Source organism: Kitasatospora sp. NBC_01300 (genome assembly GCF_041435235.1).
Classification (GTDB): Bacteria; Actinomycetota; Actinomycetes; order Streptomycetales; family Streptomycetaceae; genus Kitasatospora.
Genome location: NZ_CP108408.1, coordinates 5,888,186 through 6,003,528, shown reverse-complemented (window position 1 = coordinate 6,003,528; position 115,343 = coordinate 5,888,186). Strand labels below are relative to the sequence as shown.

Annotated in this window: 87 protein-coding genes and 1 riboswitch (2 of these 88 running past the window's edge); of the genes, 37 read left to right on the top strand and 50 right to left on the bottom strand. The window is 73.0% G+C overall.

Annotated elements, in window-relative coordinates; genetic code table 11:
- Window positions 1-918, bottom strand: partial view of a helix-turn-helix transcriptional regulator gene (locus OG556_RS26310; protein ID WP_363624420.1) — the 5' portion only. 42 nt of this gene lie to the left of the window's left edge; the window shows 918 of its 960 coding nt (coding positions 1-918); the start codon lies at window positions 916-918; the stop codon falls past the left edge of the window.
- Between the two features lie 445 nt (window positions 919-1,363).
- On the opposite strand from OG556_RS26310, the gene OG556_RS26305 reads away from it, so the two are divergent.
- The 7 genes from OG556_RS26305 to OG556_RS26275 all read left to right on the top strand — a co-directional run bounded on the left by OG556_RS26305 (window position 1,364) and on the right by OG556_RS26275 (window position 14,301).
- A complete protein-coding gene (locus OG556_RS26305) occupies window positions 1,364-1,981 on the top strand; it encodes a papain-like cysteine protease family protein (RefSeq protein ID WP_371520066.1) in 618 nt (205 codons plus the stop codon).
- Between the two features lie 4 nt (window positions 1,982-1,985).
- Window positions 1,986-2,837: a hypothetical protein gene (locus tag OG556_RS26300; protein ID WP_371520063.1), complete on the top strand. Its 852-nt coding sequence runs from the start codon at window positions 1,986-1,988 to the stop codon at window positions 2,835-2,837.
- Window positions 2,838-3,212: 375 nt separating this feature from the next.
- Window positions 3,213-11,705, top strand: a complete 8,493-nt coding sequence (locus tag OG556_RS26295; RefSeq protein ID WP_371520061.1) for a ricin-type beta-trefoil lectin domain protein — start codon at window positions 3,213-3,215, stop codon at window positions 11,703-11,705.
- 18 nt (window positions 11,706-11,723) lie between these two features.
- Window positions 11,724-12,041 carry a hypothetical protein gene (locus tag OG556_RS26290; RefSeq protein ID WP_371520058.1) on the top strand — a complete coding sequence of 106 codons (318 nt, stop codon included), beginning with the start codon at window positions 11,724-11,726 and terminating at the stop codon, window positions 12,039-12,041.
- A gap of 846 nt (window positions 12,042-12,887) precedes the next feature.
- Entirely contained in the window at window positions 12,888-13,226 is a 339-nt protein-coding gene (locus tag OG556_RS26285) for a hypothetical protein (RefSeq protein ID WP_371520055.1), read from the top strand.
- Window positions 13,227-13,378: 152 nt separating this feature from the next.
- Window positions 13,379-13,756 carry a hypothetical protein gene (locus OG556_RS26280; RefSeq protein WP_371520052.1) on the top strand — a complete coding sequence of 126 codons (378 nt, stop codon included), beginning with the start codon at window positions 13,379-13,381 and terminating at the stop codon, window positions 13,754-13,756.
- Between the two features lie 77 nt (window positions 13,757-13,833).
- Window positions 13,834-14,301, top strand: a complete 468-nt coding sequence (locus OG556_RS26275) for a hypothetical protein (RefSeq protein WP_371520049.1) — start codon at window positions 13,834-13,836, stop codon at window positions 14,299-14,301.
- Here OG556_RS26275 and OG556_RS26270 read toward each other — a convergent pair.
- The 7 genes from OG556_RS26270 to OG556_RS26240 form a co-directional block, all read right to left on the bottom strand.
- Window positions 14,258-14,500 carry a helix-turn-helix transcriptional regulator gene (locus OG556_RS26270; RefSeq protein ID WP_371520046.1) on the bottom strand — a complete coding sequence of 81 codons (243 nt, stop codon included), beginning with the start codon at window positions 14,498-14,500 and terminating at the stop codon, window positions 14,258-14,260. The genes OG556_RS26275 and OG556_RS26270 overlap by 44 nt on opposite strands.
- Before the next feature lie 116 nt (window positions 14,501-14,616).
- Window positions 14,617-15,585, bottom strand: a complete 969-nt coding sequence (locus tag OG556_RS26265; RefSeq protein WP_371520042.1) for a DUF4331 family protein — start codon at window positions 15,583-15,585, stop codon at window positions 14,617-14,619.
- A gap of 114 nt (window positions 15,586-15,699) precedes the next feature.
- Window positions 15,700-15,888 carry a DUF397 domain-containing protein gene (locus OG556_RS26260; protein ID WP_371520039.1) on the bottom strand — a complete coding sequence of 63 codons (189 nt, stop codon included), beginning with the start codon at window positions 15,886-15,888 and terminating at the stop codon, window positions 15,700-15,702.
- A 92-nt stretch (window positions 15,889-15,980) separates the two neighbouring features.
- Complete coding sequence (locus OG556_RS26255; RefSeq protein ID WP_371520036.1) at window positions 15,981-16,166, bottom strand: DUF397 domain-containing protein; 186 nt, start codon at window positions 16,164-16,166, stop codon at window positions 15,981-15,983.
- Between the two features lie 2 nt (window positions 16,167-16,168).
- Window positions 16,169-17,284, bottom strand: coding sequence for a Scr1 family TA system antitoxin-like transcriptional regulator (locus tag OG556_RS26250; RefSeq protein ID WP_371520033.1), 1,116 nt, complete (start codon window positions 17,282-17,284; stop codon window positions 16,169-16,171).
- A 197-nt stretch (window positions 17,285-17,481) separates the two neighbouring features.
- Window positions 17,482-18,627 carry a serine hydrolase domain-containing protein gene (locus OG556_RS26245; RefSeq protein WP_371520030.1) on the bottom strand — a complete coding sequence of 382 codons (1,146 nt, stop codon included), beginning with the start codon at window positions 18,625-18,627 and terminating at the stop codon, window positions 17,482-17,484.
- A gap of 60 nt (window positions 18,628-18,687) precedes the next feature.
- A complete protein-coding gene (locus OG556_RS26240) occupies window positions 18,688-19,359 on the bottom strand; it encodes a DUF4097 family beta strand repeat-containing protein (RefSeq protein WP_371520027.1) in 672 nt (223 codons plus the stop codon).
- A 446-nt stretch (window positions 19,360-19,805) separates the two neighbouring features.
- On the opposite strand from OG556_RS26240, the gene OG556_RS26235 reads away from it, so the two are divergent.
- Entirely contained in the window at window positions 19,806-21,062 is a 1,257-nt protein-coding gene (locus tag OG556_RS26235; protein ID WP_371520025.1) for an alpha/beta hydrolase family protein, read from the top strand.
- 62 nt (window positions 21,063-21,124) lie between these two features.
- Here OG556_RS26235 and OG556_RS26230 read toward each other — a convergent pair whose 3' ends face one another.
- Window positions 21,125-21,610 (bottom strand): MarR family transcriptional regulator, encoded by a 486-nt coding sequence (locus tag OG556_RS26230; protein ID WP_371520022.1) that lies wholly within the window; start codon window positions 21,608-21,610, stop codon window positions 21,125-21,127.
- A gap of 93 nt (window positions 21,611-21,703) precedes the next feature.
- Here OG556_RS26230 and OG556_RS26225 point away from each other — a divergent pair, with 93 nt between their 5' ends.
- On the top strand, window positions 21,704-22,054 hold the full coding sequence (locus OG556_RS26225) for an HGxxPAAW family protein (protein ID WP_371520020.1): 351 nt from the start codon (window positions 21,704-21,706) through the stop codon (window positions 22,052-22,054).
- Between the two features lie 134 nt (window positions 22,055-22,188).
- Here the strand turns inward: OG556_RS26225 and OG556_RS26220 are convergent, their stop codons facing one another.
- From OG556_RS26220 to OG556_RS26210, 3 genes are all read right to left on the bottom strand, one after another.
- Window positions 22,189-22,947, bottom strand: a complete 759-nt coding sequence (locus tag OG556_RS26220; RefSeq protein ID WP_371520017.1) for a hypothetical protein — start codon at window positions 22,945-22,947, stop codon at window positions 22,189-22,191.
- A gap of 90 nt (window positions 22,948-23,037) precedes the next feature.
- Window positions 23,038-23,670, bottom strand: coding sequence for a PadR family transcriptional regulator (locus tag OG556_RS26215; RefSeq protein ID WP_371520015.1), 633 nt, complete (start codon window positions 23,668-23,670; stop codon window positions 23,038-23,040).
- A 76-nt stretch (window positions 23,671-23,746) separates the two neighbouring features.
- Window positions 23,747-25,801 (bottom strand): FAD-dependent oxidoreductase, encoded by a 2,055-nt coding sequence (locus tag OG556_RS26210; protein ID WP_371520012.1) that lies wholly within the window; start codon window positions 25,799-25,801, stop codon window positions 23,747-23,749.
- Between the two features lie 184 nt (window positions 25,802-25,985).
- Between OG556_RS26210 and OG556_RS26205 the strand changes: the two genes are divergently transcribed.
- A complete protein-coding gene (locus tag OG556_RS26205) occupies window positions 25,986-27,245 on the top strand; it encodes an FAD-dependent monooxygenase (protein WP_371520009.1) in 1,260 nt (419 codons plus the stop codon).
- A gap of 69 nt (window positions 27,246-27,314) precedes the next feature.
- Here OG556_RS26205 and OG556_RS26200 read toward each other — a convergent pair whose 3' ends face one another.
- Entirely contained in the window at window positions 27,315-27,890 is a 576-nt protein-coding gene (locus OG556_RS26200) for a TerD family protein (protein WP_350883073.1), read from the bottom strand.
- A gap of 226 nt (window positions 27,891-28,116) precedes the next feature.
- Here OG556_RS26200 and OG556_RS26195 point away from each other — a divergent pair, with 226 nt between their 5' ends.
- Window positions 28,117-28,410: a hypothetical protein gene (locus OG556_RS26195; protein ID WP_063349769.1), complete on the top strand. Its 294-nt coding sequence runs from the start codon at window positions 28,117-28,119 to the stop codon at window positions 28,408-28,410.
- Window positions 28,411-28,436: 26 nt separating this feature from the next.
- Here OG556_RS26195 and OG556_RS26190 read toward each other — a convergent pair whose 3' ends face one another.
- Both OG556_RS26190 and OG556_RS26185 read right to left on the bottom strand, forming a co-directional pair.
- Window positions 28,437-30,014: a glycerol-3-phosphate dehydrogenase/oxidase gene (locus tag OG556_RS26190; protein ID WP_371520006.1), complete on the bottom strand. Its 1,578-nt coding sequence runs from the start codon at window positions 30,012-30,014 to the stop codon at window positions 28,437-28,439.
- Window positions 30,011-30,625 (bottom strand): TetR/AcrR family transcriptional regulator, encoded by a 615-nt coding sequence (locus OG556_RS26185; RefSeq protein ID WP_371520004.1) that lies wholly within the window; start codon window positions 30,623-30,625, stop codon window positions 30,011-30,013. Before OG556_RS26185 ends, OG556_RS26190 begins: the two co-directional genes overlap by 4 nt.
- A 20-nt stretch (window positions 30,626-30,645) precedes the next feature.
- On the opposite strand from OG556_RS26185, the gene OG556_RS26180 reads away from it, so the two are divergent.
- Together OG556_RS26180 and OG556_RS26175 are read left to right on the top strand one after the other, a co-directional pair.
- Entirely contained in the window at window positions 30,646-32,268 is a 1,623-nt protein-coding gene (locus tag OG556_RS26180) for an FAD-binding oxidoreductase (protein ID WP_371520001.1), read from the top strand.
- Complete coding sequence (locus OG556_RS26175) at window positions 32,265-33,176, top strand: diacylglycerol kinase (protein WP_371519999.1); 912 nt, start codon at window positions 32,265-32,267, stop codon at window positions 33,174-33,176. Before OG556_RS26180 ends, OG556_RS26175 begins: the two co-directional genes overlap by 4 nt.
- A gap of 31 nt (window positions 33,177-33,207) precedes the next feature.
- Here the strand turns inward: OG556_RS26175 and OG556_RS26170 are convergent, their stop codons facing one another.
- The 9 genes from OG556_RS26170 to OG556_RS26130 all read right to left on the bottom strand — a co-directional run bounded on the left by OG556_RS26170 (window position 33,208) and on the right by OG556_RS26130 (window position 44,210).
- The gene (locus OG556_RS26170; protein WP_371519996.1) at window positions 33,208-34,128 is read right to left on the bottom strand and encodes a hypothetical protein; all 921 of its coding nucleotides are present in this window, start codon (window positions 34,126-34,128) and stop codon (window positions 33,208-33,210) included.
- A gap of 92 nt (window positions 34,129-34,220) precedes the next feature.
- Window positions 34,221-34,763, bottom strand: a complete 543-nt coding sequence (locus OG556_RS26165) for a GNAT family N-acetyltransferase (RefSeq protein ID WP_371519993.1) — start codon at window positions 34,761-34,763, stop codon at window positions 34,221-34,223.
- An 87-nt stretch (window positions 34,764-34,850) separates the two neighbouring features.
- The gene (locus OG556_RS26160; RefSeq protein WP_371519990.1) at window positions 34,851-36,209 is read right to left on the bottom strand and encodes a DUF2252 domain-containing protein; all 1,359 of its coding nucleotides are present in this window, start codon (window positions 36,207-36,209) and stop codon (window positions 34,851-34,853) included.
- A 190-nt stretch (window positions 36,210-36,399) separates the two neighbouring features.
- Entirely contained in the window at window positions 36,400-37,992 is a 1,593-nt protein-coding gene (locus tag OG556_RS26155; protein WP_371519986.1) for a multicopper oxidase family protein, read from the bottom strand.
- Window positions 37,989-38,459 carry a hypothetical protein gene (locus OG556_RS26150; protein ID WP_371519983.1) on the bottom strand — a complete coding sequence of 157 codons (471 nt, stop codon included), beginning with the start codon at window positions 38,457-38,459 and terminating at the stop codon, window positions 37,989-37,991. The genes OG556_RS26155 and OG556_RS26150 overlap by 4 nt, the downstream gene beginning before the upstream one ends.
- A gap of 256 nt (window positions 38,460-38,715) precedes the next feature.
- Window positions 38,716-41,346 carry an ABC transporter permease gene (locus tag OG556_RS26145; protein ID WP_371519980.1) on the bottom strand — a complete coding sequence of 877 codons (2,631 nt, stop codon included), beginning with the start codon at window positions 41,344-41,346 and terminating at the stop codon, window positions 38,716-38,718.
- A 43-nt stretch (window positions 41,347-41,389) separates the two neighbouring features.
- Window positions 41,390-42,247, bottom strand: coding sequence for an ABC transporter ATP-binding protein (locus OG556_RS26140; protein WP_371519977.1), 858 nt, complete (start codon window positions 42,245-42,247; stop codon window positions 41,390-41,392).
- Window positions 42,248-42,427: 180 nt separating this feature from the next.
- The gene (locus OG556_RS26135) at window positions 42,428-43,219 is read right to left on the bottom strand and encodes an aminotransferase class IV (protein WP_371519974.1); all 792 of its coding nucleotides are present in this window, start codon (window positions 43,217-43,219) and stop codon (window positions 42,428-42,430) included.
- Window positions 43,212-44,210 carry a GNAT family N-acetyltransferase gene (locus tag OG556_RS26130; RefSeq protein WP_371519973.1) on the bottom strand — a complete coding sequence of 333 codons (999 nt, stop codon included), beginning with the start codon at window positions 44,208-44,210 and terminating at the stop codon, window positions 43,212-43,214. The genes OG556_RS26135 and OG556_RS26130 overlap by 8 nt, the downstream gene beginning before the upstream one ends.
- A gap of 175 nt (window positions 44,211-44,385) precedes the next feature.
- Between OG556_RS26130 and OG556_RS26125 the strand changes: the two genes are divergently transcribed.
- From OG556_RS26125 to OG556_RS26100, 6 genes are all read left to right on the top strand, one after another.
- On the top strand, window positions 44,386-45,852 hold the full coding sequence (locus OG556_RS26125) for a glycosyltransferase 87 family protein (protein ID WP_371519971.1): 1,467 nt from the start codon (window positions 44,386-44,388) through the stop codon (window positions 45,850-45,852).
- Window positions 45,738-46,838 carry a glycosyltransferase family 4 protein gene (locus OG556_RS26120; protein WP_371522899.1) on the top strand — a complete coding sequence of 367 codons (1,101 nt, stop codon included), beginning with the start codon at window positions 45,738-45,740 and terminating at the stop codon, window positions 46,836-46,838. Before OG556_RS26125 ends, OG556_RS26120 begins: the two co-directional genes overlap by 115 nt.
- Before the next feature lie 263 nt (window positions 46,839-47,101).
- Window positions 47,102-48,064, top strand: coding sequence for a thiopeptide-type bacteriocin biosynthesis protein (locus OG556_RS26115; protein ID WP_371519968.1), 963 nt, complete (start codon window positions 47,102-47,104; stop codon window positions 48,062-48,064).
- 1 nt (window position 48,065) lies between these two features.
- Entirely contained in the window at window positions 48,066-50,867 is a 2,802-nt protein-coding gene (locus OG556_RS26110; protein WP_371519965.1) for a lantibiotic dehydratase, read from the top strand.
- Window positions 50,868-50,879: 12 nt separating this feature from the next.
- Complete coding sequence (locus OG556_RS26105) at window positions 50,880-51,050, top strand: hypothetical protein (RefSeq protein WP_363588297.1); 171 nt, start codon at window positions 50,880-50,882, stop codon at window positions 51,048-51,050.
- 137 nt (window positions 51,051-51,187) lie between these two features.
- The gene (locus OG556_RS26100) at window positions 51,188-52,429 is read left to right on the top strand and encodes a lanthionine synthetase LanC family protein (protein ID WP_371519962.1); all 1,242 of its coding nucleotides are present in this window, start codon (window positions 51,188-51,190) and stop codon (window positions 52,427-52,429) included.
- Between the two features lie 82 nt (window positions 52,430-52,511).
- Here the strand turns inward: OG556_RS26100 and OG556_RS26095 are convergent, their stop codons facing one another.
- Genes OG556_RS26095 through OG556_RS26085 form a run of 3 tightly spaced genes read right to left on the bottom strand, consistent with a single transcriptional unit; the run spans window position 52,512 to window position 55,411 of the window.
- Window positions 52,512-53,168 (bottom strand): LuxR C-terminal-related transcriptional regulator, encoded by a 657-nt coding sequence (locus tag OG556_RS26095; protein WP_371519959.1) that lies wholly within the window; start codon window positions 53,166-53,168, stop codon window positions 52,512-52,514.
- Complete coding sequence (locus OG556_RS26090) at window positions 53,153-54,463, bottom strand: sensor domain-containing protein (RefSeq protein ID WP_371519957.1); 1,311 nt, start codon at window positions 54,461-54,463, stop codon at window positions 53,153-53,155. The genes OG556_RS26095 and OG556_RS26090 overlap by 16 nt, the downstream gene beginning before the upstream one ends.
- A gap of 9 nt (window positions 54,464-54,472) precedes the next feature.
- Window positions 54,473-55,411 carry a DMT family transporter gene (locus tag OG556_RS26085; RefSeq protein WP_371519954.1) on the bottom strand — a complete coding sequence of 313 codons (939 nt, stop codon included), beginning with the start codon at window positions 55,409-55,411 and terminating at the stop codon, window positions 54,473-54,475.
- A 188-nt stretch (window positions 55,412-55,599) separates the two neighbouring features.
- Between OG556_RS26085 and OG556_RS26080 the strand changes: the two genes are divergently transcribed.
- Together OG556_RS26080 and OG556_RS26075 are read left to right on the top strand one after the other, a co-directional pair.
- Entirely contained in the window at window positions 55,600-56,634 is a 1,035-nt protein-coding gene (locus OG556_RS26080; protein ID WP_371519951.1) for a LysR family transcriptional regulator, read from the top strand.
- 208 nt (window positions 56,635-56,842) lie between these two features.
- Window positions 56,843-58,135, top strand: a complete 1,293-nt coding sequence (locus OG556_RS26075) for a carbohydrate-binding protein (protein ID WP_371519948.1) — start codon at window positions 56,843-56,845, stop codon at window positions 58,133-58,135.
- A 111-nt stretch (window positions 58,136-58,246) separates the two neighbouring features.
- Here OG556_RS26075 and OG556_RS26070 read toward each other — a convergent pair whose 3' ends face one another.
- The 4 genes from OG556_RS26070 to OG556_RS26055 all read right to left on the bottom strand — a co-directional run bounded on the left by OG556_RS26070 (window position 58,247) and on the right by OG556_RS26055 (window position 65,092).
- Window positions 58,247-61,159 carry a hypothetical protein gene (locus tag OG556_RS26070; RefSeq protein WP_371519945.1) on the bottom strand — a complete coding sequence of 971 codons (2,913 nt, stop codon included), beginning with the start codon at window positions 61,157-61,159 and terminating at the stop codon, window positions 58,247-58,249.
- On the bottom strand, window positions 61,159-63,045 hold the full coding sequence (locus tag OG556_RS26065) for an HSP90 family protein (protein WP_371519942.1): 1,887 nt from the start codon (window positions 63,043-63,045) through the stop codon (window positions 61,159-61,161). Before OG556_RS26065 ends, OG556_RS26070 begins: the two co-directional genes overlap by 1 nt.
- A gap of 55 nt (window positions 63,046-63,100) precedes the next feature.
- Complete coding sequence (locus OG556_RS26060; protein WP_371519939.1) at window positions 63,101-64,129, bottom strand: hypothetical protein; 1,029 nt, start codon at window positions 64,127-64,129, stop codon at window positions 63,101-63,103.
- Window positions 64,130-64,471: 342 nt separating this feature from the next.
- Window positions 64,472-65,092: a hypothetical protein gene (locus OG556_RS26055; RefSeq protein WP_371519936.1), complete on the bottom strand. Its 621-nt coding sequence runs from the start codon at window positions 65,090-65,092 to the stop codon at window positions 64,472-64,474.
- A gap of 706 nt (window positions 65,093-65,798) precedes the next feature.
- On the opposite strand from OG556_RS26055, the gene OG556_RS26050 reads away from it, so the two are divergent.
- On the top strand, window positions 65,799-67,163 hold the full coding sequence (locus OG556_RS26050) for an HNH endonuclease (RefSeq protein ID WP_371519933.1): 1,365 nt from the start codon (window positions 65,799-65,801) through the stop codon (window positions 67,161-67,163).
- Window positions 67,164-67,426: 263 nt separating this feature from the next.
- Here the strand turns inward: OG556_RS26050 and OG556_RS26045 are convergent, their stop codons facing one another.
- The 8 genes from OG556_RS26045 to OG556_RS26010 all read right to left on the bottom strand — a co-directional run bounded on the left by OG556_RS26045 (window position 67,427) and on the right by OG556_RS26010 (window position 86,362).
- Window positions 67,427-68,869, bottom strand: coding sequence for a glyceraldehyde-3-phosphate dehydrogenase (locus OG556_RS26045; RefSeq protein ID WP_371519929.1), 1,443 nt, complete (start codon window positions 68,867-68,869; stop codon window positions 67,427-67,429).
- A gap of 347 nt (window positions 68,870-69,216) precedes the next feature.
- On the bottom strand, window positions 69,217-73,524 hold the full coding sequence (locus tag OG556_RS26040) for a hypothetical protein (protein ID WP_371519926.1): 4,308 nt from the start codon (window positions 73,522-73,524) through the stop codon (window positions 69,217-69,219).
- On the bottom strand, window positions 73,431-75,302 hold the full coding sequence (locus OG556_RS26035; protein WP_371519923.1) for a hypothetical protein: 1,872 nt from the start codon (window positions 75,300-75,302) through the stop codon (window positions 73,431-73,433). Before OG556_RS26035 ends, OG556_RS26040 begins: the two co-directional genes overlap by 94 nt.
- 90 nt (window positions 75,303-75,392) lie before the next feature.
- Window positions 75,393-77,780 carry a hypothetical protein gene (locus OG556_RS26030; RefSeq protein ID WP_371519920.1) on the bottom strand — a complete coding sequence of 796 codons (2,388 nt, stop codon included), beginning with the start codon at window positions 77,778-77,780 and terminating at the stop codon, window positions 75,393-75,395.
- Between the two features lie 330 nt (window positions 77,781-78,110).
- Entirely contained in the window at window positions 78,111-79,358 is a 1,248-nt protein-coding gene (locus tag OG556_RS26025; protein WP_371519917.1) for a TIGR02679 family protein, read from the bottom strand.
- A gap of 2 nt (window positions 79,359-79,360) precedes the next feature.
- A complete protein-coding gene (locus OG556_RS26020; protein WP_371519914.1) occupies window positions 79,361-83,482 on the bottom strand; it encodes a TIGR02680 family protein in 4,122 nt (1,373 codons plus the stop codon).
- A complete protein-coding gene (locus OG556_RS26015) occupies window positions 83,479-84,765 on the bottom strand; it encodes a TIGR02678 family protein (protein ID WP_371519912.1) in 1,287 nt (428 codons plus the stop codon). The genes OG556_RS26020 and OG556_RS26015 overlap by 4 nt, the downstream gene beginning before the upstream one ends.
- Window positions 84,758-86,362: a TIGR02677 family protein gene (locus tag OG556_RS26010; RefSeq protein WP_371519909.1), complete on the bottom strand. Its 1,605-nt coding sequence runs from the start codon at window positions 86,360-86,362 to the stop codon at window positions 84,758-84,760. The genes OG556_RS26015 and OG556_RS26010 overlap by 8 nt, the downstream gene beginning before the upstream one ends.
- Window positions 86,363-86,511: 149 nt before the next feature.
- Between OG556_RS26010 and OG556_RS26005 the strand changes: the two genes are divergently transcribed.
- Both OG556_RS26005 and OG556_RS26000 read left to right on the top strand, forming a co-directional pair.
- Window positions 86,512-86,982 carry a GreA/GreB family elongation factor gene (locus OG556_RS26005; protein ID WP_363624342.1) on the top strand — a complete coding sequence of 157 codons (471 nt, stop codon included), beginning with the start codon at window positions 86,512-86,514 and terminating at the stop codon, window positions 86,980-86,982.
- A 77-nt stretch (window positions 86,983-87,059) separates the two neighbouring features.
- Entirely contained in the window at window positions 87,060-89,327 is a 2,268-nt protein-coding gene (locus tag OG556_RS26000; protein WP_371522897.1) for an FdhF/YdeP family oxidoreductase, read from the top strand.
- Between the two features lie 35 nt (window positions 89,328-89,362).
- Here the strand turns inward: OG556_RS26000 and OG556_RS25995 are convergent, their stop codons facing one another.
- Window positions 89,363-90,679: a YhgE/Pip domain-containing protein gene (locus tag OG556_RS25995; RefSeq protein ID WP_371519906.1), complete on the bottom strand. Its 1,317-nt coding sequence runs from the start codon at window positions 90,677-90,679 to the stop codon at window positions 89,363-89,365.
- 212 nt (window positions 90,680-90,891) lie between these two features.
- Window positions 90,892-91,069, top strand: a riboswitch (M-box (ykoK) riboswitch).
- A 328-nt stretch (window positions 91,070-91,397) separates the two neighbouring features.
- Between OG556_RS25995 and OG556_RS25990 the strand changes: the two genes are divergently transcribed.
- From OG556_RS25990 to OG556_RS25950, 9 genes are all read left to right on the top strand, one after another.
- On the top strand, window positions 91,398-93,047 hold the full coding sequence (locus OG556_RS25990) for an NRAMP family divalent metal transporter (protein WP_371519905.1): 1,650 nt from the start codon (window positions 91,398-91,400) through the stop codon (window positions 93,045-93,047).
- Between the two features lie 95 nt (window positions 93,048-93,142).
- A complete protein-coding gene (locus OG556_RS25985) occupies window positions 93,143-93,415 on the top strand; it encodes a hypothetical protein (RefSeq protein ID WP_363375417.1) in 273 nt (90 codons plus the stop codon).
- A gap of 74 nt (window positions 93,416-93,489) precedes the next feature.
- On the top strand, window positions 93,490-93,750 hold the full coding sequence (locus OG556_RS25980) for a hypothetical protein (RefSeq protein WP_371519902.1): 261 nt from the start codon (window positions 93,490-93,492) through the stop codon (window positions 93,748-93,750).
- A gap of 77 nt (window positions 93,751-93,827) precedes the next feature.
- The gene (locus OG556_RS25975) at window positions 93,828-94,007 is read left to right on the top strand and encodes a hypothetical protein (protein WP_371519899.1); all 180 of its coding nucleotides are present in this window, start codon (window positions 93,828-93,830) and stop codon (window positions 94,005-94,007) included.
- The gene (locus OG556_RS25970) at window positions 94,008-94,235 is read left to right on the top strand and encodes a winged helix-turn-helix domain-containing protein (protein WP_371522895.1); all 228 of its coding nucleotides are present in this window, start codon (window positions 94,008-94,010) and stop codon (window positions 94,233-94,235) included.
- Window positions 94,236-94,306: 71 nt separating this feature from the next.
- A complete protein-coding gene (locus OG556_RS25965) occupies window positions 94,307-94,768 on the top strand; it encodes a hypothetical protein (protein ID WP_371519896.1) in 462 nt (153 codons plus the stop codon).
- Window positions 94,765-95,130: a glyoxalase gene (locus tag OG556_RS25960; RefSeq protein WP_371519893.1), complete on the top strand. Its 366-nt coding sequence runs from the start codon at window positions 94,765-94,767 to the stop codon at window positions 95,128-95,130. The genes OG556_RS25965 and OG556_RS25960 overlap by 4 nt, the downstream gene beginning before the upstream one ends.
- 289 nt (window positions 95,131-95,419) lie before the next feature.
- Window positions 95,420-97,177 carry an ABC transporter permease gene (locus tag OG556_RS25955; RefSeq protein ID WP_371519891.1) on the top strand — a complete coding sequence of 586 codons (1,758 nt, stop codon included), beginning with the start codon at window positions 95,420-95,422 and terminating at the stop codon, window positions 97,175-97,177.
- Between the two features lie 33 nt (window positions 97,178-97,210).
- Window positions 97,211-98,596 (top strand): nitrate/sulfonate/bicarbonate ABC transporter ATP-binding protein, encoded by a 1,386-nt coding sequence (locus OG556_RS25950; RefSeq protein ID WP_371519888.1) that lies wholly within the window; start codon window positions 97,211-97,213, stop codon window positions 98,594-98,596.
- 10 nt (window positions 98,597-98,606) lie between these two features.
- Here the strand turns inward: OG556_RS25950 and OG556_RS25945 are convergent, their stop codons facing one another.
- From OG556_RS25945 to OG556_RS25925, 5 genes are all read right to left on the bottom strand, one after another.
- Window positions 98,607-99,023 (bottom strand): ArsR/SmtB family transcription factor, encoded by a 417-nt coding sequence (locus tag OG556_RS25945; protein ID WP_371519885.1) that lies wholly within the window; start codon window positions 99,021-99,023, stop codon window positions 98,607-98,609.
- Window positions 99,024-99,431: 408 nt separating this feature from the next.
- The gene (locus OG556_RS25940) at window positions 99,432-100,469 is read right to left on the bottom strand and encodes an isocitrate/isopropylmalate family dehydrogenase (RefSeq protein ID WP_350880933.1); all 1,038 of its coding nucleotides are present in this window, start codon (window positions 100,467-100,469) and stop codon (window positions 99,432-99,434) included.
- Window positions 100,470-100,588: 119 nt separating this feature from the next.
- Entirely contained in the window at window positions 100,589-101,227 is a 639-nt protein-coding gene (gene leuD, locus OG556_RS25935; RefSeq protein ID WP_371519882.1) for a 3-isopropylmalate dehydratase small subunit, read from the bottom strand.
- An 82-nt stretch (window positions 101,228-101,309) separates the two neighbouring features.
- Window positions 101,310-102,710, bottom strand: coding sequence for a 3-isopropylmalate dehydratase large subunit (gene leuC, locus OG556_RS25930; protein WP_350880937.1), 1,401 nt, complete (start codon window positions 102,708-102,710; stop codon window positions 101,310-101,312).
- Window positions 102,710-103,903 (bottom strand): LeuA family protein, encoded by a 1,194-nt coding sequence (locus OG556_RS25925; protein WP_371519879.1) that lies wholly within the window; start codon window positions 103,901-103,903, stop codon window positions 102,710-102,712. The genes leuC and OG556_RS25925 overlap by 1 nt, the downstream gene beginning before the upstream one ends.
- Before the next feature lie 301 nt (window positions 103,904-104,204).
- Between OG556_RS25925 and OG556_RS25920 the strand changes: the two genes are divergently transcribed.
- Window positions 104,205-104,543 carry a hydroxyisourate hydrolase gene (locus tag OG556_RS25920; protein ID WP_363585084.1) on the top strand — a complete coding sequence of 113 codons (339 nt, stop codon included), beginning with the start codon at window positions 104,205-104,207 and terminating at the stop codon, window positions 104,541-104,543.
- Here OG556_RS25920 and OG556_RS25915 read toward each other — a convergent pair.
- A complete protein-coding gene (locus OG556_RS25915; RefSeq protein WP_371519876.1) occupies window positions 104,540-107,650 on the bottom strand; it encodes a BTAD domain-containing putative transcriptional regulator in 3,111 nt (1,036 codons plus the stop codon). The two genes, OG556_RS25920 and OG556_RS25915, sit on opposite strands and share 4 nt — an antisense overlap.
- Before the next feature lie 271 nt (window positions 107,651-107,921).
- Window positions 107,922-109,265, bottom strand: coding sequence for a class II 3-deoxy-7-phosphoheptulonate synthase (locus tag OG556_RS25910; RefSeq protein ID WP_371519872.1), 1,344 nt, complete (start codon window positions 109,263-109,265; stop codon window positions 107,922-107,924).
- A 195-nt stretch (window positions 109,266-109,460) separates the two neighbouring features.
- Between OG556_RS25910 and OG556_RS25905 the strand changes: the two genes are divergently transcribed.
- The 3 genes from OG556_RS25905 to trpD are packed head-to-tail and all read left to right on the top strand — an operon-like array spanning window position 109,461 to window position 112,635.
- A complete protein-coding gene (locus tag OG556_RS25905) occupies window positions 109,461-110,960 on the top strand; it encodes an anthranilate synthase component I family protein (protein ID WP_371519869.1) in 1,500 nt (499 codons plus the stop codon).
- Window positions 110,957-111,532, top strand: coding sequence for an aminodeoxychorismate/anthranilate synthase component II (locus OG556_RS25900; RefSeq protein ID WP_371519866.1), 576 nt, complete (start codon window positions 110,957-110,959; stop codon window positions 111,530-111,532). Before OG556_RS25905 ends, OG556_RS25900 begins: the two co-directional genes overlap by 4 nt.
- 41 nt (window positions 111,533-111,573) lie before the next feature.
- On the top strand, window positions 111,574-112,635 hold the full coding sequence (trpD, locus tag OG556_RS25895) for an anthranilate phosphoribosyltransferase (RefSeq protein WP_371519863.1): 1,062 nt from the start codon (window positions 111,574-111,576) through the stop codon (window positions 112,633-112,635).
- A 221-nt stretch (window positions 112,636-112,856) separates the two neighbouring features.
- On the opposite strand, the gene ddaH is transcribed toward trpD, so the two are convergent.
- From ddaH to OG556_RS25880, 3 genes are all read right to left on the bottom strand, one after another.
- A complete protein-coding gene (gene ddaH, locus OG556_RS25890; RefSeq protein WP_371519860.1) occupies window positions 112,857-113,696 on the bottom strand; it encodes a dimethylargininase in 840 nt (279 codons plus the stop codon).
- Between the two features lie 253 nt (window positions 113,697-113,949).
- Entirely contained in the window at window positions 113,950-114,174 is a 225-nt protein-coding gene (locus tag OG556_RS25885) for an MbtH family protein (protein ID WP_371519858.1), read from the bottom strand.
- Window positions 114,171-115,343 carry the final stretch of an amino acid adenylation domain-containing protein gene (locus OG556_RS25880; protein ID WP_371519855.1) on the bottom strand. 9,873 nt of this gene lie beyond the right edge of the window, so 1,173 of the gene's 11,046 nt are visible here — the last part of the coding sequence; its start codon lies beyond the right edge, outside the window — the gene reads right to left on this strand; its stop codon occupies window positions 114,171-114,173. The genes OG556_RS25885 and OG556_RS25880 overlap by 4 nt, the downstream gene beginning before the upstream one ends.

The window sequence follows — 115,343 nt, the reverse complement described above, 5'->3', positions numbered from 1 at the left end:
CGCGGTCGCCACCACGTGCGCCAGGTGGTGGCTGTCCAGGGTGAGGTCGGCCAGGCTGTCGTCCGGACCCTCCGAGTCACTCGCCGTGAACCACTGGCACTGCACCGGGAGTTCGCCCGGATCGAAGCGCACCCGCAGGACGTAGTGGTCCGCCGGGAAGCGGAAGGCCGCACGGTAGCGGCAGCACTCGGCCGCGCTGTGCGGGCGCACCTCGAAGGAGAACACCTGGGTCTCGGAGCAGTGCAGCGAGCGGTCGAACAGCAGCTCCGCGAGCACCACCCGGGCCACCGGATCCCGGCGCACCCGCCCCAGCCGACAGCTGTCCCCCGCCACGATCTCGACGGCCCCCTCGTCCACCCCCTCGTCGCAGTCGTAGATCAGCAGCGCCCGGTCGACCCCGTCCTGACGGGCCCGGACCGCCACCATCGAACTGAGCGCCGCCAGTTCACGATGCGGCCCGACCGTCACCGTCGCGCACTCGGTGACCACCTGGAGCTTCCCGGCCGCCGGGCTGTCCAGATCCGCGAGCAGTCCGCCCAGATCACCGGGGGTGCGCACCATCTGCGGGTACGGACGCGGCCCGCCGCCGTCGCGGTCCGCCCCGCCGCGCGGCCGCGGCGCACCCAGCAGCGCGGTGAGCGCGTGCGTCGGCAGCCCGAGGATCTCCTCCAGCGCGGCCACCACCCGTAACGACTCCGGGCGTTCCGGTCGGCGCAGCCCGCGCTGCCAGTAGCTCAGGGTCGTGACGGCGATCCGCAGTCCGCGCTCGGCCAGCCGGCTGCGCAGCCGCTCCAGCGGCAGCCCGCGGGCCTCGATCGCGGTGCGCAGCGCGAGACCGAAGGGCCCGCTCCGCAGCGCGGCCAGCACGGCGGCGCTCTCCGGGGCAACACCGGGCGGCGGTTCCTGACGACTGGCCATCGGGACTCCCGGGGCTACTGGCCCGGCCGGCACGCGGCGGCGGGGCCGAGGGGACACGGCGGCGGTGCGGGGGACTGCGGTGCAGGGGCGGGGGGACGCGGTACGGGGGGACGCGGTACGGGGGGACGCGGCGCGCTGTGAAATTACCGGCTTACCCCGGCCGCGTCCATATCCGGGAGCCCCCCTCCCGGCCACCCGTCTGCGGCGCAGCACCTCCGCCGCACCGCCCCTCTTCACAGCCCCGTTCACAGCACCGCCCGCTCCCCTCCGGGGGGTCTGGGAGCGGCCCGGCTGGCTGCCTACGCTTCCTAGCAACCCCGGTCCGGGCCCGCCGCGTCGGCCGCGCGGCACACCCCCACACAGCACACCCCCACACAAGGCACACCCCAGGGCGGCGCCGGGTGCACACGGAGCCGCCCGTGCCCCCGCACGAAGGAGTTCCCCCATGAACGGACCCATCCGTGGGTCGTCCCTGCGCGCCGCACTGGCCGCGCTGTGCATGCTGGCCGCCGTCGTGACCACCGGCGCCGGCACCGCCTCGGCCTCCCCCCAGGCCGCCGCCGGCAATTCCCCGACCTTCGCCGCCAGTTCCCGGCTCAACATCTCCATGCAGACGCAGGAGCAGGACCAGTGGTGCTGGGCCGCCTCCGGCGACACCATCGCCACCTTCCTCGGCCACGGCACCGACCAGAACTCGTTCTGCGACCTCGCCTACGGCCAGGACACCTCGTACCAGTGCCCCAACCAGCCCGGCCAGCTCTCCTGGGTGCAGAACGCGCTCTCCGCCCTCGGGGTGTCCCCCGGTCAGGAGACCGGCGCGCTGTCCTTCAACACCATCGTCAGCGAGATCAACGCGGGCCGGCCGATCGAGACCGGCATCTCCTGGCTGGCCGGCGGCGGGCACGCCCAGGTCATCTACGGCTACGACCAGAGCAACAAGTCCATCTACTGGGGCGACCCGTGGCCCAGCAGCAACCGCTACAACCTGGCGTCGTACAGCTACTACGCCGGCTACAACGGCCAGTTCAACTGGAACGACTCGCTGTACCGGATCGGGGCGTGACACGATGACGCACTTCCGCGCCCCGCGCGCCCTCGCCGCCATCGCCCTCGCCGGCAGCGGACTGCTCGCCGCCGCCCCCGCCCTCGCCGCCACCCCGGCCACGGCAGCCGGCGTCCCGTCCGCCCCGTCCGCGGCCGACGTCACCGCGGCCGCCGCGGCGGCGAAAGCCGCCCCCGTCGTACAGACCCTCGGCGGGTTCTTCGCCCACGGCTCCGGCCAGGGCTCCTCCGACGCCCGCCAGGCGCAGGCCGCCGCCCCGGCCCGGGTGGTCGGCGACACCGTCCCCGTGTACTACCTCAACCCGGACTTCGTCGCGGCGGCCTCCGCCGGGGCGCCGGTCGCGAAGTTCGCGTTCATGGCGACCGAGGCCGACGCGGGCGACGGCCGCAAGGCCTCGGTGTGGACGGCCCCCGACCCGCACAACAGCGGGTCCTGGGCCGAGATCAACATAGCCTCCGGCAGCGACGAGACCGATCACGCCGCCGCCGCGGCAGCCCTGGGCCGGGGCGCCGTCGCCTTCGAGGAACCGCAGATCCGGGCCTGGTACGCCCTGGTCGACGGCCAGGTGCGGCCGCTCAACCCGGACGCGGTCCGGTCCGTGGGCGACGCGGGCATCACCCTCGCCCAGTACCAGCAGGTGGTCCACGACCGCTACGCCGACAAGCTGCCCGGCACCGACTACGCCAAGGCGCACCTGCTCGGCGGCTTCGACCGGGGAACAGCCCCCGTCGCGGCACCGGCCGGCGACTCCACCCCGACCACCGCCCTGCTCACCGGGGCGGGCACCCTCCTCGCCGCCCTCGGACTCGGCACGGCGCTGCTGCGCCGCCGCCGGGCGGGCCGCGGCACCGCCTGACGGCACCTGCGCCCCTCCCCCTGCAAGGGGCGAAAACAGAAATCCCCACGGGAATTGACATTAAGTCAATTCCAACTAAAACAACCTCAGGCCTCGCCCGCACCTGCGGGCGAGGCCTTCTCTCGTTTCACAAACCGCCACCCACCAGGGATGACACCACCGAGACATTCCACCTTTCGCAGCGCCTCTATACAAATGATCTGTTACGAAATCGTCATCCTGGTTGGTCACTGGGAGTCAGCTGAGAGTGAGAGATTGTCCTTCGGCTTTAAGCGAGCCATTCTGAACAATGCACAGTTCTTGAGAGAGTCTTTAATGACACGACGGTCCCGGGCCTCGTCCGCTTTCGCGGGCGGGGCCTTCTCTACGCGTCGGATGCGTCCCGTATCAGCGCTCCTGACGCTCGGCCTGCTGGTGCAGGCCGGGGTCGTGGTGGACACGGTGACGGCCACTCCGGCCTCCGCCGCACCCACCGCCCCAACGCCGCCCGCCGCTCCGACCACGGAGGCGCCTGACGAAGCCTCCGCGCTCCTGTCCGCCCGACTGCAGAAGCGACGGATCGAGGTCACCAACGCCCGGACAGAGTTCACCACGCTGTGGGCGAACCCGGACGGCACGCTGACCTCCGACCGCTCCACCGGGCCGATCCGGATGAAGGTCGGCGACGCCTGGGTGCCCGTCGACACCACGCTGGTGCAGACCCCGGACGGCAAGGTTGCGCCGAAGGCACACCCGGGCGGGGTCGTCTTCGAGGGCGGCGACGCCGGGGTGACGGTCGGCGACAGCCTGCCGGGCTCCGCGATACCGACGACCGCACCGACCACGACTCCGAGCGCCGCGGCCACCACTGCGCCGGCCACGGCACCGGCGACGTCGCCCAGTGCGATACCGACGGCTTCCGCTTCCGCATCCCCGTCGTCGTCTCCGTCCGCCTCGGCTTCGGCCTCCGCTTCGGCCTCGGCTTCCGCGTCCGCGTCGTCGTCTCCGTCCGCCTCGGCTTCGGCTTCCACTTCCGATCCCGCTTCGGCCGACGCAAGCCGGGCCTCCCGCAGCGGCGCCCGCGCCGCCGCCCCGGCCGCCGACCCGCAGTCCGCCCCGGCCCCGCTCCCCGCCGAGCGCGACCTGGTCAAGATCGGCTCCGGTGAGCAGCAGGTCAAGTTCGGCTGGCTGGGCAAGCTACCCAAGCCCAAGCTGGAGGGCAACAAGGCGACCTACGTCAACGCCCGCCCCGGCGTCGACCTGGTCCTGGAGGCCACCCGGACCGGCTTCGAGCAGTTCCTGATCGTCAAGGACCGCTCCGCCGTCGCCCAGACCGGCACGATGACGATCCCGCTGGACACCACCGGGCTCACCGTCTCGCCGCAGCAGGACGGTTCGATCCAGCTGCTCGACAAGGCGACCGGCAAGAGCGCGGTCAAGATCCCGGCCCCCGTCATGTGGGACGCCGCGATCGACCCGGCCTCGCAGGAGCACCTGAACCGCGGCCCGGTGACGATGGAGGTGCGCGGCCAGGGCCCGGACACCGAGCTGGTGTTCACCCCGGACGCCGCCTTCCTCGCCGACCCGAAGACCGAGTTCCCGGTCACCATCGACCCGGTGGTGGACGTCGACACCACGTTCGACACCTACGTCCAGACCAACGAGAACATCGACGCCTCCGCGTCGACGGACCTCAAGCTGGGCAGCTACGACGGCAAGGTCGTGGCCCGGTCGTTCCTCACCGTCCCGGGCGGGTCGTTCAACGGCAAGCAGATCCTGGGCGCCACGCTCAACCTCGCCAACCACCACTCCTCGTCCTGCATCCCGAAGCAGTGGGAGGTCTGGAACGCGCCCGGCGCGGCCTGGTGGACCCGCTGGGGCAACCAGCCCGCGATGGAGAAGAAGTGGGCCACCTCGAACGACACGTACGACGTGGCGAACGACGGTGACAACCACGACTGCTATGCCCCCGACGGCACGTTCTGGGCCAAGGCCGACGTCACCGAGATGATCCGGTACTTCGCCGGGTTCGGCTACAACGACTACGGGTTCGCCCTCAAGGCGGCCGACGAGTCGAGCAACCTGTCCTGGAAGAAGTTCAGCTCCGCCGAGGGCTACTGGCCTCCGTACCTCTCGATCACCTACAACACCGTCCCGGCCACCCCGGCGACGGTGGAGGTGCAGCCCTCGCAGCAGGGCAACCCCCGCTACACCTCGGACGCGAACCCGCGCTTCCAGGTACAGGCGGCCGACCCCGACGGCGACCCGCTGAAGGTCTACCTGGACCTGTGGCGCGGCGGCACGTTCCTCGGCAGCATCGTCCGGGACACCCCGAACGGCGCGATCGCGACCGTCCGCCCCTCCGACTACGGCATCGCCAAGCTCGACGAGGGCGTGCAGTACTCGATCTGGGCCATGCTCGACGACGGCAAGTCCCGTTCCGGCTGGGTCGGCACCAACGTCATCGCCGACACCGTCAAGCCCGGCACCCCGTTCGTCAGCTCCTCCGACTACCCCGCCGACGGCCTGTGGCACGGCACCGCCAACCAGGCCGGGTCGTTCACCTTCTCCCCCGCCCCCGGCACCGACGACACCGCGGCCTACGTCTACACCCTGGACGGCGCCACCCCGGTGACGGTCACCGCCACCGGCGCGCTCACCACGAGCATCACGCCGACCACCGAGGGTCGGCGCGTCCTGTCCGTACAGTCCAAGGACCGCGCGGGCAACCTGTCCCCGCCCGCCGCCTACGTGTTCCACGTCGGCCAGGCCGGCCTCAGCTCGCCGGTCAACGGCGCCCAGGCCGCCAAGCGCGTCAAGCTCTCCGTCGACGCGCAGACCCAGTTCAAGCGCGTGGTCTACCAGTACCGCCGCGGCCCCGGCGCCACCGAGTACAACGTCCCGCACGCCAACCTCACCAAGGCCGACAACACCGCCGTCACCGAGGACAAGCCCCGGCTCTCGGACCTCGGCCCGCACGCCAACTGGAACGTGCTTGACACTCTCGGCCAGACCGGCGGCGTCGTCCAGGTCCGCGCCGTGCTCTTCCCCGAGGACGGCTCCGGCAACGGCTACACCACCGTCTGGAACACCATGACGGTCGACCGCAACGCCGACGGCGCCGCAAGCACGGGCATCGGCCCCGGCTCGGTCAACCTGCTGACCGGTGACTACTCCACCGACGTCACCGACGCCAACGAGCGCGGTCTGTCCGTCAAGCGGGCCACCTCCTCCCGCGACGTCGGTCGCGGCTGGCAGCCCCAGGGCGAGCGCCTGACCGTCAACCAGCGCCAGATCGGCACCGACACCACCGGGTTCACCGCTGGTGAGACGACGATCGGCCGCTCAACCGCGCGCGGTCACGACAGTTCCACCGACTCGCTGCTGGTCACGCCGAAGGGCGGGGACTCCTACGTCGCCCTGGGCACCGAGTACACCTGGGGCCTGGGCATGAAGCCCGGCCGCACCTACCGCATGACCGGCTGGATCTACGTCCCCGGTGCGACGGGCCTCAACCCGGACCTCGACAAGTACGGCCTGCGACTGGTCGGTGTCTCCACCGTCCCGTCCGCCCCGAACGGCTACGTCCACGTCTTCTCACCGAAGGCCTCCTACACCGACGCCTGGCAGCAGCTGACGGTCGACATGACCGTCCCGCAGGACGCCACCCAGGCGTGGTTCCGCATGTACAACGGGTTCAGCGCGGCGGGCAAGGAGGTCTACTTCGACGACCTCTCGGTGAAGGAGATCGTCGCCCCCTTCGGCCCCCAGTGGGCCGGCGGCCCCGACGCGGGTACCGGTTCGGACTACCGCGCGCTGTCCTTCCCGCAGTCCGACCTGGTCGAGATCAAGGGCAACGACGACACCTCGCTGACCTTCGCCAAGGGCAGCGACGGAACGTTCTTCCCCGAGCCCGGCGCCGAATCGCTCGCGCTGAAGGCCGTCCCGGCCAAGTCCGGCGCGATCGTCCTGTCCACCTCCGGCCAGTGCCTGGAGGTGCCGAACGGCGCGGCCGGCAACGGTTCCACGCTCCGGCCGGCCCCGTGCACCGGCGCCGCGAACCAGCAGTGGACCCGCGGCGACGACCTGACCCTGCGCCTGCTCGGCTACTGCCTGGACAACCCGTTCGGCCAGACCGACAACGGCACCCAGCTCGTCCTGTGGGGCTGCAACGGCGGTACCAACCAGCAGTGGGAGGTCCGCACCGACGGCATGGTGACGAGCGGTTACTCGGGCAAGTGCCTGGACGCCGACAAGGGCGCCTCGGTCTGGGTCTGCTGGGCCGGGCCCAACCAGATCTGGGACATCCAGACCGCCGGCACCACCTACGAGCTCAGCGAACTGGACGGCTCCAAGACCGTCTTCGCCCGCCAGGCCGGATCCAGCATCTACCAGGTGGTCAGCGAGACCGGACCCGACGCGGCCTCGACCACCCGCTACCAGTACGACACCACCGACGGCCGCTCGCTCGTCAAGCGCGTCATCTCGGCCGTCGAACCGGGCATCGACGACGCCAACGGCTGCACCGTCGACCCGCTGCCGCGCGGCTGCGAGGTGATGGAGTACGACTACGCCAAGGCCACCACCGCAACGGCCGCGACCCCGGGTGACCACCTGGACCGCGTCCGCAACGTCAAGGTCTGGACGTGGAACCCGGCAACCTCCAAGCAGGAGGCCGTCGAGGTCGCCCACTACGCGTACGACGACAAGGGCCGCCTCGCCCAGGTCTGGGACCCGCGCCTGGCGGCCCCGCTGAAGACCACCTACGGCTACGACGAGGCCGGCCGGGTCACCCGGATCGGCGCCGCCGGCGAGTTGCCGTGGAACTTCGACTACGGCAAGGCCGCAGCCGACCAGGACCCTGGCCGACTGCTCAAGGTCCGTCGCGGCACGCTCACGCCAGGCAGCAAGGACCAAGTCAACGGCGAGAACGTGACCAACGTCGTCTACGACGTGCCGCTGACCCGCAGCACCGGCGGCCCGTACGACCTGGCCGGTGCCGACGTGGCCAAGTGGGCGCAGACCGACGCGCCGACCGACGCCACCGCCGTGTTCGGCCCCGAGGACGACCCGGCCACCAACACCGCATCCGCGGCGAAGCCCGGCCCCGACGGCTACAAGCCGACCACCGTCCACTACCTCAACGCCTCCGGCAACGAGGTCAACACCGCGACCCCGTCCGTCACCCCCGGCGGTGACATCGACACCACCGAGTACGACCGCTACGGCCACGCCGTACGCACCCTGGAGGCCACCAACCGCTCCATCGCCCTCGGCACCCACCCGGACTCCGACAAGTTCGCCGCCGAACTGAACCTGCCCACGGACTCCGCGTCCCGGGCCCGCCTCCTCGACTCCCGCACCCTTTACACACCGGACGGCCTGGACGTCACCGAGACGCTCGGCCCGGTCTACCGCGCCTCGCTCGCCGAGCAGGTCAACGGCCAGACCACCCCGGTCAGCGTGACCTTCGAGGCCGAGAAGCTCCCGCAGCTGGGCACCAACACCAAGGTCCAGATCGACAACGACTGCTGCGGTCTGACCTGGTCCGGCGGCGCCCACCTGAGCATCCGCGGCACGGCCGCCGGCGCGTTCGACAGCATGCGGGTCAGCGTCCCCGAAGAGGGCGACTACGTCCTCTCCGGCCAGCTCACCAAGTACACCGACCACGGCGTCATCCAGTGGGCGGTCGACGGCCAGAACGTCGGCCAGCCGATCGACACCTACACCGCCACCCCGGCGGTCACCCCGTACACGGTCGGCCAGGCCGTGCACCTGGCACGCGGCGACCACGAGCTCAAGGTCACCGTCACCGACACCAACACCGCCAGCGGCGGCGAGCGGTTCCACACCGGCATCGACACCGTCACCCTGACCAAGACGACCGTCAACCCGACCCTCCCGGCCGGCACTTCGGTCGTCGCCCGCGACCACAACACCAACACCTACGACGAAGGGAAGCCCGACGGCCAGGCCTACCACCTGGTCACCACCGCCACCGACGGCGCCCGCATCGACGGCTACGCCGACGACGTGGAGCTGCGCGTCACCAAGAGCGGCTACGACACGCCGATCGGCGGCACCTCCGGCTGGACGCTGAAGAAGGCGACCTCGGTCACCACCGACGCCCTCGGCGCCAAGCTCACCTCTCTGGTCAGCTACGACGCCTCCGGGCGGGCACTGGAGTCCCGCAAGCCGGGCTCCAACGGCAACGACGCCGGCACGGTCAAGTCGGTGTTCTACACCGCCGGTGCCAACCCTGACGACGCCGCGTGCGCCAACCGACCGGAGTGGGCGGGCCTGCCCTGCGTCACGATGCCGGGCGGTGCCGTCACCGGGGCCGACGCCTCGCGGATGCCCACCACCCTGCCGGTGAAGCGGGTCACGCGGTACTCGGCGTTCAACGAGCCGGAGGAGGTCACCGAGACCAACGCGGGCAAGTCCCGCAAGACCGTCACCGTCTACAACGAGCTGGACCGGATCGTCTCGACCGAGATCACCTCGGACGAGGGCAAGCCGCTGCCGAAGGTCACCGTCGAGTACGACCCGGCCACCGGCGACGCGGTGAAGACCACGTCCGGCGGCAAGTCCCTGACCCGGGTCATGGACCAGCTGGGCCGGCTGATCTCCTACACGGACGCCGACGGTTCGACGACCACCACGGAGTTCGACCGGTTCGGCAAGCCGGTGAAGGTGAGCGACCAGACCGGGTCCACCACTTACAACTACGACCGCGCGAAGGAACCGCGCGGTCTGGTCACCTCGGTCAACGACAGCGTCGCGGGCGAGTTCACCGCCAAGTACGGCGCGGACGGCCAGCTCATCGAGCAGACCTACCCCGGCGGTATCACCAGGAAGGACAACTTCAACGCCGTCGGTGAAGCCACCAGCCGCAGCTACACCCGCAGTTCCGACAACATGGTCGTCTGGACGCAGACCACCGACATCTCCACCCAGGGCCAGGTCGCCAAGGACACCAGCTCCACGGCCACACGCTCCTACCAGTACGACCGACTCGGCCGCCTGACCAAGGCCGAGCAGACCACGGTCGCCGCCGGCTGCGTCACCCGGCAGTACGCCTTCGACGCCCACTCCAACCGCCTGTCCAAGCAGACCTCCCCTCGCGGGGCGGCCGGCGAGTGCAGCACGGCCGGGGCCACGACGGAGAACCACACCTACGACAGCGCCGACCGGCTCACCGACGCCGGCTTCGTCTACGACGCCTTCGGGCGCACCGTGAAGACGGCCACCGGCGCGACCAACACCTACTGGGCGAACGACCGCGTCGCCGCCCAGGAGAAGGGGGACACCAAGCAGGAATGGGCCGTCGACGCCGCCCACCGTCTGACCGCGTTCACCACCAGCAAGAAGCAGGCCGACGGCACCTGGGCCAACGCCACGTCGAAGCTGAACCACTACGGCGACGACTCCGACATGGTCCGCTGGACGATCGAGGACACCACCCAGGGCACCCTGACCCGCAACGTCTCGGGTCCGGACGCCACTCTGGTCGCGACCACCAGCAGGACCGGTGACGTCCAGCTCCAACTGACCAACCTGTTCGGCTCGGTCGTCATCACGACCGACACCGCACTCACCAAGCCGGTGGTGCTGGACTTCGACGAGTTCGGCATCCCGCAGGACGGCCAGGCCAACGTCCGCTTCGGCTGGCTCGGCGGCAAGGAGCGCTCGGCGGAGGCGCTGGACGGCGACATCCTCATGGGTGCCCGCCTCTACAGCCCGGCCCTGGGCCGCTTCCTCCAGATCGACCCCGTCCCCGGCGGCAACGCCAGTCCGTACGACTACTGCACCGGCGACCCGATCAACTGCACCGACCTCGACGGCAACTGGGGCATGCCCAAGTGGCTCAAGAAGACGGTCGAGGTCGTCGCCAAGGTCGCGGAAGTCGCGTCCTACATCCCCGGCCCCATCGGCGCGATTGCAGCCACCGTCTCGGCGGTGTCCTACGCGGCGACCGGCAACTGGGAGAAGGCCGCCGAGATGGCGGTCACGGCAGTGGCCGCGACCGTTGGTGCCGGACCGGTCGTCAAGGCCGTCGCAACCGCTGCGAAGAGCACACGGGTCGCAGCCCGTGTCCAGAAACCTGTCTCCATGGCCAGGGGAGCCACGCGTCGACCCGCAGTGACCTCGTGCCCGATCCGCCCTCCGAACTCCTTCGTGCCGGAAACCCCGGTGCTCATGGCCGACGGGACGTACCGGCCGATCTCCGAGATCGAGATCGGTGACCGGGTATGGGCAACCGACACCGAAACCGGTGAGTCCTCGGCCCGGCCGGTGCTCAATGTCATCGTCGGATACGGTGCCAAGCATCTGATCGGGATCAACACCCAGGGCCCGTACGCGACTGCCGGACTGACGGCAACCGACGAACACCCGATGCTGGTGGAAGACATCGGATGGGTGCCGGCCAAGGACATCGTCGCAGGTGACCATCTGGTGTCACCGGACGGATCGACGGCCCTCGTGTACTCCGTCGTCGACAACGGGGTCCAGGACGACAGTCTGGTGTACAACCTGACAGTCGGGGATCTCCACACTTTCACCGTCCTCGGTGGTGGAAAAGAACTCCTCACTCACAACGACGGCTTCTACTGCCCCCACGGGCGGGCTCCTTCGACCCCCTTCACCAGGGGCGGAAAGAAGAAGGTGTGGAAGGCCGCCACGGATAAGGGCGGCGGAACGGCACGGTGCGAGGACTGCAAGGTTTCCGTAGTCAAGCCCAAGCAATCCAAGAGGGGCGTCACCCCGCCGAAGAACGAAGGGCACGTCGACCACGTCTGGCCCAAGTCGAAGGGCGGGAACGGCTGCCCGTGCAACGGCGGGCTCAGGTGCCGTTCATGTAACATCGGGAAAAGCAATAAAACTTGAGAGCTGCGAGAGTGAAGAATGATCAAGTTCTCGGAATCCGATATCGGGATCCCGAAGGGCCTTGGCCCCTTCTACCTTCCGGAAAATGACGACGTCGCATACGTGTCCGACGGAGTGTTCGACGGGGCTCCGGTAGCGTCGGTCTTTCTGGATGACGAAGGCGACATCCAAGCCTTCGGCGCAGGGGACCAAGGGGAGGGATCCGACCCCAGGATGGTTCATTACTCACACATTCTTCAGAAGAATGGCCATCTGGGTAAGCTCCCGAGGCTCCCCATCGAACACTGGGCAGTATGGGACGAGGAGCAGAGCCTGTGGCGGGTGATGCCCGCGTAACCAAAATCCGGCCATCTCCGAAGATCGGCTGATGAATTCAATCGGCGCCTCGCCAAGGTCTTCCGACTGGGCCCGAGCCGGTCGAGGGCGATCCCGAAAGATTCGGGGTCGCCCTCGCTGCATTCCCGGGCGACAAGCTCGGCCAAGAATGAAGGCCCTCAGCCGTGCGATGCCCTCCGAATCCGCGGCGCCGTAGTGGAGCAGGCCGTCCGGGCACACCGCGCCCGCGCGGCCTTCGGCGAAGCGGTGGGTGATCTCGGGGATCACAGTGATCCACTGAACCCCCCCTGCCGGGGCGCCATCCGAACTTCGGATGGCGCCCCGGCAGCACAACGCAACTAGTGTCCTGCGCCGGAGATCCGTCGGCAGAATCGGGCGAGGGATCCGAGGACCTCATCGGCGGAGTGCTGGTTCTGACGCTTCGTACCCCGGTCTATGGGGCCTCCTTCGGGGCTGACGGTGTGAAGTACTCCGGCCTGCTCCGAGCCCACTCCTCTTCCTGGCCCGAGGTCCAGGCGGTGAAGTGCGCTACAGTTTCGGGAACACTCTTCTCCTCCGACGTCCCGGAGCTGGTCCTAGCCGCGAGTCTGGTGGCCGACATCGAGAAGGCGCGGGCCTCCGCCCTCTCGTCCTAAGTCGCTCACACAACCGTGTTCAGCTCCAGGGAGCGGGTCGTGAGGAACCGGAGGGTGGGACGGGCGGCGACGGGCAATCCGTTGCCGCCACTTCTCAATCGTCGACACCGGGGAGAACCCGAGATTGAGCCGTACGGAACTACTGCACGTCATTCGGCAGAGGGCCGGGGCCGGTGTCTGGCGTCGCAGCGGGAACCTCGTCGAGGAGGCGTTGGAGAACCTCGAGTACTTCCCCGCTCCGGGCGACGAGTCCGAAACCGTGGACCCGGAGGAACTGGCCGCCGTGCTGACGGGCACCATGGAAGCCTGGCTGCAGGACGCCGCTTCCGACGGTACGGGCAGACCCGGTGTCGTCTACTCGTGGCACGGCGACCAGGCGAGGCAGTTGCGCATGTCCTTCGTTTCCGGCAGGCGCGGAGACCTCCCGTTCCGGGCACCGCTGCTGTTCGTCAGCGCACAGGAAGTCGTGGTCGGTTTCCTCGCCGACGAGCACCGCGACGCCGAGGCACCATTGAAGGTCTTCGCCCTCGAACTGGCCGGGGCTGTCTGACGCGAACCGGTCGAACGCGGCTGGCCTGACAAATCGTCGATCAGTTATTCGAGTTGGTCGACCGATGGCGCCGGCCGGACGCACAGCGGGTCGATAGCCTGGGATGGGAGGTGGGTTTGATGGGACAGGAAGGACTGCCCCCGGGGTGCTCGGTGGCGGATCTCGTGGCGGCGGCCCATCGGTCCAGGCGGTTCGCCGGGATCGAGGTGGTCGAGGTCACGGCCGAGCCGAGGCTGGTCGACTTCCATCTGGAGACCCCGTCCGGGCACGAGTATCTGGTGATGCTGAGGGAAGACCTCGGCGAGGCCAGAGTTCTCTTCGAGGACTACGTGTTCGACGACGTCCCCGCCCATCGGGTCCTGGATTTCGTGGACCTGGTGGCACGGGGCGAGGTCGACCTCTCGTTCACGCGGTTCGGGCGGCAACTGGTCCTGCGGGTGTCCCTGCCCGAAGGGACCTGGGTCGATCGGCGCCGATTCGCCGACGACCTCTCGGATTGGGAGAAGAGCGTCATCGGACGAACAGCCTGATCCGCTACACCACCCCCGTCGGGGTGCCATCCGAAGTTCGGATGGCGCCCCGACGCACAACACAACTGGGGGAAATCATGCAGAAGAGACGCAGTCCCTGGGCGCTCGCGTACTTCCTGATCGGGCTCGTGTGCGCACTGATCGCGGCGTCGTCGGCGGCGTTCTCCACCAGGGTCGACGACCTCATACCGATCGTCCTCGCCGGGGTTCCGGGCCTGGTCCTGACGCTCCGCTCCCCGGTCTACGGGGTGTCCTTCGGCGCGGACGGCGTGGAGTACTGCGGGCTGCTGCGGGCCCGCTCCTACGCCTGGTCCGAGGTGCGGGAGGTGCGGTCGGCCACGGTTCCCGGAACGCTCTTCTCCTCCGACCTCCCGGAACTGGTCCTGGCCGACGGCAAGTCGGACCAACTGCCGCTGCTGGCCGGCTACGGGTGGGGGACCAAGGCGAACCGACGGGTCGAAGACCTCGTGGCCGAGCTGGAGAGGGCACGGGCCTCAGCGCTCACAGCTTCGGCGCAGCCTCCAGCGCCTGGGAGAGGGCGGTGAGGAGGGGGAGGGTGGGGGCGGCGTGGCCGGCTTCGATGGCGCGGATCTGGGCGTCGGTGAGGTCGGCGCGCTTGGCGAGGTCCGCGACGGAGAGGCCGAGGGCGGTGCGGCGCTCGCGGACGGCGCGGGCGAGGGCGCCGGCCGGGTCGCCGTCCGGGTGGGCGGGGAAGTCCTCGATCAGGGGGCGCGCGTGGTTCACCGAACCTCCTCATACGCGGGTGGGGGCGCACAGCCTGGCACATGATCAGAGCGGGAAGTGCGAAGCGGCGGTCAAGGATTCTTGACCGCCGCTTTGTCGTCCGGGCACTTGACTCGCTACTTGACCGGGTGCGGGTGGCCGAGGTGGGGGAAGACGGGGAGGACGTCGGTGTGCGGGGGGATGTGGTCGCTGGTGATCTTGCCGCCGGAGACCATGGTGAGGCGGGCCGAGGTCACGTCGTCGACGAGGGTGCGGCCGTTGGGGTAGGCGGCGGGGCGGGAGCGGTCGTAGCGGAGGATGTCCGGGAGGACGAGCTTGAGGGTCTCGGTGGCGGCCGCGGTGGTGTAGTCCCCGGTGTGCTGGAGGACGGCCGTCCAGGCCTCGCGGTAGGTGTCCCAGTCGTCGGCCGGCTCGCCCGCGTTGTACGCGTCCTTCACCTCCTCCTTGTTGAAGTAGGCGGTGAGGGAGGGGTGCGCGCCACGGTCGACGGAGACGAGCTGACCGTCCTGGCGGAGGCTGACCCGGGCCCAGACGCCGATCGTCGGGTCGGGGCCGAGGTCGGCGTCGGGGACTTCGAGGGCGATGCCGAAGACGTTGGCGTCGGCCATGGCGTCCTTGCCGGTCCAGGTGAAGTTGTTGACGATCCCTTCGAGATCGGCGAAGAAGGGGTCGCTGCGCAGCCCGACGGAGAGCTTGCGGCCGTTCGCCTCGATGACGTCGGGCGCGTCCCCGAAGGCGACCGGGGCTTCGGAGAACAGGACGTCCCCGGTGGGCTCGTGCTTCTGCGCGGCGGCGCCGGTCGCGCGGTGGACGGTGACGGTCTGGGCGCCGGTGTGGGTGGGGGCGGAGAAGGTGAAGGAGTAGGCGACGTCGGCGCGGTGGTCGCCGTCGTTGTCGATGTTGATGCGGTAGACGGCGTCGGGGTGGAACTCGGCCGCCTGGGTGGGGGCGTAGGGGTTCGCGTTCATGATCAGGACAGTCCGGCCGGGCGCATCGGCGGCCGGAAAGGCGAACACGTCGGTCAGGTCGAGCCGCGAGTCGCCTCGGGGTGAGCGGAGGTTGGGGCCGCTGAGGTGATGGGACATGGGACCGTTGGTAGCAGCCCCCACCCGACACCGGCCCGACGACACCCACAACCCGCCCGCCCGTCCGCCGATTGGCCGTCACTTCCCGGCACACCGTCGACGGAGAAGGCCGAATCAGACCTCAGCCGTCGCTGCGAACGCCACGAACGCCCGCCACACGGTCGGCTCGAACGCCAACTGCGGGCCGCTCTTGTCCTTGGAATCACGCACGTGAACGGTGCCGGGCGTCATAGCGACCTCGACGCACTGAGCTTCCTCGTTCGTGCTGTAGCTGCTCTTGAACCACGCCAGCTCGCTACTCACTGCTCCCCCAAAACGTCGGACAGCGCCAACAGTTCGACGGTACGCCGACGGCTCGCCGCACGGAAGCGGCGAGCCGTCGGGAGAAGGCTGAATCAGACCTCGGCGGTCGCAGCGAACGCCACGAACGCCTGCCACGCGGTCGGCTCGAACGCCAACTGCGGGCCGCTCTTGTCCTTGGAATCACGCACGTGAACGGTGCCGGGCGTCTCGGCGACCTCGACGCATGCGGCGTCCTCGTTGGTGCTGTAGCTGCTCTTGAACCAGTCCAGCTCGGCCATGCCTACCGCTCTCCCAGAATCTGCTCGATCAGGGCCAGGGACTCCCTCAGCCCCAGGGCCTGAGCCCGGATGCTGCTGTACCGTGCGGCCATATTACGGACCTCGACCGGGTCCGTGACCAAACGATTCACATGCTGCGCCGCCACGTACCCGATCTGCGAACGCCCATTCGGCGTGAGCAGAATGAACGAGCCACTCATTCCCGCGTGGTTCATCCGGTCGAGCGGCATTACCTGAAGTTCAGGGCCTCGCATCTGGCCCACCTTGAGCAGGTGCTGGAGTTGCTCAGCATGGACGTCCCACCCTCCCAAGGGTCGCCGCAACACGCTCTCGTCGATCACCCACGTCACCACCGGCTGAGGCCAACGGGTCAGGATCTCCTGCCGGGCCAGTCGCGCCGCCACCCACTCGTCGATCTGTTCGGGAGAGAGCATCGGTCGTCGCATCTCGTACAGGGCGCGAATGTACGCCTCGGTCTGTAGCAGCCCCGGAACGACCATCGTGCTGTAGTCATGGATCTCGATCGCCCGCCATTCCTCGGACGTGAAGGCCTTGGAGTAGGCCGGATGCCGCTCGCTGATCCGGATCTTCGCCTTCATCACGTCGTCCGCAACGACCCTCAACGCACCGCCCGCGTTGAGGACTTCGTCCGCCTTGGTCAGGATCTCGATTCTCGGCGTCCGCTTGCCGCGCTCGACCGCCCCCAGCTGGTCCTCGCTGTACCCGAGCCTGTCGGCCAGCTCGCGCTGCGTCATCCCGGCCCGCTCCCGGAAGAGCCTGATCAACTTGCCCACCGCAGCGTAGAACTCCGCGACACCGTCGGAGTTCTCCACCGTCTCGCCGTCATCGAAGACCGTGCGCTCGACGCCACCCACGACAATCACCCACCCTTTCGACCGACCGATCCGGGCCGACCAACAGGCCAACCCTCCGCATTCGCACAGGCACTCTGAGTGCTCGCCGAATCCGTGGTCAGCGTACGTCCAGGACGCCGCCGTTTCCTCCGGGTCGGCGGAGGCCCCCTCGGCGGCCCGGGTCGCTACACCCGAGGCATCCGTGCCATTCAGCATTTGACGTAACGTCAACTTTTCAATGGTGAGCTCAACTTGAACTTCCATAGGCTCCATTACGCCACGCCGATTCACCATCGCGGAGCATGCCGCTGACGCGAATACGCCGGGCACCTTCCGGAGCGCGGCTTCACGCTTCACTCCCGCCTCGCCACCGCTGCGCGCCGGGGCACCACCTCTAAAACGCGTGGAGTGGGAAGTCGGCCCCGCCGACTTCCCACTCCACGCACCGAAACCGCACGCCGTCAGCCCTCGGCTCGCACGCCGCTGCCGCCGCTGCCGAACACCGCCTTGATGAGCCGGTCCAGCGCCTTCGGGAACTCCTGCGCCGGGTCGGATGCGGAGTCGCCGGTGGTGAGCCCGGCGGTCAGGGTCTTGCTGCCGTCGGGGGTGCCGATCATCAGTGCCCCGTAGCCGCCGGGGGCGCCGCCGTTGTGGTGGACGATGGTGCCGCCGTCCGGGCCGAGGTCCTGGACGAACAGGCCCAGGCCGTAGCCGAGCGCCCCGTGCGGCGTGCGCATCTCGTCCAGCAGCGGGGCGGGCAGGAGCTTGCCGCCCAGGAGTGCGGCGAAGAACGTGCGGAGGTCCCGGGTGGTGGAGATCAGGTCGCCGGCGCCGACCAGGAGGGAGAGGTTCTGGCGCGCGACGTCGACCACCTTCCACTGGTCGCCGTCCTGGTAGCGGTAGTAGCCGTGGGCGTGCGGCCCGGGGAGCTCCGGCGAGTCGCCCGGCACCACGGTGTCCCGCAGTCCGAGCGGCCGCAGGATCCGCCGCCACATCTCCTCGGCGTACGGGCGGCCGCCGGCCTGCTCGATCAGGAGCACGGCCAGTGTGTAGTTGGTGTTGGAGTAGCTCTGGTCGGTGCCCGGCTCGAACCGTGCCGGCTTGGAGAGGGCGAACTGCACGAGTTCTTCCGGCCGGTAGCTGTGGAACCGGTTGTCCACCCACTCCTTGCCCATCGCGGGGATCCCCGGTACGAACGTCCCGTCGGGTTCGAGGTCGCCGGTGTAGCTGGCCAATCCGCTGGTGTGCTGGAGCAGCATCCGTACGGTGATCCGCCGGTCCAGCCCGAACTGCGGCAGGTGGTCGGCCACCGGGGTGTCCAGCCCGATCGCGCCGTCGGCCACCAGGTGCAGCACCAGGGTCGCGACGAAGGTCTTGGTGGTGCTGCCCACCCAGAACTTCCCGTCCACCAACGGCTTTGCGGCCTCACCCAGCTTGCGCACCCCGGCGCTGCCGACCCACTCCCCGCGTTCGTCGTGCACGCGCAGTTGTATCCCGGCGAAACCGGCGTCGACGAACTCCTGGATGGCCTGCTGCAGTTCCGGGCGGTTCTGCCCGGCGGCGACGTCATCGACGGCGATCTCGGCGGCGTAGCGGGATTCACTCATGGTTGTTCCTTGTCTCGCGATCGGAGTGTGCGGGTGCGGGCTGCGGGTGCGGCAGCGGCTTCAGAGGCTGCGGGCGGTGATGTCGCCGTAGGCGGTGGTCGCGTGGATGCTCAGGCCGGCGGCGGCACCGTCAGCGTTCTTGAGCGCGTTGTGGATCCGGCCGTAGGTGGTACCGGCGTCCAGGGAGGCGGAGACGCCGCGGGCGGCGCCGACGGACACGTCGCCGGCCTCGGTGCGCAGCGTGACCGTGCCGTGTACGGCTTCGGTGATGTGGATGTCGCCCTTGGCGGTGGTGATCTCCGCGGGACCGTTGAGGCGGCCGACGGAGATGTCACCGGCGAGGACGGCGAGGTAAGCGCCGGCGGTCTCGTCGAGCTTGACCGAGGCCTGCGCGCCTTCGAAGGTGACGTCGCCGAGACGTCCGACGCCGCGGAGTTCGGCGCTGGCCGTCTTCACCTGGATGCGGGAGCCGGCGGGCAGTTGGACGGTCACCTCGACGGTGCCGGACTGGCCGAGGATCCGGCTCTCGGCCGCCGCCGCCTCGATCCGCAGGACGCCGTCGGCGTATTCGACGGTGGTCCGCTCCGCCGCCTTCACGTCGCGGCTCTTCGAGGCGTCGGCGGGCAGGACCTCGACCGTGGTGTCGGCCCGGTCGGCGGCGATGAACCGGATGCGTCCGGCGGGGATGTCGAGGACGGCGGAGACCGGGGCGGGGGTGGCGAACTTCTGCATGATGCTCTCCTGTGGCTCGTTGTTTCCGACAACAGAAACGCTACGTTGCCTTCACGATGCATGGCAACAGTCATGTTGCGCACAATCAGCATCATTGCAGGCCAGAGCCACATTATCGTTGCAACAGTCACAGATTTAACGCAACGTCAGTCATGCCACTCGTTGCATTGGATTGAGCGTGAACGCTATGCGCCGCCCCGCCCCGGCGCGCCGCCGCATCAGCCCACGGATGTAAACCCCCGGGCCAATGCGCACGGCCGCACCGTCATCCGGTGGTCGGATGTGGCCGGGTGCGCCGCGATGACAGCCTTCCGATCAGGTGCACGGAGATCCATCGGACGGTCCGTCAGGGGTGCTTCCCCGGCGGTCCGGTGTCGAACGACGGCCGCACCTGCGAAGACCGCGCGCCTCGGCCCGGTTCTGTCCAGCACACCCAGGGAGGGCCCATGACCACCACACCGTTCACGAGCCGACACGCCATGACGCGCCGCCGTCTGCTGGGGGCCGCACTGGCTGCCGGGGCCGCCGGGGCCGCCGCACCGCTCGCCCTCGCCCGCCCCGCATGGGCGGCGGGCGGGGCCACCACCCCCGGGGCCACCATCCCCGGGGCCACCACGCCCACCGCCACCGGCGGCCCGGCGCGGCTCACCCTGCCCGAACCCACCGGGCCGCACCCCGTGGGCACCGTCCCGCTGCACCTGCTCGACGCCTCCCGCCCGGACCCGCTGGCCGGCCCGGGCCGGTTCCGCGAGCTGATGGCGAGCGTCTGGTACCCCGCCCGCGAGGCCGGGGCGTACCCGCTCGCGCCCTGGATGGCCGACGGCGCACTGCGGGCGTTCCTCGCGGACACGGGCTTCGCCATCGACCCCGCCCTCGCCCCGCTCACCTCCGGCCGCGTGGGCGCCCCGGTCCACCGCGCGGGCCGCCGTCTGCCCGTCGTCGTCTACTCGCACGGCGCGCACAGCCACCGCGCCGACCACACCGTGATGGTCCAGGAACTCGCCAGCCACGGCTACGTGGTGGTCACCGTCGACCACACCCGCGACGCGATCACCGAGTTCCCCGACGGCCTGGTCCTCACCCCGGACCGGAGCATCCCGATGGGGCCGAAGGACTTCGCCGCGGACATCCGTTTCCTCCTCGACCAGGTCGAGGCCCTCGCCGCCGGGCGCAACCCCGACGCCGACGGCAAGCCGCTGCCCGCCGGGCTGCTGCACGCCCTCGACCCGGACCGGATCGGCATGTTCGGCTGGTCGAAGGGCGGTACGGCCACCGTCTACACCATGCTCACCGACCGGCGCGTCCGCGCCGGGCTGAGCCTGGACGGCCCGATGCAGCCGACCATCACCACCGACCTGGACCGGCCGTTCATGATGATGACCGCCGAGTTCACCCGGGCCGGGCAGCCGGCCGTCGCGGAGTTCTGGCCGCACCTGCGCGGCTGGCGGCTCGACGTCCAGGCCCAGGGCGCCGTGCACGTCTCGTACGGCGACAACCAGGTGCTGATCCCGCAGGCCGCCAAGCTCCTCGGCCTGACCGACGAACAGGTCCGGGGCATGATCGGCACCCTCGACCCGGCCCGCGCGGTGAAGATCCAGCAGGCGTACCCGGTGGCCTTCTTCGACCTGCACCTGCGGCACCGCGCCAGCCGCCTCCTCGACGGCCCGTCCGCGGCCTTCCCCGAGGTGACGTACCTGCCCTGAGGCACTGGCGCCGAGACGCTGCTCCGAGGCCGTGGCGGCCGGCCCCTCCCCGGGGTCGGCCGCTACGGCGTTTCGGCCCGGATCTCCTCCAGCGACTCCCCCAGCACCCCCTTGGCCCGGGTGAACCAGTCGGCGATCACCGCGATCTCGTCCGGCGTGTAGTCGGCGAACAGCGCGCCGATCCGCTCGTAGAACGGGCCGTAGACCTGGAGGATGCGCTGCTGCGCGTCCTCCGCCATCACCACGCGGACGCGCCGGCGGTCGGCCGGGTCGGCCTCGCGGCGGGCGTAGCCGGTCCTCTCCAGCCGGTTGAGCACGCCGGTCACCGCGCCGGTGGTCAGCTGCGCGCGCTCGGCGAGGTCGCCGGCGGCCAGCGGCTCCCCGGCCATCGCGGCCTCGATGACGAAGCCGAGGCAGGTCAGGTCGGTGACGTTGAGGCCGAGCCGGGCGGCGATGTCCTGCTGGCCGAACTGCGCCAGCGCGATCATCCGGTCCATCGCGTAGAGCGCCTGCTCGGGCGTCGCCTGGGGGCGCGGCTTGCCCTTCACTCGATATCTCCTTAGCATCTAAGTTACTTAGCTCGTGAGATAAACGGTCCGACCCGCCCATCCCGACCCGCCCATCACACCAAACGAGGAGCAATGAGCGCACACGGCGACCACGACATGGGGCACACCATCGCCGGCTGGACCGGCTCCGTCATCGCGATCCTCGGCTTCACCGTCGCGGGCGCGGCCCTCGCCCTCGGCTCGGCCGCCGGGCTCTGGGCCGGCGGGATCCTCACCGCCCTCGGCGCGCTCGCCAGCTGGCTGCTCCACCTCGCCGGCTGGGGCAAACCCACCGGCCCGCGCCCGCCCGCCCACCGGCACTGGCGCACCCCCGACCCCGCCGGCCGCGGGGGCCACCCCCACTGCCTCGGCTGCCGCCTCGCCGGCCGCACCCCGGCCCCGGCGCCGACCCCCGTACAGGACCGGCGGCGCATCAGCGCCTGACCGGCCGACACCGCCGACACCGCCGGCTCCGCACCCGCCCGATACGGCTTCACGAGCACCGGTGGCGGCGCTCACCCGCACACCGCGGCCCCCGTCGAGCCACGTGCTCGGCGGGGGCCGTCGCGTTGTCCGGCTCAGACCGAGGTGCCCTGGGTGACGGGGGCCGTGGCGGTGGGCGGGGTGGTGCTGCCGGCGGTGGTGCCGAGGGCGCGCTGGGCCTTGGCGACGGCGGCGCGGTACTGGAAGGAGGCCAGTTGGGGGGAGTCGCCGCCGCGCTGGAAGAAGCCGAAGGCCATGCCGACGGTGCCGAAGCGCTCGACGCCGACGAAGGCGTTCAGCTGGACGCCCGCCAGGGTGCCGTCGAGGCGGACGGCGGGCGCGTCCTGGCGGTCGCCGAGGGTGACCGGCGTGACGGTGAAGGTCACCGTGTCGTTGGTGCCGGCGTTGAAGGTGATGGTGTGGCAGCCCTTGAGGGCCGTGGTGGCGGCGTCGAGGTCGGTGGTGAGCTTTCCCGCGTCCTCGGCGGTGAGGGACTCGGTCACCATCGGGTTGCCGCCCGGGCCGTCCAGTTCGGCCTCGGCGTGCGGGGTCTCGGGGCCGGGGACGCCGGTGTGCATGTTGATCAGGTCGCTGAGGGCGTCGCAGCTGTTGGCCGGGGACGGCATCGTACTGGGGCCGGCGCTGGGGCTGGGGCTGGCCGTGCTGGGGACCTGGGTGAAGCCCGGGCCGACGTCGTCGACGGTGAGCAGGGCCGCGGTGAGTTGGTCGGAGGTGGGCAGGCCCGGGGCGGGCCGGCCGGGCGTCGCGGCCGCGGCGAGGTGGGCCGGGCCCAAGGCGACCGCCGCGGCGAGGGCTGCGGCGGCGAGGGCGTGGAGCGGCTTCGGGTGGGACATGCGGGCCCCCCGGTCGAGAGCGCGGGCAGGGACAGGCACCAGTGTCCCACCGGGCCTGGCAGGGGGCTCGCGGGCGCGGATCGCCGCAGGTCAGACCCCCTGGCCCGGCTGGTCCCGCTGGTCCGCCTGGTCCGCCTGGTCCGTCAGAGGCACGTCGAGCGCTTCGAGGGTTTCGAGGGTTTCGGCGAGCCACTGCACCCAGAAGGCCTCCAGCCCGATGCCCGCCCGCAGCACGGCGTGCTGGAGGCGGTTCTCCCCGGCCGCCTCCCCGGCCGTCTCCCCCGCTGTCGCCCCTGCCGTCGCCTCGGCCGGGAAGTCGCGCCGCTCGATCTCCCGGTAGTCGTCCAACTGCGCGCGGTGCAGCGCCAGGTGCCGCCGCACCTCGGCCGCCAGGCCGTCCGTGCCGACCACTGCGGCGGCGCGCAGCCGCAGCAGCAGCGGTTCGCGGACGGCGCGCGGCTCGGCGCCCTCGGCCGTCCAACGGGCGAGTTCGGCGCGGCCCTCGGGCAGGACCTCGTACTCCTTCTTCTGCCCGCGGACGGGGCCGGACGGCTGGAGGGCCCGGATCTGTCCGGAGGCCTCCAGCCGGCCCAACTCGCGGTAGATCTGCTGGTGGGTGGCGGGCCAGAAGAAGCCGATCGACTTGTCGAAGCGCCGCGTCAGCTCCAGCCCCGAGGACGGTTTCTCCAGCAGGGCGGTGAGGATGGCGTGCGGCAGCGACATGCCGTCGATCCTAGGGCGTGCCCGAGGCGTGCCCGGGTCCCGTCCTGCCGGGCAGGACCCGGCGCGCACGGAAGGGTCAGATCGCGGCGGCCAGTTCGGTGCCCTGCTTGATGGCCCGCTTGGCGTCGAGTTCGGCGGCAACGTCGGCGCCGCCGATCAGGTGGGCCTCCAGGCCGCGCTCGCGCAGCGCCTCGTAGAGGTCGCGGCGCGGCTCCTGGCCGGTGCAGAGCACCACGGTGTCCACGGGCAGCAGTTGGCGCTCGCCGTCGACGGTGAAGTGCAGGCCGGCGTCGTCGATCAGGTCGTACGTCGCGCCGGCGACCATGGTGACGCCGCGGTGCCGGAGTTCGGTGCGGTGGATCCAGCCGGTGGTCTTGCCGAGCCCGGCACCGACCTTGCTGGTCTTGCGCTGGAGCAGGTGGACGGCGCGCGGCGGTGCGGGCCGCTCGGGGCGGCGCAGTCCGCCGCGCTCGCGGTACTCCGGGTCGATGCCCCACTTGGCCTGGAACACGGCCGGGTCGAGGCTGGCCGCGTCGCCCGGGTCGGTGAGGAAGCCTGCGACGTCGAAGCCGATGCCGCCCGCGCCGAGGATGGCGACCCGCTCGCCGACGGGGGCGCCGTCGCGCAGGACGTCGAGGTAGCCGACGACGCTGGGGTGGTCGACTCCCGGCAGGTCGGCGGGGGTTCGCGGGGTGACGCCGGTGGCGAGGACGAGTTCGTCGAAGTCCTCGGCGACGAGCTGGTCGGCGGTGGCGGTGGTGCCGAGGCGCTGGGTGACGGCCAACTCGGCGAGCCGGGTGCGGTAGTAGCGCAGCGTCTCGTCGAACTCCTCCTTGCCGGGCACGAGCCGGGCGGTGTTCAGCTGCCCGCCGATCGCCGCGGCGGCGTCGAACAGGGTGACGTCGTGGCCGCGTTCGGCGGCGGAGACGGCGAACGCGAGCCCGGCGGGGCCGGCTCCGACGACGCCGATGCGCTTGCGCAGCCTGGTGGGCGCGAGCACGAGTTCGGTCTCGTGGCAGGCGCGCGGGTTGACCAGGCAGGAGGTGATCAGGCCGCTGAAGGTGTGGTCGAGGCAGGCCTGGTTGCAGCCGATGCAGGTGTTGATGGCGTCGGCGCGGCCGTCCTCCGCCTTGGCGACGAAGTCGGCGTCGGCGAGCAGCGGACGGGCCAGCGAGACCAGGTCGGCGCAGCCGTCGGCGAGCAACTGCTCGGCGATTTCCGGGGTGTTGATGCGGTTGGTGGTGACCAGCGGGATGCCGACGGTGCCCATCACCTTCCTGGTCGCCCAGGCGAAGGCGCCGCGCGGCACGGAGGTGGCGATGGTGGGGATGCGGGCCTCGTGCCAGCCGATGCCGGTGTTGATGATGGTCGCCCCGGCGGCCTCGACGGCCTGGGCGAGGCGGACGACCTCGTCGAGGGTGGAGCCGCCGGGCACCAGGTCGAGCATGGAGAGGCGGTAGACGATGATGAAGTCCTCGCCGACCCGCTCGCGGACCCGGCGGACGATCTCCACCGGGAAGCGCATCCGGCGCTCGTACGGGCCGCCCCACTCGTCCTCGCGCCGGTTGGTGGCGGCGACGACGAACTCGTTGATCAGGTAGCCCTCGGAGCCCATGATCTCGACGCCGTCGTACCCGGCGCGGCGGGCGAGTTCGGCGCAGCGGACGAAGTCCTCGATGGTCTGCTCGACCTGTGCGGCGGTGAGCTCGTGCGGGACGAAGGGGCTGATCGGGGCCTGGAGGGCGCTGGGGGCGACCAGGTCGCGGTGGTAGGCGTAGCGGCCGAAGTGCAGGATCTGCAGGGCGATCTTCCCGCCGGCGGCGTGCACGGCGTCGGTGACGACGCGGTGGCGGTCGGCTTCGGCCCCGGTGGTGAGCATCGCGCCACCCTCCCAGGGGCGCCCGGCCTCGTTGGGGGCGATGCCGCCGGTGACGATGAGGCCGACGCCGCCGCGGGCCCGCTCGGCGTAGAACTCGGCCATCCGCCGGTAGCCGTCGGGGGCCTCCTCCAGGCCGACGTGCATGGAGCCCATGACGACGCGGTTGGGCAGGGTGGTGAAGCCGAGGTCGAGCGGGCTGAGCAGGTGCGGGTAGCGGCTGCTGCCGGGGGTGGTGCTCATCGACGCGCTCATCGACGTCTCCTGGGGGCGGCGGGGGTCGGTGTTACCGCAGAGTAGGGGACGACGGCTCGATGTGCAACTAGTTGCATAAGGAGGTCGCGGGCCGGGCCCCCGCGCTCTACCGGTTCCCGTCAACTCGCGGACATCATCCGCGTATCGTCGGATCGGTAGTGTGGGCAGCCGGGAGAGGACCGCCATGCGGGATAGCTCGATAGCCGTGATCGGCGGCAGCATCGCCGGAAGCGCCTTCGCCGGGGCCGCCGCCCGGCTGGGAGCGGACCGGATCGTCGTCCTGGAACGCAGCGAGGGCCAGCTGGAGGACCGCGGCGTCGGGATCTGCATCAACGACGACCGCTTCGACGAACTGGTCCGCGCCGGCCACCTCCACGACGGCATCCGCCGCCACCGCCTCACCGTCCGCCGCTGGGCCACCCGGGAGACGGCCGAGGACCGCACCGACGACGGACCGGACGGGCGCGGGCGGGTGCTCTGGAACCAGCCGATGCCGTTCCACTCCCACCACTGGGCCGTCCTGTGGCAGGCCCTGCGCGAACGCACCCCCGACCGGGTCGAGTTCCGGCAAGGCCACACCGTCACCGCGGCCGGCACCGACCAGGACGGCGCCTGGACGGCCGGCCCCGACGGCACCCGCGAACCGTACGACCTGGTGATCGGCGCCGACGGCTACCGCTCGGTGGTCCGCGCGGCGGTCTGCCCGCAGGCCCGGCCCGCGTACGCCGGGTACGTGTGCTGGCGCGGCAGCTACGACGCCGCGCTGCTGACGGAGCTGCCCGGCGGCGCCGCGGCCTGGCCGGAGGACGAGTGCGCCACCGTCTGCTACCCCGGCGGCCAGGTCGTGATCTACCGCATCCCCGGGCTCACCGCCGGCACCACCCAGGTGAACTGGGTCTTCTACGCGCCCACCCCCGCCTGGCTAGGCCTCGACGGCCCGACCAGCATCCCGGCGGGCACCCTCACCGACGGGCAGCTGGACGACCTGCGCCTGCTCGCCGAACGGCACCTGCCGCCGTACTGGTCCGCCCTGGTCACCCTCACCCCGCGCGAGCGGACCTTCCTCCAGCCCGTCTACGACCTGGAGACCCCGCGCCGCACGGCCGGCCGGCTGCTCCTCGGCGGGGACGCGGCCACCGTCGTCCGCCCGCACAACACCAGCGGCGCGGTGAAGGCCCTGCAGGACGCGCACGCCTTCGAGCGGGCCGGGCGGGCCGCCGCCGCGGACGGCGGGTCCTGGCCGGCCCTGCTGGCCACGTACGACCAGGAGCGGGGCGTGGTCGGGCGGGAGCTGGTGGAACTGGGCCGACGGCTCGGCCGGGAGCAGGTCGCCGCCGCACCGGACTGGTCGGCCATGGACGAACCGGGGATGGACGCCTGGTGGCGCCGTCAGATCACCGGCGGCGGGGGTTTCGGCGGCCACGCCCTCGGGCGTCCCGAGTGAGCGTGGGCCGCACAGGCCGGCGGCCGCCGAAACCCCGTCAGATCACCTGCTGCGATTCGCCTGCGGCGATCAGACGTTGACGCCGTAGTCGGTCGCGATGCCGCGCAGACCGGAGGCGTAACCCTGCCCTATCGCGCGGAACTTCCACTCCGCGCCGTTGCGGTACAGCTCACCGAAGACCATCGCGGTCTCGGTGGACGCGTCCTCGCTGAGGTCGTAACGGGCGATCTCCTGGCCGTTGGCCTGGTTCAGCACCCGGATGAACGCGTTGCGGACCTGCCCGAAGTTCTGCAGCCGGGCGTCGGCGTCGTAGATCGACACCGGGAAGACGACCTTCGCCACGTCGGCCGGCACCCGCGCCAGGTCGACCTTGATCTGCTCGTCGTCGCCGTCGCCGCCACCGGTCAGGTTGTCGCCGCTGTGCTCGACCGAACCATCGGGGCTGCGCAGGTTGTTGAAGAAGACGAAGTGCTGGTCCGAGACCACCTTGCCGAGCGCGTTGCAGAGCAGCGCACTGGCGTCCAGGTCGTAATCGGCGCCGGTGGTGGTGCGCACGTCCCAGCCGAGACCCACGATCACGGCGCTCAGACCGGGCGCCTCCTTGCTCAGCGAGACGTTGCCGCCCTTGGCCAGTGAAACTCCCACAATGCCCTCCTCGATCTCTCCCTGCGGACGAATCTACAACACTGTAGAGATCACGGGAATCCACCTGCGGTCGGGCCCCACCCCGGGGATTTCTCAGGGGCTCCACCGGGAACCACCCGTCATCCCGGCTGCCGCACCCGCCGGGCCGGGGCGGGGTGGCCGCCCTAGACTGGCGGTGGATCCCCTGGTCCGCCCCGACCGGCGGCCCCCGCGCGGGAGGTTCCCCATGCGCCAGCGGTACAGCTTCCACTTCGACCAGGCCGGGCACTCGGTCACCGTCAACGTCCGCTCCGGCTGGATCACCGAGACCGAGCTGCTGGTGGACGGCAAGGAGTGCGCCTTCCACCGCGTCCACGGGCACGGCGTCTACCCGCTGACGCTCGCCGCCCAGCTCGCCGAGGAGCCGCCGCTGCCGCTCTCGGTGCGGCTGGACCGCACGGGCGCGGCCGAGCACCCGTACTCCTGTGTCCTGGAGGTCGCGGGAGCCGAGCACCCGATGCCGGAGCGCGCCGCGCGCTGAGCGCCGCCTCCCGGGTGACCTGCCCGCTACAGGCGCTGCGCCACGATCTCCTCGACCGCCTTCCGGGCGCGCTCGGCGTCCTCGGCGAGCAGGCCGATCCTGGTCCGGCGGTCGAGCACGTCGGCGACGTCCAACGCGCCCTCGTGCGTGACGGCGTAGGCGACCTCGGCGCGCGTCACGTCCAGGCCCTCCGCGATCGGCGTCAACTCCCCGGCGGCCACCACCTCCTGGGACGATCCGCCGTGGCGGGCGAGCAGCGAGCCGGGCACGGCGCCCGCCGGGAGCGGGCGGCTGTCCCGGTGGGCCGGGGCGCCGACCAGCGGCAGGCGGGCCGTCCAGCAGGCCCGGGCCGGCAGGCCGCGCAGCCGGACGGCGGCGTCCACCGCGTCCTCGGCCATCCGCCGGTAGGTGGTGAGCTTGCCGCCGACCACCGTGACCAGCCCGGACGGCGACTCCAGCACCGCGTGCTCCCGGGAGATGTCGGCGGTGCTGCCGCCCCCGGTGTCGATCAGCGGCCGCAGCCCGGCGTACGCGCCGCGCACGTCCGCCCTGGTCAGCGCGGTGCTCAGGGCGGCGTTGACGGTGTCGAGCAGGAAGGCGAGCTCCCCCTCGGCGGGCTGCGGCTCGTCCGGGATCGGACCGGGCGCGTCCTCGTCGGTCAGCCCGATCGCCACCCGGCCGAGCTGCTGGGGCAGCGCGAAGACGAAGCGGCTGGTCGAACCGGGCACCGGCACGGTGAGCGCCGCGGTCGGGTGGCCGAGCGCGGCGGCGTCCACCAGGAGGTGGGTGCCCCGGCTGGGGCGCAGCCTGATCGACGGGTCCACCTCGCCCGCCCAGACGCCGGTGGCGTTGACCACCGCGCCGGCCTCGACGGTCAGCGACTGCCCGGTGACGGTGTCGGTGAGCCGGGCGCAGGTGCCGGTCACGGACTCCGCCCGCACCCTGGTCAGCACGGTGGCGCCGTACTGCGCCGCGGTCCGCGCCAGCGCCACCACCAGCCGGGCGTCGTCGACGAGTTGGCCGTCGTGCGCGACCAGCGCGCCGGACAGTCCGGCGGTCCGCACGCCCGGCACCAGCTGCCGGGTCCGCGCGGCGCCGATCCGGCGCACCCGGGGCAGCAGCGCGCCCGGCGTCCCGGCGCTGAGCCGCAGCGCGTCCCCGGCGTGGAAGCCCACCCGGATCAGCGAGGCCTGCCCGGGGCGCAGCAACCCCGGGAGCAGCGGCACCAGTTGGGGCAGCGCGCGGATCAGGTGCGGGGCGGTGCGGGTCATCAGCACGCCGCGCTCGATCGCGCTCTCCCGGGCCACCCCGATCCGCCCGGAGGCGAGGTAGCGCAGGCCGCCGTGCACCAGCTTGGAGCTCCAGCGGCTGGTGCCGAACGCCAGGTCGCGGGACTCGACCAGCACCGTGCGCAGTCCGCGCGAGGCGGCGTCCAGGGCCACCCCGGCGCCGGTGACGCCGCCGCCGATCACCAGCAGGTCGACCCGCGGGCGGTCCCCCAGCGCTTCGAGTTCCGCCCGGCGCCGGCTGGCGTCGAGTCGACTGGAGCCGGCGAAGGGAGCGGCGGAGTGAGCGGCGGAGGATCCGGCGGGCGTCGAGGTCATGGCGCGAGGTATCCGTTCAGTGCTCTGGTCAGTTCGCGCCGCCAGGCGGCCTCCGGCAGCAGGGAGGCGACCATGCGGTGCGACTGGACGGTGGACTGGGCGATCAGCAGGACCATGGCGGCCAGTTCGACCGGCTCCCCGGCCCGGATCGAGCCGTGCGCCTGCCCCTGCTCGATGCCGGCCCGCAGCGCCTCCAGCAGGCCGCGCTGGCTGGTGCCGAGCCGCTCGACGACGTACTCCAGCAGCAGGTCGGAGTCGGAGGAGCGCAGCAGCGCGCCGAGCACCGGGTGGTCCCGCAGCCGGACGGCCACCTCGACGACCCCGTCGACGAAGGCCTCCCGGCCGATCGGGGCGCCGTCGCCCCCGAGGGTCAGGGCGACGCCCTCCCGGGTGGCCCGGATCTCCCGGGTGAGCAGGGCGCCGATCACCGCCCGGACGTCCGGCCAGCGCCGGTAGACGGTCGGCCGGCTGACCCCGGCGCGGCGGGCGATCTCCGCCAACTGCGTTCGGCGCACGCCGAGATGGACGATCAGGTCGGCGGCGGCGTCCAGGATCGCGTCGTCGGTGCTGCGCGCGGGACTGCCGGGGGGCTCGGCGTTACTACTTGACATGATGTGTGAAACTGTAACGCATGGCACCTGAGACGCAAGCGGGACCGGCCGGCGCCGCGCTGCCGCTCCCCCCGATGAAGTGGGACGCCTGGGGCGACCCGGCCCTCGCCAAGGAGCTGTCCGCGGACATCAAGGGGCTGCTCGCCGCCGCCCTCGGCGTCACCGGCGACGCCACCCCCGGACCGGCCGCCGACGAGGTCCTCCTACAGCCGTCGCGGATCGCCGCCGACGACCTCAAGGCCCTCGCCGCCGCCGTCGGCGAGACCAACGTCAGCGCCGCCGACGCAGACCGGCTCCCCCGCGCCGGCGGCAAGTCCACCCCCGACCTGCTGCGCCGCCGCAGCCGCGCCCCCCAGGACGCGCCCGACGCCGTCGTGCTGCCCGGCGACGAGCAGGAGATCGCCGCCGTCCTCGCGCTCTGCGCCGAACGCCGCATCGCCGTCGTCCCGTTCGGCGGCGGCACCAGCGTCGTCGGCGGCCTCGACCCCGAGCGCGGCGGCCTCACCGCCGTCATCTCGCTCGACCTGCGCCGCCTCGACCGGCTCCACGACCTCGACGAGACCTCCGGCGAGGCCGTCCTCGGCGCCGGCCTCACCGGCCCGGCCGCCGAGGCCCTGCTCGCCGAGCGCGGCTACGAACTCGGCCACTACCCGCAGAGCTTCCGCTACGCCACCCTCGGCGGCTTCGCCGCCACCCGCTCCTCCGGCCAGGACTCGGCCGGCCACGGGCGCTTCGACGAGATGGTCCGCGGCCTGCGCGTCGTCACCCCCGCCGGCGTGCTCGACCTCGGCCGCGCCCCCGCCTCCGCCGCCGGCCCCGACCTGCGCGAGCTCTTCCTCGGCTCCGAAGGCACCCTCGGCGTCATCACCGCCGTCCGGCTCCGCGTCCACCCGCTGCCCGCCGTCAAGGCCTACGAGGCCTGGAGCCTGCCCGACTTCGCCACCGGCAGCGCCGCCCTGCGCGCCGTCGAGCAGGGCGGCACCGGCCCCACCGTCATCCGGCTCTCCGACGAGGCCGAGACGATGGTCAACCTCGCCATGACCGAGCAGATCGGCGGCGCCCCCGCCGTCACCGGCTGCCTCGCCGTCACCGTCTTCGAAGGCACCGCCGAACAGGTCGCCACCCGCCACCGGCTCACCCGCGACACCCTGCTCGCCGCCGGCGCCACCTCCCTCGGCGAAGCCCCGGCCCGGGCCTGGGAACACGGCCGCTTCAACGCCCCCTACCTGCGGGACTCCCTGCTCGGCGCCGGCGCCCTCTGCGAAACCCTGGAGACCGCGGCCAGTTGGAGCCGCCTCCCGCAGCTGCGGACCGCCGTCACCGAGGCCCTCACCACCGCCCTGCCCGGCGCCCTCGTCCTCTGCCACGTCTCGCACGTCTACCCGACCGGCGCCTCGCTCTACTTCACCGTCGTCGCCGCCCTCGGCGAGGACCCGCTCGCCCGGTGGGCCGCCGCCAAGCGCGCCGCCGGCGACGCCATCGTCACCGCCGGCGGCACCATCACCCACCACCACGCCGTCGGCGCCGACCACCGGCCCTGGATGAGCGACGAGATCGGCGAGCTCGGCGTGCGCATCCTGCGCGCCGTCAAGGCCGAACTGGACCCGGCGGGCATCCTCAACCCCGGCAAGCTGATCCCGTGACCGGCGGTCCGCGAGCCATCAGGCGAGTGGCCGTCCTCAGCAACCCGGCGGCGGGCGCCGGCCACGCCGAACCCGCCGCCCACCGGGCCGTCGCCCGGCTGCACGCGCTCGGCCTCCAGGTCGACCGGCACGCCGGCCGCGACCCCGAGGACGCCGTCCGCCTCGCCCGCCGGGCCGTGGCGGACGGCGTCGACGCCGTCGTGGCCGTCGGCGGCGACGGCATGGTCAACCTCGCGCTCCAGGCCGTCGCCGGCACCGCCGTCCCGCTCGGCGTGATACCCGCCGGCACCGGCAACGACCACGCCCGCGCGTACGGCCTCCCGCTCGCCGGCCCCGAAGCCGCCGCCGACGTCGTCGCCGCCGGACGCACCAGGACCGTCGACCTCGGCCTGGTCACCGCCGCCGACGGCACCACCCGCTGGTACGGCTCCGTCCTCGCCACCGGCTTCGACTCGCTGGTCAGCGACCGCGCCAACCGCCTGCGCTGGCCCCGCGGCCGGATGCGCTACAACCTGGCCATCCTCGCCGAGTTCGCCAACCTGCGCCCGCTGCCCTTCCGCATCACCCTCGCCGACGGCACCGTCATCGAACGCGACCTCACCCTGGCCGCCGTCGGCAACACCCGCAGCTACGGCGGCGGCATGCTCATCTGCCCCGACGCCCTCCCCGACGACGGCCTCCTCGACCTCACCCTCGTCGCCGCCATGCCCCGTCTGCGCATCGCCCGCTTCTTCCCCACCCTCTTCAAGGGCACCCACACCGCCCACACCGAAGTCACCACCCACCGCACCGCATCCCTGCGGATCGACTCCCCCGCCATCACCGCCTACGCCGACGGCGAGTTCATCGCGGCCCTCCCCGTCGACGTGAGCGCCGCGCCCGGCGCCCTCCACCTCCTGGTGCCGTGACCCACCCGCCTGCCCGCCGGAGCCACGGGCCTCACCCGGCCAGGCGGCGGCGCCAGAGGAGGGGGCGGATCTCCATCGCGCGGGACGGGTCGGCGTTCCAACTGACGGGCAGGCCTACGTCGGTGAGGGCGGCGGCCACCTCGTGGCCGATGGCGGTGGTGGTCAGCGGGGAGGCGTCGAAGCCGCCGTAGCGGAGGGTGAGGCCGTGGCCGGCGGCGGCGGAGTCGGTGGACTGGGTGTGGAAGTAGACGTAGCCGCGGGCGTCCGGCGCCCCGGCGGCGGCGATCTCGGCGTCGCCGCAGGAACCGCAGCAGCTGAAGTGCTCCCGGGCGGTGATGCCGGCCTCCTCCAGGGCGGCGAAGGCCCGGGTGAGGCGCTCCGGGTCGGTCTCGCCGATCCAGCCGGTCTGCTCGCCGACGCGCTCCAGCCAGAGCCTGTCGGCCAGTTGCTCGGCCTGGTCGCGGGAGAGCGGGCGGTGGTCGCCGGAGACCAGGTGCTCCTCGGCGAGTTCGGCGAGCTCGGCACGGGTGGTGTAGCCGCCGGCCAGGGTGAGGCGCAGCCGGTCGTGCAGCTGCCGCAGGTCGTCGGCGGGCAGGTCGAGCGGCGGGGCGGGCTCGGGCTGCGGGCCCAGGTCGAGCGGCTGCCAGTCCAGGCCGTCGCCCCAGCCCGGCTCGTGCCGCGCCCAGCCCGTCATCGCCGCGATGACCGCCTCGGGCCCGTCGGTACGCACCTCGAAGTGCCGGGCGGCGGAGCCGTCGCGGTGTTCGAGCGTGTACTCGCCGCCTGCGGCGTGCCACACCTGGATGAAGACGTCCGGCAGGTCCGGTATCCGCTGGGCGACCAGGAAGCGGTCTCCCTTCGCGCCGATCCGCCGCACCAGCCGCGCCAACTCGGCCGCCTCCACCCGGAGGTGGCGCGTCCCGTCGTTCTCCTGCACCCCGATCGCCAGCATGTGGATCACCCAACCACACGCCACTGACAACGGCGCCGAGCGGCGGGACGCGCCCGCCGTCAGCCCGTTCCCGGCCCTCAGTCAGGCCGCCGTCAGCCCGCCCGCTGCTCGCGGCGGAGGCGGAACAGCACGTTGGGCCGCAGCGGGCCCTCGGGGGCGGTCGGGTCCTCGAAGTCGTCGGCGGGGTCGGACGTCATGCCGAGGCGGCGCATGACGGCCTGGGAGCGGTGGTTGGTCACGGTGGTGACGGCGAGGATCTCGGGGAGGCCGAGGCTGTCGAAGCCGTGGGCGAGGACGGCGCGGGCCGCCTCGGTGGCGTAGCCGTGGCCCCAGGCGGCGCGGGCGAGGCGCCAGCCGATCTCGACGCCGGTGAAGGGCAGGCCCTCGTCGACCTCGTCGAGGCCGGCCAGGCCGACGAACTCGCCGGTGGCGCGCACCTCGACGGCCAGCCAGCCGTATCCGCGGGCCGCGCGCTCGGCCTCGAAGCGCGCCACCGAGGCGTCGCACTGCTCGCGGGTGAGGACGTCGCCGAGGTGCTCGCGGACTTCTGGGTCGGCGTTCATCGCGGCCCAGGGTGCGAGGTCGGTGTCCCGCCAGGGGCGCAGGAGCAGGCGGTCGGTACGCAGTTCGGTCATGCGGGCCAGCCAACGCCGACCGCGCCCGCCGGGGCAACCCGTTTTCCGTCTCCCCGTACCCCTGCACCCCCGGGGGGCGCACCGTGCTCAGACGCCCGGGGCCGCGGTGATCCGGCCGGCGGCGATCGCGGCGACCAGTTCGGCGTGGTCGAGCGCCGTCTGGTCGGCGTACCGGACGGAGAAGTCGGCGATCGCCTCGGCGAAGGCGTCCGCGCCGCCCAGGTAGCCGGCGATGGCGAGGCGGTCACCGGTGCGCGCGTGGGCGCGGGCGAGGGTGCGGCCGCACAGGTCCGCGTAGGCGCGCAGGCCGGACGGCGTGAGGTCGGCGACCTCGACCGAGCCCTTCATGTCGCGCAGTTGGCGGCCGTAGAAGTGGCGCCCGGCGGGGCCGGTGGTCCAGCCGAGGAAGATGTCGCTGGCGGCCTGCATGAGGTGCTGGCCGGTGACGACGCGGCGCCCGCCGTGGTGGACGGAGACCTCGGCATCGACCCGGGTGGCCGGCAGGTGGTCCTCCAGCACGGACCGTCCGGCCTCCTTGAGCTGGAGGAACAGCGGGTCGCGGGTGTCCCGGCCCTCCAGCAGGACGATGTAGCAGCGGGTGCCGACGCTGCCGACACCGACGACCTTCATCGCCGCGTCGACGAAGCGGAAGCGGTCGAGGAGGACACGACGGTCCTCGGCGAGGGTGGCCCGGTAGTCACTGAACACCTTGCCGATGTCGCGCAGTTCGTTCTTCTTCAGCGGTTCGACGAGCGGTGGCGCGCTGATCATGCGCCGCTGCCCGTCGCGTTCCTCGGTGAGCTTGCCGAAGGCGTGCAGGCTGGTGCGGCGGCGGGCCTGGGCGAGGTCGGCCTCGACGCCCTTGCGCTGCCGGGGTTTGCGGAACAGCGCCAGCAGGTCGCCGGTGTCGATCCGGGAGTACCAGACGTCGAGTTCGCCGAGCCCGGCGAGGCGGCGCATGGCGGCGGCGTAGCCCTGGACGGCGGTGCGGGCGGCGCGGTGGGCGCGGTCGTCGTCCTGTCCGTGGTCGCGGGCGGCGACGGCGATGCTGGCGGCCAGCCGTTTGACGTCCCACTCGAAGGGGCCGGGGTGGGTCTCGTCGAAGTCGTTGACGTCGAAGAGCAGGGCGCGTTCCGGCGAGGCGAACAGACCGAAGTTCACCAGGTGCGCGTCGCCGCAGAGTTGGACGGTGAGGCCGGTGTCGGGGACGGCGCCGAGGTCGGCGGCCATGACGGCGGCGGCGCCGCGCAGGTAGGCGAAGGGGGCGTCGGCCATCCGCCCGTAGCGGATCGGCAGCAGCCGAGCGACCCGGTCCTCGCCCTGGCGCACCAGCACCTCGACCGGGTCGGGCCGGTCGGCGGCGGGGATCCACCGCCCGTGGGCGGAGCGGGAGACGCGGTCGCGGGCGGCCCGGCCGTGCCGGCGGCGTTCGGCGGGGGTGGTCATACGCGGCTCCTCGGTCGGCGGGACGGCAGGGACGGCGGGAGGGCGAAACGGCGGGCAGCGGGCGGGGTGCGGGGTGCGGGGTGCGTCTCCCCGCGACGCTAGGCCACGAGTGGCCGGAACGCGCACCGCGCGCCCTCCGGCACTCGGCCGACCGGATGAAGTCGGCCGGATGAAACCCCCGGCTCTCCGCTCACCGCACGGTGAAGTCCGCCATCATCGCCATGTCCTCGTGCTCCAGGTTGTGGCAGTGCATCATGTACGTCCCCCGGTAGTCGGTGAAGCGCACCAGGACCTCGACCGCCTCGGCCGGGCGCAGGTCGACGGTGTCCTTCCAACCGCCGTCGTACGGGCCCGGGTCGCGACCGTTGCGGCTGAGCACCTGGAACTGGTTGAGGTGGACGTGGACGGGGTGGTGCAGGTCGGAGGTGAAGCGCCACCGCTCGGTGCTGCCGAGGGCGGGCCGGGCGAGGTCGCGGCCGGGCCGGTACAGGTCGCCGTTGACGGTCCAGCCGTAGCTGCCGCTGCGCCGGAAGACGAACTTGCGGGTGACGTCGACGGCGGAGGCGTCCAGGTCCTCGATCGTGGACAGCTTGTCGGGCACGGTCGAGTCGTCGCTGACCTTCTTGCCGGAGACGTCGAAGCGCATCACCTCCGCCGTGCGCCCGCTGCCGAAGAGGTTGAGCAGCCGCACCGAGGTGCCCGGGGCGTAGCGGGAGAAGTCGACGACGATGTCGAAGCGCTCGGCCGGGGCGATCTCCAGCACGTCGTGGGCGACCGGGGCGGCGAGCAGGCCGCCGTCGGAGCCGATCTGGACGAGGGCGTCGCCGCCGGAGGGCTGCGGGTCGAGCCGGAGCCGGTAGGGGCGGGCGTTGGAGGCGTTGAGCAGACGCAGCCGGTAGCGGGCGCGGTCGACGTCGAGGCGGGGCCAGGGGGCGCCGTTGACGAGGATGACGTCGCCGAGGACGCCGTTCATGTAGGCGTCGGTGACGCCGGGCGAGGCGAGGTCCTCGTCCACGGCGGGGTAGCGGAAGGAGCCGTCCCCGGCGAAGGAGCGGTCGGCGAGCATCAGCGGGAGGTCGCGGTCGCCGCGCGGCAGCGGCAGGGCGTTCTCCTCGTCGTCGTGGACGAGGTGGAAGCCGGCCAGGCCGCGCCAGACGCCGGGGCCGGTGAAGCCCATCCGGTGGTCGTGGTACCAGAGGGTGGCGGCGCGCTGCTTGCCCGGGTAGGTGTGGGTGCGCTCGCCCTCGGCGGTGCGCCCCGCCTCGTGGCCCATCCCCTCCATGCCGGGCATGTCGGGCATCCCTTGCATGCCCGGCGCCCCCCGGCCCGCGCCGGAGGAGCCGACCGGCAGCAGCAGGTCGACGGGGTAGCCGTCGCTGTCGGCCGGGGTGTGGCCGCCGTGCAGGTGGACCACGGACGGCACCGGCAGCTCGTTGCGGTGCTTGACCACCGCCGCCCGGCCGGACCGGGTGACCACCGTCGGCCCGGGGAAGGTGCCGCCGTACGTCCAGGCCTCGGTCCTGACGCCGGGCAGGATCTCCAGCCCGGCGACCCGCTGGGTGATCTCGTAGTAGTCGGTCGTCGCGTCGGTGCGCACCGGCTGGAGCACCGTGGGCACCGGCAGCGGGACCTGGAACGGCTCGGGCAGGTCGAGGCCGCTGCTGAGCAGCCGGCCGGGGTGGCCCTCGGCGAACAGCCGGGCGGCGGCGGGGCCGGCGACGGCGGCCAGCGCGCCCGCACCGAGGACGGAGGCGCCGACGCCCAGGAACCGGCGACGTTTCACTTGGACACCTCCAACGGCCCGCCGGGGCGCGGCAGGCGTCCGCTGCCGTCCGACTCGGGCAGCTGGTCCGCGCGGGCGGGCAGCGGCAGCCGCCAGGCACCGACCAGCCCGAACAGGACCCCGCTGACCAGCAGCACCCCGAGGGTGACGTGCACGCTGATCGACCGCGCGTAGCCGGCCGCGATCTGGCCGACGACGGCGACGGTCAGCACGCCGGTGGACCACAGCGGCCAGAGCGGGCCGCGGCCGGGCCGGCGCACCAGCGCGGCCACCACCAGTTGGCAGAGGACCACGGTGGCCAGCGTCATCGCGTTGCCCTCGTGGTCCTTGAGGGACTCGTAGGTGCCGTTGAGGAAGCTGCCGGCCAGCATGACCTGGAGCAGGGCCAGGACCGCCAGGGTGGTCGCGGTGGTGCGCAGCAGGATCAGCGGCCAGCGGGGCGCGGCGGCCGCGGGAGGACTGCTCATGTCGGGCTACTCTCTGCTTCGGCGGGTCGGTCGGGGCGGGCGAGAGCGTAGCTGATCCGACATCACGATCAGCTCCGACAAAGGGGTTCGGACTTTCCCGGCTACCCCATTGCGCCTACTCGGCCCGGCTTTTGTCACCCGTACGAGCGAGGCTCTGGTGTGCCCGTCCAGCGATCCTCGAGCAGGTGCCGCGGATGCCCGAAGGGCCCCGTCCGGCGGTACCGGACGGGGTCCTTCGGGCTTTCACGGGCCTGGGCTACTGCCGGGCGGCGCCCAGCGCCACCGGGCGGGTGCGCAGCAGGGCCCGGGCGGGCAGCCCGGTCGCGCCGAGGCAGAGCAGGACGGCTCCGGCGGCCAGCGGCAGGGCGAGCGCCGGCGGGATGTACGGGGAGGAGTTGGCGACGCCCCGGGCGATCGGGACGAGGGCGGTCCAGGCGATCCCCCCGCCGATCACCAGGCCGGTCGCGGCGACCAGCAGCGCCTCCCAGCGCATCATGCCGCGCACCTGGCGCCGGGTGGTGCCGGCCAGTCGGAGCAGGGCGACCTCGCGGCGCCGGTCGAGGACGGTCATCACCAGGGTGTTGACGGCGGTGACGGCGGCGAACCCGCCGAGCACACCGGCCATCACGGTGTTGGCCCAGGCGTTCAGCTCCATCATCTTGTCGGACTGGGCGACGAATCCGGCCCGGTCGGTCACGGTCGCCCCGCCGGGGCCCGCGAGGCCCGCCAGCGCGGCCGCCACCGCCGTGCGGTCGGCGCCCGGCGCGTCGGCGACCAGCACCTGGCTGTCGTACCCGGCGGTGACGTGCCCGGCGACGACCGCCCGGGGCAGCAGCGCCTGGCCGAAGCCGAGCCCGCGGCCGTAGACGGCGACCACGGCGGGCTGCACCGGGGTGCCGTCGCCGAGCCGCAGCGGCACCCGGTCGCCGACCTTGACGTCCAGGGCGTCGGCCAGTGTGGCGTCCAGGGCGACGGTGTCGGCGGCGCGGCCCAGGTCGGCGAGCGAACCGCTGCGCACGCCCAGGTCGAGCACCCGGGACAGCCGGGCCGGGTCGCCGCTGACGCCGAGCGCGGTCGCGGAGCCGAGCTGCATGTCGTGGGTGTACACGACGCCGGTGCGCAGCACGCCGACCGCGGCGTCCACACCGGGCACCTTGGCGGCCCGGTCGGCGGTGCCCGCGGGCAGGCCGGGGCCGGTGGAGCCGATCACGTGGTCGGCGACGATGCCGTCCCGCACGTTCGCGCCGGTGGTGTGGCTGATGGTGCTCTGGAGGAACAGCAGGGTGCCGCAGAAGGCGGTGACCAGCACGATCGGGGTGATCGCGGAGGCCAGCCGGCGGGCGTTGGCGCGGGTGTTGTCGGCGGCCAGCGAGCCGGGGGCGCCGCCGGCCCGCAGCGGGGCGCCGAACACCGTGGCGGCGACCCGTGCCACCCAGGGGCCGAGCAGCGCGACGGCCAGCATGAAGCACATGACCACGCCGAGCGCGGTGTTGGCGGCGTTGATGCCGTCCAGGGCGGCCGCGAAGGCGGCGGCCACCACGCCGCCGACGGCGAAGAGCAGCCCGAAGACGGTCCGCACCACGCCGGGGTGGCCCGGTTCGACGGCGGCCGCGCCGAGCGCCTGACCGGGGCGCAGCTTGGCGGGGCGGCGGGCGGCCAGGAAGCCAGCGGTCAGCGCGGCGAGGGTGCAGATGAGGACGGCGGCGAGCATCGGCAGCGGGCCGACGTCCAGCCGCACGCCCTGCGGCACGGCGCCGCGCGAGGTCAGTTCGTCGAACCACCAGCGGGCCAGGGCCAGTCCGGGCAGGATGCCGAGCGCCCCGGCGACCGGCGCGACCAGCATCGCCTCGGTGGCGATGGTGCGGCGGATCTGCCGCGGGGTGGCGCCGATGGCGCGCAGCAGGGCGAACTCGCGGGCGCGCTGGCCGGTGGCCAGGGCGACGGTGCTCATCACGACGAAGATCGCGGTCATGGTGGCGTAGCCGCCGAAGCTGCCGCCCAGCCCGATCAGCAGGGTGCGGGCCTCGCCGATGGCGGGCTGTTCGACGGTGCCGCGGCCGTCGCCGGTGAAGACCTTGGCGCCGCCGCTCTCGGCCTTGGTCTCAAGGCCGGCGGCCGGGGTGCCGGCGGCCTTGGCGTCCGCCGCCTGGGTGCCTGCGGCCTTGGTGGCGGGGGCCTGGGCGTCGAGGGCCTGGCGGACCTGCGCGACCAGCGCGGCGCGGTCCACGCCCTCGCGCGGCTGGACGGCGATCGCGTCGATCCGGCCGGGGTGGCCGGAGAGGCGGTCGGCGGTGGCGTCGGCGAACCAGGCGGTGGGGCCGGCCGACTGGGCGGCGGCCAGGCCGGAGACCCGGTAGTCGCCGGTGCCGCCGGGGGCGGTGAGGGTGAGCTTCGCGCCGGGCGCGAGGTGGGCGGCGCGCGCCGTTTCGGCGTCCAGCACCACCTCGTCGGCGCCGGGCGCACGGCCCTCGACCAGCTGGTCGGCGGGGCCGGCGATGCCGAGCGCGGCGAAGCCCCGGCCGGTCAGGGCGGGGGTGCCGGTGCCGGCCGGCAGCGGGAAGGCGCTGTCCGGGCGGGCGGCGGCGACCCCGGGCAGTGCGGCGATCCGGCCCACCAGGGCGGCGTCCGTCCGGGCCCGCTCGGGGGTGGTCTGCTCCCTGGTCTCGGTGTCGCGGCCGACCTTGGCGGTGATCCGCACCATCGGGTCGGCCGCGACCACCACCGGGGCGCCCGCGTACCGCTGCGGTGCGACGCTCGCGGTCACACCGGTCTGCAACAGCACGCCGCAGGCCACCACCACGGCGGCGCCCAGCAGCAGGGCGACCAGGGTGCCCACGAAGGAGGCGGGTCGAAAGCGCACCGAGGCGCGCGCCAGTCCGTTGCTCATGCCCCTGCCCCGTTCCACTCGTCGATCGGTCCACGCCACCCGTTCACGCCGCGACCCCCACCGGGCGGGCGGTGAGCGAGACCATCCGGTCGGCGACGGCCTGCGCCTGCGGGTGGTGCAGCTCGTCGACGAGCGCGCCGCCGGCCAGGAACAGCGCCCGGTCGGCGAACGAGGCCGCCACCGGGTCGTGGGTCACCATGACCACCGTCGCGCCCAGGTCGTCCACGGCGCGCCGCAGCAGGCCCAGCACCTCGTGCGCGGTGCGGGTGTCCAGCGCGCCGGTCGGCTCGTCGGCGAACACCACGTCCGGGTCGGTGATCAGCGCGCGGGCGATCGCCACCCGCTGCTGCTGGCCGCCGGAGAGCTGGCCGGGCCGCCGCTTGGCGTGCTCGCCGAGGCCGACCTGGGCCAGCAACTCCCGGGCCCGGGCGCGGTCCTGGCGCTCGCCCGCCAGCCGCTGCGGGAGCAGCACGTTCTGCTCCACCGTCAGCGAGGGCAGCAGGTTGAAGGACTGGAAGATGAAGCCGATCCGGCTGCGGCGCAGCTTGGTGAGCCGGTCCTCGCTCAGCCGGGTAATGTCCTCGCCGCCGAGGCGGATCTCCCCCTGGTCGGGCTTGTCCAGGCCCGCCGCGCACTGCAGGAAGGTCGACTTGCCGGAGCCGGACGGGCCCATCACGGCGGTGAAGCTGCCCCGGGCCAGCGCCAGGTCGATCCCGCGCAGCGCGTACACGGTCTCGCTGCCGCGGCCGTAGGTGCGGCGCACCCCGCGCAGCTCGATCGCCGGGCGGGCGCCCTGCTCGGGGTACGGGCCGCTGCCGTGCGCCCCCGTCGCGTACGGGCCGGCGGCGTGCGGTCCGGCGGCGTACGGCTCGGTCGATGGGCGGTCGTGGCGGCGTGCCATGGGTGGGCCTTCCCTCGGGGATCGTCGGTGGTCGTCGACGGGTTCCACGCTAGAAAAGGCCAGGCCGGCGAACCATGGAGGCCGCTGGCGGACCGGGGGTGGGGATATCCCCACCCCCCGGAGAGGGGTGGGGATATCCCCACCCCCCTCCGGGGGGCTGCGGGCCGGCGCCGGGCGGGCTCACACCGGGTCGGCGGCGATCTCCCCGTAGGCGGCGGCGAGTTCGGCGAGCACGGGGTGCGCCGGGTCGAAGGCCGTACCGTCGACCGCGGCCAGCGGCCGGACGCCGACGCCCGCGTTCACCGCGAACGCCGCCGTGAAGCGGCCCAGCCCGGACGCGTCCACCCGCTCGCGCGACTGCGGCCCGCCGTACGCGCCGGCCAGCAGCTCGGCGGTCACCCCGGGCAGGCTCGGGCCGTCCGGCCAGACCAGTCGGCGGCCGTCGAGGAAGCCGACGTTCCAGGTGGCGCCCTCGACCACCCCGCCGCCGTCCGGATCCACCAGCAACACGTCGTCGTATCCGTCGAGTTGGGCCCGCCTGCGGTGGTGGACCAGGCCGAACAGGCCGACGTGCTTCACCTCCGGCAGCTCCCGCCGGTACCCGACCGTGCGCACCCGCAGCGGGCCCGGCGCCGCCACCGCCGCCGGGCGGGTGGTCAGCAGCAGCCGGGGCACCGCCGGGGCACCGGGGCGCTCCAGGCCGAGCTCCGGGTCGTACACCGTCACCCGGACGATCACCGGCGCGCCGTCGGCGGGCAGCACCGCGCGGATCCGCTCCCGCACCGCCGCCCGGTCCAACTCGGCGGCGAACAGCACCCGGCAGTCCCGGACCAGCCGGTCCAGGTGCAGCGCCAGGCCCCGGACCCGGCCCGCCTCGGTGCGCAGGGTGGTGAAGTGCCCGTAGTTCAGCAGCCCCAGTGCGGCCAGCCGCGCCGGGTCGGCCGGCGCGCCGTCGATCTCGATCTCAGCCATCCCCCGAGTCTGCCAGCCCCGGCGCCGCCGCCACCGGGGCCTCCGCCCTCGGTGCCGGGGGCGGGGTCGGGGTCGGGGTTTCAGAGGTCGCCACCGCCGGGCGGTACGGGCTGACCACCTGGCGGCCCGCCGCCAGGGCCAGCTGCTCGAAGTGCTCGATCTTGTAGGCCAGGCCCTCCGGCTCCCCGGCGTCCGACCACCGCCACGCCTCCGCCCACCACTGCGGGCCGCGCACCAGCGGCCGGCCCGCGAGCGCCAGGTGCAGCGCCAGGGTCGAGCGCGCGTACTCGTGCACCCAGCCGTCGGCCGCCCGGTAGTCGGGCGTCTCGTCCAACCGCAGCCAGCGGCCCTCGCAGCCGGCGGCGAGCATCGGCACCCAGCCCCACCCCCGGTCCGCGACCAGCAGGTGCAGCCAGTCGCCCTCCTCGCACACCCGGTACGGCGGGAGCTGCGGCATCCGGGCCAGGGCCAGCGAACGCTTCCAGCCGACCACCCAGAGGCCGCGCCGCAGGTAGTAGCGGACGGCGTGCTGCCAGGCCCAGTGCGCCTCCAGCCGGAAGCCGGGCAGGCCCTCCGCGGCGGCCGCCGCGTACACCTCGTCCAGCGCCCCGGCGGCCAGCCCCCGGCCGCGCGCCTCCGGAATCAAGTAGAGGGAGGAGACGGCGAGTTGGCCGGGCCCCTTGGTCCAGTTGTCCACCGCCACCGTGCCGGCTGCAACGCCGTCCTCGTCCAGCACCCAGTAGCGGCGCCGGTACAGCTCGCCGCCGGGCCACTCCCGGCCGCTCTCCCCCAGCCGCTCGCGCCACCGGCGCTCGGCCTCCGGCGTCAGCTCGTCCGGGGCCACCAGCTCCCCCAGCCCGCCCTCCACCAGGGACGCCAAGTCCCAGAGGGCGAACCGCCGTTCGTCCCCCTCGGCGACCGCCCGCAGCCGCGGCCCCGCCGCCAGCCGGTCCTGCGCCCGCTCCACTGCCGCATCCCACGACCTCACCACGCCGACACGATAGCGGGAGCGCGGGCACTTTCCGTAATCCGACGAACACCGAACGTCAGATCGGATGCGAAGCCCACCGGGCGACGGCTCCGACGGATGGTAGGGGAAACCCGACCAGAGGACTCGACCTGACCGTGATGACCAGGCTGACCTGCGGCGATGCAATGAACGGGTGATGAATCGGCACGACTCCCCAGACCGGCGACACACCGCCGCGTGGTGCGGCGGATGGCTCCTCGCGGCCGGATGGGCCGGGGCCTTCCCGCTGCTCTCCGGCCTCGGCCCGCACCGTACCTGGGGCACCTGCGCCGCCGTCGGCTACCTGCTGGCGGCGCTCGCCGCCCTCCTGCCGACGCGCCGGGGCCGGCCGCTGTCCATCGCCCTCGCGCTCACCGGGGCCGTCGCCGTACCGCTGCTCGCCCTCGTGCTGACCGGCCGGGGGCAGAGCGAGGTCGGGGTGATCGAACGCTCCGGGGCCCTGCTGCTGCACACCGGGACGCCGTACCTCGCCGAGCCCCGGACGGTGGCCGAGTACACCCCGTACCTGCCCGGGATGGCGCTCCTCGGGCTGCCCCGGGCCCTGCTCGACGGACTGTCACTCGGTGGTCTGTCACTCGGCGGGCTTCCGCTCGCCCGGGTGGCGGGTGACGCACGGCTCTGGTGCGCGGCCGCGTTCCTCGCCTGCCTGCTGCGCTCCGCGCCCGCCGGGCGGCAGGCCGCCCTCGCCGCGCAAACCACCCCGCCCCTCAGCCCGCGGACCGCCCTCGCCGCGCTGACCGCCTCGCCCGTCGTCGCGCTGCCGCTCTGCGTCAGCGGCGTCGACCTGCCGATGACCGGCCTCTGCTGGCTCGCCCTCACCCTCGCCGCCCGCCGGCGCCCCGCCCTCGCCGGACTGGCCCTAGCCGCCGCCTGCTCGCTCAAGTGGACGGCGTGGCCGGCCGTCGCCGTGGTCACCGCACTGCTCGCCGCCACCGCCGGACGGCGCCCCGCCCTGCGCGCCGCCGCCGTCGCGGTGGGCGGCACGGCCCTGCTCGTCCTGCCCGGCGCCCTGCGCTCGCCCGAGCCGATGCTCCACCAGGTGTTCGCCTTCCCCACCGGCCGCGGCGACCTGCCCACCCCCGCCGCCAGCCCGCTGCCCGGACGGCTGCTCGCCGACCTCGGCCCGCCCGGCTGGTACGCGGCCGTCGGCCTGCTGCTGCTCGCCGCAGCCGCCCTCGCGGCCTCCCTGCTCACCCACCCGCCCCGGCACCCGGCGGCCGCCGCCGACCGGCTCGCCCTCGGGCTCGCCCTGGCCTTCCTGCTCGCTCCCGCCGGGCGGTTCGGCTACCTCGCGCTGCCGGTCCTCCTCGTCCTGCTCGCCCGGGTGCTCCCGCCCTCATCCCTCCCCGCCTCCCCCGCTCCGATCCCTTCCCCGGCCGCTTCTCCAGCCCCTTCTCCGGCCGTTTCTCCGACACCGAACCGAGGTCCCACCCGCCCATGGGCAGCACACTCATCGTCACCAACGACTTCCCGCCCCGCCAAGGCGGCATCGAAACCTTCGTCCACGCCCTGGCCACCCGGCTGCCCCACTCCGACGTCGTGGTCTACACCTCCGCCGAACCGGGCGCCGATCGGCACGACGCCGCTCTCCCCTTCCCGGTGATCCGCGACCGGGCCCGCACCCTGCTGCCCACCGCCCGGGCCACCCGCCGCGCCGCCGAGATCGCCCGCGCCCACGGCTGCGACCGGGTCTGGTTCGGCGCCGCCGCCCCGCTCGCCGCGATGACCCCCGGTCTGCTCCGCCAGGCCGACGGCATCCGCCGCACGGTCGCCACCACCCACGGCCACGAGATCTGGTGGGCCCGCACCCCCGGCGCCCGCCGCCTGCTGCGCCGGATAGGCCGCAGCGTCGACGTCGTCACCCACCTCGGCGAGTACACCCGCGCCCGGATCGCCCCCGCCCTCGGCCCGGACGCCCGGCTGGCGCGCCTCGTCCCCGGCGTGGACCCGGACCGCTTCCGGCCCGGCGCCGAGGGCGCCCGGCGGGCCCGCACCGGGCCGGTGATCCTCTGCGTCGCCCGGCTCGTCCCGCGCAAGGGGCAGGACGTCCTGATCCGGGCCCTGCCGGCGATCCGCCGGGCCGTCCCCGGCGCCGTCCTCGTCCTCGTCGGCCAGGGCCCGTACGAGGACCGCCTGCGCGCGCTCGCCCACCGGTGCACCGAGCCCGGCAGCGTCGAATTCGCCGGCGGGCTCGACCACGCGGCCACCGCCGCCCACTACGCCGAGGCCGACGTCTTCGCCATGCCGTGCCGCACCCGCCGGGCCGGCCTCGAAGCCGAAGGCCTCGGCATCGTCTACCTCGAAGCGGCCGCCGCCGCCCTGCCCGTCGTCGTCGGCCGCTCCGGCGGCGCCCCCGACACCGTCCTCGACGGCGTCACCGGCACCGTCGTCGACGGGCGCGACCCGGCCGACGTGGCCGCCGCCCTCACCCGCATCCTCCTCGCCCCGCCGGCGGAGCGCGCCCGGATGGGCGCCGCCGGCCGCGACTGGGCCGCCACCCACTGGTCCTGGACCGCCTCCGCCCACCGCCTCGCCCATCTGCTCGACCCCACCCGGTCCGTCACCGGCGCTCCCGCCGAGCTCTCCTGACACTTTCTGGCTCGCCAACGCCGTTTTGCTCAATGGGAGTTCGAGCAGAAGTGACACCAACTCACCAGCAAACGGGCGATCATCGAGTCAGGGGGGGCGAAGGCTTCGGAATCCGCCCGCAGGATGCGCCTTCAGCGCGCGAAGTCCCTTACGCGCAGCGGGCGCACCCTTTTTCATCATATGAATATTTGCCTTCCGTTTTTCAATCCGACCGAATGGTGGAAACCCAGGAGTAGAGCCGAAATCACGAGGAGGTGGGCACCATGGTGGAGGTCGAACGATTGCTGGCCGACTGCCTCCGGGACGCTCGCGACATTCCGTGGGGAACGGTACCGGTCGATTCCGCGGGCCCCGAGTACGAGGCCGCGCGCCGCGCGTTCCTGACGGCCGGGCTGTCCGCGCTGCGCGACGACAGGCCCGAGGACGGCTGGGTGCAGATCAACCTCGCGCCGGGCCCGGCCACTTGGCACCGGACGTACCGCGCCGTCGCGGACACGGCCCGCGACCTGATCTCCGTCGGCGCGGCGCGCTCCTTCTTCTTCATGCACAAACCGCCCGGGCTGCGGGTCCGGTTCGAGGCGGGCCGGTCCGAGGTCGGGGCACTGCGTGAGGAACTGACCCGCCGCTTCCGCGCGGTGGACGGACAGCCGCAACCGCCGCTGTGCGGGCGGTACGAGCCGGAGACCTACCTCTTCGGCGGCCCGCGATCGATGCGGCACGTCCACGACCTGTTCACGGTGGACTCCCTGGCCTGGCTCGACCACCACGACACCGTCGCGGCAGCGGGCCGGCCGGCGGCGGTCGCGGACTGGCGGTTGTCCCTCTACCTCCTCGGTGAACTCCTCGACGGCCTCGGCATCGTCGGCTGGGAGCACCGCGGGGTCTGGCAGGTGCTCCAGGACGACGCAGGCCGCAGGCTGGGCACCGAGCCCGACGAGGACACCCGGCGCGCCGCCGCGGGCATCCTCGCGGCCTGGCGGGTCGGCGGACGGAGCCTGCTCGCTCCGCTGCCGCCGCAACGGCGGGCGGCGGTCGAGGTGCACGGGGACGCCGTGCGCCGGGCCGCCGAGCGCTGGCGCACCGGCTACTTCGAGTCCGGTGAAGCGGTGATCGGCCCGCGCCGCGCCGCCGCCCACTACACCGTCTTCCACTGGAACCGGGGGCGGTTCTCCCTGGCCCGGCAGAGCCTGCTGACCCACGCGCTCACCGGTGACGGGAGGTCCTGACGTGGACGAGGACCGGGAACTGGGCGCCGCGGCACTGCTCCGCGTGGCCGGCATGCCCTTGGCGGCGTGGGCGGCGGCGGGCAACCCGGAGCTGTTCGCACAGGTCGCCGACCACGCCCGGCGGGACGAACGGCGGGCGGAGCACGCCCGCCGACTGGCCGAGCAGCTGGGCAGCGTGGTCGTGCCGCACCCCGCCCTCACCGCCGCCGACCGCCGCGCCGTGCTGGCCGTGCGCCGTCGACTGCACTCCGGCGCCGCACCGGGCCCGGCCGACTGCGGGCTGCTGGGGCGGCTGCCCGCCGCCGCCGACCTCGCCGCGGACGCCGCACGGCTGTCCGGCGAAGCCGAGTCGGCGACCGTCGCCCTGCGGCGGCTGGAGGCCGCGGTGGCGGCCGAGCGCGAACGCGTGGGCGCCCTGGGCTGGTCCCTGGTGTGCGCGTCGCCCGTCATGCGGGCCTTCCTGGACGAGGTGGACCCCGGAGCGGCCGCGGATGTGGCCGGCCGGCTGGCCGCGGGCGAGTCCTGGAGCGGGAAGCGGCTGCGCAAACGGGCGGCGTACGTGTGGCGGGCGCTCGGTCGGGCCGCGGCGAAGACCACCCCGCGCGGCTGGGTCGGCCAGGTCACCCTGCTGCCGGTCACCCCGGCGGACGCAAACGGCGGCGCGAACGGCGGCGGGAATGGTGACGGTCACGGCGGCGCGGCCGACGGCGCCCTGCTGCGGCTCGTCCCGCCCGGCGCCGCCCTCGGCGAGGTGGCGGCCCAGGCCGTGGAGAACGTCCACGGGGTGCGGGCCCGGCTCGGCGCCCTCGACCTGCGGGCGGCGGACCCGGCCACGGTGCTGGCCCTGGCTCCGCTGCACTTCCCCCAGCCGGCGGGCGCCGCACCGGGCACCGGTGTCCTGCGCTGCTGGGTGACCGACCCGCACGACCGGGGCCGGTTGCGGCAGGTCGACCTGCGGCGCTCCCTCCCCCTCGATCACGTGCTGGCTCGACTGGCCGGTGGCCCCCGCCCGTTGGGCGACCTCGAAGCGGCTCTGCTGGGCACGGCGGCGACCGGCGCAGCGCCGGCCGGGACGGCGGCTTCCGCTCCCGCGGTGCTGCGCGGCTTCCTCGCGCACCTGCTCGGACTCGGCGTGCTCCAGGCCTGCGCGGCCCCGCGCCGCCGCACCACGGGCTGGCTCGCCGCCGAGGGCGTCCGCGCGCGCGGCACCCTTCCGCAACCGGTGCCCCCTCCGGCACCCGCACCGAGCGCCGATTCCGCCGCACCCGCACCCATATCCGGGCCCATACCCTCGCCCATACCCGCACCCGCACCCGCGTCGGCGCTCCGCACCACCGGCTCCGCCGCCCCCGCCGACGACTCCCGGCCGTGGTTCACCGACTCCTACCGCGCCACGGCCTCGGCCGTCTCCGGAGCGGCCGCCCGCCAGGTACAGCAGGGCCTCGGCACCGCCGCCCGCGTGGCCTGGCTGCGGGAAGCCGACCGGCTCGCGGGGCCGGACCCGCACCGGCTGCCCGCCGAGCTCGCGGAGCTCACCGAACGGCCGTGCCCGCTCGGCGAGATCCTCGCCCGCCACCTGCCCGACGGCAGCTGCCCGACGCCGCCTCCGCCCCCGCGCCGGTACACCGGCTGGCACCCCGCCGAGACCCCCGGTTCCGGCTACGCCGGGCTGCTGGCCCACCTGTCCGCCCGGGCCGGCAGCGGACCGGTGGACCTGGACGACGACCTGCTGGACACCCTCGGGGCGCCCCCGGCCGCAACCGCGCTGCCGCCCTGGCCCCTGGACTGCCTGCTGCGTCCGCTGCCGGGCCCCGGTCCGGTCGCGGTCCTGGAGACCGCCTCACCGGCGGGCGTGCTGGACGCCCGGTTCGCCGACGCGCTCCACACCCTGCACGGCGGCTACGACAACCTCCGGAGCTACCGGGCCTTCCTCGCCTCCGTCGAGCGGCTGTCCGGGGCCCGCTTCGTCGAACTGCTGGTGCCGCCGCTGGCCGGACGCGCCGCCAACGCCGTACGGCGGCCGGTCCTCACCGGCTGGTGGACGGGCGATCCCGATCCCCTGCCGTACCAGGGGGCGGACGGCCTGACGGCCCGCTACCTGCCGCTGGAGCGCATCACCCTGCGCCGGGTCGGCCCGCGGATCATCGCCGAGGCCGACGGGTGCCGGCTGCTGCCCGTCCACCACGCCACCCGTACGCCCCTGCCCCCGTACGACGTCCTGGTCCGGCTGCTGCTGGCCGCCGGCCACCCGGCGGGCTCACGCCTGATCCGCCTGGACGGCCTGGCCGAGGCCTTCCCCGACACGGACCGGCTGCCCCGGGTGACCGTCGGCGGCGGCGCCCTGGTCATCAGCCCCGCGGTCTGGCGCGTGCCGCAGGCCCAGCTGTGGCGGCCCGGCGACGGCGACCTGACCAAGGTGCGCGCCCTCGCCGCCCTCGGGCGCAGCGCCGGACTGCCGCGCTTCGCGTTCGTCCGGGCCGTGCCCCAGCCGAAACCGGTGCCCGTGGACTTCGCGGCGCTGACCGCCGTCGCCCTGCTGGAGCGGATCTGCGCGCGCCACCCCGGTGCGGACCTGCTGGTCGAGGAGATGCTCCCCGACCCGGGCGGCCTGCTGCTCCGCGACCCCGTGCACGGCGGCGCCGCCGTCGCCGCCCAACTGCTGCTCAGACTTCCGTTCGACCAGGGCGCCGAGGAACTCGCGGAGCCCGCCGCCGCCGCACTGCGCGGCGAACCCGACGTCCCCGGTGCGCCCGCCCCTCGCGGGCGGGCCACCGGGGCGGTCTCCACCCATCACCGCTCCTGAAGGAGGACAACCATGCCCGACATCACGGCGCTCACCGACCTCGACGCCCTCATCGGCGACCTGGACGCGCGCATCACCGAGACCACCCTGCCGACCCCCGAGGCCAGCAGCGGCGGCTGCAGCGGCGTCTGCACCGTCCTGATCTGCGACACGGTGCTGCTCTGTAGCGGCGTGTTCTGCTGATCTCCCGTCAGGCCGTCCGAGGGCACGCCCTCGGACGGCCACCCGGACAGCGGCCCCTGACGGCCGCCGCCACCGGCACTCCGCCCGGCCCCTCCAGGCCGGGCGGAGTGCCGACCCGTCGTTCCCGAGGAGCCACCGTGCCGCAGCACACCGCGAACGCCGAGAACGCCGAGAACGCCGAGAACACCGACACCCCCGCCACCGCCGTCACCGGACTCGCCACCCGGCTCCTCGACGCCTGGTCCGCCCGGCCGCGCGAGAGCCCGGCGGTCGCCGAGCACCCCTCCGATCCGGGCGTCCCTGTCCTGGCCGCCCTGCTGCACGCCGCCGGAGGGCCGGAGGCCGAACGGTCCGCGGCCCGCGCCGTGGCGGTGTGGGCCCGCACCGCCGGCCAGGGGCCGGGCCACTGCGGGCTGTACGACGGCGGGCTGGCCGGAACACTGGCGGGCCTGCGACTGGGGGCCCTGGTCCACCCGGACCTGCACCGGGCCGCCGACCGGCTCCGCGACCACCTGGTCCGCACCGCGCCGGCCCTCGACTGGCGCTGCGAGCAGGTCGCCTTCCCGGACTACGACCTCATCGTCGGCCCCTCCGGCACCCTGCTCGCCCTGAGCACGGGCACCCGCCCGACACCGGCCCAACTCGGCCCGTACGCCGAGCACCTGGCCCGGCTGTGCGACGCCGACGAGCTGCCCCGGCTGCGGACGGGGCAGTACGCCGGCCACCCGTACCTGGGCTGGCTCGACGGCCGGATCAACACCGGCACGGGCCACGGCGCCGCGGGAGTCGTCGTCGCACTCACCGCAGCCGTACGCCACCTCGGACCGCACCCCGGCCTGACCCCCGCCCTGCGCCGCGCGACCGGGTGGCTGAGGCGGCAGTCCTTCGACGACGCCCGCTCCATCCGCACCTGGGACGGCGCCGGGCTCGACGGCCCGCCGCCCGCCGGAGCGCGCGCCCGCCAGGCCTGGTGCTACGGCACCCCCGGAGTGTCCTGGGCGCTGTGGGACGCGGCCGACGCCACGGGCGACCGGGAGACGGCCGCCTGGGCCGCAGCGGCCTTCGGCACGCTCGCCGAACGGTACGACGAGCGGTTCCACCTCTTCGGCGACCGCCCGAGCGACCTGCTGGCCCTGTGCCACGGCGCCTCGGGCGTACTGGCCGTGGCCGACGCCTTCGCCCACCACGCCGGCCTGCCCGCCGCGGCCGCGCTGAAGGCCCGTCTGCTCGCCCATCTGAGGGCCCGCCTGCCCGAGGTGGAGGCCCTGGGCGCGGAGGGGATGGGCCTGCTCGGGGGCGCGGCCGGCCCGCTGTGCGCCCTGCTCACCGCGGGACACGGCGCCTCACGGGCCTGGCTGCCCTGTCTCGGTCTGCGCTGAGCCGCCGACGCCTGTTGTCCGACCCGAGCCTGCTGTCGGGCCCGCGCCTGTCGCCGGACCCGAGCCTGTCGCCGGACCCGCCCTACGCCTCCCGGAGGTGGGCCAGGACGGCGAGGACGCGGCGGTTGCCTTCGGTGGGGTCGAGGTCGAGCTTCATGAAGATGTTGCCGCAGTGCTTGACCACCGAGGCCTCGGTGATGGTGAGCCGGGTGGCGATGGCCTGGTTGTTGAGGCCCTCGGCCATGAGGGCGAGGACTTCGCGTTCGCGGGGGGTCAGGCGGGCGAGGGGGCGGTCGGCGGACTGCTGGCGCAGCAGGACGCGGACCACGTCGGGGTCGATGACGGTCTCGCCGGCGACGACCCGGCGCAGGGCGTCGAGGAAGTCGGCGACGTCGCCGACGCGGTCCTTCAGGAGGTAGCCGAGGCCGGCGGGTTGGGCGCCGGCGGCGGCGAGCAGACGGGTCGCGTACGGGGTGGCGACGTACTGGGAGAGCACCAGGACGGGCAGGCCCGGGTGGCGTTCGCGCAGGTCGAGGGCGGCGCGCAGGCCCTCGTCGGAGAAGTCGGGCGGCATCCGGACGTCGGTGACGACGGCGTCGGGCCGTTCGGTGTCGACGGCGGCGGCGAGGGCGCGGGCGTCGCCGACGGCGGCGGTCACCCGGTGGCCGCCGAGGGTGAGGAGTTCGACGAGTCCGGCGCGCAGCAGGACGGCGTCCTCGGCGATCACGATCCGGAGCACGGGACCTCCAGCCGCAGCGTGGTCGGGCCGCCCGTCGGGCTGGTCACCATGAGCCGTCCTTTCAGGAGTGCCACCCGGTCGGCGAGTCCGCGCAGTCCGGCCCCGGCAGCCGGGTCCGCCCCACCACGGCCGTCGTCGGTCACCTGGAGCACCAGCCGGCCGTCGGCGACGCGCCCGCTGACGGTGATCGTGGCGGCGCCGCTGTGCTTGGCGGCGTTGGTGAGCGCTTCGGTGACGGTGAAGTAGGCGGTGGTCTCGACGGGGGCGGGCAGCCGGCCGGGGAGGTCGAAGTCGGACCGGACCGGGATGGGGTGGCGCAGCGCGACCTCGGCGACGGCGGCGGCGAGGCCGTGGTCGGTGAGCACCTGGGGGTGGATGCCGCGGACCAGGCCGCGCAGCTGTTCCAGGGCCTGCCGGGCTTCGCCGCGGGCCCGGGCGACCAGGGCGGTGGCCCGGTCGCCGGACTCGGCGCTGCCGTCGCGCAGCGCGTGGTCGGCGAGGCCGAGGGTCATGCTGAGGGCGACGAGCTGCTGTTGGGCGCCGTCGTGCAGGTCGCGTTCGATGCGGCGGCGTTCGGCTTCGAAGGCGTCGGCGAGCCGGGCCCGGGAGCGGGTGAGTTCGAGGACCTGTCGGCCGGTGTCCTCCTCGCGGGGCCCGAGCAGGAGGCGGGCGAGGGCCACCTGGGCGGCGGTCAGCAGGGCCCCGGCGTAGGCGCAGAGGAGGAGTCCGGCGAGCCCGGCGGCGCTGAACGGCAGGGCGGCGAGCGGCCCGGGCACCGCCCGGCCGGGAATGATCATGACGGTCTCGGGAGCCAGCGCCCAGACGATCACCGGGGAGGCGACCAGGGCGCCGGAGAACAGCAGCGCGGCGCCGAAGCCGAGCGCGGCGGCGGCGAGGGCCGTGGCGGTGAGCGCGGCGTGGGCCAGTTCGCGCCAGGTGGCGCGCTCGCGCAGGCGGGTCCGCAGCCGGGCACGGCGGCCGGCGCCGGGCAGCGGGCGGTGCGGGTCGGGCAGCGGTACCGGCTCGACCAGCCGCAGCCGTCGGCGTTCGAGGGCGGCGACGGGGATGCCCGCGAGGGCCAGGGCGAGGAGGACCGGCAGTCCGACCCCGACCACGGACAGGCCAAGACCGAGCACCAGCAGCACCGTCAGGGCGGCCAGCAGCAGCGGGCCGAGCAGCGCGCCGCCGAGCAGGTAGGCCCAGCAGCGCGGCACCCACGGGGTGACGGGGAAGCGCAGCGGGTGGGCCCGCAGCGCGGCCCAGACGGCCGTCGGCTGCTGCTCCTCCTCGTTCACCCGGTCACTCTAACGAACCCTCTGACCAGGCCTCGGGGCGTCGGGCGCGGAGGCGGCGGAGCCGGCCGGGCGGGGTGCGGGCCGGGGGCGGGTCAGGGCGACGGCGGCGATCACCAGGACGCCGCCGGCCAGGGCGTTCCAGCCGACGGGCTCGGCGAGGAAGGCCGCGCCGAGGGCCGTGGACCACAGCGGCATGACGTAGGTGACGGCGGAGGCCACCGCGGTGCCGGCCGTGCGGACCAGCCCGAGGTTGAGCAGGTACGCGAGGCCGGTGCCGACCGCGCCCAGCACCAGCAGGGCGCCGGCCGCGCGCGCCCCCGGCCAGTGCGGGGCGCCCGCGGCGAACGGCGCGATGGCGGCCAGCTCGGCGGTGGCGCAGGCGATCTGGACGGCCGAGAGGGTGACCACCGACTCCGGCCGGCCGGAGAGGAAGCGGCGCAGGTAGGTGAAGCCCGCGCCGTAGCAGCAGGCGGCGGCCAGGCAGGCGAGGCCGCCGGCGGCCTCGCCGGAGCCGATGCCGCGCCAGACCCCGAGCACGGTGAGCACGCCGACGAAGCCGAGGGCGAGTCCGGAGAGCCGGCGGGCGCCGGGGCGGCGCTCCTCGGCGACGACGAGGACGGCGAACAGCAGGGTGAACAGCGGGGTGGTCGCGTTCATCACCCCGGCGAGGACGGAGCTGACCCGGGTCTCGCCGAACGAGAACAGCGTGAACGGCACGGTGTTGAGGAGCACCGCGACCACGGCGGAGTGCCCCCAGAGCGCTCGGTCGCGGGGGACGCGCTCGCGGCGCAGCACGAGGATCGCCCACAGCGTGACCGCCCCGAGGGCGCAGCGCCACAGCGCCACCCACAGCGGCGGCACCCCCGCCTCCACCGCCACCTTGATCAGAGCGAAGCTCGCGCCCCAGATCGCCGACAGCGCCACGAAGCCCGGCAACCAGCGCCGCACCCGGACCACCTCCATCTTCGTCCCGTTGGTCCTGTTGGTTCCGTGTCGGGTTCCGTCCAGGGTCCAGTCTCGGGTCCCGCCTCGGGTCCCGCCCGGAGTCCCGCCTCGGGTCCCGTCTGGACAGAGGGTGTCCCGCTGGCAGAGCATGAGTCCAACAAGTGGCAGTGCCGGATGGATGAGGAAGTCTCATGGCCTCGGAGGTCAACCTGGCCCAGCTGAGGGCCCTGGTCGCGGTCGCCGACACCGGCGGGTTCGGCGCGGCCGCCGACGAACTGGGCATCAGCCAGTCCGCCGTCTCGCACGCCGTCGCCGCGCTGGAGCGGACCCTCGGCGCGCCCGTCCTGCTGCGCGGCACCCCGGCCCGGCCCACCCCCCTGGGCGAGCAGATCCTCCCGCACGCCCGCACCGCCGTCGCCTCCGCCGCCGCCGTGCGCGCCATCGCCACCCGGCACTCCGGCGGCCCCGTCGGGACCGTGCGGCTCGCCGCGCCCACCACCGTCTGCCAGGCGCTGCTGCCCGGGCTGCTCCGGGACTGGAAGGCCGCCTACCCGCAGGTCACCGTCCGGGTCTTCGAGGGCGAGGACGACGAGCTCGCCACCTGGCTGGAGGCGGGCACCGTCGACGCCGCCGTCCTGGTCGACCCCGGGCCGCTCCCGCCCGGGGCGGTCGCGCTCGGGGCCGACTCCATGCACGCGCTGCTGCGCCGCGACCACCCGCTCGCCGGGCAGGAGGCCATCCACGTCGCCGACCTGGAGGACGACGACTTCCTGCTCTCCGAGGGCGGCTGCGAACGCCACATCCGCGAGGCCTTCCGCCGGGCCGGCGCCCGCTTCTCCCCCCGGCACCGCATCCGCGACCTCAACACGCTCATCGGCATGGTGCACGCGGGTGTCGGGGTCTCGGTGATGCCCGCGCTGGCGCTGACCATGCTCCCTGCCGACTGCGTGCTCGTCCCGATCCGGCCGGCCGTCCACCGCACGCTCACGCTCACCGGGCCGACCAGCCGGCCGTGGTCGCCGGCGGTCGGCGGGCTGCTGGCGGCGGTGGGCGCCGCGCAGGGAGCCGGTAGCGCCGCACACGGAGCGGTGGGTGCCGGGCAGGGGGCGGTGGATGCCGCGCAGGGGGCGGTGGATGCCGCGCAGGGGGCGGTGGGTGCCGCGCAGGGAGCCGGTGACGCCGGGCAGGGAACGAGGGCCGGGGTCCGCGTGGCGGCGCGCGCCTGACGGGAAGTCCGTTCGGCACCCGGTCCGCCGCCGGCGCCGTGCCCCGGCTTGACCATTTCGGGGTTGACCACCCTTCCTCAACAGGTCTATACCAGTGACAGCCTTCGGCAACTACCCCCTGCCGGAGGCCCGTTCGGTCTGCGCGCCACCCCCACCTCCGGCGTGAGCAGCCCCTCCCCCACTGCCGTCCCGCCTGGAAAGGCCCTCGATGGAACGCGTTCTTCCCCCACACCCCGCCCCTCGGACCTCGCGCCGCCGCCCGCGCCGGGTCGCCGCCGCCGTGGCCGGGGTGCTCGGCCTGGTCGCCGGCGGCGTCGCCGCGCTCGCGAACACCGGCTCCGCCGCCGCCGACACCACGACCGGCCTCGGCAGCAACTGGTACGCCTCGGCGCCCTACCTGATGCCCGAGGACAACAGCCCGCCGGACGCCGCGGCGGTGATGGACGCCACCGGGCAGAAGGCCTTCCAGCTGGCGTTCATCCTGGCCCAGGGCAGCAGTTGTACGCCGTCCTGGGGCGGCACCTCCTCGATCGACACCGACACCACCATGCCCGGCGTCATCCAGACGATCCGCGGCAAGGGCGGGGACGTCTCGGTGTCGGTCGGCGGGTACGGCGGCACCAAGCTCGGCCAGGTCTGCGGCACGCCGGAGGCGACCGCCGCCGGGTACCAGAAGGTGATCACCAAGTACCAGTTGAAGGCGATCGACTTCGACCTGGAGGAGCCGGAGTACGAGAACACCGCGGCGATCCACAACGAGATCGGCGCCGCCCGGATCCTCCAGCAGAACAACCCCGGCCTCTACATCTCGATCACCACCGCCGGGACCAACGCGGGGACGGGCTGGTTCGGCACGCAGATGCTGAACGAGGCCAAGTCGCAGGGCTTCACGCCGAACAACTACTCGATCATGCCGTTCGACGGCGGGTTCAACGGCGCGGCCGCGCAGACCGACGCGCTGGTGAAGTTCAACCAGATCCTCCAGACCACCTTCGGCTGGTCCGAGGCGACGGCCTACGCCCACGAGGGCGTGTCGATGATGAACGGCCGCACCGACGCCGCCGAGTACTTCCGGCAGGCGGACTTCCAGGCCGTGCTGGACTTCGCCACCGCGCACAACCTGGCCCGGTACACCTACTGGTCGGTCAACCGGGACCGGCAGTGCACGGGCCCGGTGGACCCGGGGCTGTCCGGCTCCTGCTCCAGCGTGGCGCAGAACGACTGGGACTTCACCAAGTACACCGTGAAGTTCGCCGGGGCGACGCCCCCCACCACCCCGCCGACCACGCCTCCGACGACCCCGCCCACCACGCCGCCGACGACTCCCCCGACCACCCCCGGGGCCTGCACCGACCCGGCGTGGAGCGCGAGCACCACGTACACCAGCGGCAGCAAGGTCTCGTACGGCGGCCACAAGTACCACGCCAAGTGGTGGACGCTGAACGAGGTGCCGAGCGCCAGCGGCCAGTGGGGCGTCTGGGGCGACGACGGCCCCTGCTGACACGGGCCGACAGGCTGGCGGGCTGACGGGCTGACGCCAGGGGCCCGGGGATCTGCGCACCCCGGGCCCCTGGCAGGTCAGTTCGCGGCCGTGGTCAGTTCGCGGCCGTGGTCAGTTCGCGGCCGTGAACCGCTCCCGCAGGTCGGCCAGCACCCGCGCCGCCTCCGGGAGCCCGGCGGCCTCGCAGCGGGCGATGCCCGCGGTCAGCCGGGCGACGGCCGCCCCGGTGCGGCCGAGGTCGGCGCCCTCGATCAGCGCGGCCAGCCGGACGGCCTCGGCCCGGGACGTTCCGGCCCGCTCGTCGCCGCCCTCGTAGACCGCGATCGCCCGCTCGACCTCGGCCAGCGCCTCCTCGTGGCGCTCGGCCATGGCCAGGCAGCGCGCCCGCTCGTAGTGCGAACCGCCGCGCAGGTACCAGGGGTTGTGCTCCTGGCAGGCCTGCCCGGCGTGCTCCCCGACGGCGTCCGCCTCGGCCAGCCGGGCCAGCGCCGACGCCAGCCCCTCCGGACCCTCGGCGTGCATCGTCAGCCGGGCGAACTCGCGCAGCGTCGCGGCCAGTTGGTCGACCTGGGGAGCCTGGGCGTGGGCCGCGAGGGCGCGGTCGAGGGCGGCCTTCGCGGCCTCCCAGCGGTCCGCCCGGGCCAGCGCCAGCGCGGCCTCGCAGGCGACCATGGTGTGGGTGTCCTGCTCCTCCCAGCCGGCGACGACGTCGGCCAGCCGCAGGTACTCCTCGGCGGCGTCCCGGTGCTCGTCCAGTTCGGTGAGGCCCCGGGCGAGGTCCAGCCGGGCCTGCGCGAGCATCCGTACGTCCAGCTCCGACGCGGCGGCGTCCAGCAGCACCGACTCCAGCACCGCGACGGCGTCGGCCGTACGGTCGGCGGCGCGCAGCACGTCGGCCAGCTGGAGGCGGGCCCGGGCGGCGTCCTCGGCCCCCTCCCGGCCCTTGCGGTCGAAGCGCGCGGCCGCCTCGGTGAGCGCCCGGACCGCGCCGCCGCGGTCGTCGGCCCCCATGGCCGCGTGGCCGAGCATCAGGTAGGTGGGCGCGTACGGGTAGGAGTCGTCGCCCCAGCGGGCGGCCTCGGCGAGCGCCCGGTGGAACACCTCGACGGCCTCGGCGGACTCGCCGCCCTGCAGCAGCACCTGGCCCAGCAGGCCGAGCACCCGCGGGGTGTGCCAGGGCAGTTCGGCCGCGTCCAACTCGACGAGCACCTCGCGCAGTTCGGCGCCGGCCTCGGCCAGCCGGCCCTGCCGGGCGGCCGCGTCGGCCAGGTACTGGCGGGAGGTGGCGGCGCGACGGGTGGAGCCCAGCTCCACGGCGGTGCGGTGGTAGCCGCCGGCCGCCGCCTCGAAGCGCTCGACGGCCTCGGCGGGCGGCTCGGGCAGCGCCTCGACCAGGTCGTGGTGCGCGGCGTAGGCCCGGACCTGCCACACGATCAGGTGGTCGTCGTCGGCCATCGCGCCGGCGGCCCGCAGCTCCTCGGCCCGGCGCAGCGCCTCGTCCAGCGCCGACCAGTCGGCCACCGCGCCCTCGACGTCGCCGAGTTCCACGATCAGCGCACGGGCCCGGACCATCAGGGCCTGGCCGGGCAGCCCGGCCTGCTCGAACAGCTCGGCGGCGGCCAGCAGCCCGGCCCGGCCGGCGGCGTGCTCGTCCCGCTCCAGCGCCTGGTGGGCCCGCTGCTCGGCGAGTTCGGCGCGCAGCCGCTCGGGGCTGCCGACCGCGGTGCCCTCGGGGTGGGCGAAGCCGTCGGCGGCGGCGCGTTCGGCGATCCGCCGCCAGAGCCGGTCGGCGTCCGGGTGGCCGACGAGCTCCAGCTCGCGGGCCCGGACCACCAGGGCGGTGAAGTCCTCCGGCTCCGGCTCGACGGCCCGGCGCGGTGCGGGCGCGAGGGCCGGGGCGGCGGCCAGCTCGGGCGCGGCGGCGGCGCGCACGCCGAGGGCCAGCGGCTCGGCCAGCAGCGGCTCGCGGGCCAGCCGGGCGCACCGGTCGGCGCCGACCGCGTCGGTGCCGTTGCGGGCGTCGAAGCGGGCGGCGAGCGCGTCGGCCTCGGCGCGCACGTGGGCGAGCAGGGTGTCCGCCGTCCAGGAGGTGCCGGGCGGGCCGCTGACGGCGAGCCCGCCGTGGCCGCCCCGGGCCAGGACGGCGAGCAGCACCTCGACGCCGGTGAGGAAGGACAGCAGCGCGGACGGCTCGCCGGCCACCGCGAACAGGTCGCGGTTCTCGGCGAGCAGTTCCAGGCCGCGCGGCTCGTTGCCGGACAGCGCGCAGAACTCGACGTGCCGGCCGACGGCGTGCGCCATCGAGGCCTTGCCGCGCGCGGCGCGGTAGCCGGTCAGGTGGCTGGAGCGGGCCTCGTCCAGCCGGCCCCGGCGCAGCAGCGGGAGCAGGGCGGCGGCCTGGCTGAGGGCGGGCTCCTGCTCGCAGTTGCTCCGGCCGTCGAGGACCGGCTGCAGGACGTCCAGCGCCCGGGCGTCGTCGCCGGCGTCCACGAAGTGCTCGGCGCGCGCCCGGGTCTCGCAGGCGTGGCAGTCGCTCAGTTCGGAGCGCGGGCGGGCCGTCCACAGCTCGTAGGCGTCCTGGCGGCCGCTGCCGGTCTGCGCGGCCAGGTGGTAGCGCTGGGCGTAGTAGGGCTGGAGGTCGAAGCCGGCCGCCCGGTAGCGGTCGCGCAGTTCGGTGTGCCAGCGCCGCAGGGCCGGCAGCGGCACGTCCGGGTTGCCCAGGAGCGCGCCGGCCACCCACTTGAAGCGCCAGAACACCTGCTGGCGGGCCCACTCGCCGAAGCCGTCCGGGTCGGCGTCCCACAGCTTGAGGAGGCGGGCGAAGACGACCGGGCTCTTGCTGCGCTCGCCGTCGTACTCGTACGCCTCCATCAGCTCCAGCAGGGCCATCGAGCGCGCCCCGGTGTCGTCGAACTGCTCAGCGGCGTCGACGAGTTCCTCGGCCGCGACGGTCCGCTGGCGGCCGTACGGGCGGGCGTCGTTCTCGCGCAGCGCGGCCATCACCGCATCGGGGGTGTCCAGCATCAGGCCTCCTTCGGGTCGGTGCGGTCCGGGCCGGCCGACTCGTGGCCGAGCATGGCGTGGTCGAGCAGGCTGATGAAGGAGCGGTTGAGCAGGGCGCTCTCGCTGGCCTTGAGCGGGCGGCGGGTCATCAGCACGGCCTGCCCGTACAGCGCCTCGACGGCGGTGACGGCCAGCTCGCGGTCGGTGACCGTCGCGGCGCGGCGCACCAGCGGGTTGAGGTGGTTGAGCACCAGCTGGGCGCGGGGCGCCTCGGCGCGCAGCGAGCCCAGGATGTCCGCCCACAGGCCGTCGGCCTCCTCGGCGAGCTGGGCGCGGCTGCGCTCGTGCCGGGCCTCCCGGTTGTCCAGCAGCAGCGCGGGCGCGTTGGTCGGGTGGAAGCTGCGCAGGGCGACGTCGCAGTCGAAGCGGCCGACCACCTCGCGGGCGACGGCGAGGAAGGCGTTCGCGGCGAGCTCGGCGGCCGGGTCGACGGTGTCCAGGTGCGCGGTGACGGTGCCCGGGTCGAGGTCGGAGACCGAGACGCCGGGGCGGATCTCGGGCAGCCGGTGCACCAGGTCGCGGTCGTAGGTGTAGCCGCCGTTGACCACGCCGAGGCCGGCGGCGCCGGCGATCGGGGCGACCTGGCGGAACTCCTCGACGGTGCGGGTCACCAGCACCACCGGGTGGCTGCGGGTGAACTCGTCCAGGGTGACGTTGCCGTCGGTGGTCTCGAACGGCAGCCACGGCAGCATCATCCGCAGCAACTCGTCGTCGTAACGGGCGAGTTCCTTGACGGCCAGGTGGTGCACGGACAGGAAGCGGTGCAGCAGCGCCGGATCGCTCGCGGACAGGCCGGTCAGCCAGTCGCGGATCCGGACGCCCAGCGCGTCGCGGACGGCGGCCAGCGTCTCGTCCGCGTACAGGCCCTCGCGGGAGGCGGTCGGGCGCAGGCCGTCGGTGTCCACCACGCAGCGGACGAAGAACGCCCAGTCCGGCAGCAGTTCGGCGGCCTGGTCGGACAGCAGCATGCCCTTGAGGTGCACCCGGTGGCCCGAACGGCGGGACGGCGGGGCCGCGTCCGGCAGCACGTAGGCGACGCCGCGCAGGCCGACCAGCGGCAGGTCCAGGTCGATGGTGTCGAGCGGGGTGAAGTCGAAGGCGGCGCGGCAGTACTCGGTCAGCGCGTCGCGGCGGGCCAGCGGCGAGCCGTGCCGCTCGGCCCACGGCGGGGTGCGGTTCACCCGGTGCTCGGTGCCGTTCGCGTCCACCACCGTGACGTCGTGGCGCAGCAGGCTGCCGAAGTCCCGGGCCAGCGCGAGGACACGGCCCGACCGCGTCCACTCGGCGGCGTCGGCGCGCGGGACCAGCGTCACGGTGGTGCCCGGCTCCGGCTTGGCCGCGGCGGGCAGGGTGCGGATCGTGTAGCGGCCGTCGGAGCCGCCGCGCCACTCGATCACCGGCGCGTCCGGCGTGGCGGCGGAGCGGGTCACCACGGTGATCTCGTCGGCGACCACGAAGCAGGCCAGCAGGCCGATGCCGAACTGGCCGATGAAGTCGCCGCGGGCCTGGGCCAGCCCGGCGCCGTCCAGCCGGCCGTCGGCGTCGCGCTTCGAACTGCGGCCGATGGTGGCGAGGAAGGTGTGGACGTCCGCCTCGGTCAGGCCGACGCCGGTGTCGGTGACGCTCAGCTCGTCGTCGGCGCGCACGACGATCCGGGCCGGCGCCTGCGGGTCGAGGGCGCGGCGGGCGGAGATCGCGTCCACCGCGTTCTGCAGCAGCTCGCGCAGGTACACCCGCGGGCTGGAGTAGAGGTGGTGGGAGAGCAGGTCCACCAGGCCGCGCAGGTCCACCTGGAAGGTGTGCGCGCTCGCCGCGTTGTCGGGCGTCGGGTTCTCGGATGGGGACACCGGGGGCTCTTTCGATCGCGGGGCGGGTGACGGAGGTTCTGGGCGGGCCGGGGCGTCAGTAGGCGCAGCGGTCCCGGTGGGAGGCGAACGCCTTGAGCGGATCACCGGACAGGAAGTGCCAGGGCGACTCGGTGACGGCGCCGTCCAGGGCCTCGAACAGCAGGCGCGCGGTCTTGCGCTGGCCGGCCAGCGAGAAGGCCATCGCGAAGGCGTTGAAGGAACCCTGCCAGCCGCGGACCGGCGTGAAGTCCGGGTGCAGCACGGAACGGAAGGCCGCCTCCTGCAAGTCGGCCACCACCTCCGCACTGGCCAGGTAGGCGCGGTCCTCGCCGTCCGGGAGGTCCAGCCAGCGCTCCAGGTGCGCCAGCACGACCAGCTCGCCGAGCTGGCTGCCCTCCGGCGCCGCGAGCATCGAGGCGCGGGCGAAGGCGTGCATCTCCTCGTGCGAGCCGCCCCACTTGGCGCACAGCTGCTGGAGGCGCTGGCGGTGCGAGGCCGGATGCCCGGGAGCACGGCGCACGGCGGCCTCGAAGCGGCAGGTCGCGACCTCCGCCGGGAGCGAGGCGCCGCGGGCGCTGATCTGCAGGAAGTACCAGGGGGCGAGCCAGGACGGCTCGCGCTCGGCGACCTCCAGCAGCTGCTCCTCGGCGGCGTCCAGCCGCTCGTGGAACACCTTCCACTGCTGCTCGGACACGTGCTTCGCCCGGGCGCCGGTGCGGGCCTCCCAGGCCCAGGTGACGTGCCGGGCGCCGGACAGCAGCAGCGCCATCGTGTCCTCGGGCCGGTCGGCGAGGGCCCGGGCCGTCCACTCCTCGACCCGGGGCACGTCGGCGATCGCACCGACCCGCCCGGTCAGGTCGGCGCCGTCCCCGACGGCGGCCAGCGCGGGGCCCAGGGCGGCCCAGTCACCGGCGGCGGCCTGGGCGAGCATCAGGCGCAGCGACTCGTCCCCGAGCGCCGGATCCAGCCGCGGCGCCGCAACGGCCACCACGGGCGCGGACCCGACGGCCCGTCGCACCCTCCCGCGCCAGCCCGCCCCGCCCTGCGCGGCCTCCTCGCCGGAGCGGCGTCGGAACAGCGGCATGTGTGGCCCCCTCGAACATCATCGGCATCTTTCGCATGGCCGCACGACGGCCACCCCAGATGAGTAGATATCACGGCCGACCGACATCCGTTTGCCCAGCCCAGGGGCGGTCCCGGTCCGGCACGCGCGGGGACCGCCCCACGGCCCGCCGACCGGGGCGGACGGCCGGGGCCGACGGCCGAGGTGAGGGCACGTCGAACGGGGTGCGGGCACGTCGAGGGCGGCGGCGCCGTCCGCTCCGACGCAGTCCGATCCGGCACCGTCCGGTCCGACGCCGAGCGCAAACGGCCCCGGCGCCTCCTCGGCCCGGGGCTTCGCTTCGCTCCGCGTACGCGGCGGCCGTCAGGCCAGTCCGAGTCCGGCGTCCGGGGTCCTGCCCGCCTGGGCCTGCTCGATCCGCTTGACCAGCATCGCCCCGAACCGCCGGGCGGCAGCCACGTCGGCCGGCCCGCCCTCGGTGGTCACACTGGCGACGACGGTGCCCGAGCGCAGCACGATGCCGATGCCCTCGCTCTCGCCCAGCTGGCCCTGGAAGGCCTGGCTCTCGCTGCCCAGCACCGGGGAGTCGACCTTGCGGAACGGCCCGGCCCCGTAGGAGGCGTAGGACTCCTTGAGCTTGCCCTTGGCGGCGTCGCGGTTCGGCAGCGTCTCGACGATGAAGCGGGCGACCACGTCCCCCGAGGAGAACCGGACGGAGCCGCTGAGCGGCTTGCCGGTGCACGGCACCGACGCGGTGCAGGTGGTGGCGTGGTCGATGGTGTCGACCTTGCGCTTCTCCTCCTCCCAGCCCGCCATCGCCTTCGCGTCCGGCAGCACCTGCCCGACGAGCTTGTCGTCCAGCAGCACCGCCTCCAGATCCGCCCCGGGCGTCGCCGCGCCGGCCGGCGGAGCGGACGCCCCGGCCCCACCGCCCCCGGCCGCCGACGCCGAGGCCGCGCCCGCCCCCGTCGCGGCAGCGGGCACAGACGCCGCCGCCGAAGCCGACGCCGGGACCGAAGCCCCTGCACCGCTCTCACCGCCCGCCGGACCCGACGCGCTCGCCACCGCGCTCGCCGTCCCCGCCGCGCCCTTGGCCGCGTCCGAGCCCGCCGCGGAACTCCCCGCAGAACCCGCCGAGCACCCGGCCAGCACCCCCACCAACGCCCCGGCCGCCACTGCGGCAGCCACCCTCCGACCAGCCATCCCCATCCCCATCGCCCACTCCCTCCCGATGTCCGTGACCCATCAAGATAGCCGGTCGAATTCCTCGTTCCGCCACGCCCTCCCCCGCGCTCGTGCGGCGCCGCCCGCGTCCCGGCCCCCGTGCGGTCCGGGTGAGTCCGCGGCGCTCTCCGCGTCCGTACGACTGCACGTCACGCAGGTCTGAAGCGTGCCATCGACTGCTTGGCCACCCGCCCCCCGGTTAATCAATAACCGACTGTCAGATCTTCCTATTACTCTCCCCGGCATGGGCCTCGAAGATCTGACGCATGCAGGAGCACAGCCGGCCATCTGGCAGCACGACCTTCTCAGGCCGGCTGCCGAGGCGATTGTCCGCAGTCCCAAGGCCCCGCAACTGATCCTCCAGCCTCGAGGCACCAAGGACGGGGGCCCGAAGCACTTCGCCAAGTCGATGCGGAAGGGTATCCGCATCTCTGATCTCCGGAGTTCGGTCGGCCCCGAGGCAGACGTGCTCACCGGCCTGTACCCGGACGGGGTCGCCCGCCTGTGGGGCTCGACGCCGACCTCTCAGACCAACAACGAGAAGGTACGGGCACTGCGCGACCGCCGGGTCGGCGACAGCGTCCTCTTCTACACGGGAAACAGCTTCATCGCACGCGCGACGGTCGTCCAGCTCTTCACCAGCCCGGTCATAGCCCGTGCTGTCTGGGGCAGCGACGAGAACGGCAGGACCTGGGAGCACATCATGGCGCTCGACGACTTCGAAGAGTTCTCCCAGCCGGTCCCCGCTCTGGACGTCCTGGCCGAACTCCAGGTCCCGCGCCCGCTTCGCATGCTCACGCTCCGATCGGCCGAGGACCACTCACGCGTCGCCCACCGTCTTCCGGCGGTGCATCACCCACAGCCGCCCCACGGACGGACACGGCCTTCTGCGTCCCACACCCCTCCCCTGACCGGCCCGGACCTGCTCAACCGGCTCCGCGGTCTCAAGACCAACCGCAACACCGCCGGAGGGGAGCCCAGCCGCCACCAGCCGCTCGCCCTGCTCTGGGCGATCGCCCGCATCGCAGCGGGTGAACCGCGGCTGGCACGCTGGTCGGATTTCCGGTCCGAGGTCGGACCGCTGCTGTCCGAGTACGGGCTCCCCGGCTCCAAGGTCACGCCCGAGTACCCGTTCTGGCACCTTCAGGGAAGCGGCCTCTGGGAGGTGCGCGGAGTCGGCGAAGACGCGGGATCCATGCCCTCGGTCAGGGTCCTCAACGACACGCAGCCGGAGGCCGGCCTGTCGCAGGACGCTGCCGAGCTGTTGCAGGACCCCGTCACCCGCCTGGAGGCGATGCTCCTCCTGCGAAGCCGCTATCTCCACGACATCGACCTGCAAGCCCTGCTCGGTCGACTGGGCCTGACCGGATACACCGCCGCGGACGGCCTCGACGACACCCTGGAGGACGAGCACGCGGCGACGGCCACCGCCCCGGAGCGGGCCACCGGGGCCGCCCCACGCCGGGATGTCACGTCCTCCCGCCCTGTCCGGAAGGCCGCCATCGTGAGCCGGGTGAAGGAGATCCACGACTTCAGGTGTCAGGTCTGCGAGACCCAGCTGCGGTCCAACCAGAAGCCCTACAGCGAGGCGGCTCACATCCGCGGCCTGGGGAAGCCCCACCACGGGCCCGACGAGCTGCACAACCTGCTGTGCCTGTGCGCGAACCACCACGTGCTCTTCGACGGCCTGGAGATCTACATCGACGTCGAGGGTGTGGTTCGGGAGACCCACGGCGATCTGCCCCTCGGGCCGCTGCGCCAGCACCCCGACCATCCCATCGACGAGAAGTACATCGACTACCACCGGAGCCTCTGCATGCTCAACCGCTGAACGGCCTCTGCCGCCCCTGCCCCGGCCGGTAGCGTCCGAACGGGGACAAGGCCTGAAGGCAGGGGGGACGACATGGCAGACACCTGGCAACGGCAGGAGTCGGCAGCCGTCGTCCGTCGGCTCCGGAGTCGCCGAGCGCTCGGGAAACCCGCCGTTCGGGCCGATCGAGGGTGGAGCGGGGGCGTGAACGGCGGCGGGGCGGCGACCGTACTGGTCGCCGCCCCGCCGCCGGAACTGCCGGAACTACCTGAACTGCCGGAGGATCAGACCGCCGGGGCCGGGTAGGTCGGGAACTCGACGCCCGAGACGTACTGGACGACCCGGATGACCTGGCAGGAGTAGCCGAACTCGTTGTCGTACCACAGGTAGAGGATCGCGTTGTCGCCCTCGACCTTGGTGGCGCCGGCGTCGACGATCGAGGCGTGGCGCGAGCCGATGAAGTCGCTGGAGACCGCGTCGGGGGAGTCGGTGAAGTCGATCTGGCGCTTCAGCGGCGAGGTCAGCGAGACGTTGCGCAGGTAGTCGAGGACCTCCTCGCGGTTGGTCTCGCGGGCCAGCTGGAGGTTGAGGATGGCGATCGAGACGTCCGGCACGGGGACGCGGATCGAGCTGCCGGTGATCTTCGCCTGGAGGTCCGGAAGGGCCTTGGCGACGGCCGAGGCGGCGCCGGTCTCGGTGATCACCATGTTGAGCGGTGCCGAGCGGCCGCGACGGTCGGCCTTGTGGTAGTTGTCCAGCAGGTTCTGGTCGTTGGTGAACGAGTGGACGGTCTCCACGTGCGCGCGCAGCACGCCGTACTCGTCGTCCATCGCCTTCAGCGGCGGGACGATGGCGTTGGTGGTGCAGGAGGCGCAGGACAGGATCTGCTCGTCGGGCTTGATCGTGTCGTGGTTGACGCCGTGGACGATGTTCGGGACGTCGCCCTTGCCCGGCGCGGTCAGCACGACCTTGGCGATGCCGGGGCGCAGGTGCTTGGACAGGCCCTCCCGGTCGCGCCAGCGGCCGGTGTTGTCGATCAGGATGGCGTCCTTGATCCCGTACTCCGTGTAGTCGACCTTGGTCGGGTCGTCGGAGTAGATCACGGTGATCTCGTTGCCGTTGGCGATGATCTTGTTGTTCGCCTCGTCGACGGTGATCGTGCCCTGGAACTGGCCGTGGATCGAGTCCCGACGCAGCAGCGAGGCGCGCTTGACCAGGTCATCGCCGCCGCTGTCGCGCACGACGATGGCCTTCAGGCGCAGGCCGTTGCCGGAGGCCTTCTCGATCAGCAGGCGGGCGACCAGGCGGCCGATCCGGCCGAAGCCGTAGAGGACGACGTCGCGGGCGTCGCGGCGCTCCAGCTTGTTCTCGCCGGTGGCGCCGGAGACGGCCTGGGCGGTGAACTCCTCGACCGACAGGCCGTGGTCGTCGGCCCGGTAGGTCGCGGCGAGCATGCCGATGTCGATCTGCGAGGGGCCGAGGTCCAGGGTGGTCAGCGCGCTCAGGAAGGGCATCGTCTCGGTGACCGAGAGCTCGGCGCCGGCTATCTGGCGGGCGAAGCGGTGCGTCTTCAGGATGCTGACCACCGACTTGTTCACCAGGGACCTGCTGTGCAGCAGGACGGTCACGTCCCGCTCGCGGTGCAGTCGCCCGATGATCGGGATCATCGACTCCGCGATCTCCTCGCGGTTCTTCCAGTCCGTGAACACGTCGTCGTTGACAGTCACAAGTCCATCTTTCGAGCTGAGGGTGTTGCGCACATGGTAGCTTCGCCCGCCCCCGCCCCTTCGGCCGGTCCCTCCCCGGCCCGCTTCGCCCAAGCCCCCGACCTGCACTTTCACCCGCCGCCCACCCTCAAAGGTGATCACCACCACCCTGCGACCCCTCTCAGACTCGCCCTCGCGCCGTCCGGGCCGACAGCTGTAAATTGAGTCAAGCAGCACACTGACCGGCTGCCCGTTCGCACGATGAGCTTGGGCGGTAGTCGGACTCGCTCGGTGACACACGGCCCTACCAGGTCGTCCGCCGGGACAACGGGTCACCGCACGGTGCGTACGGTGACCCGCGATAGCGGTCAGTCGCCGTGAACCCTCTCCCAGCAAGCCTTCAAAACCGGTTCGAGGTGGTGTCGGCCATCCGCGTCGACATCGAAGACCTGGAGGGTGCGCAGCAAGACGAGCGCGCAGGCCACGTCCGCCGAGTCGTCCTCCGCACCGGCCTCGATCGCCGCCTGCAGGTCGTCGAGGGCCATGCCGTCCGGAGTCATGAACTCCAGAACAGCACGGTAGGCAGCCCGTTGAGGCGTGCCAGGCAACAGCCCAGCATCTGCCAGGAACCCCTTCGCCCCCTGACTCTCCTCCAACTCCGCAACGATCTGCCTCAGCACCTGCTCCCCGTTGTGTCCCTCATCGAGCGCGGCAGACAACCGGTGCACCAGGGCGGGCCAACCGCCGGTACCCTCACCGAGCCGCTCCAGTTGTGATTCGGAGTTGAACACCTCCTTGTCCTGGGCCCAGGCGCGAAGCCCGTCGGTTGTGAACCTGCGCAACGGGATCGCATCGATCTCGACCTCGTGCTGCTGACCGTTACCAAGGGCGACTTCCCAGACAATCTGCTGGCCGGGCCCCGCAATGACGACTGCCGAGCGCGTGACGCCGGACGCGGCCGGGACGCGTCGAACCGCGTTCTCCAGCGTGGCCAGACACCTCTCGTCGTTGGGCCCCTTCACTGTGAGGTCCGACACAACGACCCGCTCCTTGCCGGGCCGGCCCAGGACGAGCTCGCGCTCGTAGTCGGACCACCTGGACACCTGAGGCATCTCCCACCCCGTGGTCTCGGCCACTTCCCGCAGAGCGGCGCTCACCCGATCAATCCCGGTGGCGACGCTCCCGATCACCAGTCGGGCCTGGTTTCCCTTGCCGGGGAGCACGTCGGCGATCTGATTAGTGGTGAGTGGAGAGTACGAGTGGCCGTCACGTGACTGGTGGCGCGCCTCGAACTGACTGAAGTGCTCTGCCACCTTCCGGCGCGACGCCTGCTGCAGCTCAGCTTCAACCATCTCCAGGTTACCGATCCTGCTCAACGCGTTGGCGCTGCGCAGGTGCCAGCCGCGATGATCGGGATCCGGCGCGAGCACACCAAGTCCCTCCATCTCCGAGAGGTAGGCCCGGAATTGGTCCGTGTCCAGGTTCTCGAAGCCTTCCGGCCACCAGTACGTGCACTCCTCCCGCAGCCCGACGTGGTTCAGTGCCGCGTCCAGCCCGTAGTGATGGGCGTGATGTGCCACGACGTTCGCAATCACGTTGTAGCGGGAGTCCAGCCGCAGCGTGTCGTGGAAGGCTTCGGTAATGCTGTCCCTGAGGGCCCGGTCCGACTGGACCTCCTCCACGTCGGCCCGGGTGATGGCGTACGGCGGTCCGGAGGCCGCACCGGTCCGCTTGGCGTGCATGCCCTGGACCAATCGGTGCCCGAACATTTGGAGCAGGAACGGCTGGTACGAACAATGCCCAAGGATGCGGTGCACCAGGGCGGGATCCTCGAACTCGTAGCCGAGCACCCCAAGCGGCTCGATAAGCAGGCTCACGGCATCCTGTGGCCGGAGTGGACCGATCACCCTGGGACTCTGCGCGAGGTGGCTGAACGGGCTGTTGACCGCGATCTTCGCGAACCGCTGCACCGAGTGCAGGCCCGCGAACACGACCTTGACCCGGTCATCCGCATCCCCGCCCAGGTCGCGCAGCCGACGGGTCTCCGTGAACTGCGGGGAGTCGGACTCGAAAAAGCCGTCTGCCTCATCAAGCATGATCAGCAGCCCCCGTTTGGAGTCCTCACGAAGCCACGCCTTCATCCCGGTCAGCACCTGCTGGTAGCTCATCACCGCATCGGCCTTGACCTTGCGTTGCAGGACCAGGGCGTCCCGTTCGACCAACTGCCGACCGATCCGGTCCCACACCGCGGAGGAGGGTGCGTTGGTCCCGGTGAACGTCGAGTCTAGCGAGAGCAGCAGGCTGAGGCGCGAGCTGGGGATCTGGGCCTGGTACTTGCGCCCGGCCGCCTTCAGCAGTGCCGACTTTCCAAGTCCCCGGCCACCGAACACCACCTGGTCGCCCTTGGGATGCTGAACAGAGGCGAGCTCCTCACGGCGACCGAAGAACATCTCCTCGGAAACGGGGGCCCGTTTGCCCATGACATACGGGTTGACCGCAGAGAACGGCAGCAGGACCCGCATGGCAGAGTCAAGACGCTGATTGCCACAGGCCGCGAGGTGGGCCAGTGCGGCATCGTCCAGCACCACGATCGCCCGCCTCCTACGAGCGCCCTGTGCCGCGAGCGCCTTGCGATCGCGCACCGAGAGTGTGCCGAAGTAGACGACGAGCAGACTGTCGTCATTGGGATCCTGCTGGATCCAGGACATCAGCGTCTCGGCCGAAGGCCGGTCCCATACCAGCATCACGCGGAGGCTGCCTCGCAAGCCCGAGCCGAAGTCGGGCACCAGCGCCGAACCGGTGTAGTCGACCGAGGGAACATCGAGAAACCGGTAGCTACCGGAGCGCGGCAGTTCGACGCGCTGCGGTCCCTTCGTGCTGCTGTATCCGATCAGCCGGAGAGCGGGCACCAGCAACTCACTCTCGCGGACGCCCTGCGTACGCGCGCTGCCCTTGCGGCCCGCCAGGTCGGCCCACCCGGCAAGCGCCTGAGCGGTCTGCTCCGCAATCTCGGGCGACAGTCCCGAGTAGTCGAGTGCCTCGAGTTCCAGGAATCGCTTCCGCTGGCGTACGGCCTCGATCAGCTCCCGGGAGATACCCGTCGACGCCAGCCTGGTCGGCACCTCGGGGAAGAAGACCGCCAGGCTCCGATCCGTCGTGCGCGTGTCGGGAATGCTCTCCCCGTTCACCAGGTGCGAGATGAGCTCATCGGCGGTGAGCAGGTCACCAGTGTCGATCAGCTGCTCCACACGATCCTGGTCGTCCGGGCGCAGTCCGTCGATCGCGTGGAGCCGGGTGCGTAGCGCGGCTGTGTGGCTGGCCCTCGCCCGGTTCAGCTCCCCGGAGAGCGCTTCAAGCTCCTTCCTGACGCCCGCAAGGTCGCAGTCCGGATCCGGCACGGCGGCCTGGATCCGGCGCTCAAGCACACGCTCACCCTCCTCCGTCAGAGCTCCGTCCACCCGAGCACGTCGAAGGGATTCCTCCAGGCTCTGGCGACGATCACGCAGTTCCCGCGCGACCCGCCTGCTGGTCTCCGACACGACATCCGCCAACTCCTCCGGAGGCAGGCTCTGCCCTCCCAGGCCAGGAAGCTCCCGCTTCGTCCAGAGGTCGAGGAGCGTTCGTGCGGTGGCGAAGTGCTCGTGCTCCGTCTGGACGCGGACCGCCTCTTCCCAGGAACGGCCACCGGCGCCGACGAGCTCCGCGGCGGGCACCTCCGGGTACCGGACCGTGCCCGTGGCCGGATCCACGACGGCTCCCGGCACCTTGAGGAGCTCCGCGTGCAGGGCCAGCTCCGCAGTCAACTCGGTGTCGTCGAGCCGGGCCTCCCCGGACAGCAAGTCGAAGGTCCGGGCGAGCAGAGTGACAGTCGTCTCCATGGTGGCGGCTGCTACGAAATCCGCAGTCACGGCCTGCTCGTGGACCTCCCGCAGCACGTCCTTCCGGAGTCTGAGCACGGCAGCGCGCATGTCCTGAACCTCGTTGGCACTCCAGCCCAGCTCACGGGCACCGAGCGTCTGAGCCAGTCGGCACCACTTGTCCACCATGGCCAGCCGGTCGGCCGTGTGGCGCAGGAGATCCTGCTTGGCCGACCCCTCCAAGCGGCTACGGGCACCAGGCGACATGAACTGGCGATCCGCACGTTCCAGCCTGGCCTGGATGACCGCCGGCTCCCGGAGGTCGTTCACCTCCCGAGACAGCACGTCGAGGCGGCTACGATCATCCTCGACAGCCTGCCGCAACAAGGACCCGATCAAGCCCTTCTCGGGATCCCACCAGTGGCGAATGACCTTCTGTCCGCGTGGGAAGCGGATGCTCGGGATCTGGTCGAGCCCCTGTTTGCAGTCCTCCCGAGCGTCCTCCAGAGCTCGCTCCAGCTCAGCCGAGTCACGGGCAAGGGCCAGCGGCGGTGAGTGCATCAGGAGCGACTTCAGCGCACGCTGGGCCACCTCGTCGGCGACCTGCGCCAGGCTCAACGGTAGCCCGGTCGCAATCCTGCCGAGCTCGGCTCCAGCCTCCGGATCGCCCGTGACAAGCACGGCCTGCAGGAGCGCGGCGGTGACCAAAGCGGCGTCGGGCCGACTCACGGCGAGGTCTCCGAGATTCGGGTCGGCGAGCAGGGTATACGGATTCGCGAAATGCTCTCGCTGCTCGGCGAGCGCACCGCCTCGGCGCACGCTGCGATTTGAAGTGCGGTAATCCGGTACTGCGGTTCACCGAGGCTGTCAGCCAACGAGGCGGCCAGGCCGTAGCGCTGGGCCGCGATGAGTCGGGCAAGGGCCGAGCGGGACTCCGAGCCCACATCCTCGGCTGTGCCCGCGGTCGCGTCCGACCGGGGGCCTCGGGCCTGCGGGACAGCCGCGGCGTGAACCGGTTCCGGCTCCGGGCCACCAGGTCTGGCCACAGGTGCCTTCACCAGCACGGGCACGGCCGGGGCCTTCAGCAGCAACTCCGCGGACGTCGGTCTGGTAGCCACCGCATCCACCGTTTCCGCACCAGTCACGACAGCGATCGGGCCGTCGTCATCGTGGCGGCCACCTGTCGCCACCGGGTCTCCAACGGTCCGCACGGACGTGACAGCACCCGAGGTGATCTCAGTGGCGACGACAGGTACTTGGTGCCCGGACGCCGACGACTCAGGATCTGTCTGCGAGCCCTCCCCTGGCTCTTCCGCACCACTAGAATGCAGCAACAATTCCTGGTACCGACCGGCTGGGTAGGCAAGCCCACGACTCTTCGCCGCGGTCTGGAACAAGCCGATGATCTCGGCAGACTGCCGCCCAACGGCATGCAGCTCCACCATGGTCAACAACGCATTGAGCGCCTCGGCGTCCTCCGTCTCGGACGCACCCCAGTCAACGGTGCCCACCAGGACGCCCGCTCGCTCGCGGGCGGTCTCCAGGTCCTGGGCAAGTGCCGGGTCACCGGGCCGACACGTCAATCGGGCTACATCGCCGAGCCGTTCACGCAGCGGTGCCGAAGTGAGACGGCGCACCACCACGTCGGTCTCCCGGGTGCAGTTCGCCAGGTCATTCGGGGTGACCACGACACCGTGCGCACGCAGGCCACGAACTGCCTCGTCGAACGCCGTGGCCACCTCGACCAACGCTGCCAGGTCCGCATCGGCCGGGCGGGACTGCTCGGTGATGGCCGCCATGGTCCGCCGGGCCGGCTCCACGGCCGCCCCGAGCCCGTCGGCAATCCGTCGCAATGCGGCGTTCAGCTGCGGGGTGTCGGGCATGCTGGCTGGGCCGGCTTCCGAGACAGCCGCGTCGACGGAATCGATCGTTTCCTCGGACCGAACTTCGGGCGCGTACAGCGCCTGTCCCTCCTCGTCGTCACCTTCACCGGCGGAGGTCCTGTCCGGAGCCAGCTCCACCACCCGCCGGGCTGCGCCAAGAACCGCCTTGACCGGGATCCCCATGTCGGTGATCCAGGGCTGCTGCAACGCCCAGGACCACAGCGGAGCGTGCGCGACGCTCGCTTCCAGAGACGACCAGACGGTGAGCCGCAGCAGAGCAGGGCTCCAACGGTGAGTGAGAGGCCGTGAGGTGTCCTCAGATACGCCTGCGGTGTGCCTGGAGCCCGCCCACGCCACGTCATGGAAGAGCGGATGGGTCAACAGATGGGCAGCATGATGGGCACGCTCCCCATCCGGACTGCGCTGCATGCGCGTCAGCACGTCGCGACACAAGGCCCGGTTGACCCGAGCCCCGTCGATCGGGATCCTGAGCGTGCTCAGGAGACTGCGACGCCACTGCACCGGGGTGGAGTTGAGGGAGTGCTCGATATCCGCCTCGGTGAGCCGAGAAAGCGCGACCGTCAACGGCCCCGGCTCACCCGAACAAATGTCGGCGAGGACTGCGGAAAACGCCTCAAGGGCCTCGGCCAATTCCGCGGAAGCGCCCTCGGGTTTCAGGGGATCGACGTCAAAGAGCGGCGGATTGCTCTCCATGCTCGGGACAGCTCGCGGTTGACGGGGCAAGGTCATGCAGGCTCCTGTCAGGGGTGGTGATGCGAGCGCACGTACGGCAAGGCGGCACGATCAGCGGCTTCGCCTGTGCGGACGTACGTAGGTGAATCCGGCCGGCAGTTCGGACGGGCCGGTCAGCCGGAGTCTCCGGTGATCAGCGTGGTAGAGCGCGCGTTGCTCGTCGGTCGCTTCGTAACCGAGATGGCCGATGCGGCGGAGAAATCCGGCCACGCCGTGCTCCTGCACCGGCTGGTCTGGAGAGATCGGTCCGGCCGGGGCGGGGCCAGGCTCCGGCCGCCCGCCCCGCATCTCGACGCGATGTGGCGTGTAGCAAACGAGTTCCTCGAGAGGGCGCCCCGTCAGGGGTGGGTAGTACGTCCGACCGTCCAAACCCCGGCTACCCCGCGTGGTCGTCAGTTTCCCGATGGCGAGTAGGTCGGCCAGGGTAATTCTGATTTGACTTGTAGTCATGACGCGGACATCCATGACGGCCTCAAGTGCAGGCGGAACGTCGGCCCGCGCAAGCATCGCCCGCCCGAACTGGTCGAGCAGGCCGAGCCGGCGGACTGCGGTCATCAGCAAGCGCGTGTCAGACCGGTCCTCCGCCTTGCCACCATCCCTCGCCAGGCCACTCACCGCATCCCGGGTGAACACCCCGGGATCGTAGCGGTGCTCAACGCGGTCGCCATCGATGGTGACGGGGTGGGGCAACAGAATCGTCCGCGCGTGGACCACCCGACTTCCACGCTGCCAGGTGCACGAGAGCCAGATCCCGGGAAAGAACTCCCTCGGCCAGATGAGACCGATCAGCCAGCTTCCTTGTCCGCTCTCGGCCATGCTCGCGTCCTGGCGGGCAACAGCCGACTCAAGCCCCTGCCCGGCATGCTGCAGCAGCACCCGCACCGGACCAGCCAGGGCGCCGGCAGTGCGGAACTTCCCCGCGACGTGGCGAGGGAGCGGAAGGCAGTTCTCCATCAGATGCGCCAGCCGGAGCGGCTGGGCCCACTCGACCTGGCCGTCGTTCACCGAGAGGACAACCGGTGAACCCAGGTCACCGTCGTCGGGCCACGAACCAGAGGCAGCCTCCGCCGCCGTCCATGGCCCCTCGCCGTACACCGGATCCGGCTCTTGGTCTGCTTCTGGCAGATCCGGTTCCGGCGCTGACGCGAAGGTGCGCCCCAACGCCGGTTGAGGAAACGACTCGGCCCAGCCCCGGCCGAGAGCACTGTCAGACGAGCTCTCCGCCGATCCCGTGCCGATGCCCTTCCCCTCGTACGCGGCGCGCCAGACACCTCCACCCTGCCAGCGGTCGTCCAAAGCCAGCCGCACCCCCGACGGCAGCAGGTCGGTGGCCTCGTCACGCTCGCGCAGCGAGTAGTCGATCAGCACCGAGTTGGTGTGACAGACGGCCAGCGGGTAGGCAGTCCCGCGGATCTCGTCCCGCCACTCCGCTCGGCTCCGCAGCACTGCGCCGATCGCTGTGTACACGGGCTTCGGCCCGCCCGCTTGAGCCCGACGGCTGCTCTTCGGAAGGGCGTGGTTCGCGGTCGACTCAGCCAGCCGCCCGAGGTCGTCACGTCCCAGTGAACCGGCGCCGGTGAGTCTTTGCGCCATCGAGTCGCGGGTGAACACGTACTCCCCCCACACCCGCACCGCCTCCAGTGACGCCAGGGCCTCCCGCACGGCACCCATCAGTCCCCTGACCGCTGCCAACAGTTCGTCCTCGCTACTCCCCGATGCGATGAGCGACGGAAGCGGCGCCGGCGCCAGCGCACTGGTGAGTTGGTCCCGGCCATGAGTGACGAGGTACTGCGCGTAATAGTCGGCGTCGCCAAGGGCGGCGTCCGTCATCGCATACCGGGACTCGACCACCAGATGCTCGAACTCGTCGGTCCTACCCTGACGACGCAGTCGCTGCAACCGGTTCGCAGTCGGAGCCGGATCCTGCCCGAACGCCGTCGTGTCGAACACCAGCCGCTCCCGAAGCACGGGGTCAGTCGCTCGGTCTGATGTGAGCCGACCTGGCCCCTGCGCGTCGGCCGGCGCGCCGGAGAGCCATGCCGGGGTCTCTCCGTAGGTTCCGAGCGCCGGGTGCGCCCCCTCCTTGTAGACGATCTCCGCCGGCAGCAGGTCGCCGGCCGTCCGGATGTTGATCATCGCGCCCACGGGCAGCGCACCCACCCGGTCCCCGAGTGCGACCGAGGGGAAGTCCCCGATATCCAAAGGCCCACCGACGTAGCCCCCGGCCGCGATGTCGTAACCGAAGTACACCCCGTTGAAGGCCACCGCCGTATGTACGGGAACCGAGCGGCGCGCGACCAAGGCCTCCAGGTAGCACAGGAGCCGGTTTCGCACCTCGGGGTCGCACGCGCCCAACCCCGAGATCATCTCCCGGGTGATCAGAGGATCATCGTCGTAGGGCCGCCACACTCGCTCGCCAGTGAACTGAAGTACGGTCATTCCGGGCGGTGTCCCGTCGCAACGGCAGACGAGAATCCGGTGACTCCACTGCACTCAGCGGCAGTTGTGGCCAACGGAGTGTCAGTTCCTGGAAGGAACCCGGCAGGCCGGCTAGATGGCGACACAGCAGTTCGAATTGCACCGCCGCCCGAAGTGCCCATTGTTGTCCGTTCTTGGTGGCGCCTATGCCCGCCAGACACAAGGACGCGATTCGGACGGGCGGTTCGGAACGAGTCCATTGTGACAACTACGGCTACCCGATGCACGTTGTTCAGAAAGAAAACCGTGCGGACACGCACGCGTACGGCGAGGCCGGTCCGGCCGACTCACCTACGTGGCGGTCCGGCCCGCCAGGTCCGCGATCAGAGTTTCCAGGACCAACTCCTCCTCTATGCGCCGGCCCGAGGCAAGGAGTACCGAGGACAGCTTCGGGTCCCAGGGCGCTTCGGTCGGGGTGCCGGTGAGGACCGCGGTGGCGGGGTGCGTGTCGAGGGCGGCGCGGTAGTCGGTGGCGGTGTACCGCCACGGGGCCCAGGGGACGTGGGACAACAGCCGGGTGGCGATGCGGAGGCCGCCCCAGTCGAAGTCCCCGTGGTAGCGCAGCGTCCATCCGGTGTCGGCGTAGAGCCTCAGCAGGCGCAGGGCGGCCACACTGGGCTGACCCTGGACGCAGACCAGCGGTGCGCAGTCGGGGCCGAGTCGGTCCGCGGCCGCCAGGACGACGGCCGGGTTCTCGCACACGTACGCCGTGCCGCCACGTGGCGGACGAGGGGCGTCGCGGACGAGTTGCCGGAGCGTCAGCACGGCGGGCTGACCGACCGATCCGAGTGCGGCGAGGACCCGCCCGGTGGCGGTGTCCCGGTCGCCGGGGAGGTTGAGGGCAATGACCTGCGACGACAGCTCGTCGAGCAGGAGCCCCGCTGCCGCCCAGGTGTCGCGCCGTGCCTGGGCACCGTCGCCGGGCGGAGTGCCGGTGAGGGCTCGGACGGCGTCCAGCGTGAGGGTCGCCAGCGGGCCTTGGTCGAGGGTGTGGGCGTCACCAGTGCGTTCGGCGGCGAAGGTGCTGAGCGAGCGCGGCGGCGATGCCGGCAGGTACGGCAGCAGGCGGGCCAGATCGGCGAGCAGCGGTGCGGCTTCCTCGGGACCGCGGGCCAGCCGGCGGACGAGGCCGGTGGCGTGCAGGGAAACGTACCAGTCGGCGAGATCGGGTCGGGCGGCCACCACGGAGGCGAGTGGAGCGAAGGCGTGTTCCCAGGCCAGGGCGAGCCGGTCGACCGCTTCCTGTCGGGGTACGACCGGCCCGGTGAGCGCGACGACGGCAGCGGCCAGGCCGTCCGGGCTGACGCCGCTCGCGCGCAGCACCCGGTCGACGGCCGCCAGTGACACGGACAGCGAGCGACCCGGACGCGGCGCACGGCCCAAAAGCCGGGCGACGGCGGCCCGTTCGGCGTCGGCGGCACCGCTGAGGGTGACCGTGGCATCGAGCGGCTGTCCCGCCTCCATCCGCCGACGCGCTCGGTCGAGCAGCCAGGTGAGTTCGGGTGCGCCGATCAGGCGCTGGAGCCGGGGCACGTCCATGGTCAGGAGAACACGCCTTCCTGCCGCTGGCCCGGCACCTCCGCGTCGGCCACGCGAGAGCGCCGCCGGCCGTCCCACTCCCAGCGGGTGACCAGGACGGCGGCGATCTCGTCGACCCGGGAGAGCTGGGCGATGGCCAGGCCCGGGACCTCCGGGTAGCAGCCCCATTCACGCTCGGAGGTCATCACGACGTCCAGGTCGAAGGCGGTGAGCAGGCCGAGCGACTTGGCACGGGAGTCGTCGTCCACCCCGGCGAACGCCTCGTCCAGGGTGACCAGACGCGGCGCATACGGGCTTCCGGCCGAGGCGTAGTGCGAGGACGCGGCGGCGAACAGCGGGAGCGAGACGGAGAGCACCCGCTCGCCGCCGGAGGCCGGGCCGGTGGCGGACTGCCACTTGCCGTGCTGGTGGCGCTCGATGCCGAACTCGTGCCAGGAACGGTAATCCAGGGCCGCGGTGAGATGCTCCAGCCAGGTCCCGGACGGGTTGGCGGAGCGAGCGCGCTCGATCTGCGCCTGGAGGAAGTCGCCGAGGGCGGCCCGGTCGGCGGCGGTCCAGGCGTCGGAGGACTGGCGCAGGAGGCGGTCACGGGCGGCCGTCAGGCCGCCGGGTGCGTCGCGGGCAGGCCGCCACACCAGTCGAAGCAGCATCCCGGTGCTGGTCGGGCGGTCCTTGAGCTCCCCGTTCATCCGCAGGACCTGGTGCTCGGCGGCACTGACGAGTTCCTGAAGGGTGCCGGCCACCTCGGTGATCAGGTGGTTCTCCAGGATCTCCTGCTCCCGGGCGGAGAGCAGCCGTTGCCGGTCGGCGACCTCGGAGGCCAGAGCGGCGGCCAGCTCGGGGACAGAGCGTTCGCGGCCCTGGAATACGATGTCGACGACCAGCCCCTCCTCCAGCATCCGGGCCGCCGCGCTGTGCCCATGGCGGGCGAGGGCGTCGGAGAGTTCCTTGAGCTCTTCGGTGATCCGGCGCTGAACGCGTTCCCAGGCCGGGTCGGCGTCGTCGACGGATTCCAGCTCACGCTCGATGGCCCGGGCCAGACGGACGGCCGGCTCGGGGGCCCAGGAGTCACCGGCGTGCTCCTCGGCGAGGTCGGGCAGGGCGACGACGAGCAACCCGGTGGCGGCGAAGCGGCGCAGCGCGTCGATCGCTTCGGTGCGGGTGCGGGCGGTGTCCTGGATCTCGATGCGGACCCGGGTCCGCAAGGCGTCGGCGGCGGCCTGGCGGCCGGTGGCGGCGTTCTGCTCCCGGCGGGTGGCCCGCTCGTCCTCCTCACATCCATGCAACGTCTCGGCCACGTGGACGAGTTGACGTTGCAGCTCGGCGACGGCGGCACCGACGGTGGCGGCGAGCGTCGCGTGGCGCTCCCCCGCCGTGACAGCCTCCCGCGCCGCGTCGCGCGAGCGCTCAGCCAGCTCGGCGACGCGCTCGGCGGCCCGGCCATGGTCGACGGCCTCGGCCGCCAGAGCGGTCCGGGCGGCGCGGGTCTCCCGCACGGCGGGCCAGAGTTCGGCCAGGGTCTCCCGGTAGGAACCGAGGGCCTCGCGGGCCTGCCGCAGACCCGCACTGGTGGCGGGAAGGCCGAGTTCCTCGGCCAGGTCGTGCAGTTCGGCGGTGGAGTGCTCGGCAGCGGCGGCGGCCTCGGCGGCGATCCGCTCGGACTCCCCGCGGCGCTCGGCGGCGCGCGCGTGCTCACGGTGGGCCGCCACCGCCACGGCGTGCGCACCGCGCAGGGCGGCGTCGTCCGGCAGGGCCGCCTGCTCGGCCGCCAAGGTGCGGACGTCCGTCTCCACCCGCGCGGAGCGGTCCGCGAGGTCCGCCGACTGCTCCGCGAGTCGGGCGAGTTCCGTCTCGACGACGGCGGTCCTGGCTCGCCGGGCCTGCTCCCGGGCACCTTCGCCGAGGTACTCGGCGGCCGGTTTGGACCAGGCGCCGGCCAGAGAGCCGAGGCGGAACCGCCCGTCCAGGCCGATCCAGCTGCCGGCGTGGGGCAGTTCCTCGCCCACATGGACCAGGCCGATACCAGCGAGGAGCCGATCGACCAGCTCGTCGGGGAGAGCGGCCGCAGCCGGATCGGACCGGTCCACCGCCGGGCGCAGTACGGCGGTGAGCGAGGCGCCGTCCACCGGCGCACCGACGGTGGCCAGGATGTCTCCGATGCCTGCCACGGCCACCGTTCCGCCGGGAGAGACCCAGGCGTCCAGCAACCCCGAGGCCTCCAGGGCGGCTTCCAGTTCGGCGGCCTGAGTGGGCGCCAAGTCGTCTGCGACGTCGACCAGCTGCCACAACGGCGCGCCCGGGCGGCCCTGTCGGGCCTCGCGCGAACGGGTGTATGGGGCCTGCGGACCGCGCCGACCACCGCGCCCGAGTTCGGCGAGCTCGCCCTGCAGCCGATCCCTGCTCTCGTCGACATCCTGTTGCTGCGACTCCAACGCCGCCCGAAGTCGCGCGAGTTCGGCACCGACGGTCGAGGCTGCCCGCTGCGCCGCCGCCCGGGACGGGTCGGTGCCGACCAACGTCCCCACCCACTGGTCCAGTTCGTCGAGCATTCCCCCGGGGTCGGCGGGGCGCAGCAACTGGCACCCGGTGAGGTACGAGCGAACGGCCGCGAGGTAGTCCTGGCCCTCCCGTGCCGTACTCTCCTCGGCCTCGGCCCGCAGCTCGGCCCGGTGGGCCAGTTCGCCGTCCGCGTCCTCCAGCCGACGGCGGGCCCGGTCCAGCTCCCGGATCGACTCCTGGGCGGTCGCGAGGTGTTCCTCGACCAGCGCGATCGAGCGCTGGCGACGGTCGGTGAACTCGGCGGCGTTGTGCTGCGCCGTTCCGGGGACCTCTCCCTCGGCGAGGGGGCGGACAGCCCGCTCCATGTGCTCCCGTTCCAGCCCGGCCGTGATCGCCCCGGACCGGGCCCGGTCCAGTACGACGCCCTGAGCACGCTCGGCGGCCTCCGTGCGGGACCGCGCACCGCCCAACCGGGCGGCGAACCGCGTCAGTTCCTCCTCGGCCCGCAGCCCGTCGGCCTCGGCGCGTTCGGCGTCCCGCGCGGTGCGCCCTGCCAGAGCGGCGGCCTGCTCCAGTTCGCGGGCGCTGCGCATCTCCGGACCGGCCCGCAGGGCCTCGTCCCTGGCCCGCAGACCGGTGCGCCGGCGGTCCAGCTCCTCCAACCGGGTCTCGGCCTCGACGAGCGCGATGCCGGCCGCCTCGAAATCCTGTTCGGCGGTGTTGAGTTCGACCCGCAGCGCCTCGTAGCGGGAGTGCTGCGCGCGGGGGGCACGGGCCTTGCGCCGGGCCGCCACCCGGGCGTAGCGGCGGTAGTGCTGGAGGAAGGAACCCGCCGCGCGCTCGGCGGCGGCCATCACCGCCAGTTGCTCCTTCTCCTCGTCCAGTGAACGGAACGCCTCCGCGACGTCGGCGACCACGGCCTGGTCCATCGGCGGCAGCGACTCGGTCAGGGCCCGGGAGAGCGTCTTCTCGCTGGGCCGCTTCGACAACTGCGGCTGGCGTAGCTGTACCAGCAGGTCGACCAGGGCCGCGTACCGCTGCTCGCCGAGGCCGAACAGCACCTCGTCTACCGCCCGCCGGTACGCCCGCGCCGAGTCGTACAGCAGGCCCCGGCCGTCCAACGCCTCGGCCAGCCGGTCACGGCCGATCGCGGCGCCGGTGGAATCCACCAACCGCAGCTCCGGACCGACCCGCCGGTCGGTGACGAAGTACCAGTGGCGGGCGATGCCCCGACCGCTGACCGCCTTCAGTCCGCAGCCGAGCGTGGTGTAGTGCGCGGTGCCGTCCTGGTCCAGGCGGCCGAACTCGATCCAGGTGTAACCGAGCCGCTCGGGGTGCGGATGCTCGCCGCCGAGCAACAGGTTCCACTCCATCCGCTTCTTCGGGTCGGCGTCCGGCTCCACCCGGTGCGGGGAGAGGTCGCCGTCCAGTAGGAAGGGCAGGGTCAGGGCGAGCACCTTGGACTTGCCGGTGCCGTTGTTGCCCCGGAAGAGCAACCGGCCGTCGCGGAAGTGGAACTCCTCGACGTCGTAGTAGAAGAGGTCGACCAGCCCGACCCTCAGCGGCTGCCAGCGCGTACGGGTGGGCAGTGGCAGGGGCAGCCGCGTCCTGGCGGTGGTGTTCATCGGGTCCTCGCGCCCTTCGTGCGGCCGGCAGTCGTCTTCGGGTTCTTCTTCGGGTTCTTCCGGGGCACGCTCTGGCCCGGTTCCAGCAGGACGGTCTCACCGACTCGGTAGCGGTCCAACGCCGGCCGGGGCCGCACCAGGGCGGCACCGTCCGAGGCCACCGCGCGATCCAGCAGCCCCAGCGCGGTCAGCCGGTCCACGGCCTGCTCGGCCAGCTCCGCCTCAGCACCGGGAGCGGTGGCGCTCCGCCGCCAGAACCCGGCGTGCTCCAGGGCCCAGCCGGCCACCTGCCGGTGCACGTCGGCCAGCGGGACGGTGCCGCCCCGTCCGGCGAGGTACTCGGCCACCAGCAGCGCCACATGGCCGTCGGTGCCGGATTCGGGCATCCGCAGGTCCGTCAGATCGTCGTCCGGGTCCACCATCGCCAGGCCTTCTGCCCTCACCTCCGCGACCAGGCCGGTGAGTTCGGCGACGCGCCGGGTCAGCGCGCCGCGCTGGGAGGTGAGGTAGGCGCTCTCGCTCTCGGTCAGTCCGTCCAGGTAGAGCACCGGATCGTCCAGCAGCCGACGGGACAGGGTGTGCCGCAGCGCCCTGTTTCGCAGTTCGTCGCTGTCCGGCAGCACTTCGGCGTTGAGTTCGGCAAGCCGCTCCTCGAAGCCGTCCGCGCGCACCGTGCTCGGGCCCCGCCGGGAGACGAGCAGGACGGCCAGCACCCGGCGATCCACGTCGTACAGGGCGTCCCCGGCCGACTTCAGGAAGGCATCCTCGTCGCCCGCCACCTTGGCGAGCACACCCCATTCCAGCAACAGCCGGACCACCGCCACCAGATCGGTGCGCTGCTCCCGGTCGGAGAGGGTGAATTCCACCCCGGCCGCGTCGAGCGTCGGATCGGCCGCCGAGAGCACCACCTGCTCCGCCAAACGGCCCAGCGCGATCTGCTGCTCGGCACGTTGCAGCACCGCCAGGCACAGGCAGATCAGGACATAGCGGCGCCGGGAGAACGGCAGGCCGGTGCGCTGATCGCGGGCCGGGTGCGTGGGATCGTCGGGCCGGCCCGGAATGCGGCGCAACCGGACCACCTCCGAGTCCACCGACAGCGCCCAGCCAGTGTTCCGGTCGAACCAGGTGCGCAGCTCCGTCGCGTACTGCCGCACGAGGCGGAAGTCGTCGGCGTGAGACCCTCCCGCCCGCAGCAGCGGACGACGCAGCAACGCCCGGGCGGCTCGACGGACCTCCGCGGAACGCTGCGCGGCGAGCACGTCGCCCAGGCGGTCGTCACTCACGGTAGGCCCCCACGGGATCGTTCTCGTTCGCCAGGTCGATGATCTCGACCAGATGTTCCGGGCCCCACAGCACGCCGTCGGGGGTGCGGATCTCAGCGATCCCGCCGCCGCGCAACCTCGTCAGCCTGATCTCCATCGTCCCGTCGTTGGTCGTGGCCGCGACCGAATCCGCGCCCGGACGCCAGGCGGACAACGCGTCGCCGAGAAGCAGCAGGAACAGCCGGAAGGCCTCCCGGTCCAGTTCGTCCAGCTCACTGAGCCGCACCTCGCCCCGGGTGGCCAGCCGGGCCCGGACCGCCGCCGTCTGCTCGGCCTGCTTGCGGGCCAGATCGGCCAGGTGCGACTTCGCCTCGCCACGGTCCTGCACGGACCGCGACCGGCCTCGCCGCTCGTACGAACCGGTGCGGCGCAACTGCGGACTGATCCGCACGCCCGCCGCGTCACACCAGGACGCGGAGGCGGGCACCGGATCGACCTCCCGTTCGGTCAGCGATTCCTGATCAATCGTCAGATGTCTGGCCGAGTACAGTCCGAACGCCGAGCGCCACAGCCGGTGTCGGGAGTCGTCGTCGGGCGCCTCGGCGAACCATCGGGCGAGTTCGCGGAAGTCCGCCGAGCGATCCGATCGGCCTGCCCGGCGCTCGTTCAACGCCTGCACCACGCCGAGCAGTTGGGGAATCGCCTGGCGGGCGGCGGAGCGCAGCAGTTTGGCCTGCGAACTGCGGCCGGGCACGCTGAGGAACCAGGCCCGCAATCCGTCCCAGCGGCCGGTCCAGCGCCGCTCCCTCGCCGCCAGCGCCTCACCGGCCCGGTCCGGAGCCGCGTCGGCGGCCTCACGCTCCACGGCCAGGCGCAGCAACGGCCCGATCCGCCCGTCCTGGGACGCGCCGAGGTGCTCCAGCAGCCCCGCGATCTCGGCGCCCCGGGTCACCAGGTCCTCGATGAACCGCTCCAGGTAGTCGATCAACCGCTGTTTGTAGGCGAGGAACACCTCGACCTCGGCCTCGTGCAGGTCGACCGTCCGCTGGAGCGAACTCATGAACGCGCGGGCGTTCTCGGCCAGCCCCGAGAAGCGGTCCACCAGGGCGAGGAGCGCCAGATGCGTCACCGCCGGGTCCGGTTCGTCCCGGTCGGCCAGGGCCAACAGCGCCCGCAGGTGCACGGCGATGTCGGCGAGGGCGACCGCCTGCAACTCGCCCCGGCGGCCGAGCGCCGCGTCGTACGCCGCCAGCGCCTCCTCCGCGGCCTCTCCTGCGCGGGTGAGCTGGTAGATGTACCGGGAACGGTAGAAGTCCTCCAGGGCCGTGACCCGGCCGGTGTCGGGATCGGGCCGAAGGTTCCCCCACTTGGCCAGTCGTTCCAGCGCGGTGGCCACCGCCTCCACCGACGGTCGCACCTCCGGCGGGAGGCCCAGGTGGACGTCCTCCGGGCGCAGGTGGACGGTGAACTCCTGCTTGGCTCGGACGAACACCCCCATCACCTGCCGGTAGAGCTCGCGGCCCTCGGTGGCGAGATGCGCGAACGGCCGGTATCGCTCATCGGCTCGGTCGGTGTCGCCGGCCGGCGGGCCCGCACTCGGGTCGTCGACGCTGGTCATGGGCGTCATTGTGCCGGACGGCCGCACCCGCCCGAACCGGTTCGGCGGATCCGGGCACATCCGGCGGCCGGATTTGCCGGGGGTGCGGGGTGGTGGGGTAATGGAAGCGACCCGTGCTTGAGCGTTCCGCGAACGACCCGGGAGCAGCCATGACAGACGGTCCCGAGCCCATCAGTGCCGAGGCGCTGCGCGCCGTGCAGGAGGAGTTGGCCGAGCTGCGCGGCGAGCGGGCGAAAGTGGTGGGGACGCTGCGCGGGGAGGACGTCGGCGACCGGGCGGACGCGGCGGACGAGTTGCAGCGGGCCGACGACGTCGCCCGGCTGGACGAGCGGATCGCCGAGCTGGAGGCCCGGGTCCGCGAGGGGGCCGCCGCCGGGCCGCCGTCCACGGAGGTGGTGGGGGTGGGCTCCACCGTCACCGTGCGGTTCGCGGACGGGGTGGAGGAGACCGTCGAGGTGGCGGAGCTCGCCGAGGTGCGGGAGGAGACCCTGGTGACCGCCGACAGCCCGCTCGGGCGGGCGCTGCTCGGGCGGCACGCCGGGGAGACCGTGAACTACGAGGCGCCGAACGGCGCGGCGAGCGCGGTCGTGCTGTCGGTCGGCGAACGGCGGGCTTCGTGAACTCCCCCGAGGACCCCCAGCAGAGCCCCGCCCAGCAGAGCCCGGCCCAGCAGAACCCCGCCCGGGACGAGCCGGCCGTGGGCCCCGACCCCGTCGGGCCGCCGCAGTTCGCGCCGTACCACCACCCGGCCGCCGGTTGGGGTGCCGCGAAGAGCGTGACGCGCTTCCTGGTGAAGGAGGGCGCGTACGTGGACGGGCCCCGGGCGATCATGCGGATGAACCACGAGAGCGGCGGCTTCGACTGCCCGGGGTGCGCCTGGCCGGACGACACCAAGGGCCTGCACCTGGACATCTGCGAGAACGGCATCAAGCACGTCACCTGGGAGATGACCCGCAAGCGGGTCGGCCGCGAGTTCTTCGCCGCGCACTCGGTGACCGAGCTGTCCGGGTGGAGCGACTTCGCGCTGGAGGACCAGGGCCGCCTCACCGAACCGATGGTGTACGACGCCGACTCGGACCACTACGTCCCGATCAGCTGGAAGGACGCCTTCGAGCTGGTCGGCCGCACCCTGCGCGAGCTGGACGACCCGAACCGGGCCGCCTTCTACACCTCCGGCCGGCTCGGCAACGAGGCCACCTTCCTCTACCAGCTGATGGCCCGCGAACTGGGCACCAACAACCTGCCGGACTGCTCCAACATGTGCCACGAGGCCAGCGGACGCGCCCTCCAGGCCTCGTTGGGCACCGGGAAGGGCACGGTCGACCTCAAGGACTGGGAGGTCACCGACGCGCTGTTCATCATGGGCGTCAACGCCGCCTCCAACGCGCCCCGGATGCTCACCGCCCTCGCCGACGCGCACCGCCGCGGCGCGCAGATCGTGCACATCAACCCGCTGATCGAGGCGGCCGCGACCCGCACCATCGTCCCGCACGAGTTCGTGGACATGGCGCTGTTCAAGTCCACGAAGACCAGCACGCTGAACCTCCAGCCGCGCATCGGCGGCGACATGGCACTGGTGCGCGGCATGGCCAAGGCGATCCTGGAGCAGGCCACGTCCGACCCCCGGGCCCTGGACCGGCAGTTCATCGAGCGCCACACCACCGGGTTCGAGGCCTACCGCGCGCTGTGCGAGGACACCCCCTGGGAGGAGATCGAGCGGCAGAGCGGGCTCGACCGGGCCGAGGTCCTCAAGGCCGCCCGGGTCTACCGCGACGCCGACCGCTCCATCGTCAGCTGGTGCCTGGGCGTCACCCAGCACGAGCACGGCGTGGACACCGTGCGGGAGATCGTCAACCTCCTGCTGCTGCGCGGCAACCTGGGCCGGGAGGGCGCGGGCCCGTCGCCGGTGCGCGGGCACAGCAACGTCCAGGGCAACCGCACCTGCGGCATCGACCACCGCCCCTCACCCGAGTTCCTGGACCGCCTCGCCGAGGCCTGCGGGATCGACCCGCCGCGCGCGCACGGCCTGGACACCGTCTCCGCCATCGAGGCGATGCGGCGCGGCGAGGTGACGGTCTTCGTCGCCATGGGCGGCAACTTCGCGCTCGCCGCGCCCGACACGCCCTACACCCACGAGGCGTTGCGCGGCTGCGAGTTGACCGTCCAGGTGAGCACCAAGCTGAACCGCAGCCACCTGGTGCACGGCCGCCGGGCGCTGATCCTGCCGTGCCTGGGCCGCACCGAGAAGGACCACCAGCGCGGCGGGGTGCAGAGCACCTCGGTCGAGGACTCGATGAGCATGGTGCACCTGTCCGTCGGCATGAAGCGCCCGGCCTCCCCGCACCTGCTGTCCGAGCCCGCCATCGTCGCCGGGATGGCCCGCGCGGCGCTGCCGGACAGCGGGACACCGTGGGAGTGGTACGTCGAGGACTACGACCGCATCCGCGACACCATGTCCCGGGCCCTGGACGGCTTCGAGGACTTCAACCGCCGGGTGCGGCTGCCCCTCGGGTTCCGGATCAAGCAGCCGGCCCGCGAGCTGGTCTTCCTCACCCCCTCCGGGCGGGCCGAGTTCTCCACCGCCCCGCTGCCCGACGTCGTCCCCGCCCCGGGCACCCTGGCGCTGGGCACCATGCGCTCCCACGACCAGTGGAACACCACGATCTACTCCGACAACGACCGCTACCGGGGTGTGCGGAACCTGCGCACGCTGGTCTTCCTGAACGCCGACGACATGCGCGAGCGCGGCATCGACGAGCTCGACCCGGTCGACATCACCAGCACCGCGAAGGACGGCAGCACCCGCACCCTGAACGGCTACCTCGCGATCCCGTACGACATCCCGCGCGGTTGCGCGGCGGGCTACATGCCCGAGATGAACGTGCTGTGCGCGATCGGCGACCACAGCACCCAGAGCGACCAGCCGATCATGAAGCACCTCAAGGTCACCGTCACCAAGGCGTAGGAGCCGGGGACGGCGCCCGCTCCGAACACCTACGCCTACTCCGACGGCTGCGGCGTCCAGCGGTGCAGGCCCTTGCGGTCGTAGTACCGGGTCATCCCGAAGCCGAAGGCCAGGGCGAGCAGCACGCCGACCGCGATCATGGTCCAGCCCCGGGCCAGGCCCGCGTCCGCCCGGGCGTCGAAGAACAGGATCGCCCGGATGCCGTCGCTGAGCTGGCGCATCGGCTCGAAGAGGCTGAGGAAGCGGTAGAAGCCGGGCACCGCCTGGAGCGGGATGGTCGCCCCCGAGGAGGGCAGCGCCAGCGCGATGAAGACGAACATGGACACCAGCTGCCCGATCCCGCCGAACGCCGCGTTGATCGCCTGCACCCCGAGGCCGACGGCGAGGCTGGCGCAGTAGGCGAAGACCCAGAGCAGCGCCTGGTGCGGGGCGTCCATGCCGAGCACGGTGACCGAGCAGAGCATCACCAGGGTGGTGGTGAGCAGCATGATGCCGGCCGTCATGACCATCTTTAGCAGCAGGGTCTGGGTGCGGGTGATCGGGACGGTCGGGCGCCGGGTGTGCCAGGGGCCGAGTTCGCTGTCGCTGTAGCCGAGCGCGGTGTCGACGCCGTTGTGGATGATGTTGCCGCCGATGAAGCCGGTCAGCACGGCCAGCAGGGTGTAGTAGAAGGCGCTCAGGCCGAGCCCGCTGTGGGTGCCGATCGGGTGGCCGACCCGGGTGGTGACGGCGAGCGGGTCGGCGAGCAGCAGCCGCGCGGTGGCGCTGGTGCCCGTGCCCGTGCCCGAACCGGAACCGGAGGCGGTGGGCGGCACGGCGGCGGTCAACTCCTTGCCGAGCGCCAGCGAGGCCTGGTGGGCGGCGGACTGGGTGATCTGGGAGGCCAGTGAGGAGCCGAGGCTGCCGAGGCCGGGGTTGGTCAGCACCGTCAGGGTGGGCCGTTCGGTGGCCCGGCCGGTGGTCAGTGCCGCCACGTCGGCGGTGAACGCCTGCGGGACGAGCAGCGCGCCGTAGACCTTCCCGGTGGAGAGCTGCTCCATCGCCTCGGCCTGGTCGACCTGGCGCCAGTCGACGGTGCTGCCGGGCGTCCCGGCGACGATCTCCCGGCTGAGCCGCGCGCCCAGGGTCTCCGTCCGGCCCGGCGGCGGCGGGCCCTGATCCGCGTTCACCAGGGCGATCGGGAGCCGGTGCAGGTGCCCGTTCGGGTTGAGGATGCCGCCCATGTAGAGCAGCGAGAGCACCACGGCCAGCAGGCCGCACAGGATGCTCGGAACGAGCCACAGCTTCGCGTGGCGGGCGAGCACGAGGGCCCGCGCCTGCCGGGGACCGTCCTGGGAGCCTGCGGACGCCATGCCACCCCTTGGATTCGGGCGCAACCTGGTGCTGCTGCCGATGCGGTGGGAAGTCGTTCCGTGGCGGCCCGGCGGCAAAACCCCACGTCACCCGATCCGCCCCGCCGTACCCCGGCTCGCCTCGGCCGGGACGGCCGGAGACAGAAGGTAAAGGTTCTACCAAGTACGCAAGTATCGGCCTCCGCGCGGTCTATGCTTCTGGAGGTTTGAAGAAGGCACCTCGTTCGGTGAGGCTTCTTCACGGACACAGGCCACTGATCCGACGACGTCGAGAGACGCCCAGGGTTAGGACAGATCTTCCCGACCTAAGGGTTGATCCGAAGTGGCTTCCGGCCCGACCGGGCTGGACACGCCGTGGAGTGCCAAAGCTCTGACGAGTTGGGGTGAGCCGGCAGTCGCTTCGCGCGCCGGCGAACTCCTTGCCGCGTCGATCACACGCACCACGGGGTGCGTCGACCGGGAGGAGGCGAGAGACATGGATTGCAGTAGTCCGGGCCACAGTTGCCCCTACCCCCGCTTGTCCTCGCACACTCCCGGCACGCGGTAACGACCCTCCCTGCGAACATCTCTGACGGTTCATCACCTCAACCACCCGGCTTCGCCGTGCCCGAACGGGCCCGCACCACCGGGTGGCGATGCGCCGCGCCCGTCCGCAGGGGGATCGCCGCCGTGCGCCCCCGATCGCCCCGCCTGCCCCGGGGCCCACGGGAGGATCGTCATGACCACCAACGCCACGCTCAACTCCAAGGTCCCCGCCCCGCGTTCAGCGGTACTGGACGACGCCCACGTCGGCGACATCAAGGGTGCGCTCGGCACCATCCGGCTCGACGACACCACACCACGCCACGGCCTGTCCGCAAGACTCAAGACCCTGCTCGCCATCGTGGGCCCCGGCCTGATCGTGATGGTCGGCGACAACGACGCGGGCGCCTTCTCCACCTACGGACAGGCCGGGCAGAACTACGGCACCCAGCTGCTGTGGACGCTGCTGATGCTCGTCCCGGTGCTGTACGTGAACCAGGAGATGGTGCTGCGCCTGGGCGCCGTCACCGGCGTCGGCCACGCCCGGCTGATCCTGGAGCGCTTCGGCAAGTTCTGGGGCGCGTTCAGCGTCATCGACCTGTTCCTGCTGAACGCGCTGACGCTGGTCACCGAGTTCATCGGCGTCACCCTGGCCGCCGGGTACCTCGGGCTGCCGAAGGTCGCCTCGGTGGTGCTGGCCGCGGTGATCATCATCGCCTCGGCGTTCACCGGCTCGTTCCAGCGCTTCGAGCGCGTCGCGGTCACGCTGTGCGTGGGCTCGCTGCTGCTGGTGCCGATCTACTTCATGGTCCACCCCAAGACCTCGCAGATGGCGCACGACTTCGTGGTGCCCAGCATGCCGGGCGGCTCGGGCCAGCTGGCGGCCGTGATGCTGGTGATCGTCTCCATCGTGGGCACCACGGTGGCCCCGTGGCAGCTGTTCTTCCAGCAGTCGTACGTCATCGACAAGCGGATCACGCCGCGTTTCATGAAGTACGAGAAGGTCGACCTGTGGATCGGGATCGCCATCGTCATCATCGGCGCCGCCGCGATGATGGGCTTCACCGCCGCGGCCTTCGCCGGCACCGACGGCTTCGGCCAGTTCTCCGACGCGGGCGCCGTCGCCAAGGGGATCGAGGACAAGGCCGGACACGTGGTGGGCGTGCTGTTCGCCATCGCGCTGCTGGACGCCTCGATCATCGGCGCCTTCGCGGTGTCGCTGTCCACCGCCTACGCCATCGGCGACGTGTTCGGCATCAAGCACTCGCTGCACCGGGGCGTCAAGGGCGCCAAGGGCTTCTACGCGATCTACGCGGGCCTGGTGGTCGCGGCGGCCGCGATCACGCTGCTGTCCACCGACTACACCCAGGGCCTGATGACGCAGTTCGTCCAGGTGCTGGCCGGTGTGCTGCTGCCCTCGGCGACGGTGTTCCTGCTGCTGCTCTGCAACGACAAGGCCGTCCTCGGACCCTGGATCAACGGGCCCAAGACCAACGCCTTCACCTCCGCCGTGGTCGGGGTCCTGGTGATGCTGTCGCTGATCCTGACCGCCGCCGTGGTCTGGCCGGACATCAGCTCGCAGGCGATCCTGTGGATCATGGCCGGCTGCGGCGTGGCCGGCGTGCTGGTCGCCGGGTACTTCTTCACTTTCGGCCGCCGGGGGACCAAGGAAGACCCCATCGACCGCACCGGCCGCGAGGAATGGCGGATGCCCCCGCTGGACACCCTCGGCAAGCCGGTCATGTCCACCGCCCGCAAGGTCGGCATGGGCGCCCTGCGCGCCTACCTGCTGGTCGCGATGGTGATGGTCATCATCAAGATCGTCCAGACCGCGCTCGACCACTGAGCCGCCGCCGGGGCGGCGCCCGACCGTACCGCCGCCCCGGCCCCGACCCGGAAACCTCGACCGCCCCGCACCCGGGGAAGGAAGGAAGTACGGCCATGCGCACCGCCCTTCACCACCACTGCCCGCGCGTCCGCCTCGCCCTGCACGACGGCGTCGAGAGGGACTACCGCCTCGACGACCCCGGCGCCTGCCCGCACTCCGGCACGCCCAACACCCGGGCCTCCGCGTACGAGCCGCGCGTGCACCTGGCCTACCTGCTGGCCCGCCAGGGCCACCGCCCGGACTGGCTCGCCGACTTCGCGGACCTCCCGCCGGCCGCCGCGCGCCGCCTCAGCCGCGCCGCCGCCCGCCACCGGCCGCACGGCTGACGCCCCGCCGACCGCACCACCCGCGCCCTCGCGCGCCCCCTCCACCCGCCGCCCCGTCACGGAGGTGACCTGCCATGTCCATCGTCGCCGCGTTCCACCCCTCCCTCCCGTCCGCCGGCCGCGGCCGCCTGCGCGCCGCGCTCGCCGCCGTGGGCCGACGCCTGGCGGAGAGCCCGCTGGACAGCACCGTCCTGCACGCCATCACGGCCCAGGCCCCGGCCGCCGCCTCCGCCGACCGGCCCGCCCGGCTGCGGGCCAGCTGGCGGACGGTCACGGCCCCGGACGGCACCGCCCGGCTGGAAGCCTCCTGGCACACCTGGCACCCCGCCCGCTGACCGGCCCGTACCGATTCGTACGGATCCGCACCGACTTCGCACCGACCCCGCACCGACCCGCCGAAGGAGCATCCGCCATGGCCGTGCGCTACCCCAGGCTCGAAGCCATCTTCTCGGACCACACCGCCGCCGCCCCGCCCCGGCGGCCGCGCCCCGCACCGGCCCCCCGGCCCGCCGTCGACCCGGACACCGGCCTGGTGGTGGACCCCGAACAGCGCACCGTCACCGTCGACGGGCAGCAACTGACGCTCCCCTAACTGGAGTTCGAGCTGCTCGCGCACCTGGTCGACAACCCGCTGCGGGTCCACTCCCGCCGCCAGCTGATGGAGACGGTCTGGGGACGGCCGGACACCGGCGACACCCGCACCATCGCCACCCACATAGCCCGGATCCGCCGCAAGCTCGGCCCCGGCCACCGGGAGGCGATCGCCACCGTCCGCCAGATCGGCTACAAGTACGACCCCCGCCTGACCCGCGTCGCCTGACCGCCGACCGATCGCACCGACCGAGGCCCGATCACCCGCCGGCCGCCACCCCACCGAAGGAGGACACCGTCGTGACCAGAACCGCCCTGTTCCCCTGGACCAGCAGAGGGACGGCGCTGTGCGGCATCCTGCTCCTCCTCACCCTCCAGGGGATCGCCGTCGGCGTCGCCCCGGGGCGGCTGCGGCTCTTCCTCTCCGGCGTGCTCATCGGCGCCTCGGCGGCCGGGCTGCTCCTCGCCCTGCTGCTCGCCCGCAGCGGGCGCGGCACCGCCCGACCCGCCGCCCCCGACGAGGACGACACCCAGTGGTTCAGCGCCCGCTCCCTGGACGGGTTCCCGATGGAGCAGGTCCGACCGCTGCTGCTGTCGCCCGGCGCCCCGGGCCTGAACCGGCTCTACACCGCCTGGGTGTTCGCCACCCACGGGCACGACCCCCAGTGGATCGCCCACCACCTCGACCTGTCCACCCCGACCGCCCGGCTGCTGGTCACCGCGGCCCGGCACCACACCGCTCCCGACAGGAGGCCGCAGTGATCACGGCCCTCGACCACGTCCAGCTCTCCGCACCCCCCGGCAGCGAGGCCCTGCTGCGGGCCTTCTACGGCGACGTCCTGCAGATGGCCGAGATCCCCAAGCCCCGGCCGCTGACCGAGCGCGGCGGCTGCTGGTTCGCCGCCGACGGCGGCCGGGTCCGGCTCTACCTCGGCATCGAGGAGCGCTTCCGCCCCAGCACCAAGGCCCACCCCGGGATCGCGGTCTCCGAGATCGACGACTTCGCCTCGCGGCTGTCCGAGCTCGGCGCGCTGGTGGTCTGGGACGACAGCCTGCCGCCCGGGCGCCGCTTCTACACCACCGACCCCGTCGGCAACCTGCTGGAGTTCGTCGAGACCGCCTGAGCCTGCGCGCGGAGGGGCCCCGGATCCATTTGCCTACGGACGTATCCAAGGAGCAGACTGCCCGGGGCCCGCAGGACGGGCCGGGACGACACCAGACGACACCACCGGAGGAGGCGGCCGTGGGCGAAGACCCTCCCAGTACGCGCCGCCGTACCGGCCGCCTCCCCCACGCCCGCCCGCGCGCCTGACGCGACGGCCCGGGGGGACGCGGCGTTCGTCCCGATCCCGCTGACGTCGCACGCACCTCTCCCGACCCCGGGGCCCCGGGTGCGCGCCGGAGGTGCACCCCATGACCCTGCCGAAGCCGGCCCCGGGCACCGCCCGGGGCTCACTGCCGTCCCGGACGGCCGCCCGCCTGGCCCGGATGACCTGGGTGGACGCGCTCGTCGCGGCCGCCGTCCTGGTGCTGCTCTACCTCGCGCTGCGGGTCGGACAGGGCACCACCGTCCGGTTCTCCACCGGCCGGAACGCGGCGGTCGACACCGACCCGGCCCGGCTGCCGTACGACGCGGCCCGCTCGCTGCTGCGGATGTTCGCCGCGCTCGCCGTGTCGGTGGTCTTCACCTTCGGCTACGCCTACGCCGCGGCCCGCAGCCGCCGGCTGGAGCGGGTTCTGATCCCGGCCCTGGACATCCTCCAGTCGGTGCCGGTGCTCGCGTTCCTGACCGTCGCGGTGACCGGCTTCCTCGCCCTGTTCCCCGGCTCCGTGCTGGGCCTGGAGTGCGCGGCGGTGTTCGCCATCTTCACCTCCCAGGCCTGGAACATGACCTTCGGCTTCTACTGCTCGCTGGTCTCGCTGCCGCCCGAACTCGACGAGCTGTCCCGCTCGTTCCGCTTCACCCGGTGGATGCGGTTCTGGAAGGTCGAACTGCCCTCGGGCATGATCGGCCTGGTCTGGAACGGCATGCTGAGCTTCGGCGGCGGCTGGTTCTTCCTGGTCGCCTCCGAGGCGATCAGCGTCGACAACCAGCGCTACGCGCTGCCCGGGGTCGGCTCCTACGCGGGCGCGGCCATCGCCGCCGGCGACCTCGGCCGGGTCGGCTGGGCGATCGCCACCATGGCCGTCCTGGTGATCGGCGTCAACCTGTTGTTCTGGCGCCCGCTCACCGCCTGGGCCGAACGCTTCAAGAACGAGCAGTCCGAGGCCACCGAGGTGCAGCGCTCCGTCGTGCTGGACCTGCTGCGCCGCTCGCACTGGCCCGGGCTGCTCGGCCGGCTGCTGCGCCCGGGGTGGCGGGCGCTCTCCCGGGCCGGGCGCCTGCTGGGCACCGACGACCGCCCGCTGGCCGTCGACCCCGGGCGGCGGCGCGCCGGGGACGCCGCCTTCGCCGCCGTCGCCGGCGGCCTCGTGCTCTGGGGCCTGGTCGACCTCGGCCGCTACCTGCGCGGCGCTACCGGCCTCGGCGTGTTCGGCGAACCGCTGCTGCTCGGCCTCGCCACCCTCGCCCGGGTCGTCGTCCTGGTGACCGTCGCCACCCTGGTCTGGGTGCCGGTCGGCGTGCGGATCGGCTTCTCCCCCCGGCTGACCCGGATCGCCCAGCCGCTGGTGCAGGTGCTCGCCAGCTTCCCGGCCAACTTCCTCTTCCCGCTGGTCGTCTGGCTGCTGCTGCGGACCGGGCTGTCGATCGACCTCGGCGGCGTCCTGCTGATGGCCCTCGGCGCCCAGTGGTACATCCTGTTCAACACCATCGCCGGCGCCATGGCCATCCCCACCGACCTGCGCGAGGCCATGGACGACCTCGGCGTGCGCGGCTGGCAGCGCTGGCGGCGGCTGATCATCCCCGGGATCTTCCCGGCCTACGTCACCGGCGGCCTCACCGCCTCCGGCGGCGCCTGGAACGCCTCGATCGTCTCCGAGGTCGTCACCTTCGGCGGCACCACGCTCACCGCCACCGGCCTCGGCGCGTACATCGCGCGGGCCACCGAGCGCGGCGACTACCCGCACCTGCTCGCCGGGGTGGCGGTGATGAGCCTGTACGTCGTCGCCCTCAACCGGCTGCTCTGGCGCCGCCTCTACCGCCTGGCCGAGCGCCGCTACTCGCTCTGACCCGCGCCCGCTCCCCGCCCCGGAGGTCCCCGCATGCGCTTCCCGTTCCCGCGCGCCGCCCGCACCGCGCCGCCCGCCGCCGCCGTGTTCTCCCCCGTCGAGCCTTCCCCCGCCGACGGCGAGATCCTGCTGGAGACCGTCGGCCTCACCAAGGCCTACGCCGGCGCCGACGGCGCGCTGCCCGTGCTGTCCGGCATCGACCTCACCGTCCGGGCCGGCGAGATCGTCGCCCTGCTCGGCCGCTCCGGCTCCGGCAAGTCCACCCTGCTGCGCTGCCTGTCCGGGCTGATCCCGCCCAGCTCCGGCACCGTCGCCTACCGCGGCACCCCGCTCATCGGCGCCAACCCGGGCAGCGCCCTGGTGTTCCAGACCTTCGCGCTGCTGCCCTGGCTGACCGTCCGGCAGAACGTCGAACTCGGGCTGGAGGCCCGCGGCGTGCCGCCCCGGGAGCGCGCCGAGGCCGCCGTCCAGGCCATCGACCTGATCGGCCTGGCCGGCTTCGAGTCCGCCTACCCCAAGGAGCTCTCCGGCGGCATGCGCCAGCGCGTCGGCTTCGCCCGCGCCCTGGTCGTCGAACCGGACGTGCTGATGATGGACGAGCCGTTCTCCGCGCTGGACGTCCTCACCGCCGAGAACCTGCGCGGCGAGCTGCTGGAACTGTGGGAGTCCGGCCAGTTCCCCACCCGCGCCGTCGTCCTGGTCACCCACAACATCGAGGAGGCGGTCCTGATGGCCGACCGCATCGTCGTCCTCGGCTCCCGCCCATACGGCACCATCCGGGAGACCGTCGAGGTCGACCTCGACCGGCCCCGCGACCGCGACGCCGCCGCCTTCGACGAACTCGTCGACCGGGTCTACCGGATCATGACCGGACGCCCCAAGGAGACCCGCCTGCCCGGCCGCGCCGACGGCGCCCGGCCCGACCGGCGCACCGTCGCCAACACCCCGCTGCCCACCGCCAGCGTGGACGGCCTCGCCGGCCTCGCCGCGATGATCGCCCACCGCGGCGGCTGCTGCGACCTCGCCGACCTCGCCGACGAACTCGGCCTCGACATCGACGACATGCTCCCCCAGCTCGACGCCCTCGACCTGCTCGGTTTCGCCGAGATCCACGGCGACGACCTGCTGCTCACCGAGGCCGGCACCGCCTTCGCCGGAGCCGACGTCCAGGAGTCCCGGAGCATCTTCGCCGCAGCCGCGGTGGACGTCCCGCTGGTCCGGCTGATCACCAACGGCCTGCGCGGCCGCCCCGGCGCCGCCGTGCACGCCGGCTTCTTCCGCGACCTGCTCGCCCACCACTACACCAGCGAACAGGTCGACCGGCAGCTGGAGACCGCCACCGACTGGGGCCGCTACGCGGGGCTGTTCGGCTACGACGCCGCCCTGCGGGAGTACCGGCTCGACGAGGAGACGGCGTGAAGCGCCGGAATCAGGCCTGGCCGGCGGCCGGGCGGCGCCGGGCGGAGCGGATGGCGCGGGCGAACGGCTGCTCGGCCGTCGCGGCGGCCGGGCCGGTACCGCCGCCGTCACCGCCGTCACCGCGCCCGGGCAGGTCGTTGGCGATCAGCGCCGCCTCCGCCAGCAGGCCGCGCACCTCGGCGGCCCGGTAGAAGATCCGGGTGCCCTCCCGGCGCGAGACGACCAGCCCGGCCGCCCGCAGCCTGGCCAGGTGCTGCGAGGTCGCCGCCACGTGCGCGCCCAGCAGCTCCGCCAGTTCGCTGACCGGCAGCTCCCGCCGGGTCAGCGCCCAGAGCAGCCGGTACCGGGACGGGTCGGCGACCGCCTTCAGCACCGCGACCGCCCGCTCCGCCGCGTCCGTGTCCCACGCCTCTTCCTGCGCACCCATGCCAGGATCCTACCGAGCCGGCCCCGCCGCCCCGGCGGCGCCGAATCCGCTGCCGTCCGGCCGGGCGCGGGCATCAACGGCGGGCGTCGACGGCGGGCTTACCCGGCGGGCGTCGACGGCGGGCGTCGATAGCGGGCCGATGGCCGGGGCTGCCAGGCTTCAGCCATCCTTTCCACCGCTGCCGACCGGCCGCACCGTCCAGGAGTTGGAGTCCGTACGAGATGATCGAGCACACCACGTTCCGTACCGCGGTCAGCGAATCGCACAAGCACAATCCCTGGGGCTGAGCGGCCTGGGTCCGCCTTCGGACGCCCGCCCGCCGGGCGGTGTCGGGGAGGACGGACCCGGCCGCCGTGGTCGGTGGGGCGACCACGGCGGCGGTTGGGGGGTGGGGGCGGGGTCATGCCGTCAGGCCGCGGCGAGGGCCGCCCTGACCGCGGCGCCGACCTGCTCGGTGGTGAGGGAGCCGCCGAGGTCCGGCGTGCAGGCGCCCTCGGCCACGGCCGTGCCGACGGCCAGCTGGATCGCCTTCGCCTCGGCGGCCCAGCCCAGGCGCTCCAGCATCAGCGCGGAGCTGAGGATGGCGCCGAAGGGGTTGCCGATGCCCTGCCCGGCGATGTCGGGCGCGCTGCCGTGCACCGGCTCGTAGAGGCCGAACCCGGTGTCCGGGTTGATGTTGGCCGAGGCCGCGTTGCCCAGGCCGCCGGCCAGCATGGCCGCCAGGTCGCTGAGGATGTCGCCGTACGAGTTGTTGGTGACGATCACGTCGAACTGCGACGGGTCGGAGATCAGCTTCATCGCGGCGGCGTCGACGTAGAGGTGGGTGGAGTCGATGGCGGGGTGCTTCGCGGCGGCCTCGCGGAACACCCGCTGCCACACCTGGCCGCCGTGCCGGACGGCGTTGGACTTGTCGACCATGCAGACGCCGCGCTCGGCGATCGAGTACGCGTACTCCATCACCCGCGAGACGCCCATGTAGGTGCTGACGTCCGCGTCGACGGCCATCTCGTGCACGGTGTTCCCGCGCAGCACACCGCCGATGTCGGTGTAGAGGCCCTCGGTGTTCTCCCGGACGATCACGGCGTCGATGGCGCGGGTCCGGGCGTCGCGCAGCGGGCTCAGCCGCTCCTGGAGCAGGGTGGCCGGGCGGTGGTTGACGTACAGGTCGAGGTCGAAGCGCAGGCGCAGCAGGACGCCGCGGCCGTAGTCCGAGGTCTTCACGCGGGGGTCGCCGATGGCGCCGAAGAGCACCGAGTCGCTCGCCTTGATCCGCTCGAAGTCCTCGTCGGACAGGGAGACCCCGGTCCGCAGGTAGGTGTCGGCGTTGACGTGGTCGAGCACGTCGATCGCGAGGTCCAGGCCCAGCGACTCGATGGTCTCCAGGGCCTCCTTGGTCACCTCGGGGCCGATGCCGTCACCGGGGATGACGGTCACTGTCTTGGTCATGGGTCTCTCACCGTTTCTGGGGTGGGGCCGGCCGGTTGTGGGTCGGGTCGGCCGGGCCGGGGGCGTCGGGCAGGGTCACCGCCGCGCGGCCCTGGGAGCTGCGCCGGGGGGCGCGGTCGTCAGGAGGCCCGGCGCTGCTTCGCCTCGTCCGGGGAGGAGAAGGCGCCGCGGGTGATGCTGGTCATCCAGGCCGGGCGGCCCTGCTCGAAGGCGGCGATCGCGTCGGCCTTGCGCAGCGTGACGTCGATGTCGTCGAGGCCGTTGAGCAGCAGCCAGCGGGCGCGGTGGTCGGCCTCGAACTCCCAGGTCCCGAGGTCGGTGCCGACGGTCAGCTGCTCCAGGTCGACGGTGATCTCGAACTTCGGGTCGGCCTGGGCGCGTTCGGCGAGGTCGGCGACGACGGGCACCGGCAGGGCGACGGCGAGCAGGCCGTTCTTCAGCGCGTTGCGCAGGAAGATGTCGCCGAAGCTGGTGGCGATGACGGCCCGGAAGCCCCAGTCGCGCAGGGCCCACACGGCGTGCTCGCGGGAGCTGCCGGTGCCGAAGTTGTGGCCCGCCACCAGGACGCTCGCGTCCTGGTGCTCCGGCTGGTTCAGGACGAACCCGGCCTCCTTGCGCCAGTGCCCGAACAGGGTGTCGGCGTAGCCGGTCTTGGTCAGCCGCTTGCAGAACTCGGCCGGGATGATCTGGTCGGTGTCGACGTCGTCCCGGGACAGGGCCACGGCCTGTCCGGTGTGCGCCGTGAGCGGCTCCCTCATGCCTCTGCCCCCTGCTGGTCGGTCTGGCTGCGGTCGGTCGAACGGGTGGAACGGGTCGGGCGGGTGTGCCCGGCGGGCGCGGTCACAGCTCGGTCGGCGCGGCCAGGCGGCCGACCACGGCGGTGGCGGCGGCGACGACGGGCGAGACCAGGTGGGTGCGGGCGTGGGTGCCCTGCCGGCCCTCGTAGTTGCGGTTGGAGGTGGACGCGACCCGCTGGATGCCCTGGAGGCGGTCGGCGTTGATGCCCATGCACATCGAGCAGCCGGAGAGCCGCCACTGCGCGCCCGCGTCGATGAAGACCTGGTCCAGGCCCTCCTCCTCGGCCTGGGCCCGGACGGCCATCGAGCCGGGGACGACGAGCATGGTGATCCGGTCGGAGACCTTGCGGCCGCGCAGCACGTCGGCCGCGGCCCGCAGGTCCTCGATCCGGCCGTTGGTGCAGGAGCCGAGGAAGACCGTGTTGATCTCGACGTCCCGCAGGGCGACGTCCGGTTCGAGGCCCATGTACTCCAGGGCGCGGCGCGCGGCCTGCTGCTCGGCGGGGGTCGCGAAGGTCTCGGGCGCCGGCACCGCGGCGTCCAGCGGGACGGCCTGGCCGGGGTTGGTGCCCCAGGTGACGAAGGGCTTGAGCCCGGTGACGTCCAGTTCGACCACGCGGTCGAAGGCGGCGCCCTCGTCGGTGCGCAGGGACTGCCAGTAGCGGACGGCCTCGTCCCAGTCGGCCTCGGCGGCCGGGTCCCAGCGCTCGCGCAGGTAGGCGAGCGTGGTGTCGTCGGGGGCGATCAGGCCGGCGCGGGCGCCCGCCTCGATGCTCATGTTGCAGACCGTCATCCGCCCCTCCATGGAGAGGTTCTCGACGGCCTTGCCGCGGTACTCGATCGCGTAGCCGTTGGCGCCGTTGGCGCCGATGTGCGCGATCAGCGCGAGGATCAGGTCCTTCGGCGTGACGTCGGCCGGCGGCTCGCCGACGAACTCGACGGACATCGTCCGGGGGCGCTGGAGGGCCAGGGTCTGGGTGGCGAGCACGTGCTCGACGTCGCTGGTGCCGACGCCGAAGGCGAGCGCCCCGAAGGCGCCGTGCGTGGAGGTGTGGCTGTCGCCGCACACCACGGTCATGCCGGGGCGCACGAAGCCCAGTTCGGGCGCCACCACGTGCACGATGCCCTGCCGGTCGTCGCCGAGCGAGAACAGCTCGATCCCCTGCTCCTCGCAGTTCTCGCGCAGGCGCTCCAGCTGGGCGCTGCCCATCGCGTCCTTGACCAGCAGCGTGTTGGTGGGCACGTTGTGGTCCTCGAGCGCGAGCGCGAGGTCGGGCCGGCGGACCCGGCGGCCGGCCAGCTGGAGGCCGTCGAAGGCCTGCGGGGAACTCGCCTCGTGGAGCAGGTGCAGGTCGATGTAGAGCAGGTCGGGCTCGCCCGGTGCCTGGTCGACGACGTGGCTCTGCCAGACCTTCTCGATCAGGTTACGCTCGGTGCCGCCCATCAGCTGGCCACCGCCATCTCGCTGGTGCGCGCCAGGCGCTCGGCGATGATCTCGCGCAGCTCGCCCAGTTCGATGCAGGTGCCGTCGGCGCGGCCCGCGATGTAGGTCTCGTAGATCTCGTCGAGCAGGTCGCGCTCGGCGCCGATTCCCATCTGGTCGAACAGGTTGCGGACCACATTGCGCCCGGAGTGCCGGCCGATGAGAATTCCGCGTTCCCGGCCGAAGCTGTGCGGCTCGACGTATTCGTACGTGACCGGATTGCGCAGCATTCCGGCCTGGTGGATTCCGGCCTGGGTGGCGAAGGCGTTCTCCCCGAATATCGCCTTGTTGCGCGGGGTCGGCATTCCGATGATCCGGGCCAGCAGCTGGTAGGCCTCGTAGAACTTCTCGGTGCGCAGCCGGCTGGTCAGGCCGAGCTGCTCGCCCTTGTAGAGCAGCACCGCGGCCAGCTCCTCCAGCGGGGTGTTGCCCGCGCGCTCGCCGATGCCGGCGATGGTGGCCTGCACCTCGTCCGCGCCCGCCTCGACGCCGGCCAGGGCGTTGGCGAGGGAGAGCCCGAGGTCCTGGTGGCAGTGGGTGGACAGGATGATGTGGTCCGGGATCCAGGAGCGGACCCGCGCCACCTGGGCGCCGAACTCGGCCGGGATCAGGCAGCCGGTGGTGTCGGCGAGCGCCACCGTGCTGGCGCCCTCCTCGATGCCGGCCTCGATCATCGGGCGCAGCAGGTCGTCGCTGCCCCGGCTGGCGTCCTCGATGCCGAGCGTGATGTCGGTGAAGCCCAGCTCGCGGGCGAACCGGATGCTGTCGATGATCTCGTGCAGGCCCTCGGCCCGGGTGAGGCCGCGCTTGTGCTCCAGGTGGACGTCGCTGCCGGTGGCCATGATCTGGACCTGGTGGCGCTCGACGCCGCCGGCCTCGGCGGCCAGCTCGATGTCCGCGCGGACGGCCCGGTTGAGAGTCGCCACCTTGGCGGTGGTGAGCGCGCCCGCGATCAGTCTGGTCGCCTCGAAGTCACGCGGTGAGGAACTGGGGAAGCCGGCCTCGATGGTGTCGACGCCGGTGGCCTCGATGGCGAGGGCCAGCTCCAGCTTCTGGTCGGGGTTCATCGCGTTGCCCGGGGCCTGTTCGCCGTCGCGCAGTGTCGAGTCGAATACCCGGAGCCGCCGTGCGGTGGGGACGGATTTCGAAGACATGGATTTTCCGCCTCTTTCGGGAACGCCGCCGGACGGGCGACCGGACGGGAGGTCGCGGTGTGCGGCGGCGGAGGATTGTGGCTGGCAGCGGTGACTTTACTGGTCCGGAATCACTGTCCGTCAAGACTTTTCGAACAAATAATCATTCGATGGCGGGCCGATAGCGGGACCCCTGACAATAGGCTTGACGCGCCCTTTTCCCGATGCATCGTGTACTGAGGCAAGGAGTGGTTTTCATGCGAGATATCCCGTCCGAGGAACGTCCGCCGGCCCGGTTACCGCGCCCGGGGCGGGTGGGCTGATGGCGAGGGTCATCGTCGAAGCGCTGGACAGCGTCCACGGGCGCACCGCCGTCGGCCTCGACGCGAGACTGGAGTCGCTGGTCGACAACGAGTGGGTGCCGGTGGTCGAGCGCAGAACGGACGCGAGCGGCCGGATCGAGGAGTGGGGCGGGACGGACGGCGGACGCGGCCTCTACCGGCTGGTGTTCGACGTCGACCGGTACTTCAGCGGGCTCGGCCTGTTCACCGTGCACCCCGAGGTGGCGGCCACCTTCCGGGTCTCCGACGGCGAGTCGGGGCACCGGGTGAGCCTCACCCTCTCGCTGAACCACTACGCGGTGGCCTTCATCGCCGACTAGGAAGGTGGACCCGGGCCTGCGGGGGGCTCCGGGTCGCCGGCGGCCAGCCGGGCGGAGCGCAGCAGGTCGAGCGTGCGGGCCTCCTCGGCGGGGGTCCGCATGAGGCGGAACACCAGCCGGGCCCGCCGCAGGTGCTGGACCGCCAGGTCGGCCTCCCCGGTGCCGAGCGCCAACTCGCCGAGGGTGACGAGGATCCGGCCCATGATCAGCCGCTCGTTGGAGCCCTCGGCGAGGAGCAGCGCGCGGTGCAGGGCGTGGGCCGCCTCGCCGCTCTCGCCGAGCCGGTGGCGGGCCGCCCCGATGCCGTGCAGGGCGTAGATCTCTCCGGTGTGGTCGCCGATCAGCCGGACGACGTCGAGGGCGCGGGAGAAGGCCTCCAGGGCCCGGTCGTAGCCGCCGCGTTCCAGGTGGCTCTGGCCCATCCGGTGCAGCACCTGGGCCTCGACCCGCCGCCCGCGGCCCTCCCGGCTCAGCCGCAGCGCCTCGTCGAGGAGCGCTCCGGCGCCCTCCTCGTCGCCCTCGCCCAGTTTGAGCTGGGCCAGGTTGTGCAGCACGTAGGCGACGGCGACGGAGCCGCCGCTCGCCCGCAGGACGGTGAGGGCGGCCTGGTAGTGGGCGGTCGCCTCGTCGATCCGGCCGTCCACCCGGGCGAGGTAGCCGAGGCTGCGGGCGGTGAGGGCGGAGCCGAGGTCGTCGCCGAGGTCCGTGAAGATCCCGGCGGCCTGGCGGAAGCGCTCCTCGGCGGCGGGGAAGTTCTGCCGGGTCAGCGCGAGCGAGCCGAGGGAGTGCAGTGCGGCGGCCTGGCCGAGCCGGTCGCCGCCCTTGCGGGCGGCCGCGAGGGCGAGTTCGTGGGTGTCGCGCCAGTCGTCGAGCCGGCCGTGGGTCTCCAGGAACGTCACGGCGGTGACGGCGAGTTCCCAGCAGTGCGCGGTGAGGCCCATCATGGCCGCCTGTCTGACCCGGGGCACGAGCATGGGCCGCTCCCGGGCGAACCACCGCAGCGGCTCGGCCAGCAGCCGGTCCACCGTCCGGGCGGGCAGCGGGTGCAGGGCGGTGCCGCGGCCGCGGATCAGCACGTCGCGGCCGTACTCGCGCTGCCTCGCCTCGATCAGCAGGTAGAGGAAGCAGCCGATCACCCGGGCCAGTGCGGACTCCCGCTCCTCGACGCTCTCCTCGTCGACGAGGCGTTCGCGCGCGAAGACCCGGACCAGGTTGTGCAGCCGGTACTGGGTGTGGCGTCCGGGCGCGGTGCCGACGGCGTCCAGCAGCTGGGCGTCGGAGAGTTCGTCGATCAGGTCCTGGACCTGGTACTCGGGCAGGTCGAGCAGCGCCATGCCGACCCAGGTGGAGAACGGCCCCTCGTCGACCAGGGCGATCCGCCGCAGCAGCCGGCGGGCGTCCTCGCTGACGCTCTCGTAGGTGAGCGAGAGGCCGGCCCTGATGCCGACGTCGGCGTACTTGAGCTCGTCGAGCCGGCGGGTCCCGTCCTCCAGCCGCTCCACCAGTTCGGTGACCTCCCAGTGCGGCCGGGCGGCGAGCCGGGCGCCGGCGATGCGCAGCGCCAGCGGCAGGTGGTCGCAGAGTTCGGCCAGCGCCTTCGCCGCCTCCGGTTCGGCCGCCACCCGCGCGGGGCCGGCGATCCGGCCGAGCAGTTCCGCGGACTGCTCGGGGTCGAAGGTGCCGACGTCCACCCGGACGGCTCCGGCGAGGCTGCCGATGTGCCGCCGGCTGGTGACGATCACGGCCGAGGTGGGCTTGCCCGGCAGCAGCGGGGTGATCTGGCTCTCGGTGGCGACGTTGTCGAGGACGATCAGCACCCGCCGCTCGGCGAGCAGGGCCCGGTACATCTCGGCCCGCTCCTCCAGTCCGTCGGGGATGGCGGTGCCGTTGACGCCGAGGGCGCGCAGGAAGCGCTCCAGCACCTGGGCCGGGCCGACGCTGTCGGGGGCCCCGCCGTGCAGGTCGGCGAAGAGCTGCCCGCCGGGGAACTCGGCGGCGATCTGGTGAGCCGCGTGGACGGCCACGGCGGTCTTGCCGACCCCGGCCTTGCCGACGACGGAGACGATCGGGACGGCGAGCCGGGACTGCTCGTGGGAGGAGAGCAGCAGCCGTTCGCGCAGGCCGTCGAGCAGGTGCTCGCGGCCGGTGAAGTCGGCGAGGTCCGCGGGGAGCATCTCCGGGACGGTGACGGGGGCGGCGGGGGCCACGGGCGGTGAGGCGGCGGGCTCGGCGGCCGGGGCGCCGTGGGCGGCGGTCGGACGGCCGTCGGGCAGGTCGAGCCGGGGGTCGCCGGCGAGGATGGAGAGTTCGAGCCGCTGCAGCCGGGGGTCGGGTTCGACGCCGAGTTCGTCGATCATCCACTGGCGGGTGTCGCGGTAGACCTGGAGCGCCTCGGTCTGGCGCCCGGAGCGGTAGAGCGCCAGCATCAGCTGGCCGCGCAGCCGCTCCCGTAACGGGAACTCGTCGACCAGTCCGATGAGTTCGCCGACGGCAGCGCCGTGCCGGCCGACCGCGAGTTCGAGCTGGATGCACTCCTCGGTGGCGCCGACCCACTGCTCGGTGAGCTGGCCGGCGGCGGACCGGATCGCCTCGCTGGGCAGGCCGCCGAGGGGGTCGCCGCGCCACAGTCCGAGCGCCTGCCGGAAGAGGGAGGCGGCCTCCGCCTTGCGGTCGCGGTCCTCTGCCGTCCGGTCGCGGTCCGCCGCCGTCCGATCGGGGGCCTCCATCGTCCAGTCGCGGCCCTCCGCCTTGCGGTCGCGCAGCGCCCGCGCCTTCCCGACCAGGTCGCGGGCCCGGAGCAGGTCGAGCTGGGCGTCCGCCGCCTTCACCATGTAGCCCTGCGGGTGGGTGGTGATGACGTCGGAGAGGCCGTGCACGGCGAACAGCCGGCGCAGGGCGGAGACGCTGATCTGCAACTGCGCGCGGGCGGTGGCCGGCGGCGCCTCCTCGTAGAGGGCGCGGACCAGGCGGTCCACGCTGACCACCCGGTTGGCGTCGAGGAGCAGCGCGGCGAGCACCGTCTGCTGCCGGATCCCGCCGAGGTTCAGCGGCCTGGCGTCGACGAGCGCTTCGAGCGGGCCGAGAATGCGGTACTCGACCCGGGGCACGGGTGAGGAACTGCCGTCGTGGCTTATGCCGGAACCAGGTCGGTACCCCACCGTTTCCACTCCCCCCAGAGGAATAGGCGCAGGATCGCAAGGCACTCTAGGGACGGCCCGGTCAATGGGTCAACGATATTCAGTTCTCCCCAAAAGACGCCGCCTGAAGGACTGCGGACGACGTCCGCGCCCCCGGATGACCGGTCGGGAATCGACGCGGAAATGCCGGTTGGCCGGATCGGCGCGCACCGATCCGGCCAACCGCGATCCGGGGCGGTTCTCAGGCCTGCATCAGCTCCGCGACCCGGAAGGCGAGGTCGAGGGACTGGCGGTGGTTCAGCCGCGGGTCGCAGGCCGTCTCGTAGCGCTGGTGCAGGTCCTCGGCGCGGACCTGGTCGCCGCCGCCGAGGCACTCCGTGACGTCGTCGCCGGTGAGCTCGACGTGGATGCCGCCGGCGTGCGTGCCCAGCTCCCGGTGCACCTCGAAGAAGCCGGCGACCTCGCCCAGGATGTCGTCGAAGCGGCGGGTCTTGCGGCCGTCGTCGGTCTGGACGGTGTTGCCGTGCATCGGGTCGCAGATCCAGGCGACCCGGGCGCCCTCCGCCGTGACCTTCTCCACCAGCGGCGGCAGCAGTTCGCGCACCCGGCCCGCGCCCATCCGCACCACGAAGGTCAGCCGGCCGGGCCGGCGGTCGGGGTCGAGGCGGTCGACGTAGCCGAGGACCTCGTCCGCGGTGGTCGTGGGGCCGAGCTTGACGGCGATCGGGTTGTGGATCCCGGCGAAGTACGCGATGTGCGCGTCGTCCAGGCCCCTGGTCCGCTCGCCGACCCAGAGCAGGTGCCCGCTGGTGGCGTAGTGCGCCCCGGTGCGCGGGTCGGTGCGGGTGAGGGGCTGCTCGTAGTCCAGCAGCAGTCCCTCGTGGCTGGCGAAGAACTCGGCCTCCAGCAGCCCGGCCGGGTCGCAGCCGCAGGCCTGCAGGAAGCGCAGCGCGCGGTCCACGCCGTCGGCGAGTTCCTCGTAGCGGCGGGCCTCGGTGGAGTCCGCCAGGAAGCCGCGGTTCCACTGGTGGGCTTGGTAGAGGGAGGCGCTGCCGCCGGCCGCGAAGCCGCGGACCAGGTTGAGGGTGACCGCCGACGCCTCGTACATCCGCCGCAGCCGCGCCGGGTCCGGGCGGCGGGCCGCCTCGGTGAACTCCGGGCCGTTGACCGCGTCGCCCCGGTAGGAGGGCAGGCTGAGGCCGTCACGGGTCTCGTCCGGCTGGGAGCGGGGCTTGGCGTACTGCCCGGCCAACCGGCCGATCTTCACGACCGGGACGCCGCTCGCGTAGGTCAGCACCACCGCCATCTGCAACAGGGTGCGCAGTTTGGCGGTGACCGCGTCCGCGGTGAGCCCGCCGAAGGTCTCGGCGCAGTCGCCGCCCTGGAGGACGAAGGCCTCGCCGGCGGCGACGGCGGCCATCCGGTCGGTCAGCCGGTCGCACTCCTCGGCGAGGACCAGGGGCGGGGCGGCCGACAGGTCGGCGACCACCTCGCGCAGCGCCGCCTGGTCCGGCCACTGCGGTTGCTGGGCCGCCGGCAGGGAACGCCAGGCGGCAGGTGCTCCGGTCTGCGGAATTCGATTCATCACGGCCCTCGGATGGGAACGGAAATCGCTGGCCCGCTCATTGCAGCCCGGCCGCGGAAAGAAGGTCAAGCGTCCGCGAATTGGCCTGCTCCCGCACCGGAGAACTGGTCTGACCGCCTTCCGGGACGAACGGATTGACTGGAGGCCATTGGTTCACCGGCCGTACCCAGCCGGCCATTCACGATGAGGATTCCGATGCCAGACGCGCCATCGCACCCTCCGTTCGCCGTCCGGCTCGGCACCGAGCCGCTGCCGCCGCACGACCCGCTGGAGCTGTACACGCGGCTGGGCGACCGGCTCGGCGCGGAGCAGGTGTACCTGCTGGAGAGCCTGACCGAGTCCGGCCGGCAGGGCGGGCCCGCGGTGCTCGGCTGCGGCCCGCTCGCCGAGATCCGGCTGTACGGCTCGTACCTGGAGATCGACGGGATCACGGAGCTCGCCCCGGTGCTGCGGGCGACCGCCGAGGCGGCCGGCCTCACCCCCGCCGCCGACGCCCCCGGGCGGCTGGAGGCCCCCGAGCCGGCCCGCGTCTGGGAGTTCCTGCGGCGCGCGCAGGGCCTGTTCGGCCTGGAGCCGGGCCTGCCCGGCGACCGCTTCCACTTCGGCTTCCTGGCCCGGTTCGGCTACGACGCGGCCTGGCACATGGAGGACCTGCCGGCCCGGGCGCTGCCGCCGGCCCGCCCGGACGCCGTGCTGACGCTGTTCCGCGACAGCGTGCACTACGGCACCGACGGCGCGCCGGTCCTGCGGACCGCCGACAGCCCGGCCTTCGGCGAGCACGGCCGCCACGACCTCGCGGGCGCGGCCCGGGAGGCGGCCGGGCAGGAGCCGCAGGCCGCGTGCCCGCCGGCCGTCCGCCCGCAGTCCGTGCACGACAGCGTGGACCGCGACACCTTCCACGGCTGGGTCCGGCGCTGCCTGGAGCACATCGGGGTCGGCGACATCTACCAGATCCAGGTCGGCCACCGGATCGACGTCCGCACCGCGCTGACGCCGGTCGAGGTCTACCGGCGGCTGCGCTCGCGCAACCCCTCCCCGCACATGTACCTGCTCCCGAACGGCGAGGGCACGCTGATCGGCGCCAGCCCCGAGCTGCTGTTCCGGATCGAGGACGGCCGGATCGTGATGCGACCGATCGCCGGCACCACCCGTCGCGACCAGGACGAGGAGGAGAACGAGCGGCGGATCAAGGCCCTGCTGGCGAGCACCAAGGAGCAGGCCGAGCACGTCATGCTGGTCGACCTCTCCCGCAACGACATCAGCCGGGTCTGCAAGCCGCACACCCTGACGGCCGACGACCTGATGGTGGTGGAGACCTTCTCGCACGTCTTCCACCTGGTGTCCACGGTCAGCGCCGAGCTGGAGGAGGACGCCGACGTGTGGCGGTCGCTGTGCGCGACCTTCCCGGCCGGCACCATGACCGGCGCGCCGAAGCTGCGCGCCATGGAGATCATCCACGAGATCGAGCGGGAGCCGCGCGGAGCCTACGCCGGTGCCGTCGGCCTGATCGACGTCGGCGGCTGGAGCGAACTGGCGCTGTGCATCCGCACGATCGCGCACGACGGCGCGGTGTACTCCGTGCAGAGTTCCGCGGGGATCGTCGCCGACTCGACCCCCGAGGGCGAGTGGAACGAGACGTTGGCGAAGCTGGGCGCCGCCTACTGGGCGCTGACGGGTGAGGAGTTGACGGCGTGAAGGTTCTGCTGGTGGACGCGCGGGACAGCTTCGTCCACATCATCGACCAGTACCTGCGGGCGCTCGGCGCGGACACCGAGGTGGTCCGCTCGCACACCCGCACCCCCGAGCAGCTGGCCGCGACCGCGCCCGACGCGATCGTGCTCGGCCCCGGCCCCGGGCACCCGGCGGCCTCCGGCCACGTCGAGCTCGTCCACCACTTCGCCGGGAAGGTCCCGCTGCTCGGCGTGTGCCTGGGCCACCAGGCGATCGGCCTGGCGTTCGGCGGGCGGGTCCAGGTCGCCGACCGGCTGATGCACGGGCGCACCAGCACCGTGACGCACGACGGGCGCGGCCTGTTCGCCGGCCTCGGCAACAGCCTCACCGCGACCAGGTACCACTCCCTGATCGTCACCCAGCCGCTGCCCGAGGACCTGGAACTCACCGCGACCGCCGACGACGACGGCTACGTCATGGGCATGCGGCACCGCAGCCTGCCCATCGAGTCGGTGCAGTTCCACCCCGAGAGCATCACCACCACCGGCGGCATGCAGCTGCTGGAGAACTTCCTCGCTGTCGGCGCCGGGCGCTGACCGCACGCACATCGGAACCGACGAGCGGAAATGGGTGACCAGTGACAGGGAATGGTGAATCGCGCAGCTGGCCGCAGCTGCTCACGGCGCTGATCGGCGGGACGGACCTGAGCACCGCCGACACCGCCTGGGCGATGGACCGGGTGATGCGCGGCGAGGCGGCGCCGGCGCAGCTGGCCGGGTTCCTGGTGGCGCTGCGGGCCAAGGGCGAGACCGCCGAGGAGGTCGACGGGCTGGTCCGGGCCGCGCGCGAGCACACGGTGCGGGTCGACGTGCCGGGGCCGACGCTGGACATCGTCGGCACCGGCGGGGACGGCGCCAAGACCGTGAACGTGTCCACCATGGCCGCGATCGTGGCGGCCGCCGCCGGGGCCCGGGTGGTCAAGCACGGCAACCGCTCGGCCTCCTCCGCCTCCGGCTCGGCGGACGTGCTGGAGCGGCTCGGCATCGCGCTGGAGCTCTCCGCCGAGGAGGTGGCCCGCTCGGTGCGCGAGGTCGGGATCGGGTTCTGCTTCGCCCCGGCCTTCCACCCGGCGTTCCGCCACGCGGCCGTCGCCCGCAAGGAGTTGGGCGTGCCGACGGCGTTCAACGCACTGGGCCCGCTGACCAACCCGGCCTCGCCCACGGCCATGGCGGTCGGCGTCGCCGATCCCCGGCTGGGCCCGCTGATCGCCGCCGTGTTCGCCCGCCAGGGCGTGGACGCGCTGGTCTTCCGGGGCGACGACGGCCTCGACGAACTGTCCGTCTCCACCACCTCGACGGTCTGGACGGCGACCACCGGCCGGTTCGTGCAGGAGCGGCTCGACCCGCGCGATCTCGGGATCGCGACGGCGGCCCCGGACGCGCTGCGCGGCGGCGACGCGGCCCACAACGCGGGCGTGGTCCACGCCGTCCTGGACGGCGAGCAGGGCCCCGTCCGTGACGCCGTCCTGCTGTCCGCGGCGGCCGGCCTGGCGGCGCTGACGCCCTCCGAGCAGCCGGTCGTCGAGCGGCTGGCGGCCGCGCTGCCCCGGGCCGCCGAGGCGGTCGACTCGGGCGCGGCGGCCGCGCTGCTGAAGCGCTGGGCCGAGAGCGGGCCGCCGCGCGCGGGGCGGCCGGACTGAGCCGCCACCGGGCCGCCGCCGACGGGCGGCGGCACCGGGGCGCGACGCCGACGGGCCGCGCGGACCTCCTCGGGGGGAGGCCCGCGCGGCCCGTCGCGTTGGTGCGGGGTGGTGCTACGGCCCGAGCCCGCCCCGCTCGTCCGCCCGGTTCGCCCGCCCCGGCGTCACGGAGGCGGCGTCACGGAGGCGGGCGAAGGGACGGACGGGCGGACGGGCGGCGGTCAGGCGCGGTGGCGCAGCTCCAGCGTGCAGCACTTGACGCTGCCGCCGCCCTTGAGCAGCTCGGACAGGTCGACGCCGATCGGCTCGAAGCCGCGCTCCCGCAGCTTGTCGGCGAGGCCGGTGGCCGCCTCCGGCAGGAACACGTGCAGGCCGTCGCTGACCGCGTTGAGGCCGAACACGGCGGCGTCGCCGGCGTCGGCCAGCACCGCGTCCGGGAACAGCCGGCCCAGCACCTCGCGGCTGCCCGCGGAGAAGGCCTCCGGGTTGTACATGATCTCGTCGCCGTCCAGCACGGCGAGCGCGGTGTCCAGGTGGTAGTAGCGCGGGTCGATCAGCTCCAGGCCGATCACCGGGCGCCCGAAGAACTCCTGGGCCTCGGCGTGGCCGGCCGGCGTGCTGCGGAAGCCCCGCCCGGCGAGCACGTACTCGGCGGTGACCAGGAAGTCGCCCTCGCCCTCGTTGACGTGCTCCGGGTCGTGCAGCTCGGGGTAGCCGTTGGCGCGGAACCACTCCAGGTAGGCGGGGCCCTCGGCGGCGCGCTCGGCGTTGCGGAAGCGGGCGCCGAGCACCTTGCCGTCCACCACGGTGGCGCCGTTGGCGGCGTAGACCATGTCGGGCAGGCCCGGGATCGGGTCGATCAGGTCGACCCGGTGGCCGAGCTCCTGGTAGAGCGCGTACAGCCGCTCCCACTGCGCCACGGCGAGCCCGGTGTCGACCGGCTTCGCCGGGTCCATCCACGGGTTGATCGCGTAGGTGACCTCGAAGTGGCTGGGGCGGCACATCAGGTAGTGCCGGGGCCGGGCCGTGCGCTCGGCGGTGCGCGGGGTGACAGCGTTCATCGGTGACTCCTCGTGAGGGCTTCGGACAACGGGCGGTGGCGCTGCGGTCCGGACGGGCGGCAATCGGGTGCCTGCGGGGCTCCGGGGCCGGCTCGCCGGCGGCGCGGCCGGGCGTGGGGGAAACCCAGGCGCGCCGCACTCGTTCCTGCGGGCCGGCCCCGCGCCCGTCCCTGACATGCTGTCAGTTCACTTGCGGGGGGCGGGAGATCCTTAAGCCAGGGTGGAACATCCCTGATGGACCGGTCGATCGCGGTCAGTCGAGGCGGGCGTCCATCGCCTCGGCCAGGCTGCGCGGACGCAGGTCGGTCCAGTTCTTCTCGACGTAGTCCAGGCAGGCCTGCCGGGATTCCTCGCCGAACACGCTGCGCCAACCGGCGGGCACGTCGACGAAGGCGGGCCAGAGCGCGTGCTGGTTCTCCTCGTTCGCCAGGACCAGGAACGCGCCCTGCTCGTCGTCGAAGGGGTTGGTGCTGCTCATCGGGCCCTCACTTCATGGTTGTGGTCGTGCTCTTGGGCAAGGTCGTCCAACTCGTCGGCCGGCTCGTCGTTGAGCTCGCCGTCGACCTCGTCGTTCAACTCGTCGTTCAGCTCGTCGTTCAGCTCGTCACAGAACTCGGTGACCCGCCGCCGGAAGGCGGCCACCACCCGCCGGGCGGTCGGCTCGTCGCAGCCGTCCAGCGCGTGCACCAGGGCGCACTCCAGCCCGCCGGGTGCGCCGTCCGCGGTCCGCCGCTCCACCAGTTGGAGCAGCAGGTCGACGGCGGTGCGGGCCACCGGGACGGGCCGCTCGGCGACCGCCACGGCGTCGGCCCACCGCCCGCCGTCGGCCGGTTCGGCGCGCACCAGATGGGAGACCGCCACCCCGAACAGCGGCTGGCGGCCCGCCTGCCGGGCCGGGTTGACCAGCTCCACCACCCGGTCGAACGGCAGGTCCTGATGGGCGTGGGCGGCCAGCAGCCGCTCCCGGACCCGCCCGACCAGGGTGCGGGCCGTCGGGGCGCCGGAGGTGTCGACCCGCAGCACCACGGTGTTGACCAGGCAGCCGACCACGCCGTCCAGGACCTCGTCGTCCCGGCCGGCCAGCGGCACCCCGATCGGGAGGTCGTGCCCCGCGCCGAGGTCGCCCAGCGCGGCGGCGAACGCCGCCTGCACCACCATCCCGGTGCCGGCCGAGCAGGCCCGGGCGGCGGCCGCCAGCCGCCGGTGCTCCCCCCGGTCCAGGGCGAAGCGGACGGTGCCGGCCGCGCCCGGCCCGGCGCCCGGGGCGCCGGCGGCGTCCGGCAGGCCCCGCCACGGCGGCAGGGCGGCCAACGCGCCCTGCCAGTAGGCGGCTTGCCGGGCGGCCGGGCTCTCCGGCCGGTCCTCGTCGCCGAGCCGCCGCCGCAGCCACAGGGCGTGGTCGGCGTACTGGACGGCGGGCGACGGCCAGCGCGGCGCCCCGCCGGCCGCCCGGGCGCGGTAGGCGAGCCGCAGGTCGGCCAGCAGCGGTTCGAGCGCGTGCCCGTCCACCGTCGCGTGGTGCAGCACCAGCAGCAGGGTGTGCCGGTCGGGGCCGCTGCGCAGCAGGGCGGTGCGCAGCGGCGGTTCGGTCAACAGATCGAAGCCGCGGTCGAGTTCGGCCGCGATCCAGGCGTCCAGCCGCTCCGG

Coding starts and splice junctions, on each gene's coding strand:
- OG556_RS26305 (WP_371520066.1), top strand. CDS start 1,364: ATGAACGGACCCATCCGTGGGTCGTCCCTGCGCGCCGCACTGGCCGCG.
- OG556_RS26300 (WP_371520063.1), top strand. CDS start 1,986: ATGACGCACTTCCGCGCCCCGCGCGCCCTCGCCGCCATCGCCCTCGCC.
- OG556_RS26295 (WP_371520061.1), top strand. CDS start 3,213: ATGCGTCCCGTATCAGCGCTCCTGACGCTCGGCCTGCTGGTGCAGGCC.
- OG556_RS26290 (WP_371520058.1), top strand. CDS start 11,724: ATGATCAAGTTCTCGGAATCCGATATCGGGATCCCGAAGGGCCTTGGC.
- OG556_RS26275 (WP_371520049.1), top strand. CDS start 13,834: ATGCAGAAGAGACGCAGTCCCTGGGCGCTCGCGTACTTCCTGATCGGG.
- OG556_RS26265 (WP_371520042.1), bottom strand. CDS start 15,585: ATGTCCCATCACCTCAGCGGCCCCAACCTCCGCTCACCCCGAGGCGAC.
- OG556_RS26255 (WP_371520036.1), bottom strand. CDS start 16,166: ATGGCCGAGCTGGACTGGTTCAAGAGCAGCTACAGCACCAACGAGGAC.
- OG556_RS26250 (WP_371520033.1), bottom strand. CDS start 17,284: ATGGAAGTTCAAGTTGAGCTCACCATTGAAAAGTTGACGTTACGTCAA.
- OG556_RS26245 (WP_371520030.1), bottom strand. CDS start 18,627: ATGAGTGAATCCCGCTACGCCGCCGAGATCGCCGTCGATGACGTCGCC.
- OG556_RS26240 (WP_371520027.1), bottom strand. CDS start 19,359: ATGCAGAAGTTCGCCACCCCCGCCCCGGTCTCCGCCGTCCTCGACATC.
- OG556_RS26235 (WP_371520025.1), top strand. CDS start 19,806: ATGACCACCACACCGTTCACGAGCCGACACGCCATGACGCGCCGCCGT.
- OG556_RS26225 (WP_371520020.1), top strand. CDS start 21,704: ATGAGCGCACACGGCGACCACGACATGGGGCACACCATCGCCGGCTGG.
- OG556_RS26220 (WP_371520017.1), bottom strand. CDS start 22,947: ATGTCCCACCCGAAGCCGCTCCACGCCCTCGCCGCCGCAGCCCTCGCC.
- OG556_RS26215 (WP_371520015.1), bottom strand. CDS start 23,670: ATGTCGCTGCCGCACGCCATCCTCACCGCCCTGCTGGAGAAACCGTCC.
- OG556_RS26210 (WP_371520012.1), bottom strand. CDS start 25,801: ATGAGCGCGTCGATGAGCACCACCCCCGGCAGCAGCCGCTACCCGCAC.
- OG556_RS26205 (WP_371520009.1), top strand. CDS start 25,986: ATGCGGGATAGCTCGATAGCCGTGATCGGCGGCAGCATCGCCGGAAGC.
- OG556_RS26195 (WP_063349769.1), top strand. CDS start 28,117: ATGCGCCAGCGGTACAGCTTCCACTTCGACCAGGCCGGGCACTCGGTC.
- OG556_RS26190 (WP_371520006.1), bottom strand. CDS start 30,014: ATGACCTCGACGCCCGCCGGATCCTCCGCCGCTCACTCCGCCGCTCCC.
- OG556_RS26185 (WP_371520004.1), bottom strand. CDS start 30,625: ATGTCAAGTAGTAACGCCGAGCCCCCCGGCAGTCCCGCGCGCAGCACC.
- OG556_RS26180 (WP_371520001.1), top strand. CDS start 30,646: ATGGCACCTGAGACGCAAGCGGGACCGGCCGGCGCCGCGCTGCCGCTC.
- OG556_RS26170 (WP_371519996.1), bottom strand. CDS start 34,128: ATGCTGGCGATCGGGGTGCAGGAGAACGACGGGACGCGCCACCTCCGG.
- OG556_RS26165 (WP_371519993.1), bottom strand. CDS start 34,763: ATGACCGAACTGCGTACCGACCGCCTGCTCCTGCGCCCCTGGCGGGAC.
- OG556_RS26160 (WP_371519990.1), bottom strand. CDS start 36,209: ATGACCACCCCCGCCGAACGCCGCCGGCACGGCCGGGCCGCCCGCGAC.
- OG556_RS26150 (WP_371519983.1), bottom strand. CDS start 38,459: ATGAGCAGTCCTCCCGCGGCCGCCGCGCCCCGCTGGCCGCTGATCCTG.
- OG556_RS26145 (WP_371519980.1), bottom strand. CDS start 41,346: ATGAGCAACGGACTGGCGCGCGCCTCGGTGCGCTTTCGACCCGCCTCC.
- OG556_RS26140 (WP_371519977.1), bottom strand. CDS start 42,247: ATGGCACGCCGCCACGACCGCCCATCGACCGAGCCGTACGCCGCCGGA.
- OG556_RS26135 (WP_371519974.1), bottom strand. CDS start 43,219: ATGGCTGAGATCGAGATCGACGGCGCGCCGGCCGACCCGGCGCGGCTG.
- OG556_RS26125 (WP_371519971.1), top strand. CDS start 44,386: ATGAATCGGCACGACTCCCCAGACCGGCGACACACCGCCGCGTGGTGC.
- OG556_RS26115 (WP_371519968.1), top strand. CDS start 47,102: ATGGTGGAGGTCGAACGATTGCTGGCCGACTGCCTCCGGGACGCTCGC.
- OG556_RS26105 (WP_363588297.1), top strand. CDS start 50,880: ATGCCCGACATCACGGCGCTCACCGACCTCGACGCCCTCATCGGCGAC.
- OG556_RS26080 (WP_371519951.1), top strand. CDS start 55,600: ATGGCCTCGGAGGTCAACCTGGCCCAGCTGAGGGCCCTGGTCGCGGTC.
- OG556_RS26075 (WP_371519948.1), top strand. CDS start 56,843: ATGGAACGCGTTCTTCCCCCACACCCCGCCCCTCGGACCTCGCGCCGC.
- OG556_RS26070 (WP_371519945.1), bottom strand. CDS start 61,159: ATGCTGGACACCCCCGATGCGGTGATGGCCGCGCTGCGCGAGAACGAC.
- OG556_RS26060 (WP_371519939.1), bottom strand. CDS start 64,129: ATGCCGCTGTTCCGACGCCGCTCCGGCGAGGAGGCCGCGCAGGGCGGG.
- OG556_RS26035 (WP_371519923.1), bottom strand. CDS start 75,302: ATGGAGAGCAATCCGCCGCTCTTTGACGTCGATCCCCTGAAACCCGAG.
- OG556_RS26030 (WP_371519920.1), bottom strand. CDS start 77,780: ATGACCGTACTTCAGTTCACTGGCGAGCGAGTGTGGCGGCCCTACGAC.
- OG556_RS26025 (WP_371519917.1), bottom strand. CDS start 79,358: ATGGACGTGCCCCGGCTCCAGCGCCTGATCGGCGCACCCGAACTCACC.
- OG556_RS26020 (WP_371519914.1), bottom strand. CDS start 83,482: ATGAACACCACCGCCAGGACGCGGCTGCCCCTGCCACTGCCCACCCGT.
- OG556_RS26010 (WP_371519909.1), bottom strand. CDS start 86,362: ATGACCAGCGTCGACGACCCGAGTGCGGGCCCGCCGGCCGGCGACACC.
- OG556_RS26005 (WP_363624342.1), top strand. CDS start 86,512: ATGACAGACGGTCCCGAGCCCATCAGTGCCGAGGCGCTGCGCGCCGTG.
- OG556_RS25995 (WP_371519906.1), bottom strand. CDS start 90,679: ATGGCGTCCGCAGGCTCCCAGGACGGTCCCCGGCAGGCGCGGGCCCTC.
- OG556_RS25990 (WP_371519905.1), top strand. CDS start 91,398: ATGACCACCAACGCCACGCTCAACTCCAAGGTCCCCGCCCCGCGTTCA.
- OG556_RS25985 (WP_363375417.1), top strand. CDS start 93,143: ATGCGCACCGCCCTTCACCACCACTGCCCGCGCGTCCGCCTCGCCCTG.
- OG556_RS25980 (WP_371519902.1), top strand. CDS start 93,490: ATGTCCATCGTCGCCGCGTTCCACCCCTCCCTCCCGTCCGCCGGCCGC.
- OG556_RS25975 (WP_371519899.1), top strand. CDS start 93,828: ATGGCCGTGCGCTACCCCAGGCTCGAAGCCATCTTCTCGGACCACACC.
- OG556_RS25955 (WP_371519891.1), top strand. CDS start 95,420: ATGACCCTGCCGAAGCCGGCCCCGGGCACCGCCCGGGGCTCACTGCCG.
- OG556_RS25950 (WP_371519888.1), top strand. CDS start 97,211: ATGCGCTTCCCGTTCCCGCGCGCCGCCCGCACCGCGCCGCCCGCCGCC.
- OG556_RS25945 (WP_371519885.1), bottom strand. CDS start 99,023: ATGGGTGCGCAGGAAGAGGCGTGGGACACGGACGCGGCGGAGCGGGCG.
- OG556_RS25940 (WP_350880933.1), bottom strand. CDS start 100,469: ATGACCAAGACAGTGACCGTCATCCCCGGTGACGGCATCGGCCCCGAG.
- leuD (WP_371519882.1), bottom strand. CDS start 101,227: ATGAGGGAGCCGCTCACGGCGCACACCGGACAGGCCGTGGCCCTGTCC.
- leuC (WP_350880937.1), bottom strand. CDS start 102,710: ATGGGCGGCACCGAGCGTAACCTGATCGAGAAGGTCTGGCAGAGCCAC.
- OG556_RS25925 (WP_371519879.1), bottom strand. CDS start 103,903: ATGTCTTCGAAATCCGTCCCCACCGCACGGCGGCTCCGGGTATTCGAC.
- OG556_RS25920 (WP_363585084.1), top strand. CDS start 104,205: ATGGCGAGGGTCATCGTCGAAGCGCTGGACAGCGTCCACGGGCGCACC.
- OG556_RS25910 (WP_371519872.1), bottom strand. CDS start 109,265: ATGAATCGAATTCCGCAGACCGGAGCACCTGCCGCCTGGCGTTCCCTG.
- OG556_RS25905 (WP_371519869.1), top strand. CDS start 109,461: ATGCCAGACGCGCCATCGCACCCTCCGTTCGCCGTCCGGCTCGGCACC.
- ddaH (WP_371519860.1), bottom strand. CDS start 113,696: ATGAACGCTGTCACCCCGCGCACCGCCGAGCGCACGGCCCGGCCCCGG.
- OG556_RS25885 (WP_371519858.1), bottom strand. CDS start 114,174: ATGAGCAGCACCAACCCCTTCGACGACGAGCAGGGCGCGTTCCTGGTC.